The following is a 114,775-nucleotide window of genomic DNA, read 5'->3' as shown; positions in this document are numbered from 1 at the left end:
GGTTAAACAGAACAGAGGCGTACCATAAAAGCCTCAAACAACTCGTCTCCCTTAATGCATTATCAAATATATGAGAGGGGTGTCCCTAATATGCAGACTAGCTTGACAACCTTTCAATGACAACCTGTGCAGCTGCATATTCCTTCGTATGAGTGATTGATACATGAACAGCGGCTTGGCTCAGCTTTGCGCAAACAATAAAAGGCTTGCCATTCGAATCTTTTGTCACTTCAATGTCTTGAAAACTTAGATTCTTGCCGATTCCTGTGCCGAATGCTTTCGAAAAAGCTTCTTTTGCCGCAAATCTTCCTGAGAGAAATTCAATTTTTCTTTTCTCAGAAAGCTCATGATACTGAGCAAGTTCGCCGCCTGTTAAAATACGCTCGGCAAATCGTTTCTGGCGGTCGGCCATTGCAGCGATCCGCTTAAGCTCCACGATGTCTAATCCTATACCGTAAATCATGTTTTACACCCTCCTTTGCGCTTGTACTATTTGAATGGTTTGTCTCATAAACGTGTTACTATAGAAATACCAAAATGATGAAATGGGGCTCGGCATGTTTATACGGACTGAAAACTTTCAAACCTTTATCAGGCTTTATCCCGTTGTCACCTTTATATTGGCTGCTCAGGCCGTTCTCTGGCTGTTCTTTTCACTTCCTGTTCCTTCAGTCGTGTTGTGGAGAGACGCTGTCACAGGCTATAACCTTGGCGTCGCTAACGGTGAATGGTGGCGGCTGGTCACGCCGATTTTTCTTCACGCAGGGTTTACCCATCTGCTGTTTAATTCCATGTCCATCTTTTTATTTGCGCCGGCTCTGGAACGAATGCTCGGAAAAGCGCGTTTCCTTCTTGTGTATGCAGGTTCCGGAATGATCGGAAACATCGGCACGTATTTTACAGAACCGCTTGATTATGTGCATGTCGGAGCTTCCGGCGCGATCTTCGGGCTGTTCGGCGTTTATCTGTTTATGGTTCTTTATCGTAAAGAGCTGATCGGGCAGGACAACTCCAAAATGATTATCACATTGCTTGCCTTTGCCGTTCTCATGTCGTTTATCAACTCCAATATTAACATGATGGCCCACCTGTTTGGACTTTGCGGCGGGTTTCTCCTGTCTTTTTTATGTGTGCAAAAAAAAGAGCGGCGGTATTAACCGTCCGCTTTTTCATATGAGTACCAGTTTAAAATGATATCTGCATCCTCTTCTCCCACATCTCTCACCGTTAATTCTTCCATATGGCTTGACGATTTTACGGAGGTGGAAATGGTATACAGCTTCCCCTTCTTTTGAAAATAAGATTGGCTCGCTTTGCATACCTGCATTCGCTTTCTCAACACAATTGCAGTCGTTCTGCCGATAAATCTCGATGTCAGCTGGAGACGTTCTCCGCTGATCACCCAGGCAGCATCTTTATAAGCAAGATACCCGAAAAACAATTCAATCGGCAGCAGAACAATCGAGAGATAACCCCATGGCTGAAAGAAAATACACAGCGGAATGATGAAAAAGATGGAGAAAATGATTGAGCGGAATAAGTACCGCTTCAGTGCGCGCCGCGGCAGATGGCGGCGATTTTCTTCCAGCGTGTATTCCGGCGTAAAAGTACGCAGCATGCCGGGAAGCTTTTTTTTGTGAATCATCGGAAACAGAATGGTCGAAGCGCCCTCTGCCTTTTCCGGGTCTCCTCCTCCGCCCGCGCTGACGATTGACACCGTCGCAAAACCGAAAAGCTGGCGGATGATGTTTTCTTTTATCTTGATGGCTTGTATTTTGCGAAGCGGTATGGTGACTTGGTGTTTTTCAATAATACCCCTTGAAATCACCAATTCCTGCTCTTTTTTAACGATTTGAAAGTTAGCATATTTGAACATCATGCCGGCTATGCTGAGAATCCAGGTGATAAACAAACCAATAAATATAAGCACGGCGTATATGCCTATGTTGGCGTGCTGCAGAAATGAGAATTTTTTGAAGAGCCAATCCATCGGCAGCACCTCATCCAGCTGAGAAATGAGCGCAAATACAGCAGAAATAATCACGCCGATTCCTCCGGAAGTTGAAGCGGCCATAAGTAATTCTTTTGCATTCATGCTGTATTTCACCTGCGGCCCTGCATCCGGGAGCGCCTCTTTATCTCCTGACAGGCCTTCATCGGTATCGATTGGATTTCTTTCTGCTTTTTTCTTAAATACGGCTTCTTTGATTCTCTCAGCTTCTTCAACTGAAATAGCCGACAATACCGCTTCCGCCTCTTTGCCGCCGCCAGCCGTTTCAATTTGCAGTTTGACAAGCTTGAAAATTTGCTGGACCACACCCGCACTCGTATTCATCGATTGAATCCGATCAATCGATATATACCTCTTTTTCGTCACAAACAAGCCTTCCTCGATTCTGAATTCATCATCTTCGATTCGATAGGAAAACTTTCTCCATTTGATGATGCTTGCCGCTACGAGCCAGATGAACAAAACGCCGAGCGCGATGGCTCCGTAAAAACGGACAGTATGATTTGAGTTAACGATATACACAAAAAAGAATGGCAGAATAATATTTTTTATCGTTTGAATAATGGTATGGGATAAATTCAAAATGACTGCCGCCGGGTGAAGGCGTTTCGGTTCAGACATCATCGTCAGTCACCCTTGCCAGGCGCGAAATGGAGTCTCTCAGCTGATCCGCTTCCTCTATCTCTAAAGCAGGAATCGAATGCACAGTTGCCGCCGTGAAGATTTTCACTGTTGCCAGATTGTATTTTCTTAATAACGGCCCTTGCGAGGTGTCTACGTGCTGAACCCTGACCATCGGCACGATCACGCGTGTCACAACAAAGATACCTGATTGAATATCTATTTCGTTTTCATGAACTTCATAACGCCACACTTTGTGCCGGATCTTTGGAATCAGATAAATCGTCACAACCGAACCCAGCAGCCAAACTGCGCCGAGCACGCCGCTAATCCAGTACGGCCAATGGAAAAAATAACTTAACACTGCAACTGCTATGACAATAAGCAAGCAGACAGCGGATATGATTATCTCTTGAAGTCGCCAAACCTTTAATCCGTCTGGACTGATTTGGTTTTTTGGCTGCTTTCTCAAAATACCTACCTCCCGTTTTTCTCATCGTTACTTATACGCACATATGCAGAAAAAGTTTCATCTTTAAGCATACATAGAAAAAACGGTGCCGTCAGCTGAAAGTTTGCTTAATGGCCATGAATTTTTGAACATAAAAAAAGCCCAAAACAACTCATGTTTTAGGCTCTTAAATTCTTTACAGAATTAGTATGATTTTTTCTGGCGTCTGTCACCTGAAGAACGGCGATCGTTTGAACGCTTTTTATCATAGGAAGAACGGTTGCTGCTTTTCCCTTTACCGCCGCGGTAACCGCCGCCTTGTCCGTCTCTGCGTTTAGAAGTGCGTTGGTTTTTGTAGCGTTTGCCGATCATCGGCGCTTCGTCTGTTAAGCGAACTGGTGTGCTATCCGGCTCTTTTGTAGCCATTTTGATAGCCGCTGCAACCACTGTCACTGCATCATGATCTTCAAGCAGCTCAGCTGCCGCTGTCATGTAGAAGTTCAAGTTGTTTTCGCTGATTGTCGTACGAAGACGATCAACTGTAACCTGCTGCTGGCCTTCTAACGCTTCATCAAGTGTCGGCTCTTTCATGCGGTCCATTTTGCGTTTCGTTGTTTGTTCAATTGCGCGAAGCATGCTTTTCTCACGCGGTGTGATAAACGTCATCGCCATACCTGTTTTACCTGCGCGGCCTGTTCTTCCGATACGGTGAACATAGCTTTCAGGATCTTGAGGCACGTCGAAGTTGTACACGTGTGTAACACCTGAGATATCGAGTCCGCGAGCTGCAACATCAGTTGCAACAAGTACTTCGATTGCACCTTCTTTAAATTTGCGAAGCGCAACCATACGTTTCGCCTGCGTTAAATCACCATGAATTCCTTCAGCTGCATATCCGCGAAGGTTCAGGGCTTCTGCCAGTTCATCAACACGGCGTTTTGTACGTCCGAATACAATCGCAAGCTCAGGAGACTGAATGTCAAGAAGACGAGTCAGTGTGTCGAACTTTTTACGCTCCTGTACTTCCAAATAGAACTGCTGAATGTTAGAAACAGTCATTTCTTTTGCTTTTACTTTTACGTGTTCAGGCTCAGTCATGAAACGCTCTGCAATGCGTTTGATCGGCGCTGGCATTGTAGCTGAGAACAGAAGCGTCTGATGCTCGCTCGGCACATTTGAAAGAATAGATTCGATGTCGTCGATGAACCCCATATTCAGCATTTCATCCGCTTCATCCATTACAACTGTATTTACATTGTTTAAACGAATCGTGCGGCGGTTAATGTGGTCAAGAAGACGTCCCGGTGTTCCGACAATGATATGCGGATTTTTCTTTAACGCCCGGATTTGTCGTCCAATATCCTGCCCACCGTAAATAGGAAGAACTTTCGCACGTTTATCTTGTCCGATTTTATATAATTCTTCAGATACTTGAATGGCTAATTCACGGGTTGGTGCGATTACGATTGCTTGAATATTAGGAGACTCGGGGTTAATTTTCTCAACAAGGGGTATACCAAACGCAGCTGTTTTACCTGTACCTGTTTGCGCTTGTCCAATGACATCTTTATTTGAAAGTCCGAGCGGAATCGTTTGTGCCTGAATCGGCGTTGCTTCTTCAAATCCCATACGGTTAATTGCCTTCATGAGATCAGAACTTAATTGAAAATCTTGAAACGTTATAGTCAAATTATTCAAACTCCTTCTAATTGCTGTTTCAGTAATGTCGTGATTTACCACTTAAAAACTGCCCTCCATGGAAAAAGGACAGGATCCTTACGTATACAAAGCCCGAATTACTTTAAGTTTTATCTTACCATTACACTACTTGTTTTTCAATAACGCGGTAAGCAGATCAGCATTTTGAATGCGCTCGCTGACCTGCTAACCAAATATGCCGGACGATGCCCAATCCCGCTCCTTGTGTCCGCGGAAAACCTAAGGTCAGCGGATGGCGGTCCGTACACATATTTTCGTATCGCGAAATAAACCTGTCATTATTGTACCATAGCCTCAGCCGGTCATACATAAATTATTTCGGGCCGGCATACATTAGTGTCTGCACATCATTTTTATTTTATGATTGCAATCTGCTTTTTTTCGCAGGATTTTTTAAGAAAACGGGCTCTCCATTAAATCTTTAACGATTTCTTCAAGCTTCATACCTCTTGACGCTTTGAATAAAACCAAATCTCCTTTTGAGGCTTTATTCTTCAGGGCCTGAGTGAGATCTTTTTTGTCGCTGAAGTGGCTGATGCGTTCTTCTCTAAAATGTTCCATCGCACCTTCGGCGATAAATGCCCCCAGTTTTCCATACGTAAAGACGTGGTCAATTTTGTCCGGGCTGATCACAGCGCCGCATTCTTTATGGAACGTTTCTTCAAGATCTCCGAGTTCAAGCATGTCTCCGAGCACGACTATTTTCTTCCCGTATCCTTCAAGGCTTTCTGTCAGTTGGATTGCAGCCTTCATCGACGTCGGGCTCGCGTTATAAGCGTCATTAATAATAGAAATGCCGCTGTCTGTTTTCATCAATTCAAGTCTCATGCCGGTGACCTTCAGGCCGCTTAATCCTTTTGCCGCATCCTCCGGCGTGATGTCGAAATAAGCCCCTGCGGCGATTGCCGCCATGGCGTTCATCACATTATGTTTGCCCAGAATAGGGATAAAAAACGTTTTTTCTATGCCTTTGATCGTAAAATAGGTTCCCGCTTCACTCTGGCTGACATCCTGCAGCTGATAATCGTTTTGCGCCCCAGTACCATACGTTTTTGTTTGGCAGCTGTAGTCTTTTTGCAAGAGCGGTTCGTCTCCGATATAAATCAGCACACCGTCTTCTTTCAGGCCGTTGATAATTTCCAGTTTCGCTTCCGCAATGCCTTCTCTTGAACCAAGATCCTGCATGTGGGATTCGCCGATATTCGTTATCACTGCCGCATCCGGATTTGCCAGGCGGCTCAGGAGGTCAATTTCTCCTTTTGCGCTCATTCCCATTTCCAGTACGGCAATTTCTGTATCTTCTGGCATCGCTAACACTGTAAGCGGCAGCCCGATATGGTTGTTGAAGTTTCCTCCTGTTTTATGGACGCGGTACCGCGTTTGCAGGACAGTGTGAATCATGTCTTTGGTCGTCGTTTTGCCGTTGCTTCCTGTTACTCCGATGACACGTGTGCCGAGCTCCTGTAAATAGGCTTTTGCAAGCTGCTGGAGCGCAGACAATGTATCTTCCACCAGAATCACAGCTTGATTCTCGGGCGGATTTGGTTCAGAGCGGTTCCACAGAACGGCAGACACACCAGCTTCAAAAGCCTGCGGCACAAAAGTGTGGCCGTTAAAATGCTCCCCTTTCAGCGGGATGAAAAGCTGATTGCTTTCCAGCTTTCTTGTATCTGTAGCAACTCCATGAATGACTGTATTTTCATATTGCGGGTTTGTCAGTGTGCCTTTGACCATTTCGGCAATTTTCTTTACGGTTCGCTTAATCAAGTAAGGTCCCTCTCTTTCTTTTGGTGATATACGGGAAAAGACACTGCCCTTTTACCGGCAGTGTCCGTCTTCATTTAGAATGTATGTTTGATCAATTGTTTTTCAGCGTGGCGTTCTTTAGCCAGCTCTACAAGCTGTTCAATGAGGTCAGCGTATTCAACTCCGGCTTCTTTCCAGAGAAGCGGGAACATGCTGAACGGTGTAAAACCAGGCATCGTGTTTACTTCATTGATCAGCACTTCGCCGTCAGCTGTCAGGAAAAAGTCCGCTCTGACAAGTCCTGAACCGTCAATTGATTTAAACGCTCTGATCGCCATGTCACTGATTTTCGCGTATTCCTCATCTGTTACAGTCGCAGGAATAATCAGGTCAGTGTCTCCATCCTCGTATTTTGCTTTGTAATCGTAGAAATCTGTCTTAGGTGCGATTTCTCCAACTGCAGAGCATTTAGGATCATCATTTCCGAGAACGCCGATTTCAATTTCGCGGCCGTTGATGCCTTCTTCGACTACGACTTTCCGGTCATATTGGAACGCCAGCTCAAACGCTTTTTGCAGTTCTTCACGGTTTCGGCATTTGCTGATTCCGACGCTTGAGCCAAGGTTGGCCGGCTTCACGAAGCAAGGGTAGCCCAGTTCTTGTTCTACTTGCTCGCAGCTTTCTTCCGGAGAACGAGTCCAGTCTTTTTTAAGGAAGGCTGTGTATTTCGCCTGTGCAAGGCCGGCTTGCGCAAACAAATGCTTCATGACAACTTTATCCATGCCAGCTGAGGAAGCGAGCACGCCGTTGCCGACATAAGGAATATTTAAAAGTTCAAGCATTCCCTGGATCGTTCCGTCCTCTCCGTTCGGGCCGTGCAGGAGCGGGAAGACGACATCAATTGCTTCATTTTGCTGTGACACTTCCTGCGGAAACATCTCCTGGTTGAGAGCAGATGGAGAAAAAGCAGTTCCGCCCTGCTCAAGCTGAAGCATTTTTACGTTGGAAACAGGCTCTGTTAAACGTGTGCCTCTTATCCATTCGCCTTTTTCAGTTATATAAATTGGATGTATATCAAACTTCTCAGTATTTAGCGCTTTTGTTACAGCCAGAGCTGTCTGAAGCGAAACATTATGTTCGGCTGACTTACCGCCGTACACTAATCCTAGACTTGTTTTCAATGGATACTCCCCCCACTACAATTCATCTTTACTATCTTATCACTTTCACAAGAAAATGATCTAATTATTTTTGGGCATGCTGAAGCTGAATGCATTTGTATGTAATTCCTTTTTATTTTATATTAAAATGGCATTGAAAAGGAGATGTGACAGATGAAAAAAATCACAACAAAAGAACATTTTAATGAATTGATTCAATCTGATAAAGAAATCATTGTAAAGTTTTATGCTGATTGGTGCCCCGACTGCACACGCATGAATATGTTCATCGGCGATATTTTGGAAACGTACAATCAAAACGATTGGTACGAACTGAATAAGGACGAGCTTCCTGAACTGGCTGAAACATATCAGGTAATGGGTATTCCAAGCCTGCTCATTTTCAAAAATAGAGAAAAAACAGGCCATCTTCACAGCGCCAATGCCAAAACGCCTGAAGAAGTGACTGAATTCTTATCAGAACATATAAGCTAATTCGATAAGCAGCCCTATTTTATGTCGTCGGGCTCTACGTGAACATGAACATGAGTGACATCGTGTTCATGTTTTATTTTGTTTTCTACCTCATCTGCGACTCCATGGCCTTCCTCTACTGTCAGCTTCGGATCCACTGTAATGACCATCTCTATATGTACTGTGCTGCCCAAGTATCGCGCTTTCACGTCCTTAAGACGATGCACATTTTCTATCCGGCCGACAGTCTGTTTATAAGGTTCAAGATCTTTCAAGTGAAACCCGTCCGTTAATGAATGCGAAGCGTCTTTGAAGATATCCCAGGCTGTCTTGCAAATGATGATTCCGATAATAAAAGCCGTAACCGGATCTATCCAGGCCAGCTGCAGCTGGGACGAAAAAACACCGATAAACGCTCCGGCACTGACAAATGCGTCTGACCTGCTGTCCTTCGCCGCCGCCATAAGTGCAGAGCTTTTAATGGATGCCGCGAGCCTTTTGTTATATAAATAGATGCCGTACATAAACACTGCGCTGCCTAAAGCCGTCCACGCCGCGATAAGGCTTGGCGTTTCTGATGTGCCGCCCGCAATCGCTTTTCCTCCGCCAATTAACACTTCAATTCCAACAGCCATCATAATAAAAGACGCAATAAGGGACGAAATTGTTTCAGCCCGATAATGGCCATATGGGTGGTCACTGTCAGCCGGCCTTTGGGAAATACGCAGTCCGATCAGCACCGCGATTGACGCCACAATATCTGTCCCATTGTTTAACCCGTCTGCTCTCAGCGCTTCAGAATGATACAGTATTCCGATTGTCAGCTTCACAGCAGCAAGAATGATATATGCCAAAATATTGAGGAGTGCTCCTTTTTCTCCCTTTTTAAGATTATCTGTCCTCCCCATTGAATACCAGCCTCCATTCTATTACATAGTATGGTTAAAAACATGAAAAATAGCAGCAGCGGTTCTCAACGGGGAGGGAAATTTCGACAGCAAATTATTGCCCGGGAAACTTTTTGTCGATATGTTGAAGGTTTGCTTACTTACGAAAGAATAGGACTGTTTTCACCTTTACAGGCTGTGGCGGACATTGTATACTGAGGTTAATTGATAATGATTATCAATATCGTTTGATTGGAGGTTGGTGACACAATGACACCTCAGTCTGCAGAAATCAGAAAAAACATCTCATTCATCTGTTAATACAGAATGGTATATACAAAAAGGCAAAGCGTCATTTGTATGAATTGTCGCTGATGGAGCTGGAAAGTGAATACAAAACATTGTCAGGAGGCGCCAGGGCATGCCAAAGCGTAAAATAAAAACCTACCAACAGCTGATCCAGGAAAACAAAGAGGCGATCATGGGCAATCCAAAGCTGATGAACGTCATTTACGACAGAATTGACCGCAAGCATCAGAAGAATCTTCAGGAACAAAACAATACATAAAAAAGAGCCGGCAAAGGCTCTTTTTTATTTAAAGAAAGGCTTCTGCGGCCAGCTTTTGAATGACCGCATCGTCCATCGGCGGGTTATGGAGACCGGCGCGCACATCCCGGTAATAGCGCTGAAGCGGATTGGTGCGTTCGAGGCTTTTGGCCCCTGCAATTCTCATCGCTTTGTCTACAACAGAAAGCGCGGCGTTTGTGACGATATGTTTTGCCGCACCGAGCTCACTCTTCAAGTAAGGGCGGCGCTCCGGATCGTCATACAATTCAGCCGCATGAAAAAGAAAGTGTCTGGCATTCAACAGTTCAAGCTCCATTTCGCCTGTTCTTTGCTGAACGGCCGGGACATCCTTGATCGGCCCCTTCAAACTATTTGGAGAATACTCGGAGGCAAAGCGCACCGCATAGTCTCTAGCAGCTTGAGCCACGCCAAGATAAACCGCCGGAATATGGAGCAGCCAGCCGTTTTGCTTAGCTCCCCGCGGCCCTTGAAGCAGCTCCACCAGTTTATTGTCCTCGAGCGTTACCTCGTTTAATACAAGATCATGGCTGCCCGTAGCCCGCATCGCCATCATATCCCATGTTTCTTCAATTGATACACCAGGATCATTTTTATGAACCAACACCACACCAGTAGTTTGTTTTTCTTCAATCCATGCCGTCACTAAAAAATAATCAAGCGCTTGCGACATTGTCGTAAACGTTTTCCTTCCATTCACCACCCATTTGCCGTCCTTTTTGACGGCGGCAGTCCCGGGGCGTCCTCCCCTGGTCGGGCTCCCGGTTTTCGCTTCTGTCGCTGCTCTATTAATCACGGCGCCGTTTTGAACTTCCTTTGCGATGAACGCAAACACATCTTCATCCCAGCTGTTTCCTTCTCCGAGCTCTCCCATCACGCTTAAATGCCAGCCGATGCTCAGAGCTGCAGGAGCATCTCCCCGTGCAAGCCGCTCTTGAAAAAGCAGCATGTCGTAAACAGACATTCCTGCTCCTCCATGGGATTTTGGCACGGTTATCGCCGTATAGCCCGAATCACGCAGTTTTTGTATTTTTTCGGCAGGAAATCGTCCCTGTTCATCATCCTCAGCGGCTGTTTGCTGAAATTCATCCGCTAGCTGTCCTATTTTCTCTATCCATTGCCGCTGTTTTTCGTTCCGTACAAATAATGACATCCGGCAGCCCCCCATTTTCTCAATTCCGATAAATTTAATATGTATTATAGATTTCCAGCCATGATTCCGCAACTGTTAACAATTTGTCCACGATAGAAAAACACGCCGTTCCCGAGGGAACAGCGTGTTTAAACCGGATTTGTATCCCGGTCTTGTTTCATACCGAGATAAATGAGCATATAAGTCAGGTAACCCATTGTCATGACCAATCCGCCGAAGAAAAAGCTTGAGAAAATCGGCTCTTCAAAGGCAGTAACTGCCGCAAGCACAATCCAGCTTGCATACAGATAAATGATAAAATAACGGATACCCGTCTTCATTTTATATATCATGTACAGCCCCACGAGAGAAAACAATCCCAGCGCGAGCCTGAAATATACAAGATGTTCAAACTGAAACATGAATGACACAAATGAGAATCCAAGCAGCAATACAATCGGTAAAGCGGTAATAAAGTTCCTCAATTCGAGACACCTCCGTCAGTACCTTTAGTATAAACCAAAACATCGAATGATATTGATTTACGTGAGCTTTTTCACAAAAATGTCATTCCTTGCCTTTAGATTCGAACATCCCGTTTGCAGAAACTCCACCAGGCAACGGCAATGAAGAAAACAGCATGAATCACAATAATCCCTACAGAGAACAATGGCGTCATGCCTGAAAACAGAGCCGTTTGTCCGCTTTTGTACTGAGTGAAGTCCGTGTTTGCAAAAAGCAAAAAGCTTCCCCATTTGTTTTCAAACAGCTTCATGATTTGCACAAGTGAACTTGCTCCATATAAAACGACAAAAGAAACAACAACTGAAATGGCACTGTTGCGGAACAGTGATGAACAAAGCAAACCGAATAATCCCATCAGCACCGCTTCTAGCCAGTTTGTGCCAATTAGCTCCAATGTGTTGATGAACAATGTTTTTGATTCAGATGTCACGGACGTGCCAAAAAAGACAAGACCGAATAATAAAGCCAGAATGTAGTATGCCAGATAAAGATAGAAGCTGACCATTACAACTGTCATTAGTTTTGACCAAAAGACCTTTTGCCGCTTGACCGGGCGAATAAGCAGAAATTTGATTGTCTTTTTATCAAATTCATTAGAAATAATCGTCGCTGCAATGACAATGGTTAACGCCTGCAGCAAGATATTCAGGGTCGGTGTATAGGAAAAGTAGCCGATGAAGTTTTCGTCAGTTCCGGCACTGATGACGATCCGTTTAATGATCAGCGCCATGAAAAATTGAAAAACGGCCATCAATATAAGCGAAATAAATGTGACTTTTCGATTAAAGAGTTTCATATGTTCATTCCATATTAATTTAGACAAGCTCTTCTCCCTCCTCTTGATGAGCGGTTGTCGCTTTTATAAATTCGTCTTCCAGTGACTGCGTATAAGGCATAATTGAAAATACGTTCAATCCTTGTCCGACTAGTGAGCGGTTCAGCTCTGGTATATTTTCTTTCGCTATATCCACCACGATGGAGCCGTCTTTACGTTCAGCTGTGTATCCATTGCCCGTCAGCCAATCGAGCGCTTTTTGCGCCGACTGCACTTCAATAACGGCTTTCTCCGTTTTCTGACCGGCTCCATTCAGGCTCACTTCTGCTTTGATCTCGCCTTTTTGTATGATGATCACACGGTCACACAGGTCTTCAACTTCACGCAATAAATGAGTGGCGAATAAAACCGCTGTTCCTTCCTCTTCGGCGAGCTCCTTAATATGGTCGCGAAAATCCTTCATACCGGCAGGATCAAGACCGTTTGTCGGCTCATCTAAAATGAGAAGCTTCGGCCGGTGAAGAATCGCCTGAGCAATGCCGAGACGCTGGCGCATGCCGAGTGAGTAGGTTTTCACCTTATCATCAATCGCTGACGTCAGCCCGACTCGTTCCACCACTTCGTCCAGTCTTTCATCATCTATTTTTTTGTGCATATTTGCAAAGTGTTTGAGGTTCTCCCAGCCTGACAGATACGGGTAAAACTCAGGGTTTTCCACGATCGCGCCGACAGCTTCCATCGCTTGTTCGAACTCAGTGTCATGCTTAAATCCGTTGATGGCCACGCTTCCGCTGTTTTGTTTTAACAGTCCGACGATGATGCGGATGAGTGTCGTTTTTCCGGAACCGTTCGGACCGAGAAGACCGATAATCTCTCCCTGCCTGACGTCCATGCTGATCTGTTTTAAAATCTGTTTAGACCCTATTTTTTTATCAAGGCCTTCAATATGTAAAATCGGCTCAGCCATAAAGCCTTCCTCCTTTTTCCGACAAAAATAAACAGTGCCTAAAAATAGGCACTGTTTGTATTATAGCATTTGTTGCTTCCAAATGTTTGGTTAAACCGATAGAGTCGGTGCTTGCTCCGGCTGTTTGTTCTTTTCTGTTTCTGTAATGATGACGGCACAGGCCGCGTCTCCTGTTGTGTTGACCACTGTGCGAAGCATATCAAGCAAGCGGTCTATTCCGAGGATCAATCCGATCCCCTCAACAGGCAGGCCGACTGATTGAAGCACCATGGCGAGCATAATCAAACCGACTCCCGGAACACCCGCAGTTCCCACACTTGCTAATACAGCCGTCAATATTACCATCAGCAATTGCGTAAATGTAAGATCATGTCCGAATACCTGTGCAATGAAGATGGTGGCCACCCCTTGCATAATGGCTGTCCCGTCCATGTTAATCGTCGCCCCGAGCGGCTGAACGAAGCTGCTGATCGGCTCAGGCACTTTTAGTTTTTTCTGGGCTACATCCATTGATACCGGAAGCGTTGCATTGCTGCTTGAGGTACTGAACGCAACGACCATAACTTCTGAGAAATCTTTAAAGAACGTAATCGGATTTCTTTTTGCTAAAAGAGCCACTGTTGAACCGTATGTGACGATTGCATGTATGACAAGAGACAGCGTAACAACAATCATGTACAGCCCCATCGCTTTTATTGCACTGAATCCCTGGCTGCCGATAGCTGTCGCAATGAGACCAAACGTGCCGTATGGCGCAAACTTCATGACTAGGTTGACCAGATACATCATCAGTTCATTGCCCTGCTCCACGACTTTCAAAAGCATATCCGCTTTTTTGCCTAGCATCGTAATCCCGAGTCCGACAAAAATGGAAAACACGATAATCTGGAGCATGTTTCCTTCGGTCATCGCTTGAACGGGATTGGCCGGAATCATGTTCAGAAGTGTGTCAGCAATACTCGGCGCTTCTTCTGCCTCAAATTTAGCGGATGAGACATCATAAGTGCCGAACTCACCCGGCTTAATGACAAGCGCCAGTATAAGCCCGATCGTAATCGCCACCGCTGTCGTGATGAGAAAATAAGAAATGGCTTTCACACCGATTCTGCCAAGCTTTTTAGGATCGCCAAGCCCGGCAACTCCTAATGTAAGAGAGAAAAAAACAATCGGCACGACAAGCATTTTAATGAGGTTTAAAAAGATGGTGCCAAGAGGACCGAATACAAACTTATTCAAATTTTCAAATAATTCAGGCGATGTTACGTTAAGAATAATCCCTGTGACGGCACCCAGAACCAATGCAATGATGATCTTTGTTGCCAGTTTCATCCGCATTCCTCCTTTTTTTGAAAAAAAGCCCGCGAGAGACTCCCGCGGGCTTTGGCTGTATCATAAAACCACAGGATTCTCTCTTCACGCTGATGAGGTTAGCTGCCGGGTTCGGACGAAGAGATGTCCGTTTTTCAGATGAAAAATAAACCCCAAACGATCGGGTCCCCCACTCCTTTTAAAAAGGATTAAGCGTGTGGCTTACTATTGTATGTTGTAGTTTTATTTATACAGAAAATATCCAATTTTGTAAACTATTTTTTGTTACTTTTCTCTAGGGGTCTTTTAGGCCCTTTCTCCTTGTTGGTCACATCAAGAATATCAAGGAGAAATACAAAGATCGGAATCCCGATAATTAAGCCCCAAATGCCGAGAAAGTGCTCAGAAAAAATCAGGACTGTAAATGTGAAAAAGATCGGCAGCTCTGTTTTCGCTGACATCAGCTTCGGATTGAGGAAATATGTCTCAATCGCATGAATGGCGAAAATGACAAGCACAATGTAGAGCACATACATTCCGCCGCCTGTGCTGTATGCAATAATGCTAAGCGGGATCAGGGAGATGACAACGCCAGCTACCGGGATCAATCCGAGAAAGAAAACCATGATGGACAGCCCCAACAGCTGAGGGAAGTGCATAATCCAGAGTGCAATAAAAGTCAGTATGCAGTTCACGAGCGCGATGATAAATTGTGCCTCGAGCACCTTGCCGAACGTTCTCGCGAATTTACCTCCGAAAAAAGCAATCTCATTATAAAAAACAGCAAGCTTGCTCGTTTTAAACTGCTCCATAAATTCAGACAGCCGTTTTTTCTCGAATAAGAAGAACATGCTGAGAATGAGCGCCATCACGATCTGCAAGCCGAATGTGCTGATATCGGCCAGATACGTATAAAGTACATTGAAACCCTCTTTGACATACGAACTGATATTAATATCTCCGAAAACACTTGTGATCTCATCAAAGAAAGGAATGCTGCTTGGATGATACGCAATATGTTTAATCTGCTTGATCAGCTGCTGAATCTGTGCGGCAACGACCGGATAAAACACAAACCCTCCGACTGTAAGCAGCACGGCCAGCAAAATGTAGAGAAACGTAATGACAACCCGCTGGCTCACGCGGAAGAACCGGCTTAAAAACTGCCGGACGACAAGCTCCAAACGATCCATAAGAAATGTGAAAATGAAGGTCAGCAATATTAAGTTGATCATGCTCTTAAATAGATATAACACACCAGTTAACACGACAAAGATGGAAAAACGCCTTACTCCCGGGTGCTGAAAAAATTTTACTAAAGCGGCCATTTATACACTCCTGTTAGGACAAACGTCCTTCATTCAATATAGTATCCATTTGTAAATTATATAACAAAAAAATGCTGAGGTCTCTGTCCTCACCTTAATTATTCTTAAACAATTAAAAAAACGGCCCCATGGATGGGCCGTCAGCTTGTAGAGAAAACGATGTTTTTTCTACAAGCTTTTTTATTTCTTTAGATGCTTATTGTATTTTAGATATAGAAAAAGCCTCCCACATATCTATCCCTGCTTGGCTAGGTATGTGGCAATCTTCTTCATGTTCTGGCATGCGGCTGTGAGGAGAACTTGTTCGCTCACATTCCATTTTCCCCTCAACCTGCAATAGCGAAGCCCATGCAGCTGTTTTGAATCTGCAAAGCTTCGCTCTATTTTTTCTTTTCTTTTTTTGTAGAGGTTTTTTCCTGAAACAGACAAACGATTTTGTCTGACCTTTTCTTTATGGTCTTCCCATACATGCCGAGTAATCACTTTCTGATGGTTCTTTGATTTTGTGCAGTTCTCAAGCAGCGGGCATGAGGAACATATTTCAGGATTTGATTTATATGACCGGTAGCCTTTTCGGTCAGTTGTTGAGTATGTAAGTGTTTGCTGGTTCGGGCAAATGTAACTGTCTTTTTCACTGTCATAATGAAATTTCCATTTTGGAAACAAGCCTCTAGTAGGGTGATATCGTCTATGGGCAATGACGCCAAAAATATGACGGTCAGATAATCCTTTACAGATGGGAGTCGTTAAATATCCGGAATCAAGGGCGACAGCTTCTACTTGAAAACCAAATCGTGCGATTTGGTGATCTAATCGGTCAAGATAAGGCACAGAATCATGGACATTTCCAGGTGTGACATAGGCATCGGTGATAATGTTATATTTCATATCCGTTGTGCGGTGATCTAAATAGAAAAAACCTTCTGGTTTGTTTTCGCGATACAGATATCCACTTTCGGGATCAGTCGTCCTGTGGCGGATCTCTTTTTCAGCTTTCACCTCCTCTTTGACTATTAGTGGCTTTTTTCCGTGTTCCTCCCGATCTTCTTGGATGGCTTCATTTAAATCTTTGATATAGTTTTGTGTATCCTGTTCAATCGTTTTTCTTGTGTATTTATGCTTGTTGGCATTGGCTTTAAGGTGAGTGGAATCGGTGAATAGGACACGTCCGCCCACCATATCATGATTGATGGCCTGAAGAACGATCTCATCAAAAATGTCTTGAAAGATGGTTGTATCTTTAAAACGTGTGCGTCTGTTCCAGCTGATGGTGGAGTGGTGCGGAACTGGATCGTTTATGTTCAATCCGAGAAACCATCTGTACGCCATATTGTAGTAAATTTCTTTTTCGAGCTGTCTTTCTGAACGGATACCATAGAGGTATCCGATAAACATCATTTTGAATAAAATCAGCGGATCAAGTGAGGGGCGGCCTTTGTTTTCACTGTAGTAAGGTTTAACCTTTTCAATGATAAAAGAAAAGTCTATGTATTTATCAATTTTTCGAAGCAGATGATCCTCTTCGACAAGTTGGTCGAGAAGAACAAATTCGGCTGCGTTTTGAGAAGAGTTTCTTGTGTGGAACATGAGAAAGACACCGTCCTTTTTAGTCTTTCTTTTATTTTATTACAAGAGAATGGATATTTTAAGGAAAAATAAAGGCTGTCGAGATTTTCTCGACAGCCTGACGGCCCCATGGATGGGCCGTTCTTTTTTTCAGACTGCTGTTTTCATTTTTTTCATGCCTTCCACAGCCTCCACGCTTTTTGCTTCATCGAATTCTTTTTCGCTTTTTGCAACGATGATTGTGGCGATTCCGTTTCCGATCAGGTTCACAATCGCTCTTCCTTCACTCATGAAACGGTCGACACCAAGCAGAAGCGCAAGACCCTCAAGCGGAATGACCTGAAGTGCTGACAGCGTTGACGCAAGAACGATAAATCCGCTTCCTGTCACACCGGCTGCCCCCTTCGAAGTCAGCATCAGAACGAGGATAATCGTAATTTGCTGGCCGATGCTGAGATCCACTCCAAACACTTGAGCCAGAAAGACAGTCGCCATTGATAAATAAATGGATGTTCCGTCAAGGTTAAACGAATAGCCGGTCGGAATAACAAGCCCGACGACTGATTTTGAACAGCCGTAGCGTTCCATTTTATCCATCATTCTCGGAAGAACCGATTCTGAAGAGCTTGTGCCGAGCACGATGAGAAGCTCATCTTTGATGAAGCGCAGATAATTCCACAGGCTGAATCCGTATAGCTTGCAGATGATATTTAGAACAACAAACACGAACAGGAACATTGTGATATACACGGACAGCATTAAGCTGGCAAGCGGTTTGATGGAATCGAGTCCGAAGTGCCCGATCGTATACGCCATCGCTCCGAATGCGCCGATTGGAGCGGCACGCATAACGTAGCCGATAATTTTGAAAAAGACATGTGAAACTTTATCAAAGAAATCAATGACGCTTTTCCCTTTTTCACCTAATGCCGCTAGACCGACTCCGAAAAGAATGGAAAAGAATAAGACCTGCAAAATGTCCCCTTTTGCGAAGGCATCAACCATATTGGACGGTACGATGTGTGTGACAAATTCAACCCAGTCGATCCCCTGACCGCCATTTTGGGTGTATTGTGAGACATCTCCCTTTTCAAGCTTGCTGTAATCGAGGCCCGCACCCGGCTTCATAATATTGACGACAAATAAACCGATAATGAGTGCAAGGGTCGTAACAACCTCGAAATAAATAAATGCTTTTCCCCCTACTTTTCCAACCTTCTTCATATCGCCCATTTTTGCAATCCCGAGAACGATTGTGAAGAAAATGATTGGAGCGATCACCATTTTCACAGCGTTGATAAAGGTATCGCCAAGCGGTTTCATTTCTTTGCCGACATCCGGCCAAACCAATCCGACAATGACCCCGATGATGACCGCGGTTATGACTTGAACTGTTAAATTTTTAAACAGTCTCATATTCTTCCTCCCCCTGTCCTAGTCGCCTTTGTGTCTTTCTTACTAGAATGATAGCGTTTTCATTAGGGGTGGGGAAGTTTATGTTCATAACGGACATTTTGGTCTTTTTGGTCTCGGGTTTACACTTTAAATATGTAGCGGTTGACGGGGCGTCCGACTCCTCCGTACTGAACATCAAGCTGAATCGTTCCGTTCTTTTCGAGATAATCAAGATAGCGTCTCGCTGTCACTCTGGCAATGCCGAGAGCCTTGGCAACCTCTTCAGCAGAAAGAGGCGACGTCTGCTGCTTCAAAAAAGCAATGAGCTCATTCATCGTAAAATGATTCAATCCCTTCGGCAGATCCTGTACGGCCTGCTGCGGGATATTGAGGATGGCATCAAGCTGATCCTGGGACAGCGTGTCGTTTTCCTCTATTTTTTGTTTATACCGCTTATATTTTTCAAGCGCCTGTCTCATGCGTTCGAGCTTAAACGGTTTTAAAATATAGTCAACTGCCCCATTTTGCAGCATAAGAGCAATTGTTTCCTTGTCTTTTGCAGCGGATACGACGATGGCATCAACCTCAAGCTTTTGCTTTCTGATCTCCTGCAAGGTTTTGATCCCGTCTTTTTTCGGCATGTACACATCCAGAATCACGAGTTCGGGCTGATTTTCTTTGATCAGCTTGATGCCTTCGTCCCCGTTCCCCGCTTGCGCGCAGACGGTAAAGCCATTAACGGTTGTTATGAAATCCTTATTGACTTCCTGAACCATCGGATCGTCTTCAATGAGCAGAACCTTGATTTCTTTACGAGCCATGCTGCGCTTCCTCCCCCTTCATCGGAAAAACGATTGAAAAAGACGTTCCCTGTCCCGGGTGTGAATCAACCTCTATCGCACCCGACCCTTTGTCTGTTATTTGCTTGACTAAATAGAGGCCATAGCCTGTGCCGCCTGTTTTATTCACTGTAAATCCTTTTTCGTAAAGGTACGGCATATGTGTGTGTTGAATCCCGCATCCGTTGTCTTCTATTAAAATCGCAAGGATATCCTCCGTTTGTTCAATGCTGATGTCAATTCGTTTGTCATCAGACTGAACGGTTTCAAACGAGCCGAAGGCATTTTCAATCAGGTTGCCGAGAAGCACAACGATATCATGCTGGTCGACATGCTCGGGAAATTGCTGCAGGCTGCTGTTTTCATCAATATGCACAGCAATGCCGAGCTCTTTTCCCCTTCTGATTTTACTTAACAAAAGCCCCGCCGCGGCGTCATTTTGAATGGAGCGATGCAGAAACTCAGTGACGTTTTCCTGCTCGGTTGAAGTCTGAAACGCCAGCTGCAGCGCTTTTTCAGATTTCCCGAGCTGGATCAGGCCTGCGATGGTATGGAGCTTATTCATATGCTCATGATTTTGGACGCGGAGCGCTTCGACAAAGTTTTTGACACCCGTCAATTCCTCTGCCATCTTGGCCGCTTCCGTTCTGTCCTGAAAAATCGCGACGGCGCCGATGACTTTTTTCTTCATGACGATCGGAATCCTGCTGCTCATGATGACCTTTCCGCTCACACGAATTTCTTCATTATAAACCGCCTTGTTCCGTTCCACGATTTCGGGCAGGCGCGAATCCTTGAGTACATCCCAAATCACCTTTCCGACCAGATCGCCCTGCACCTCAAAAATCTGTTTGGCTTTTTCATTAAATATTGTGATGATATGCCGGTTGTCAATGGCGATCACGCCTTCGTTCATAGAGTGAAAGGTAGCGGTTCGCTCTTCATACATTCTGACAATCTCATGAGGCTCGAGCTGAAACATTTGCTTCTTGATATGGCGGGCCAGCAGGAACGAACCCGCCAGGCCGAACCCGAGTGTCAGCACGACGATGAAGGCGATATCCCTTCTTAAATGAAACAATATATCAGCCATCCCCGGCAGTGTTTTTCCAACGAGTACTACTCCGACCTGGTTCAAATCCTGATCCTTTACCGGATAAAAGGCCCGGACAGCCGTCCCGATCTCGCCCGCTGCTTCTGAGAAATAAATGTGCTCCGCAAACGCCGCTTCTTCATCTGCACCCTTTGACTTTTTTCCGATGTTTGTGGTGACAGGATGAGTATAGCGAATGTGATCCATGTCCATGACGACAATGTAGTCTGCTTCATTGATCATCCGGATCTCCTCAACCGCATGCCGGACGGCTTCTGTTTGTTCTTTTCGCGATAACGCCTCTTTCACCTCGGTCATCTCCGACACCGTCCGAGCCGTATTCATCAGCCGTTTTTTCAGCTCCCTTTCCTCTGTATGCTGAATATTGCCTATGAGCACAATGCCGCCGATCAAAAAGGAGAAAATGACGAGTATGTAGGAAAGGATCGTAATTTTCCAGCGGATTGAGAGCTTTTTTTTGTTCATCAGCTTCTCCTTTCAGGTCTTTACGAATCACATCTGCCCCATTATTCTTAACATAAGGGAGGGGGCTTTTCATGAAGAGTTTGCTTGCATGTCTCGGTCTGATGATCGCCGGAATTGCAACCGCTTTATTTATCGGATTCCATGACCGTTCAAACGGCGAAGAGATTGTGTATGATGACGATCAGGAAGGCTTACAGGATCAAATCGTATTCAAATTCAGCCACGTTGTTGCTGAAAACACGCCAAAAGGGCTGGCCGCCAACAAATTCGCCGAGCTCGTAAACGAGAAATCAGGCGGGAAAATGAAAATTGAAGTGTTCCCGAATGGAAGCCTGTATTCGGACATTGAAGAAATCGAAGCATTACAAAATGGCGACGTGCAATTTATCGCCCCCTCCACATCGAAGCTCGGTATGCTCTCTCCTGAATGGGGAGTTCTTGATCTTCCGTATGCATTTACAGACTATGATGCGGTTAAAAAAGGGCTGCACGGAACAATTGGAACACAGCTGTTTGATTCTTTAAAGAAAAACCAATTAAAGGGCCTGGCGTACTGGACAAACGGCTTTAAGCAAATCACCACGAATCAAGGCCCGGTCAAAACCCCGGATGATTTAAAGGGACAAGACCTGCGCATTATGCAAAGTAATGTAATAGAGGACCAGTTCAAGCTGCTTGGAGCAGCACCCCACCAGGAATCTTTCAATTCTACTTTTCAGCTGTTAGAAAACAATATAGTAGACGGCGAGGAAAATACAATCTCAAACATCTATTCTAAAAAATTTTATAATGTTCAAGACTATTTGACAATAAGCAGCCACGGTTACCTCGGCTACGCTGTGATGACAGATGAGCATTTCTGGAACGCGCAAACCCCGGAAACAAGACGCATTTTGACTGAAGCGATGAAGGAAACAACGGAGTGGAATGAAACGTATGCCGAAGAAATGAACAAGGAGCAGCTGGAAGAAATCAAAAAACATTCTTCTATTAAAATCTACGAGCTGTCAGATAAAGAGAAAAAAGAATGGATGAAGCGCCTTGATCCTGTTTACCGGAAGTACGAGCCAATCTTCGGCCGGAAGCTGATTCAGGAGCTTCTGGAGCTGCGCAAGGATTCGTAGCCCCCATCCCAATACGCTGCTTTTCGTTTATCTTTGTTCCCATCGGAAATATAGAAAGAGAGACACGAAAAAAGGAGATGGGAACATGTTTAAACATACGAAAATGCTGCAGCATCCTGCTAAGCCAGATCGTCCAGATCCATTATTCGCTAAAAAAATGCAAGAAATTTTAGGCGGGCAATTCGGAGAAATTTCTGTTGCCATGCAGTACTTATTTCAAGGCTGGAATACAAGAGGAAATGAAAAATACAAGGATTTGCTGATGGATACGGCAACTGAAGAAATTGGGCACGTTGAAATGATCGCTACCATGATCGCCAGACTTCTTGAGGATGCCCCGCTTGATGAACAGGAAAAAGCGGCTGATGATCCAGTCATCGGTTCCATCATGGGAGGCATGAATCCTCACCATGCCATTGTATCAGGACTAGGCGCCATGCCCGAAAGCAGTACAGGCGTACCATGGAGCGGAGGCTACATCGTAGCGAGCGGAAACCTGCTGGCAGACTTCCGCGCCAATCTGAATGCGGAATCACAAGGCCGTCTACAGGTTGCACGCCTGTTTGAAATGACGGATGACAAAGGCGTCAAGGACATGCTCAGCTTCCTGCTGGCGCGTGACACAATGCACCAAAACCAATGGCTGGCCGCCATTAAAGAATTAGAAGCACAGGAAGGTCCGGTTGTGCCGGGTACATTCCCGAAAGCACTTGAGAAACAGGAATTCTCTCATCAGCTTATCAATTTCTCTGAAGGTGAAGAAAGCGCCGAGCAAAACTGGCTGAAGGAGAAAGCCCCGGACGGAGAAGCGTTTGAATATGTGAGCGAAGCAAAAGCTTTTGGAGAAAAGCCGGAATTGAAGCCAGCTCCTCCTTTTGTTCATAATACGCTTCCTGGGCGTGAGTAAGAGGCTATCATAAAAAAGATAGATCACTCCAGCTGTGATCTATCTTTTTTTGTGCGTTTTCTGCCGCTCAAGCATCTCCAGACGATTGCCAAATGGATCTGAAATATAGAATCTGTCCGCTCCCGGAAGTTTATTGTCCTCAACTATTCCAATTCCATTGCATTTCAAATGTTCTTTTAAACCTTCTATATTCATAACCTCAAAGGCAGGGTGTGCTTTTTTAGCGGGTACAAAAGGTTCTTCTATCCCGATATGCAATTGTTTGTTCCCAAAAGTGAACCAGACCCCGCCCCGGGCTTTTAAATCATCAGGTTTTTCAATTTCCCGAAAGTCTAATATACCGCCGTAAAATTGTCTTGCAATAGTTTCACAGCCTTTAGGAGCCGCAAGCTGAATATGATCAATTTCAGTAAAATGAAAAGTCATCCGAATCAATCCCCCTGATTTCACATTTGAATGCCATTTTCTTCATTCTAATTCAATCAAAATAACAGGAGAATATCTTTATTGTTATTTTGATCGATAAAATCAGCTTATCATCTTTTTTAGGACGACTTCCCATAACTACGCTTTTGTCACGGTCCATCCAGGCTCGTATTTAATTTCCCGGTTCTCTAATAAGCAAGCGGCCCCCTCTGCATCAACCTGAGTAAGCGCCACTTCTATTGAAGATAACGTAGCCTTTTGCCCGATTTCTTCATAGATAACGTCATGTTCGTTCTCCATAAAATGATCATAGGCTTCTCTGTTTTCCCATACACTGATGATTTCTGCGATGAGCGGCTCGTCTATCGTTTTTCGCCAGCCGCCGGCCTGTTTGATGAAGCCGCTTATATGCGATAGTGCTCCCCACTGTGACTGCGCCTTCGAAAATGCTTCAGCGTTTGCCGCGTCCACCCCACATACAATCTTTTTGATCAGCATTTTGATTCCTCTGTTATGACCGTTTCCGCATGAATGTGCTCGACGCAGAGATTCACGGTCCTGACGTAAGAGCGTGTGCGGTGTATGGTGCCTTTTGGAACAAGCAGGCTGTCATTCGCTTTTAACACCGCGGTTTCTTGATCCTCAAAATCAATAAGCAGCTCTCCCTCAAGAACGATAAATAATTCATCTGTGTCAGGGTGATGGTGCCAGTCGTATTCTCCTGTAAACACAGCGAGCCGTACACAATGGTCATTGACCTCTGAAATGGAGAAATTAGCGTGCTTTTCTTTGACTTCATTTGCAATGGCGAGCAGGTTTTGCATCTCAGGCATAAGTGAAAACTCCTTTTTCACCTATTCTACCGCAGCAGCGTCATTGGAAGGTATATTTTTTTCCATTTCATCATAAAAAGCGATCCAGCTGCTGCGCCGGATCGCTTTTTATCTACAGGTTGTCTGCCTTTTATGCTTTACTTAGTTAGTCGTTGTCGCGGGCGTTTCCGCCTTTTGAGCCGATTTCTTGATAGAATTCCTTATCATGATTTTTGCTTGTCGCTTCTCCGCCTTTACGGCCGATTTCTTGATAGAATTCTTTATCATGATTTTCGCTAGTGGCTTCTCCGCCTTTTTCACCGATTTCTTGATAGAACTCTTTGTCATGGTTCTTGCTAGTGGCTTCTCCGCCTTTTTCGCCGATTTCCTGATAGAATTCTTTGTCATGGTTTTTGCTAGTGGCTTCTCCGCCTTTTTGACCAATCTCTTGATAGAATTCTTTATCATGGTTTTTGCTAGTCGTTTCTCCGCCTTTTCTACCTGCTTCTTCTCTGCTCATTTTGTTATCTTGTGCCATTTTGAATTCCTCCTTTAATTGGTGTTGGTTGTTGTATTCCCGCTGTCATTTCTTTTAAACAAACAAAACACATTGAGTGTGTTTTGACTGAAAAAAGCAGACGGAATGCGGTGCCCGTCTGCTTTTCTTCTATTCATGATTCTGTTCTGTTTCTATGAGCCGCTCAAGGATGCGCCGCTTTTTATAGAGCATCATGCCTGTTTCGGTAATGTCATTTAAGGTCGAGCGATTAGCCGCCGCGCCAAAGACCATTCCCGCGACCGGCACCATTTGAAAAAGCTTTTTCCAGCCAAAGGTGTCACGGTAGCCTAAAACCACTTCCCTCCAGCCTTGGATTTGGGAAGCGACATTCTTATATGTACGGTCCTGATCATAATCTTTTAATTCTTTCAGAATGGATTTTTTACCGACAACATCTGCTGAAGTAAGCTGCAAACATTTTACGATAAAGACCCGCTCTTTTTTCTCCTTTGGATCATAGCCATAGGCCACTGCGATATCCTGCAGTGTTTTTAATGATAAACCGAGCACAGCCGGAATGTCTGCCGCCAGTGTAAATACGCCGCCCACACCCGTGGTCGCTCCCTGAACGGTTGCAGCGTTGATTCGGTTTTTGCCCATGGCTTCAGCAACATCATCCATAACAGCCAGAGGCGCTTTCTGTACGTCCTTCAGTGATTCAAAGGTTTGCTCGGGCAGTTTCTTTTGAAACGTTTTGATAATCTGTTTTTCCGATGTCAGGTACTGTCCTCCAGTTTGAACAAAGCTGCCCACCTCATCCAAAAGCTTGCCGATCTTTTTCTGGATGAATTCCGGCGTCAGCTTGTCCAGCAGCTGAAACGGGAGACGGCTGAGCTTTTCCCAAAACCAGACTTTTTGCTGATCTTTTTCCCATTTTTCTATTTCTTTTAATTGCTGATGTAAGTCTTCTTTAAGTTCTGCTGTCACCCAACTCGCACTTCCCTTCCGTTTTTCTACTATATAGTATACCTTCATTTTTCTCTAAAACGTTTTTATTTTTCACCTGCGGGTACCCTTTTTATAAAAGCAGAAGGAGTGATGGAAATACCTTGGTCTATGAAGGATTACCCCGCTTCACTGAAAAATCTCGAGAAGCCTGTGAAGAAAAAGGCGATTGACATTGCGAATGCCATGATTGATGAAGGCTATGAGGACGGACGCGCCATTCCGATTGCGACGAGCAAAGCAAAGGAATGGGCGGAAAACGCCTCAAAAAAGGAAATTGACGACTTTCTCACACATAATGATGAAACAGAACGCGATAAGGAGGCAAACGATGACGCCAGACCGGAGCTAATGAATAAAGCGGAGCATGTCATCAAGCATAAAAGTGGCTGGGCCGTCAAAGCTGAGGATGCCAAACGTGTATCTGAAATCAAGGAGACGAAAAAGGAAGCGATTGAACGGGCGAAGGAAATTGCGGAACATAAAGGCACAGACGTCATTGTTCATTTGGCTGACGGCAGTGTGCAGAGAAAGATAAAAACAGAATCATAAGCAAATATGCTTTTGTACGTTTCGGGACTGGCTGGAACGGTTATTGATATATAAATCATTAAGGAGAGGTGAATATGATGCTTAGCTTTTTGGTTTCATTAGTTATTGCTATCTTAATTGGACTAATCGGAAGCGCCATCGTCGGCAACCGCATGCCGGGAGGAATCTTCGGTTCGATGATTGCAGGGCTGATCGGCGCATGGATCGGGCATGGCTTACTCGGAACTTGGGGACCAAGCCTTGCAGGATTTGCCATTATTCCGGCAATTATCGGGGCAGCGATCTTCGTATTCTTACTGAGCCTCGTATTCCGCGGACTGCGCAAGGAAGCCTAGATATTAGATGATTCAGGAGGCATCGTTTCATACAGAAACGATGTCTTTTTATGTATGGACCTTATCAGATGCCCTACATATCATGTTACATAACAGGGAAAAATTTGAGTGTCATTTTTGACCATCATTGGTTGACAAGAAATCAGGATGGTCATATGATGTAGATAAAATAATTTGGTTTAAGGAAACTCTTTGTTGTATGGCAAAAACAATTAGAATTCAGGTGAGTACATGAATAAGGACATCACAGCACAATCTCCCCGTTCCAAAGCAGTCCAAGATGCGCTTGACGGGAAAAGCAGAGGATTCAGAGGACTGCTGCCTTTTTTAGGCCCGGCGTTTATTGCAGCCATTGCCTATATCGATCCCGGTAACTTCGCAACAAATATATCAGCTGGCTCTAAATATGGATATATGCTGCTATGGGTGATTTTATTTTCTAATATCATGGCGCTCTTGATCCAGTCACTCTCCGCCAAACTCGGTATCGCGACCGGCAAAAACCTGCCTGAGGTCGCTCGTGAGGAATTTCCTAAGCCCGTCTCTATCGGCTTATGGATTCAAGGCGAACTCGTCATTATCGCGACTGATCTGGCGGAATTTATCGGAGCGGCATTGGGACTGTATTTGCTGTTCGGCATCCCGATGCTCGAAGCGTCTATTATTGCGGCGATCGGCTCTTTCGCGATTTTGGAGCTTCAGCGCCGCGGTTATCGATCACTTGAAGCCGGTATTGCCGGGATGCTGTTTGTAGTGGTCATCGCCTTTGCGCTGCAGACCTTTTTTGCAAAGCCGGATGCCGTCTCAGTGATGAAAGGACTTTTCGTTCCGACATTTCATGGCACCGACAGCGTGCTTCTTGCAGCAGGTATTCTCGGCGCAACCGTTATGCCGCATGCCATTTATTTACACTCTGCCCTCACACAGCGGCGGGTGGTCGGCAAAACAGATGCTGAACGGAAGAAAATCTTCAGATTCGAATTTATTGATATTTTAATAGCGATGCTGATTGCAGGGGCTATTAATGCGAGTATGCTGATTGTGGCTGCCGCATTATTCTTCAAAAACGGGCTGTTTGTCGAGGACCTTGATGTCGCGTTTCAGCAGTTCGGTCATCTTGTCAGTCCTGTTTCAGCCGCGTTATTCGGAATCGGCCTGCTGGTAGCGGGCCTGTCCAGCTCGTCTGTCGGAACACTTTCAGGCGATGTGATTATGCAGGGATTTATCAACTACCGCATCCCGCTGTATGTACGGCGGTTCATCACCATCATTCCGCCGATCTTGATCATCGCATCAGGAGTCAATCCGACGTCTGCTCTTGTGCTGAGCCAGGTGGTTCTTTCCTTCGGCATTGCCTTTGCTTTAATCCCGCTTATTATGTTCACAAGCAACAAGCGGATTATGGGTTCGCTGATCAATGCCAAATGGGTAACAGTGGTTTCTTGGCTGATCGCTGTGCTGATTGTTGCTTTGAATGTGTTTTTGATCGTCGATACGTTCCGTTAGAAAAAAACCGGCTGAAGAGCCGGTTTTTTATTTTGGCTTAAAAGCTCATTGATATCATTTTTTACAAAAATTTGTTATGATAGAAGAAAAATCGGAGTTTTGATAATGTCAGTATTTATTCTGTTTTATTTATGGATTGTCCCTATTGTTATCGGAATTTTATGTTCTGTTATCGCTTATAAATCAACAGGTAAAAAAATGCGAATCGCGCCCGGCATCGCCATGGTGGTGCTCAGTATCATTTCCTTGATTACCGCTTTTACGGCCGGAGGCGCTAATTTTCACGTGTTTATCGGCGGAATGTTTTTATTTGGCACTTTATTAGTTGGGTCTGCTTTTCCTTTCTTTTTCGGCCTTTCGAAAAAAGGGAAATAAGCTTATAAAGACATTCATTTTGTAAGATTTGATAAGAATAAACAGATGAAACAGACAAGGACAAATGCGCTGATCTTTCTGCTTTGAAAGAAGATGCATTTGTCCTTGTGTCTGTTTTGGGCACGGCGAAAATCATGACAGGCTGCATAGATCATTCCTGCTGATCCCAACGGGTCATTTTAAAGGTTCAAACAACCGATTTTATGACTCAACCCCGTAAAATCAAAAAACAGGAGCCTTCACGGGCCCCTGTTTTTTTAGAATAAACGTTTTAAGCTTTTCTTCAATGACGGCATTTCAATTTTTTGGTTTTCGAAGAAGTTTTTCAGCATATATTTGCTGAAGCCTTTTGCCTGTCCGTAGGTGATTTTGCCGGGCAGCGGCGGTTCGTTTCCGATCATGACGTCGACAACGACCGGCTGATTGGAGTGAAGCGCCTCATGGAAAGCCGGTGCAAGTTCTTCCGCTCTCGTCACCTTGATGCCTTTTGCTCCGCAGCTTTCTGCAAATGCGGCATAGTCGACATTCTGAAGTTTTGTGACATAGTCGATGTTCCCTTTGACCTGCTGTTCATATTCAATCATGCCGAGATTTTCATTGTTTAAAATGACAACAGTAATCGGGAGCTTATATTTGACTGCGGTCGGGAGATCCTGCATGACCATGGAAAAGCCCCCGTCACCGCAGACTGCGATGGCTTGGCGCTCCGGTTCAGATAAGCTCGCCGCTATAGCTCCCGGCAGGCCGCAGCCCATTGTCGCAAGCCAGCTGGAAACGATGAAATCCTGGTTCGCGTTCATTTTGAAATGCCGCGCCATCCAGACGGTGACAGTGCCGACATCTACAGACAGCACCGCATCTTCGGCTGCTGCCTCCTGAAGACGCGCGATGACCTGCTGAGGTTTTAGAGGTGTTGCCGCCTCAGTTTCATCTTTTTCAATTTCGTTCCACCAATGCTGCATATGTTCAGTGCAGGCATTCAGGAATCGTCGGTCTTCCTTCCGTTCAATATACTCCGTCAATTCGCGCAGACCGAGAGCCGAGTCACAGACAAGCCCCGCTGTTACCGGATAGCGTTTGCCGATTTTCGCCGGGTCTGAATCAAGCTGGATTGCCGGTGTGTCTTCCGGCAAGTAATCACGATACGGGAACGAGGTGCCGAGCATAATTAACAAATCGCATTCTTCCATTGCCTCATAGGCCGGCTTTGTCCCAATCTGCCCAAGGTTACCGAGAAAGTGCGGGTGCCTATCGGGAACAACGCCTTTTGCGGGGAGCGTGACGACGATCGGCGCCGCTGCTTTATCCGCAAATTCCAGCAGCTCCCGCTTCGCCTTTTTCATTCCCTGTCCCGCCAAAATGATCGGCTTCTTCGCATTGTTAATGTATTGCGCGCATGTCACAAGCTGTTCTTTCTTCGGTTCAAGATTTCCTTCAATATATACCGGTGATGTGTAAACGGGTTCCCGTTTGATTTTCTCCGCAAACAAGTCATCTGACACGCTTAATACCGCAACGCCTTTTTTGCTGTAGGCGGTGCGGATCGCCTGATTCAACAGATCCGGCAGTGATTCCGCACTATGTACCTCCCTGTTGAACACTGCCACGTCTTCAAACATTTGCTCAAGCTTAATTTCCTGAAAGTAGTCCCGTCCGACTTCGCCTGAAGAAACCTGACCTGCAATCGCAAGCACAGGAGCGCCGTCCGCTTTTGCATCGTATAAACCGTTCAATAAGTGCACCGCACCCGGCCCTGCAATTGACAGGCAGACACCGATCTTGCCGGTGAGTTTTGCCTCAGCCGCGGCTGCCAGCGCTGCCACCTCTTCATGGCGGGTTTGGATGAATTCCAATTGATTTCTGTCGTGTCTCAGTTCCTCAATAAATTCGTTAATGCTGTCTCCGGGGATGCCGTAAACATGATCAACTCCCCATTGTTCAAGCAGTTCTGTCATTCCTTGTCCTGCTGTTTTGTGTGCCATGCCGTATCCTCCTTTTTCCTTTTTTCAATACCACAGGGGGAGCCGTTTAAAACCCGGAGGCAACTATCGCTTGCTGTATTTCCTTCTGAACAGGTCTAAGGCCGCCAAAAAGCTGTTGTCCTTGACGGTAATCCGAATGCCCGCAGCGCCGTTTAGAAAATCTCTGATTTGCATTTTCCGGTTTGGCACCATCAAAAGCGGCAATCGCTCCGGCGAAAACCACTTTAGCCCGGCCGTTTCCATGCCGTTTTCTATCGCTTGTCCGCCTGTTATGTTCCCTGCATACACATGCTGTTCGTCTTGAAACTTAGGTCTTTGATAGACACCCAATTTCCCGGAAAGCTCTATCAGATATCCCGTTTCTTCCATTACCTCCCGGACCGCCGCTGCCTCCGGGGTCTCTCCTGATTCAACCCGTCCGCCCGGCAAATCCCATAAAGGAACGTCTTTTCGTTTGACCAGCAGAATCTGCCGTTTTGTGTTTGTCACTATGACAAATGCCCCTTCCGTATACATCGCCCATTTCCCCTTTATTAAAAAAGACCAAGGAGATGTCCCTTGGTCTTAGCTGCTTACTTTTTAAAATGATACGGCAATGTGGCAACGATTATGTCCTTCTTCCAGAACAGCCGGACTCTGAGCAGGAAGGCTGACTGGTTGTGGAGAATGGTGTGCCAGCGTTTTTTTGTGATGAATTGCGGGAACAGCACCATGACAGAAAACTGTTTCTTCTTCGCTTTTGCTTCAACAGTTTCCAAAAACTTATCAAACGGATGGACCAGGCTTCTGTACGAAGAGTGAAGCGTGACGAGACGCACTCCATTATTCAGCTCTTCCCAGCGTTTTTCCACTTTCTTTTCCTGTTCTCTGTCAAACGACACGTGAACGGCAATGACCTGATCTGACAGTGATTTCGCATATTGAATAGATTTTTGCACGACGGTTGTGACGCCGGCTACAGGCACAATCACGACCGTACCTTTGATTTCTTCCGGCTGTTTGTTTACGATGCGAAGCTGTTCACCGACAGCCGTATAGTGATTTTTAATCGCAAAAAACAAAAAAACGACGATAGGCATAAAGATTAAAACAGGCCATACGACATTAAACTTCGTGACAAACAGGATGGACAGAACCATAAACGATATCAATGCGCCGCAGGCGTTGATCAGCATTTTTCCAATCCAGCCTTTTGGTTTTTGTTTGATCCATTTGATGCACATCCCTGTTTGTGAAAGGGTAAATGGAATAAACACACCGACCGCGTACAGCGGGATTAGGTGCTCCGTCTGCCCTCCAAATAACAGAATCAGCACAATTGAGGCAACGCCTAAAAAGATAATCCCGTTTGAGAAGCCTAAGCGGTCGCCTCTTACTGTAAACATGCGCGGCATGTATTGGTCTCTCGCCAAGTTGAAGGCAAGCTGCGGGAAGGCTGAAAAGCCCGTATTCGCCGCAAGGACCAAAATTAACGATGTCACACCCTGAATGACATAGTAAAACACATTTCTTCCGAAGGTATCCGACGCGATTTGTGAAATGACCGTTTCATTCGGTTTCGGAGCCGCCCCGTAACCGTACGCAAGTACCGTAATGCCGGCAAACAGAACCGCAAGCAAGATCCCCATCATAGCCAACGTTCTCGCCGCGTTTCGCGCAGGCGGGTTTTTGAAGGCTGGAATCGCGTTGGAGATCGCTTCAACTCCGGTGAGCGCGGAGCAGCCGGATGAAAAAGCCTTAAGCAGCAAAAACAGCGTAATGCCGGCTACCGGTGTGCCGATCGGTGTATGATGGACAGGCTGATCAATTTGTCCTGTCATAAGCTTAAAAAGACCGACGGCAATCAGGATGAAAAGCGCCGCCACAAAAAGGTAGACCGGGTAGGCAAGAATCGATGCTGATTCTGACAGCCCCCGCAGATTTAAAATCATAATCACTAAAACAAGTAAAACAGCAATGGGTATATGATAATCATGCAGTGCCGGGAACGCCGACGTGATGGCGTCCGTCCCTGCGGAAATACTTACTGCTACAGTTAATATATAATCGACAAGCAATGAACCGCCTGCAATCAGCCCGGGCTTTTCGCCGAGGTTTTCTTTTGATACAACATACGCCCCGCCGCCCTGCGGATAAGCGTAAATAATTTGCCTGTATGAGAGAATCAGCGCGAGCAGCAAAATGAGTACGCCGACCGCTATCGGAATGGAATACCAAAATGCCGCAGCGCTTACCGCCGCCAATATGATAAGAATTTGTTCCGTTCCGTAAGCGACAGATGATAAAGCATCTGAGGAAAGCATGGCAAGCGCCTTTAATTTCGTCAGTTTTTGTTCTCCTGCTGCTTGTGATTTTAACGGTTTCCCAATCAAAAAACGTTTGATTGAATGATACATCGATGTCTTCCCCTTTTAATTTCATTTTTCATGAAAACAATAAAACATCCGCATCTGCTCTCACATTTTGTAATAGTCCTTTCTGCTATGATGTCTCTGTATGCGATTTACATCCTGAAAATTGAACAGCAAAAAACACAGAGGCAAACGGATGCCCCTGTGCCTTAACATCGAACACAGGTTTCATTCATCTCCTCTCATGAACGCTTACGAGGTTAGCTGACGGATTCGGGCATATGAGAGTTTGCCCTACCTAAAAAGGATTCACCCCAAGCGGCAAAATGCCGCCAAAATGGGTCCCCCGCTCTGTTTACAGATTAAGCGATTTGTTTTCTAAAAGAGATCATACTCCCGTTTACGTATGTTGTAAAGAGGCTTATTGGCCGGGAGAAAAAAATAAAATGACAGGTTCCACATATGGAAAACTTAAACCAAAAACAAAAAACAGAGGCTGAAATCAGCCTCTGTCTTATTCTCTGTCTGTCTTTCTCTTTCTTTGTCTAACGGTTATCCAAATGAAGGCTGCCGCAATTACCATCATGAGAGCCAGCATGCCGATATACAGCAGTTTTTGCCCATGATCTTGTGCTGTTTTTTCTGTTTCAGAACTGCTTGTTTCCGATTTGAGCTGCTGGTGGTTTGTAAACACCTGCTGGCTGTTTGTTTCATTGATGACGGTCGCCGTGTCATCATTGCTGTTCAAAAAGCTGATGATTTCTTTTGTGACGGCCGCGCCATTTCCTTTCAGCGGCGCAAAAACAGCCATCGTATAATGTGAATCCCATAAAGACGCTTGGGTAAATGCCACTTGTTTCGTCGTCTCGTTCAGCATTTCAAAGCCCGACACGTCAAACGAGCCATTTTTCGCTTGAGGCACGAGCAGATCAGAAGATTTCTCTTTCAAAAGAGAGAACTGGCTGATGCCGCCGATGAAAATTAAGTTCCGGCCTTTTGCGTCCTCCGCTTTAACTTCAGATGCTTTCCTTACTGTGAAAGATTGCTGGGCTTCGCTTCCAAAGGAATCAGTAACGAGAGAAAGCTCCTTAAGCATGGATTTGCTCACGCTGTCAGGTAGCACAATCAGTGTTGCCTGTTTCTGATTTCCGGCGTATGGAAGCGGCCATTCTTGAAAATCGGCTGACGGAGATGTGCCTTTGATCGTGTAAGACAATGTGCTGCTTTTATCAATGAAGACCCATTTCTCTTCGTCCGTTGTGTTGCAAGGGTTGTTTTCCTTTAAGCCCGTGGTGATAAACTGTATATCAATGTAGCGGTTTTTCTGCAGCAGCTCAGGGTCTACTTTCAGCGTGACATGATAGTATCCGTTTTTATCTTCTTTTCCTAATTCATCAAGGCGGACTGAGTGCGGCTGACCGTTGATGAGGACCTTCAGCTCTGCTGCTTGAGAGGCTGAACCGCTTTCTGCCGCGGCTGCTTGAATCGTTTCCGATTTCTTTAGTTTAAGCGACAGCTTGGCTGATTGGTTTTGATCTATCACCGCAGAAGCCGGATAAAAATAATGTGCTGAAGATGTTTTGTCAGCTCCGATTGTCATATCTTCTGCCCCGAATTTCTCAAGGGTCAGCTTATTGCTTTCCTGCTTTTCAGCCTTCTGAAGCTTGCCAATTGAAAGTGTTTCCCCGCTTAGCTGGCCGGTGTAAGTCTGATCGGTGATGACGCTGATTTTTTCTGAGAGCACATCATCAGATGCCGCTTGTGCAAACAGAACCGGCTGCTGCTTGCCCTGTGCTTTCAGCACGCGCTCCGCAAGCTGAAGTTTTTCTCCTTTTGCCTGTAAGCCAGCTTGTTTGATCAGCTTCTTCACCTTGCCGTTCCAATGCTTATCCACTCCGATGAAAATGGTCGGCTTGTCGATTTGCTTCACTTCAGATTCCTTCACAAATGAAATGCTGACACTGCTGTCGGCAGTTTTCAGGTAACCTTCTGTTTTGACAGCCGCTTCAATTTCTGCCGAACTCGGGTTATCCGGAATGACAATAGCCGTCTCTTCCGCTGTATTTCCCGATTGGGCAAATGGGTATGGGTAATGTTCAAGTGACATTCCCTTCGCTTTGCTGCTGTCCGCCATTGTCAGGCGGCTGTCCGGATAAATTTTGATCCAGTTGCCGGACGTATCCTGTCTGACGCAGACGCCCTCTTTCAAGACGCCGTAAAATTTCAGTGATACGCTGTGATAGCCTGGGGCGGACTGGCTTTTGTTCAAGTTCAGCTTCAGTGTTTTCCGTTTTGGATCGCCGTTTAGCTTTAACGTTTTTACCGGTTCATTGTCAATTACAGCCGTTAACGATGAAGGAGAAATTAAAAGATCTGATGCCTCATATTCAATCACCAATTGCTGGCTGCCGGAAGAGGCGCCTGCCGGAATCTGATATGTCAGTTCCGCGCTGTCTTTTGATCCGTACAATGTCATAAGATCGTTTGTCAGCACCTGCTGTTTGGCTTGTTCACGGCTGCTTTTGCCCAGAAGCGAGCCATCGACCTGCATCTCTTGGGCGAAGGCCGCTTGTCCGGTCATTGCCAGGAGCAAAAAGCTTGTAAGAAAAATAAGTAGTTGTTTCAAAAAGGTCACCCGCTTTTATGTTGATTGTATCGTTCTGTTTTGTACCATTTGACCTCTTGCTTGAATAAACGGTGCTTGATTTCTACGAATAAAGAATAGATCACGAGCACAATCCATGCCTGCGAGTACGTAAAGTACATAAGAAATACGATAAAGAAGTTTTGCCTGTTCATTTCTGTTTTTTCGATGCTTAACGTAATCATGACCTCCGTCATAAATAAGAAAAACGCCAAAATCCAAAGGATCATAGCCAAAAACCCGACCGACAAATGCAAATCATAAAACAGATTGACCACAAATATCGTGTTTGACATGATGACGCCAAAGAAAAACAGGAAATACGTAAAGAAAAAGTAAAACAAGTCAAAGATAATCCGTTTTCGTTTCAGTTTGAAAAACTGCGCCAAAAACTTCAGGACGACATATTGGTTGCCGCGCGCCCATCTCGTCCGCTGGCGCCACCACACCTTCCACGTTTCCGGCTCCTGCTCCCAAGTAATAGCTGCCGGGAAAAAGCGGATGTGATAGCCGAGGTTATACACCCGGATGGTCAGCTCGGTATCTTCAGCCAGCGCTTTATCATCCCAGCCCCCGAGCTTTTCAATAATGCTTCTGCGGATCGCGAAATTGGTTCCGGGAATGGTAGCGATTTTGAACCACTTCCATCTGCCTCCCTGGGCCATCCACTGAAAACAGATCGTTTCAATATTGATAAACTTCGTCAGCAGCGTTTTTGCCGCATTGATGACGCGGAATTTCCCTACCACTGCGCCTGCCTTCTCGTCATTCATCAGACCGAGAACAAGATAATACACGGCCATTTTTTCAGGCGTGTTGTCGGCGTCATATACACAAATGACATCGCCGTTCGATTCAGCAAAACCGGAGTTGAGCGCCGAGGATTTTCCTTTTCCGGCGTTAGGCGGTTTTGTGATCACCATTTTGATAAAATCGTATTTCTCGGAAAATTCATTGACGATATCACCCGTCCGGTCTGAAGAATTATCGTTTACCACAATAACCTCCAGCCGGTCCTTCGGATAATAAAGATTCACCATTGCCTTCAGCGTCTGCCGAATGACAACTTCTTCATTATGGGCCGGGATGAGCACACTGACCTTCGGCAATTCCTTCATATTTTCTCTCCACTTCGGAATGTTCCGCTCGAAGGTCATGTAGTGGCGGAACCCGCCTTGCATGAGAAACATGCGATAGAGAAGCATCACCCATATTAAACTTAGCGAGATAAAGAACAGCGTATTACCCAAGGCTTCTTCTCTCCTTAAACATTCGTTTTTTCAATGTGGCTCTCAAGTAAAACGTATAGCTGACAAACATCACGACAAACAAGAGCACAACGGCGGAGAGAATCCATAACGCCTTTTCCAGCGGGGTTTGCCGATGGTGGTCGAAAAACTCGCCAATGGCACTTACATTGTTTTTTACGTGAACCGTTCCGTCACCGCTTGTATGGATTTCCACTTTGTCCGTTTTGACGGTTTGCTGCGTTTTCTTCAAATCAAGCCATTCACTGTCCGGAATGCGTTCCATCTGGTCAACGAGCTCCGGCAAATATTTCATCCCAAGATACGGGTGATAAAACCCTCCGGCCACTCCGCCTTCAAAATCAATCATTTGAGAAATGTGTTCCTCCATATCGCCGAGCGGGTTTTGCTTTGATGTATCGACAAAACCGATTGTTTCCGGATACAGCGTCATCCCATGCAGCATAGCTGGTTTGGTCAAAAAAGGGGATGCGCCGGAAGTTTTCCATGTTGTATCGCTGAGCTGCACCTGCCCGAAAATGCTTGAGAAATACTGTGAAGCCATTTGATAGCCGTACTCAGACATCGTATAGTGCGGGGCTTCAAATGCCAGCGGATAAAGCCCTGCCGAGGTTAAATCCTCAATGGCGTGCGTCAGCTTTTGCCTTATATATGTTTCTTCCTTTTCCTGAAACGGCTTCAAATAGCTCTTGTAGGCCTGTTCGTTCGGAAAAGCCTGTTCCTTTTCCAAAATGGACGGAGTGTCATCGGCATTTTCGGAAGTGATCGGCTGGTCCGCCTTGGCATCCCAAAATTCGAAGCCCTCTCCGGTTTCACTGTGGCGATAGGCGTGTGTGTAGCCGTGAACAATGATACTGCCGCCCATGCTTTGCAGTTTTTTCAATACCTTCACCATCTTCGGTTTATCAGACAAATACACTTTATCGCCTGTTTCCGGATTCAGATACACCGGAATGACTGACATAATAAAAGGCACATGTCTCTTGTACAGATATGTACCAGCTTGAAGCAGCAATGTTTCATCAGACATCGGGCTGATATCCTCCAGCCGCAAATATAAAAGCGCGGTTCCGGCCTCCTCTCCAAATGCTTCTCGAAGCTCTTTCGCCACAATCAGATTGTCATTTAACAGATTGGTTAAGCCGATGTACACATTTGATTTATCCGTTTTCCATATAAACGGACTCGTTTTGCCGTCATCAGATTTAAAGGTATACAGCCCCTTTCCTTTCAGGCCTGATACGCTCAGCACGTTAAGCCCGCTCTCTAAGGAGACATCGTTTTTTTCCGTGCTGCTGTGAATCTGATAGACATGTTCTTTGCGGGTTAAGGAAAGACCGGAAAATTGGCTGATTTGTCCGGCGTTATAGCCGATGGCGACGACAGGTTTTTTTACGCCGCTGATAAGCGACGCCAGTTTTTTGCTGAGCTTTCTTTTCGTTTGCCCGTAATAGATGACATGTTCTTTGCCTTTCACATCAGATGCTGTAACATCCGAATCTTTTCTGACCGTGACATGAGTTGCAAAATGGCCGGCCAATAAATCGAGCATTTTGACTTGAGGCGACTCTTTGCCGTCCAAGGTTGAATAGATGATGAGAATGCCGGAATCCTCCCCCTTCGCTTGGGCAGAAATAGGCATAGAAGCAATAGCTGTCAGCATCAGAACGGACACGCAGAGTAGCGTTATTCTTTTAAAGTTCATTCATCATCATCTCGTTTTCCAGTTCTTCTAAAAATTGATCAGCCGTCCTTATATCTCTTCGATAAGGTAAATAACAGACATGGAACGTAAGCGACACATACTTTCCGTTTGTCAGCTGATACGTGTCCAGCTGTTTTTTCAGCTTTGTCAGGACGGCCGGCATATGTTCAGCCGGCGTGTGTGTCAGCACAATGCCGAAGCGCTCGTCAGAGGGGCGGAATTTTTTATCCGTTTCCCGGACGCTTGACCTGATTTGCCGGCTGACGAATTGAAAGAGAAGGTCGGTCTCTTTCTCCCCGTACAGAGACTTAAATTCCTTGAAATAATGCATATGAAGCAGCAAAAAGACAAAGGAATTGCCGTAGCGCTCCGCCCGTTTGATTTCCTCTGACAGTTCCAGTTTCATTCTTTGCTTATTATCAAAGCCCGTCACTCTATCGACAGCCACGAAGCTTTTGATTTCAGATTGAAGACGTTTGACTGAACGGCGCAGCTCTGCTGCGATATCATGGATTCTTCCTGATATAAAGGAAAACAGCAAAAGCGCAATTCCCCATACGATAAGCATGCGCAGCCCGTCTTCAGCCGAAAACATCACAGCCTGTCCAGTCTGAAAAAACATCATAAGCGTGCCGAGAACAAAGAGAACGATTAAGGTGACCGCCAGCGCGTAAATCGGACCGAACCAAATGCCGGCCCCGATCACGACAAATGTGATGCAAATGATCAGAAAGCCCTCCGACTGCTCGGCGGACACATAAAAAATAAACAGAGACAGGGCTGCGATGAGCCCTGAAAGATAAGCATATAATTTTTGTGATTCATTGAATGATCGTTTCATTAAAAAGCTTCCTTTCGGCTAACAGCGGCAGCAGATTGTCGAACGAGTGCGTGTCGGAGCCGCTCATGTAACCCCCATAATACGGTTTCGCCGGATCAAGAATTTCAAAGTCATTCATTCTATCATAAATCGCTTTGATGACCGAGCTGTCTTCATGCTGTTTTGTTAAAAATAAAGCAGCTAATGCGTATACGGACGGCGACTCATATTGGACGGCAGGCTCCTTCGTATCTGCCGAATATCGTCCGTACAGCTTTCCGTTTGCCTGAAATTCCTTTTTGACCCACTCTGCTATCACAGCGGCTGTTTCATTCCTTTCCGGCAAATGCCATGCGGCGTACAGCTGGTCGATGACGTTTACTTCACTGTCATATTTGTACTGCTTCGACTCTGCGCTGTACGTCTTTGGCAGGAAACCATTCTTTAAAGGGGCTAGATAGAGAACATCGGCATTTCGCTGTTCTGTTTCTTCGTCTATGATTCCATACTTTTTCAAAACAGCTAGTGCATCGGGCATGACATACGAAAGCGTCACGTCCTTTGAAGCTGCATGAGAGGCTGAATCGTAAAAGTCTGTAAACATCCCGTTGTACATGTTGTATGTCTTTAAAGCCGTGCCGATCTCACGGGCTGTTTTTTCATATTGGCTGCTCCCCCAAAGAGCAGCTGCCTGATCGAGAGACACCATGATTCTCATATCATCAATGAGCGCGTTTGTCCCGCTCGCTTGACCGTTTTGTATCTTCCATGTCACCAACTGATGATTCAGTAGAAAAGAATCCGACAGATGCTGATATTGCTCCTGAAAATGCGAGGCGTCTTGTCTGCTGACCAAAAACTCCATCCACAGGCCAATCGATTCTGATAAATAGGAGGGCTGATCTGAGAAATCTGTTTTGATAAGCCCTTGTTCATTCATAAGATTGTGATAGATGAAATACTCCGCCGGCTGAAGCGGGCGGGTATTCATGTCTGCCTCAGACTGATATAGGGTTTTATTCCCAGCTTCAGCACACCCTGCGGAAAGTCCGATAGATAAGCAAAATAAGATAGCAGCGACCAACACATGCCGCACAGGCAAGTCCCCCTTTGTCGTCCGAAGCGAATCAGACGCACCAATATATGACGAAATTATTACTGCCATGTTACAAATTATATTAACTATAGAAGAAAAAAACGAAGATTGCTAGCTTTTTTTCCCCTTTTTGAACTTTCAAAAAACAGGACCTAAGTCCAATAAAAAACCTGTGCGAATCGCACAGGTTTCTTTTTATTGATCCAAACCGAGTTTCTTCAGCTGTTCCGCCAGCGCATTGTTAATCGGTTCGTCCTTATTTTGTTTTTTCATATAAGAAGAGACGTCCCGCTTTGTAGCGCGCCCTTTGTCTTTGTTTTTCCGTTTTTCAAATACAGAAAGCTTCTCACGGTGCCCGCAAACGCACGCGAAGGTCTGGCCTTCTCCTTGGCCGCGAAGCTCCATTCTTTTATGGCAGTTCGGGCAGCGCGCGTTTGTTTTTCTGGCGATCGTTTTTCTGCTTCCGCATTCCCGGTCCTGGCACACGAGCATGGTGCCGCGCTTGCCGTTTACCTTCAGCATCATTTTGCCGCACTCCGGACATGCCGTTCCCGTGATGTTATCATGTCTGAAGGTTTGGCTGCTGTTTTTGATTTCTGTTACTGTTTGCTTAGCATAAGCCTTCATGTCTTTAATAAAGACAGCGGATTTTAATTTTCCGGCCGCAATGGCGGACAGCTTTTGTTCCCACTCTGCCGTTAAGGCAGGTGATTTCAAATCCTCTGGAACGAGCTGCAGGAGCTGTTTTCCTTTTGAGGTGATAAAAATGTCTTTGTCTTTTTTCTCAATTAAAAAGCTGTTAAACAGTTTTTCGATAATATCGGCACGCGTTGCAACCGTGCCGAGACCGCCTGTTTCGCCGAGCGTTTTCACAAGGTCTTTTTCTTCTCCCTGCATAAAGGCGCTTGGGTTCTCCATAGCTGACAGCAGCGTCCCTTCATTAAAACGGGCCGGCGGTTTGGTTTGGCCGCTTGTTTCAGTTAATGTGCGGACAGTGAGCGAGACGCCTTTTTGCAGAGCCGGCAGCGTCTGATCTCTGTCGTCCTCCTGCTCGTCATCCTCGTCAGCCATATCATAAACAGCTTTCCAGCCTTGTGACTGTACGGTTTTTCCCTTCGCCGTAAAGGTTTCTCCGCCGATTTCTGCCATGACCTTTGTTTCTTCATATTCGAAAGCCGGCATCAGCACAGCTAAGAAACGTTTGGCAATCAGGTCATACAGCTTGCGTTCTTTATCGCTGAGACTGCTGAGAACAAGCGGCTCTTCAGTCGGGATAATCGCATGGTGGTCTGACACCTTAGCATCATTGACGTAGCCTTTGTGCGATTTGATGCCGCGCTTTTTAATTTGAGTGACATATTGGGCATACGGTTTCACTTCCATGCCCTCAAGCCGGTCTTTTAAGGTTGGGACAATGTCACTGGATAAAAACCGTGAGTCTGTCCGCGGATATGTGACAAGCTTGTGCTGCTCATACAGCTTCTGCAGAACTGAGAGCGTTTCTTTTGCGGAAAATCCGAAACGTTTGTGGGCGTCCCGCTGGAGTTCCGTCAAGTCGTAAAGCGCAGGAGCAAAGCTTTTTTTCGCTGTTTTTTTCAGTTCAGCGACCACCGCCTGTTTTCCATCAAGTTCTTTTAACAAACGGCTTGTCACGCCTTGATCGAATGTTCTCGTCTGCTTCGATTTTTTGTCCTGCCACGTCAGCGTCATTCCATCGACTGCTGCGCGAATGCCGTAATACGGAACAGGCTTAAAGGCTTGGATGTCCGCCTCGCGCTTGGCAATCATGGCTAGCGTCGGCGTCTGCACACGTCCGCATGAAAGCTGGGCATTGAATTTTGTGGTGAGCGCACGGGTCGCGTTAATGCCGACAATCCAATCCGCTTCTGCTCTGGCAACGGCTGAGTGGTACAGATTTTCATACTCTTTGCCGCTGCGCAGCTTTTGAAAACCTTCCTTGATTGCTTTATCCGTCACAGATGAAATCCACAGCCGCTTGATCGGTTTGCGGACGTTCGCTTTTTCAATGATCCAGCGTGCGACGAGCTCACCTTCCCGGCCGGCATCAGTGGCGATGACGATCTGATTGACATCTTTGCGGGTAAGCTGCGCTTTCACTGCATTGAACTGCTTTCCGGTTTTTTTGATAACAACAAGCTTTAGCGGTTCGGGGATAATCGGCAGATCCTCAAGCCGCCATGATTGAAATTCTTTTCCGTAGCCTTCCGGATCAGCAAGTGTCACCAAATGGCCTAAAGCCCATGTGACAATATATTGATCTCCTTCGAGATAACCGTTCCCTTTTTTATGGCACTTCAGCACCCGGGCCAAATCGCGGCCGACTGAAGGTTTTTCAGCTAATACAACTGTTTTTGACATGCTTGATCACTTCTCTTTCTTTCACGCTCATCCTTTTATTATAACAGACTTGAACAATCACTCTCTAACCGCGCCCGTTTTTCGTGTCAATTTCTGAGAAAATGACGTGAGTGACGGTTTGGGCGTAAGGCGTTGTTTTGTTGATGAAAGCTTCTACTGCTTCAAGGCTCTCCGCGTTGATTTTCAGTATATAGCAGGCCGCTCCTGCAATCCGATAGCAAAATTCAATATTCGGCAACGTTTGAATGTAGCTTTTGAATCGATCGTAATCCCCGTTTTTGACGGTTGCTTCGACAATACAGGAAACTGGAAGGCCAATTTTTTTCTGATCAACCTCCAGCGTATATTGTTTAATGATGCCAAACGATTCCAGCTGTCTCACCCGTTCGGTGACCGATGGCGGGGACAGCTTAATTTTCCTTCCTAACTCTCTCATGGACAAACGGCTGTCTTTTTTCAATTCCGCAATGATATTCAAATCAATTTGGTCAAGTTTCATATCAAAATCCTTCTTTTATTTTTGTTCACATTATCTCGGGAATTTGTGTAAATGACAAGGTAAAGATTTAGATTTCATTGACTTTCGAACAGATGAAAAGTAATATATATTTAACATTATGCAATATATAAATTACATAGAGGTGCAAACATGACGAATCGCGTAAAACTCGCACGGGTGGAAAAGGGGTGGACCCAATCTCAATTGGCACAATATGTTCAAGTGACCAGGCAAACTATCGGATTGATTGAAAAAGGCAGGTACAATCCAACGCTGCAGCTATGCATCGCGATTGCGAAGGCGCTGGATAAGACACTGGATGAATTATTTTGGGAAGGGGACTGCCAATGAAGCATTTATTTTTTGTTTTTAAAGATGAATATGTCGAAAAGAAAATGAAACAGTTTTATGGGGAAGCAGGATTTATACTTGCTGCCTTAATGCTGATAGATCTCATTATTAGAGGTTTTGTTCTTCAACGAGATCCTATGGAGTACATGGTAAGCGGTGTGGGATTTGCTGTTTTCGCAGGATATATCCTCATTCGCTATTTACTATCAGGTCTTGAGCACCCTGAGATTGCGACTGAAGTGACCTACCGAAAAAAAAGAAAAGAAATATTGGCAGCGAGCCTTACAACAGGTGTAATGTTTTTTATTATTAGTATACTGTTTACAGGCTGTCCACATACTCTTCATGAGTGGCTGGACGCATTGACATTCGCAATTCTGTTTTTCTTCTTTTATTTTATCATCAACTTTTTAAGTCTCCGAAGATCTTTTCTAAAAAACAAAGAGCTGGATGATGAGTAAGCCAAATATGAATGTTTTCCGAACATTTTCTGAATCTTGTCATATATGCCCGTAGGATTGTTTATAGTATAGATGAAAACGTGTCCACAAGGAGGGCGATTTATGCTGCAAACGCCGATCGGAAGACTTCGCACGATGGGTTTTATTGAAGGAATGTCACTCTTAATCCTGCTTTTCGTCGCCATGCCGCTCAAATATTGGGCAGGCCTTTCGCTTGCGGTAACAATTGTCGGTTCTGTTCACGGCGGATTGTTTATTTTGTATTTGCTTGTGTTGGCCTATGTGACATTCTCTGTGAAATGGTCGCTGAAATGGTCAGCCGCCGGTTTCGTCGCCGCATTCGTCCCATTCGGAAACTTTTTGTACGACCGCGGATTAAGAAACTTTAAATAAACGATAAAGCGGCATGTTGTGCGCCGCACTGTTAAGAAAAACAGCTTGGATCTGCTTCAGGCTGTTTTCTTTTTTAACCCAATCATCATGAAAAAATATACAGTAGTGAAAGGAGATGGAATGATGACGAAGAGGATTCCCTACGACCAACTAGCACCTGATGGATTACATATCATGATGAATATGGAGGCATACACGAAAACATCCGGTATTAACCGGACAACAAGAGAGCTAATGAAAATAAGAGCATCACAATTAAACGGCTGCGCCTACTGCATTAACATTCATACGAAGGATGCCCGAAAAATGGGAGAAACCGAACAGCGCATTTACGGATTAAACGCTTGGGAAGAGTGCAGTTTTTATACACCTGAAGAAAAAGCAGCATTATTGCTGACGGAGCATGTCACTTTTATTTCTAACAAGCGTGTGCCTGATGATGTTTATCAAGAGGTGCGTGAATTTTATAATGAAAAAGAATATGTTGATTTAATCCTCATCATTAATCAGATTAACAGCTGGAACCGAATTGCCATCTCTATGGGCAACATCGCCGAATAAATAAAAAGCTGACCTTTTACAGGGTCAGCTTTTCGCTATTAAAACCATTTTGTCAGCCACGCGATATAATATGCACCAGGGATAAACATAAGCTGGGCAAGAAGTGTGCCCGCCACCCTTGACGTCACCATTGTCACAGAGGTCCATTTCAAATAAATATAGCTTCGTTTTCCTTTTGCCACATCATCGGCAAGAACAGACACTTTCGGATCAACAAAAATGGCCAGCAGCATCGTCGCAATCCCGTTGATTAAGCCTGAGGCCATAACCGCCGTCGTGCTTCGCTCGGGTGCTAGCAGCCCTGCGTACAATGCGGAGAGCACGCCAATTGTATAAATGGACGTGATCAGCATGTTGATGACAAACAGCCGTTTTGGAATCAAGCGCATGTGAAATCCCTTCAAATACGAAGCAGACGGCAGACGCAAATAGGAGCAGGCATTTTTAAATCCATTCTTAGAAAATCCTTTACGAAAGACTTGTAAAACGGAGCCGCCCCCGCCCGCCAAGTGAATGATCGCACGTGAAAACAGGGCGACAAACGACGGGAGCAGGATAATGCCCACAATAGTCCCAACCGTCGAGCCAAAGATCAAGAACCGGAACTGCTCGCCCACGAGCGCCAGCGCGTTTTTTCCGGCATCGTCAATTAAGCGCCCTGTGAAGGGCTGCTGCACCATATTTGACTTTCTTGACACGATTACCATGACATTAAACAAGGAAAGCGCGGACGCGATAAACCCTACCCGGGCCCCTGAAAGCCTTGTGGCATAGGCAAGGGTCTCTATTGAGTGAATCAATAACAAAAAACAGAAAATAAAAACGACTTGTGTTGTAATGACATGCACGGTATTCTTTCCTCCAGTTTCATCCTAGTGATAAGACTGAAGGAAACAACCAGAAGTTTCATGTGTGATTTGTTTTTTTCACAATAAAAAACCGCCGGCTTACGCCGAGCGGTTTGTCTTATTCTTTTCTATACGCAAATAAAGATTATATGATCCGCCGATTCGGGCGGGTTCGATTCATGTAGCATTGTTCCGAAGAATCATTCTGGAAAGTAAACACCATGGAAATTTCTTGAACACAAGACAACGAAAGCCCTACCTCTCAATCGTCACTGCGGCTCCGAAGCCGCGCCGGTGTGAATTGTAAAACAAAAAAGTCTTTTTTCCATCTCATCGTTAGGGGCGATTTGTTATGAAGGAAAAGAATAAGGGCAGCTGGTTTGCTGCTTGTGAAGCGGTAAAAGCTTCTCTCTCAAAACAGAAAAAAGAAGTTTACTTTCTTTTTTATTTGCTTATTTTTCTTGCTTAGCTATTCATGATAACATATCGCCCCTGCAAATACAAACTTTTATTATAATTCGAGTGAGACTGGTGTTTTCTCTCCCGCATTCATTAGTCTGATATCTTCCGGTTCGATTTCAAGAATCACCAGGTTCGGGTCATCCTTGCCGTCGAACCAGCGCTCCAATTTAGAACTCCAGATTTTGTCTTTCAATTCTGATGAATTGTTTATTTTTGCTTTTCCTGTGACTTCGACATACGCATCGCCAAAGCCTTCACAATCATAACCTAATAAAATGTGCACATTAGGGTTATTCTCAATTTCTTCAGCTTTATGAGTTTCTTTGCTTGTCGGTGTATAAATCGTCAGCCCGTCATGGAAGAAAGTCATGTAGCGGGAATGCGGTTTGCCCTTTTGAACCGTTGCGAGCGAACCTACTTTATGGTGATCTAGAACATCAAGCACTTTTTGTTTAATATCTTGCTGATTCATCTCGAATCACTCCTTTTTAACGTCTCCGCTGTTACTTTTCCACATCCGGGAACGATTTAAACAAGAAAATGCGCTCTTTATTTTTCTGCTTCCCATTCACGCTTTAACAGACTGTAATAGACGAGATCGTGGAACTTGCCTTTAATGAATATGCCTTCCCTTGCTGTTCTTTCCTCTTGAAAGCCGAGGCGCTCCGGGATCGCTCTGCTTTTGTGATTTCCGGCAGCCGCGCAGATGGCAACCCGATTCAATTCCAGGTCCTGAAAAGCATATGTGATGAGTGCCCGGCAGGCGGCAGTGATAATGCCTTTTCCTTCGTATTCCCCGTCAATCCAATAGCCAATTTCCGCTTTTTTATTCACTTGGTCAAGGTTATGCAGGCCAATCATGCCGCACAAGCTGCCGTCATACAGAATCCCCGCTTCGATTCCGTTCAGGTCAGCATACTGACGCCGCCAATCGGGAATGAGGGTTTCCCTGTACGTTTCGGCATCACTTGGATTTTCAGCCCAGAATAGCCATTGGCTGATTCGCTGTTGGTTCTCATGAATGATCGCTGCCAGCCGATCCGCATCCTTTGGCTCCAATAACCGGATGGTAATGTGCTCGTTTACACTGCAGGTGAACATCTCCCTCGCCCTCTTTCCTTTTTTACCCATTATAACGGTATTTCCGTTTTTTTCAATATAAAAAAAGGATGGGCTTTTTAAGCCTCATCCTTAAATTCTAGGGTCGGTAAAGATGTCATGTTTGTCTGTGCTAGTCGAAGACATTTCCGTTACGACAGCGCCTTCCTCCCCTGCCTGGAACCAATGCTTCGTGTTCGGCGGAATTGTATATTGCCCGCCGGGTTCAAGCTCGATCTCATGCCAGACTGTATAGTATTCTTTATCCTCTTGAGGAGGAAGAACCTTTGGAAGCTGCGTGTTTTCTCCTTCAACATATAGATACACTTTTCCGTAGCGGCAGCGGAAGGTCTCCTGCTTGCCTTCCTGCCCGTCAACCGGCGGATGGCGATGCTCCGGGCAAGTCTGCCCCGGAAACAGCACCAGTTCCTTTGAACAATAACGGTCTGTATTCACATAGACAAAGAGCTGGAGCCCGGCTTTTCGTTCTTTTCCCAAGCCGTAGTCCATGAGCTGAATTTGTTCTACTTCATCATCCGTTAAGACAATACCGGCTTTTTGATAGTAGCTGTTTACTTCTTCTTTCGTGATGCTCATTTCCTCACTCCCTTTTACGTCGTCACAAAGCCTCCGCCGTTTACATGCAGCGTTTGTCCTGTCATATAGGATGATTCATCTGATGCCAACAGCACATAGCAGCCGACATGCTCAACAGGCTGACCCGGACGGCCCATCGGCGTATTTTGCCCAAATTGAGCGACTGTATCTTCTGAGAATGTAGACGGAATTAACGGCGTCCAGATTGGTCCCGGCGCTACCGCATTTACACGGATGCCGTCTTTGACAAGCGCCTGCGCCATTGTTCTTGTAAAGGCGTTGATCGCCCCTTTTGTCGCTGTATAATCAATCAGTGTCGGGTTCCCTACGTACGGGTTGATGGATGTCGTATTGATGATCGCGCTGCCTGGTTTCATATAATCAATTGCTTTTTTAGTCAAATAAAATTGTGAATAAAAGTTTGTTTTGAATGTGCGATGAAGCTGTTCGCTTGAAATATCTTTGATGCTTTCCTTCGGATGCTGCTCACCGGCATTGTTCACAAGGATATCCAGACGGCCGAGTTCATTGACTGTTTTTTCAACCGCTTCATTACAGAACTCCTCTTCGCCTACATCTCCGGAGATTAAGAGACATTTCACGCCTTCTTGTTCCACACGTTTTTTTGTATCTTCAGCATCTCCCTGCTCATCCTTGTATACAATGGCGATGTCAGCGCCTTCCTTTGCGTAAGCGACAGATACCGCACGTCCGATTCCGCTGTCACCGCCTGTAATGAGTGCGACTTTTCCTTTTAATTTATCCGCACCTTTATAATGTTCGTACTCATATACCGGACTTGGATTCATTTCGCTTTCGATTCCCGGCTGGCGATTTTGGGTTTGTGCCGGCAGTTCTTTCGGATAATTTGCCATGATGATTCTCCTCCTTTGTTTTTCATGTCTATTTGTTGTGTACCTCGTGCATACTCTGGGTAAACATGGATGAGCACCTTCGGAATGCTTTATCAGAAAAATGTTTCACATGAAACGCAAGGAGGAAAATGATGTGAAAAGGAGGTTGCTGAATGATTAACATGCTTTCTAAAAAATTCAGCAGACCGAAGGGGATGTTCGGCATACTTGCCGGATACATCATGGCTGCTGAAAATAAAACACTGAATCAGTGGACAATAGATCAGCTTGGCTTAACACGCGGAGACCGCATTCTAGAAGTCGGTTTTGGACCGGGATACTGCATAAAGCAGATGCTGAAACGCGAAAAGAGCGTTCATATTCATGGGATTGATGTATCAGAGGCTATGCTGAAGCTGGCTGCACACAGATTAAAAACAGACCGTGTTCGCCTGATACAGGGCAGCATTGAAACGTTCCCCCTCCCCGCCGCGTATTACGATAAAGTCATTTCCGTTAACAACTACACGATTTGGAAAGACCAGCAAGAAGGCATCAAACAGATTTTTCAAGCATTAAAATCCGGCGGCAAAGCAGCTATTACGATGCAGCCCCGGGAAGCAGATGCCGGTCCCGAGAAAACTGAATCGTTCGGAAAACAGATGCTTGCTGACCTGAAAACGGCAGGCTTCAAAGACATTGATATCCAATATAAAGACATTAAACCTGAGCTTTCAGTCTGTGCAACCGCAAAAAAGCCCGTCACATAAATGACGGGCTTTTTCTGTTATGAATGTACGGCTTGCTTGCGCAAGACGTCTTTTTTCACTTTGCCGAGATTATTTTTCGGAAGTTCCTTTACGAATTCGATTTCAGGAATTTTGTAAGCGGACAAGCGTTCTTTACAAAATGCAATGACATCCGCTTCAGTTATTTCCTGAGTGCCGTTAGTGACGATAAAGGCTTTTGGTTTTTCTCCGTACAGCTGATCCGGTATCCCGACCACTGCTGTTTCAAGGATGCCCGGGATCTGCTGGATGACTTCTTCCACCTGATCAGGATAGACATTGTCGCCTCCGTAAATAATGACATCCTTGTAGCGTCCGGTGATGAAGATAAAGCCGTCCTCATCCAAGTAGCCGGAATCTCCGGTTCTGAACCAGCCGTTTTGCAGCACTTTTGCTGTCGCTTCAGGGTTTTCCTCATAGCCTTTAAATAAGAATGGGCTGTGGACAACGATTTCTCCGATTTCACCTTGCGGCAGCTCTTCTCTCGTCTCAGGATTTTCTACCTTGACTTGAACATCAGCAACGGGTTTACCGGCAGAGGCCGCTTTATCCATTCCCATTTCAGGAACCCATGTGCTGATTCCCCAAGCTTCTGTGCTTCCGTAACCGTGAGCGAGCTGGATGCCGATATCAAGATACCGCTGAATCAGGCTGCTAGGCACTTTTGTTCCGCCTGTCATTAAAATGATGAGCGAGGACAGATCGGTTTGATGTTCTTCCCACGCCTCAAGCAAATAAGTGTAAAACACAGGAAGGGCCATAATCGTTTGAATTTTTTCCTCTTCAATAACCTTCAGCATACGAACGGGATCTTGATCCTTTGTAAAAATAAACGTGGTTCCCGCAAACGTTCCAAGCATGATACAAATAAGCGCACTCGTATGATAAATCGGGTGGCACGCAAGAAAACGCAGATTTTTCATTCGTGCGCTTGAGCTATTTGACTTTGATACGTAATTGTATATACCGCCATGGGTGATCATGCATCTTTTCGGATTTCCTGTTGTCCCTGACGTAAACATCAGAAGCGCTGTATCATCCGGAGAAACCGTTTCTGCTTCCGGCAAATGATCAGGGCCTGCAAAAAGCGCCTCAAACACTGGAGACGTCTCATACGCTGTTCCTGTTTCCATGATCAAACGCACAGAAGACAGCTCAGGCAGCACTTCATCCATTATCTCTTTAAATTCCGTTCCGTAAAACAATGCTTTCGGTTCACTTGCTTTTAAAATGCCTGTCATCTCGTATGGTTTCAGCTGCCAGCTGACGGGCACTACAACGGCCCCGATTTCAAGTGCGGCAAACATAATGGTTGATGCGGGGTGGCCATTTTTGCAAAGCAAAGCCACACGGTCGCCTTTTTGAATTCCTTTTTGAAGCAGAGCATTCGCCAGCTGATTGATCCGTTTGTGATATGCTGCATATGTCAGTGTGTGGGCTCCGCTTTTTACAGCTTCTATATCTTCGCTATCCGGCATGTCATGCAGAATCAGATGCTGTAATGTTTCCATATTGTCATCTCCTATATTCTCTTGAATCTTCAATAATTTGTTAGATTGTCTTCCTTACCTCACCCATTTTAACCCAAAAAAGATAACTTGTAAAACTATTTCATTTTGGAATTATTCCATTACAGAATGATAAAATAGTCCCGCATTTTTTTATTTTGTGCTGCATCCATACAAAAACACACGCCTTTTTTTGGCGTGTGAAATGGGTGATTACGGGATGTTTTTTTCTTTCATCCATGTGAAAAAGATGCGGTTTAATCGCTGATACAGTTCTCGTTCCCCTTCCTCCTGAAAGCCCGCCATGCTTTCTCCGCTTTCAATAATGGCAGAGCTGATCGCACTCAAAATCTCTGATCCTTCAGCTGATAATGCGGCCGGCGCCATCATGACGAGAATTCTTGTCATATCGAGGGTATTTCCGTCCATGCCATTGACTTCAAAAGATGTGCTGAGGTCATACATTTTGAAAAAAGGCAGGACGATATGATCATTTTTGAGATGATACAGCGCCATGTTTGTACCCGGTATGCCCAATCCCCCTTGTTTTTCGCGTTCTGCAAGGCAATCCGCCGCTTTTTTCGGATCTCGGATGAGGCCATCCTTTTTCAGCTGTTGAAAAAGCTCAAACAGCAGCATGCCGTGATCCGGCTTTGTTTTCATTTTAGTAAGTGAAAAATGGCGCAAGACGTCTTGAATCACCGCCATGTATCGTCCCACGCTCTCCGCCGCTGCCAGCATGTCAGGGATGTCGGCTTGCCGCGTTTCTTCCTTCGGGCTTCTTTTTTTCTCAAGAATGAGCGGGATTTTCCGCTTGATATACTGCTTCACCTGGTTTGCGTCTTCCTCATTTAAAAGCGGGCTGACCATAATATAATCGATGTTTTGATAAGGGATCGGCACAGTGGACACAATCATATCATAGGCATGAGTGTCGCGGTCCTTCAGCTCGATCAGTGATGACATATCAAACGATTCAATTTCAGGCAGCTCTTTCTTCAATCTCGAAGCAAGCATTTTCGAAGAACCGATTCCGCTTGAGCAGACAACAAGCGCTTTCACTTTTGCTTCTTCTTTTTTGATTTCAAGCGCTGAACCGAAGTGAAGAACGATAAAGGCGATTTCATCATCAGAAAAGGACATGTCCGGGAAAAATTTTTCTACGCCCTCTTCTATCGCCATATACAGCAGAAAATAATCGCGCTTGATCTGTTCCTTCATTGGATTATAGATGTCGATGTTTTCTTTCATGCGGCTGATGGCCGGCTCCAAATGGGCAATCAATCCTTCATATAAAGAGTAGTTTTTCGTCAGATCCATTCTGATTTTTTCTGAAATAAAAGCGATCAGCCGTTTTGTTTGCAAGGCTGTTTCGAGCTCTATTTCCTGCGCTCTGTATTCTGTTTTGTATTTGCGGTTGGCGCTTCGCAGGTGGATCGTAATATAGCCGACCTCCGCTTCCGGGATCGTCACGCCGAAAGCACGTTCAAGCTCGCCCGCGATTTCCAGAGCGGAGCTGTATTCTTTTGCACTCTTGAGTTCGCCAAGATCGCTCTCTTCCATGCTGATCGTTTCGCCCAGTTTAATGCGTTCGATCGCAAACGTCAGATGAACGACAAGCGCTATATAGGAGCTGTCAGATAGAGAAAATGCGATTTTTTCTTTCAGCTGGAATAAAATCCGCTCCATTTTTAACAGCTCGCCTTTGCTGACAACCCCGAACATCTTCTCGGAGGAATCGGCTTTTCCTTTAATGTTTAATTCAACCGCTTCCAAAAACATTTGGATATCGAGGCGGTTCACAATCAGATTGCCGACAATTTTTCGTTTCGCGTTCTCCGGCCCCATCAGCTGGATGCCAAAGCCTCTTTTTCGGATCAGTGTCAACCCGAACGGAGAAATCCATTTCTCCAGCTCATCTAAATCGTAGCTGACCGTAGCATTGGTGACTTGCAGATCATGAGCGAGCGTGTACAGTTTCACTGGTTCTTGGGACTCCAATAGCGAACAGAGTATCAGCAGTTTTCGTTCGTCGGCGCTGTATTCATGCTGTTCATGTGACAGCTCGGTGAGCAGCTTTTGTTTATCTTCGGGATTTCCTACCGCCTTCAAACCTTTGCCGGGCTGTTTATCGAGCTTGAGCCCCATAGTCTCCATCAGCGGCTTGATTGATTTCAGCTCCCTGTGAATGGTTCTGGTGCTCACTTCCATCAGCTCAGCCAGCTCCGTTACGGTTACATACCGGTTCAGTAATAATAAATGCTTTAAAAGCTTTTGTTCTCTTGCAGTCATATACATAAAAAGGCCTCCAGACATTCGTGATGTGCGGATGAAGTCGCATGGAGATATAGGAAGAGGAAAAAAAGAGGTTTTCTTTATTAATATAAAACGCTTTCAAACAGGATTCAATCACTTATAAATGGGAATTTGGCACTAAGCGGTGTGACAATATTGAAAAAGCATCAGCCGTTATGCTGATGCTTTTTCTTTATGGTATATCGCGGCCTTGTACGGCTGTATAAATACGGAACCACTGATCCTGATCAAGCTTATACGCCAAGGCGTTTACCGCGGCGGAAATACGCTCTCGTTTTCCGCTTCCGACAATCGGCATGATGCCGGCCGGATGCGTGAACAGCCATGCGTACATCACCTCGTCCAATGAGGCGGCACCGATTTCAGCCTGAACAGTTTCAAGCGCCGTGCGAATGCGCCGATCTTTTTCCGTGTTTCCGGCAAATACTTTACCGCCTGCAAGCGGCGACCAGGCCATCGGAGAAATCCGTTTTTCCTGACACAGGTTCAATGTGCCGTCCTGAATATTTTCTAATTCATATGCGGAAAGCTCAATCTGATTGGTGACAAGCTTTTCAGGCAGATACGATTCCAGCATCCGATATTGATGGCCTTTAAAGTTCGACACACCGAAATATCTGACTTTGCCGGAGCTTTTCAGCGCATGAAACGCCTCAGCCACTCCTTCCGGGTCCATGAGCGGGTCCGGTCTGTGAATCAGCAGCACATCGATATAATCCGTTCTGAGATTCAAAAGCGACTGTTCAACAGACGCGAGAATGTGTGTTTTGCTTGTATTATAATGGTGCGATCTGTGGGCAGGGCGTTCAGGTGATTCAAGAACGATGCCGCATTTTGTGACCAGCTCTATATTTTCCCTTAATCCGGGTGAAAGGGCAAGAGCATTTCCAAACCCTTTTTCGCACGTGTAGCCCCCGTAAATATCCGCATGATCAAAGGTGGTGATGCCTTGATCGACACACCACTCAATGAGACTGAGCAGCTCAGCGTCTGAATAGTTCCATTCATTCAGACGCCAAAGCCCGTGTATCACTCTTGAAAATTGAAGATCCTCCGCCAAATGAATACGCTGCATGCAAAATCCCTCTTTTCTTTATAAACCGGGTTTTTGCCCCTTACTAGATCATTCGGCCTCAGACGCCCTTTTCCCTTTCACTCCCGTTAAAAAGGTTTTATTTCGATTGAAATTGCTTTTTTGCTTTTTCGACTACGTAGTGGCTGCCGCCGTGATCTTGAACATTTTGAATCATCATCGCGACAAGCAGGTCTTTGTTTTTATAGTCATAGCCGACGAACCAGCCATTTTCGGTGCCGTCTTTATCATCCTTTGATTTTTTCAGCTCGGCTGTTCCCGTTTTTCCAGCCACAGTAATTCCTTTTACGACAGGCTGATACGCTGACCCGCGCTCATCTTCGACTACACCTTTCAATCCTTTTGTAATATCGGCGGCTCCTTCTTTCGTGAGCACTTGTTTGTGCCAGACATCAGCGGTTTGTGAGTCTTTCTTGATAAGCGTCGGTTTCACAAGGTCTCCATTATCGACAAATGGCGTGTAAGCTGCCGCTAAGTGAAGCGGAGACATTTGCATTTGTCCCTGTCCGTAGCCTGTATCCGCAAGCAAAATGTCTGAGTCAAGCTTGTCGTTTGCGATTGACGATTGCTGGACTGGGAATTCAAATGGGATATCCTCTGCAAACCCAAATGTTTTCATGCCTTTTGTAAAGGTGTCCGCTCCCATATCGAGCGCGTTTTGCGCAAAGTAAATATTGTCTGATGTGATCAGGGCATGTTCTAAATCCACTTGCTCTAAGCTGTCAGACACTCGTGTAACAGAATAGCCACCCCAGCTTGAATCTTTCTGCCACTGTTTCCCTTTGATTGTTTTCTTCTCTGCGGCTTTAAGCGTGCCGTTTTTCAGGCCGATAGCAGCAGCGATCGGTTTAATCGTGGATCCTGGTGCATATGTTTTGTTGAATTTCGCAGAAAACGGGTTGTTTTTGTCTTCGTTTAGTTTTTTCCATTCTTTATCGCTCCATCCGAAGATAAATCCGTTTGGATCGTAAGAAGGCGCGCTGACAAGAGCCAGTGTTTCACCTGTCTGCGGCTGCAGTGCGACTGCCGCCCCGCTGTCATCCCTCAGCTCGTCATAAAGCTTTGTTTGCGTTTTGATATCAATTGTGAGATGTAAATCCTCGCCGTCTTTCGCTTTCGTTTCAGCGATAACTTCGCCGGTTTGCGGAACGTAGATTTTCCATCCTGTTGTGCCTCTGAGCTTGTCTTCATACACATTTTCAAGACCTGCGATTCCGATGTTTGACGTATCGCTGTATGTTCCGTCTTTCTTTTTCTTCAGTTCTTCCGCCGTAATCGCGCGAACGTAGCCTGTCAGATGGGCTGTTTTTTCGCCATACGGATAATAGCGCGAGCTGACATTTGTTCTTGTGACGCCTTTTAATGACGTCACTTCAGACACTAACTTTTCTTCGTCCGGTTTTACTTTTTTGACCGGCACGAATGAATCATCTTTGACCCAGCTTTGTTTCAGCTTCTGGTTGATGTCATCTTCAGTTACATCCAGTTTTTTCGCGAGCTCTTTTATGACTTTTTCTTTTTTATCGCCAAGTTCTCCGGGAATAATTCCGATTTCTGGAACATCTGTGTTGACGGCTAAGCCTTTCCCGTTTTTATCGTAGATTTGGCCGCGTTTCGGTTCAATGCTGGCGATTTGAACGGTTTTGTCATCAGCCAGCTGCTTGAAAATAAACGATGGGTCCCAATCTATATTCCATGACTCCTCGTCATCTGTTTTTTCTTTTTTCAGCACAGCGGTATTTTTAAAGCTGACTTTGCCCGCATTTGTGTCCATGCTGACTTTGTATGGGATGTGCTTCATCGTTTTATTGTCTTTATCATCCTCGTCCACTTTTCCCGCAGTGATTTTCAGATTTTTTACGCCTGCCTGCTCATAGATGGTTTTATATCTGCTGACGAAATCCTTTTTGGAGATTTCTTTTTTTACATCTTTGGTCAGGCTTTGATACATGTCATCGAATTGCTGATCGTTCCACTGTTTTACGAATGCTTCCATTCGGTCCTCTGGTGAATCTGTTTTGGAGCATCCGATTAATCCGATCAGCCCGATACATAGAAATAATAGTAGAATACACTTTTTACACATGACTTTCCCCTGCCTTCCACTTGTTATTTTCTCTTAAATGAATTAGTACGCGCAAGATTTTTTTGAAAATGAAGGAAAAGGTTCATCGATTTTGAAGAAATCTCCTTTCGTTTCCTGTAAACTATTTGAAAAGAGGAAAGAAGGGATCGCATGGTCAGAGAAGCAGCTATGCTTCATATTAAAGAGGGGCTTGAACAAGAATTTGAGGACGCGTTCCGGCTGGCGGCGCCGATCATTGCCGGAATGAAGGGCTATATCACACATTCTTTATCAAAATGTATGGAAGAAACACATAAGTACCTGCTGCTCGTAGAGTGGGAAACGCTTGAGGACCACACTGAAGGCTTTCGCGGGTCTTCCGAGTACAAAGAGTGGAAAGCCTTGCTGCATCGGTTCTATACGCCGTTCCCGACGGTTGAGCATTTTCTGGATGTATCATAGATTTATATCATATAAAGCGTAAAACCGATGAGAGAAACAGACCAAACGAAAACGGCAGTATAGATGTTAAATGCTCCTGAGCTGTCGTTTTCTTTTTTGCGTTCTTCAAGCCCCTGAATAAACATGACAGCTCCCAGAAAAACGAGCATGACCGATTGGATAACAGAGGTGTGTTCCGTATAGTTAAAAGCGATAAGCGCCAGTATGATAATGATAACCGCAAAAGACATTTTAAAAATGCGAAACAAAAGGACCATCCTTCCTTATATACGAAATATTGAGCGTTATGCCTATATTTGCCTTTGCCCTCCATTATTCTAGCGCACTTTTTTTGTATATAGAACATGAGACGGGGAAATTTAAGTTTCTTTTAATATTTGAATTCATATAAAAAAACGCGCTAGTGATTAGGCGCGTTTTTTATGAAACTGATAATTCACGATAACCTATTCCTTGGAGCACTTCGGCCATTGCCTGATAGCCATTGCTATTCGGATGGACACCGTCGAAAGACAGGTATTCCTGCTCTTTCCCTTTAAAGACACTGTAAACGTCAGCGATTTTCACATGAGGCGCTGATGCCAGCGTTTTCAAATGCGAATTAAATGAAGTAATCCATTGATCAGCAATGCCAATGCTGGGAAACGGGTTGTATAAATTAAAAACACGGATGGCGTAAGGTGATGGATCTGCCCCTTTGATGTTGGCGATTTGGGCAATCATCTTTTCAAAATTCTCATGACAATGCGCGGACGCACGTCTGAAAATCGTTTCATCCTGAGAAGATTGATAGGATAATACAGATTCAATGAGATCATTTCCGCACCCTGTGATCGTAATCATATCAGCGGCTTGAATTTGTTTTTGCACATAGGGATATGACAGGAGCCCGAGGATTTCCTCTGTATCAAGGCCGGATTTGGCGAAAACCGATACGGCTGTTTTTGATTTCAGATCGGCTTCCATCATGTCTCTGAAGCGCTGGACAAATCCTGCAGAAAACAGCCCTGATCCTCTCCCCGTCGTTAAAGAATCTCCGAGCGCTGTATACTGAAGCACCATGATTTTTCCTCCACTCATGAACGTCGATACGTTAATGTACGCAGCAGAGAAAAGATCGGCTACTTACGGATACCCTATTTTTCTGGAAATCTGTAAAGCGGCTTGTTTTACCTTTTCCGTTAAGTACGGCAGCCTGTCTTCTGTAAATCTCGCTTCAAACCCTGCAATACTGATGCCGGCCGCCACCTGGTGATGATGGTTAAAAATCGGCGCGCCAATAGCGGCCGTATAGTTTTCGAGTTCTGAATAGCTGACGGTATAGCCATTTTGCACCGAGGTCTCAATCGCCTCAAGAAGCTTTGACGGTTCTGTAATGGTCCCTGAACCGATCGGAATGAGCTCTGTCTGTTTGATATACGCTTCAATTTCTTCACGGGGCAGAAAAGATAAAATACTCCGGGCACATGCCCCGGCATACAGAGGAGAACGCCGGCCGATTGCAGTGTAAAGGCGAACGGTCTGTGTCCCTTCAATCTTCTCCACGTAGATCGCTTCATTTCCGTCCCTCATGATCAAATGAACGGCTTCATCTACTTCACGGCAAAGCTCTTCCATCACAGGCTTGGCTATTTTTCTGATATCGAGTCTGTCCGCGACAAGCTGTCCGAATTCCAAAAACACCAGGCCAAGCGTATAAACGCCGTATGGGTCTCGATTGAGGAATCCCATTTCTTCCAGTGAGCTGACCATTCGGTGAACAGAGGTTTTCGGCATTCCTGACAGGGAAACGAGTTCGCTTAAAGTAAGGCTTGGTTCATGCAAAAACAAATTGAGCAGCGCCATAGATTTCACTACGGTTTTGTTTTTATTCTGCATCATTCCACCCCCTTTGTTATATCAGCCATTCCATTTTCATTCTTGTTTTCATTTCTTTTAGATGCGCTTCCCGTTCAATGAAAAGCGCTTCCGCTTCTTGAAGGGATACAGGCTCAAATTGGACGTGCTCACCCGGCATAATTTGCGAGGCAATCGGAAGATCAGCTGAAATGATGTGAGCGATCCTCGGATAGCCTCCCGTCGTCTGCCGGTCTGCAAGCAGGATAATCGGATTGCCGTCAGGCGGCACCTGAACTGTTCCAAATGTAACCGCCTCTGACACCATCTCAAGCGGCGCCTTCAATTCAAGCGGTTCTCCTTTGAGCCTGTAGCCCATACGATCGGACTGCGGAGTGACACGAAACGTTTCTTCATAAAACCGCGTTTTCGATTCTTCTATGAAAAAAGAGAATTGTTTTCCTTCCAGCACTCGGATCACCGGATTCTTTTTTAACGGCAGAAATCTGTATCGGCTGACTGACCAATTCGGCGCCGCAAACCCTCGCTGACCAAGGTGCTGGCTCAAGCGGGAGACGATGGTTTTCGAAAGAGATGACATCTCTCCGATCGACAGTTCATCTTCCTTCTGAAGCGCTCTTCCGCGAAATCCGCCGATGCCCGCTCTGACATACGTGCTTTTGCTTCCCATCACAGCAGGTACATTGAAGCCGCCGGCTGTCGCTATATAAGCGCGGCTGCCGAGTTTGCAGGGGCCGAAGGTGACCGTGCTGTTTCCCTTAACGAGCACAGGTTTCCAAAGAGGCGCTTCCTCATCATTCACACGCAGGGTAAAGTCCGCTCCTGTTACGGCAATCAGCATTGGTTCTGACACATAAAGCGACGGGCCGGGACCCATCAGCGTAATTTCAAGGCCGGCTTCTTTTTCGCTGTTACCGATCAGCAGATTGGCAATTCGAAGCGACACCGTGTCCATGGCGCCGCTTGCCAGCACGCCGTATTTTTGATACCCCGTTCTGCCTATATCCTGAACCGTTGTGAGCAGTCCGGGCTTTAACACTTTCATGCTCAATTGGACTCCTCCTTATAGGCGTGATAGTCATCCTCTGAGATGCGGACGAATGTAACAATATCTCCTGCTCTTAATAACGTTGGCGGGTTTTCCTGCGGCCGGAATAGAGCCAGCGGCGTTTTGCCGATCAGCTGCCAGCCGCCCGGTGTCGAAATCGGATAAACGCCTGTTTGCAGTCCCGCAATTCCGACTGAACCGGCGGGAATCGATGGTCTTGGCGATGATTTCCTTGGAGCTGCAATGCGTTTGGACATCCCGCCTAAGAAAGGAAACCCCGGTGCAAAGCCCAGCATATACACCGCATATTCACCGCCTGTATGAATCTCAATGACCTCTTCGGGTGTCAGATGATTGATCTTCGCCACCTCTTCTAAATCAGGCCCGAATTCACCGCCATAGCAGACGGGAATTTCAATGACGCGGCGGCTGCTTTCATAATCAGCCGTTAATTCTCCGAGCCGCTCATGAACATCGTGTTTCACCTTCTCAAAAGGCGAGCTGATGCCTTGAGGCAAATGCTTATACACTTCATACATATCATAAAATACGGTAAGACTCGTAAAAGCCGGGATACATTCAATGAATCCCGGAAACGGCTGTTCTTCTATATAAGCGGCAGCGGCATGGACAAGACCGTTTACTTGCTCGCTTATTTCTTCTCCAAATCGGATCATCATTGCAGAATCACCGAGCTGTTCGATTTGTAATCGTTCAGTCATCTTTCTCACCTCGTTTATTTCTCGTTCATCTGGAGGACGAGAGGTTACAGCACCGCAAGCGACTCGTCTCGAATATCTGTGATGAGCATATGCCCCGGCGCATGTGTGATGACTATTTCAGGTTTTACATTCATAGCCACAGCTTGCGGAGTTACCCCGCATGCCCAAAATAGAGGAACCTCGCCTTCACGAACAGAAACGGCATCTCCGAAATCTGGATTGCTCAAATCCTGTATGCCGATCGCTTTTGGATTGCCGATATGAATCGGTCCTCCGTGCACAGCCGGAAAACGCGATGTCACCTGTGCGGCGCGTACAGCGAGCCGTTCAGGAACCGGTCTCATACTGACAACCATCTGTCCATGAAACGGCCCCGCCGGAACACAATTTATATTCGTTTTGTACATCGGAACGTTCGTCCCCTCTTCGATATGTCTGACGGGTATTCCATTATTGATCAGCGCTTGTTCAAAAGAGAAACTGCATCCGATTAGAAAGCCGACAAAATCGTCCTCCCAGTAGGACGTAATATCAGATACCTCATCTGTCAAAACACCGTGCCTGTAAATACGGTATTTCGGAAAGTCCGTTCTGATATCCGCATCCGGCGCTGCAAGCGACGCCACAGGCGAACCGGATTCCGTCACATCCAGCACCGGACAGGGTTTTGGATTCCGCTGGCAAAACAGCAGAAAGTCAAATGCCAAATCTTTTTTCAAAATCACAAGGTTCGCTTGAGCATAGCCGCCGGACATTCCGGCGGTCGGCCCGTTTATTTGTCCCTCTCGTATAAAGGCGCGCACATCTCTTGGCGCCATCTTGTTCAAATGATCCACTCTTATCAGCCCCACAATTGAGGAAGTTGTGTAAATAACGTGTAGACGCCCATAATCGCCATGACGATGACAACCAGTGCACCTGAGCCTGTCAGCCAAAGCGGATGCTTATAATCACCGACAATGTTTTTCTTATGCGCGGCAATAAGCAGCGTTCCAAGCGCGATCGGCAGAATCAAACCGTTCAGAGATCCGACAAGCACGAGAATTTTCGCCGGCTGGCCGATGGTGACGAAGGCTAATGTAGAAACGACAATAAATCCGATAATAATGCCGCGTGAATTCTTTTCAATTTTTGGAGAAAAGGTTTTAAAAAACGAAACAGATGTATAAGCGGCCCCGATAACAGACGTAATGGCCGCTGACCACATGATCAATCCGAAGATTTTATAACCGACATTTCCCGCTGCCAGCTGGAACACAGAGGCCGCCGGGTTGCTTTCGTCAATGTGCAGGCCTTTTGAAACAACGCCGAGCACAGCTAAGAAAAGGGCGATCCGCATGATAGATGTAATTAAAATGCCGATAACTGAGCTTTTTGTCACCTGGGGGATGGATTCCTTGCCTTTAATCCCTGCATCAAGCAAACGATGTCCGCCGGCAAATGTGATATATCCCCCGACGGTTCCGCCGACTAATGTGACAATTGCAAATATACTGATATGTTCAGGGACAAACGTGTTAGCCACAGCCTGTCCGACCGGCGGCGCTGTGGTGACCGCAACAAAGACAGTTAAAATAATCATGACAAAACCCGCGATTTGCGTAAAACGGTCCATCGCTTTTCCTGCTTCCTTGATGACAAAAATCAGAATGGCGATGACGGCGCTGATTAAGGCGCCTGTTTCTGGTGTAATACCGAACAAGACTTGAAGTCCGAGCCCAGCCCCTCCGATATTCCCGATATTAAAGGCAAGTCCGCCAAGCACGACAAGAATGGCGATAAAATATCCCAGTCCGGGAAGCACCATATTCGCAATCTCCTGGCCCCTTTTTCCTGAGACCGCAATGATGCGCCATACGTTGGTTTGAGCAAAGATATCCAAAATAATAGAAATGAAAATAACAAAACCGAAGCTTGCTGCGAGTGTGTTTGTGAATGTTGCGGTTTGTGTCAGGAATCCCGGGCCGATTGCTGATGTCGCCATTAAAAAGGCGGCCCCCATCAGCAATGACCAGCTGCCCGTTTTTTTCCCTGCTGTTTTTTTCTGCTGCTCCATCTATTTTCCTCCTTCTGATTACTTCTGCGCTGAAATAGGAGTCACTTCGATTCCGGCCGCTTTAAGCTCTTTTCGTATTTTTTGCGCAAACGTCAGCGCATGGGCACCGTCTCCGTGAATGCAAACCGTATCTGCTTTTAAGGACACATCATGTCCTTGCTGGGATTTGACCGCTCCCTCTTTTACCATTTTGATCACCTGGCTGACAGCGGCATCATCGCTTTCAATCAGCGCATCAGGCTGAGAACGCGGTGTCAGTGTGCCGTCCGCTTGGTATGTTCTGTCGGCGAACACTTCACTTGCTGTTTGAAGCCCGATCCGTTCTCCCGCTTTTACAAGCTCGCTCTCAGCAAGGCCGAAAAGAGTCAGTCCTGGATCTACCTTGCAGACAGCTTTTGCAATGGCGTCCGATAGCTTCTGATCGACTGCGGCCATATTGTACAAAGCGCCGTGCGGCTTGACGTGCTGCATGTGAAGTCCTTCCGCTTTTAAAAACCCTGACAAGGCGCCAATTTGATAAACCACAAGATCATATGCTTCCTCTGGAGAAATCGCCATATTTCGGCGGCCGAAGCCGAGCAAATCCGGGAGTCCCGGGTGAGCGCCGATTTTCACGCCTTTTTCAGCAGCAAGGGCAACTGTTTTCCGCATGACACTTGGATCCCCTGCATGAAATCCGCATGCGACATTCGCTGAAGTGACAAACTCTAAAATATCTTGATCAAGACCTATCGTATAGGCTCCGAAGCTTTCCCCTAAATCACAATTTAAATCAACTTGAAACACAGAATCCCTCCTGCCAAGCAAACGATTGCTTTATGTATTTTATTGTTCCGAAATTCGGAACGACTATTCCGAATTTTTGAACTTTATTTCATTATATTCAATCATATCAGTTTGTGAAATAACTTTGTTAGAAAACCTACCATGGTCCTAGAAGAAAATCTCCCTGATAAAAAAGAAAAGAGTCCTTATCTCAGGACTCTTTTCTTATAGTACCCAATGGCGTATCGCTTTAGCGACGCCATCTTCTATATTTGTATCAGTGATCCAATCAGCCGTTTCCTTCACGACGTCTTGGGCATTGCCCATCGCTACGCCCAGCCCGGCTTCTTTGATCATCGCGATATCATTCAGGCTGTCGCCCATCGCCATGACATTTTCCATCGTAAAGCCGAGTTTTTCAGAAACCTTCGCAAGGGCTGCGGCTTTGTTGATGCCGAGCGCGTTGACCTCGATGTTTGTCGGGCTTGAGTTTGTAATTTCGAGCTCTTTATTTTTTCTGAGCTCCGCCAGCACTTCGTTTCGGATGTCGTCATCTTCTATGTCAAATCCGAATTTAAGCCATTCATGATCAGTGATGTTTTCCGGGAACTCGCCTCTCCACACTTTGTTAACAGTTGAAGCCCAGAAATTAGTGTTGTGCTTATTCCGCAAATCCCACATCATTTTGATGTGATCCGTGTGGAGCAGCTTGCGTTCCACTAAATTAAAATTCGAATCCCAGATTTCACTTCCGTTAGCCGTGATTAAAAAAGACGACAGCTTCAGCGACTCAGCCAGCTCCCGGCACGTCATCAGCGTCCGGCCCGTACTGATGACCACGTAGACGCCTTTATCCTCCGCCTTACGAATCGCGTTGCGGTTTTCGTCTGAAATCAGCTGCTCGTCATTCAGCAGTGTTCCGTCCATATCAATAGCAATCAGCTTGATATTCACATCTTCTCTTTGAACAGACATATATGTACCTCTCTTTATCTTTTAGTTGTTCTGGTTCTATTCTAATACATTATACCCAGCGGAACAAAACAGCCCTTTCACATGTTTCAAGTGGAGACATTAGAGGAAAACAAATGGTGAGGTGATAAAAATATGAAAGAGAGAAAACAGCAGAACCGCCCTAATGAAAACCCCGAACATAATGACTTGACCGATCCGATACCGAATGAAGAGCTGAAGGAAAACATGAATGATGAGAAACAGAAGCGGCAGCAACGAGATGACTCACAAAGCGAACGGGATTACGATACGAAATAATAGAACCCCTCACAAATCGTAGTGAAGGGTTTTTTTCATGTTTCAATATAGATGCCGATTTCAGCTTCAGCAACAGGCTGCCCGCCCACTGACGCCTTGGCATGTCCAAACACAAACCCGCGCCGGTTGCGCGTGACTTCAAACGTAAGATCAAGCCGGTCACCGGGTATGGCCGCGCCCAGCTTTTCCGCTTTCTTCACGGAAGACAATAAGCCCAAGCTGTTCTCATCTGTAATCCCTGTAAAAGCTGCGGTTTGCGCAAGCGCTTCAATCACAAGTGAAAAAGGCATTTCTGTTTGCGTGTCAGTGATAAACCAGTCGTTCTCACTGACCAGCTTATAAGCAGCTGCATGCTTGCCGGGCTCGCTTTCCGTCACGCCGTCAATTAATAAAAACGGATAACGGTGAGGCAAAGATAATAAGTTCATTCTATTTCTCCTTTTTTTGACCATTATATATCAGCCTAAAGCTGAACGATAGGATATAATGGAAAAAATACAAAAGGAGACCGTTATGCCCCAAAAACCGCTCGTCATTCTCGCACACGAAATATACGGTGTAAACAGCCATATGAAAAAAATCGCCCGCCTGATCAAAATGGCTGGATATGATGTGATGACACCTAACCTGCTCGGTGATGGTGAAGTTTACAGACCGCAAGAGGAAAAAACCGCATACGAACAGTTTACAAAACTTGAACGGCTGAAAACAGGAGAAATCATCATTCAAAACTTGATTAGGCAAAACGCGGGACGACGCATTTTTGTGATCGGGTTCAGCGCAGGAGCAACGATCGCATGGAAATGCAGCAGTATGCCTGAGGTGAGCGGAGCTGTATGTTATTACGGTTCCCGGATACGCGATTGCCTTGATCACATTCCTTCCTGCCCGGTTCTATTGTTTTTCCCTTCATATGAACCGTCGTTTGATGTTGCTCTTCTCGTCAAAAAACTGCGGGAAAAACAGCATCACGATTTGGAGATTTATCAATTTGATGCTCTTCACGGCTTTGCCAATCCTGATTCGGTTTATTTTGACAGGGCAATCTTCTTCAAAACGCTTTCCATCATAAAAAACGAGGCAGAAAGTCTGCCCCGCTCTGTTCTATCAAAGTTTTCTTAAACGCACACAAATTTCGTCAGTGACCTCTTCCGTCGTGCTTTGTCCGCCAATGTCGCGTGTTTTAATGCCGTCAGCCGTGACTCGTTCCATCACATTGAGGATCTTTGCCCCCAGTTCTTCCTCTCCGAAATGGTCAAGCATCAGCTTCGCTGTCCAAATCTGGCCGATTGGGTTGGCAAGGCCTTTGCCGGCAATATCCGGAGCTGAGCCATGAACCGGTTCGAACATGGATGGGTACTTGCCGGACGGGTTAATGTTCGCAGACGGCGCAATGCCAATGCTTCCCATCAGGCTCGAGCTGATGTCGGTTAAAATATCACCGAACAGGTTGCTTGCCACAATGACATCAAACGTTTCCGGACGCGTCACAAAAAAAGCGGCCAACGCATCAATATGCTGGGATGACGTTTCGATTCCGCTGTAATCAGCCGCAGTCTGTTGAAAGACTTCATCCCAAAACGGCATCGCGTGATAAATGCCGTTGGACTTTGTTGCGCTTGTCACATGACCGCGCCGTTTTTTCGCCAATTCGAAGGCAAAACGCATGACACGTTCTGTCGCTTTTCTCGTAAACACGGCATTCTGGATGGCGATTTCATCGTCACCCCTGTGAATGCGTCCGCCGACTTCACTGTATTCACCTTCACTGTTCTCGCGAATCACCACTAGATCAAAATCGTTCGGATGCCGCAGAGGCGACGTGATGCCGGCCATTTGTTTGGCTGGTCTCATATTAATGGAAAGCTCAAGCTCTCTCCTGATCTTCAGCAGCAGACCCCATAAGGAAATATGATCGGGAACCAGTTTCGGATTTCCGACCGCTCCCAAGAAAACCGCTTCAAATTGAGTGAGCGTATGTATTCCGTTCTCAGGCATCATTTCGCCGTGCTCCATATAATAGTCACAGCTCCATGGAAATGACGTAAATGAGAATGACAAACCTCCGTGAACCTCAGCTGCTGTGTGAAGCACTTTCTCAGCAGCGGCTACAACCTCTTTTCCTACTCCGTCTCCCGGTATTGCCGCAATCTCGAATTGTTTCATCGTCATTCTCCTCCCCCTGTTATCGTAAGCGTTTTCTATTATACTAGATTGCGAGATGGTAAAAAAAGCCCGTGACGTATAGTCACGGGTCCGGTTATTGATTCAATTTCTTTAAAACGATGGCATGCAGCGGTTCATGAGACGGAATACCGCACACCTCGTGAAGCACTCCGCTGTATCCTTTTTCCGCGATCAGCGCTTGCAGCTCGACCGCTTCCGGATCACCGGCAAAGTCGAATCGCAGTGCCGCAGCAATGCCTTCTGCCAGCGCATTCGGCTCTTTGATTTTCTTCGCCGGACCTACAAGCCTGTCATTTTCTCCAAGCTTTCTGAGCGGCGATCTCGCCACACGGGTCACATCGTCGGTGATGAATTCATTTTCAAAGCGGCCGATGATCTTTTTAATATATTGCTCGTGTTCTGATTGCTTAAATCCATACGTTTTAATGAGATAATCACCGGTTTCAAGCAGCGCCGAGTGAACAACACGGCGGATTTCCGGATGATCGATCGCTTCTTTTATCGTTTTTAATCCGCGCTGATAGCCGACATAGGCCGTTACAGCATGGCCGGTATTAACGGTAAACAGCTTTCGTTCGATGTACGGCGTTAAATCATCAACAAACAGCGCCCCTTTTATTGCCGGTGTTTCCCCTATAAAGCCTGATTCGTCGATGACCCATTCAAAGAACGGCTCAACCGACACTTTGAGCGGATCTTCATGATGCTGAATCGGCACGATCCGGTCAACCGCGGAATTCGGGAATCCGACAGTGTTGCCGACAGCCTCCTGCTCCGCCTCTGTTAAGTGGCTGTATACTTCTTTTTTTAAGAAGCTGCTTCCGCCAATCATATTTTCACAGGCAATGATATTCATTGTGTCGGCAGAGCTTCTTCGTCTTAAGCCTTCTGCGATAGACGGGGCAATCAGCTTCAATACATTCGGGCCGACAGCCGTCGTGATGAGCGCCGCCTCATTGATCAGCCGATACAGCTCCTCCGGCTGGCTGCCGCTGTTGATGGCGCTGACCGGGCCGATCACCTCTGATGAACGCCCTTCTTCTGCGAGTTCAACAGTGTATGCCCGTTTTTCATTAAGGAGGCCGACCATCGTGTCATTTACATCCGCAAACACCACTTCATAGCCGGAGTGGTGAAGCAGCGCACCGATAAAGCCCCTCCCGATATTTCCCGCACCGAAATGTAAGGCAATCATGCTAGTTCACCTCGTTGAAAATCGCGATCAAATCTTCTTCGCTTTTCGCAGAAATCAGGCGTTCAATGTTTTCTTCTTCTGAGCAGATGATGGCGATGTTAGACAAAATGTCTAAATGCTCGTTATTTTTTCCGGCAATGCCGAATACGACTTTGGCTGTGTTTCCTTCTCCATACTCTACTCCGCCAGGAATTTGAATGATTGAAATCCCTGAGTGAAGCACTTCGCTTTTGGCATCTTCTGTGCCATGGGGGATGGCAATAAAATTCCCCATAAAGGTAGAAGATGTTTCTTCCCGTTCAAACATTTTTTCAATATAATCGTCTGTCACGTAGCCGTTGTCAATCAGCGTTTGGCCCGCCAATCTGATCGCTTCTTCTTTTGTTGCAACCGTTTGATTGAGTTTGATGTTTTCTTTTGCGAGTACTTGCATGAGTATCACTCTCTTTCTATGAGATTACTTTTTTAGCTTTTCAATAAGCTCGTCATATTTCGGACTGTTTAAGAAGTTATCCACTGATAAGTGCGTCGCATTCGGCAGCTTTGCCTTTGCTCGATCTGTTAAGTCTTTGTGGGTAATGACAATATCCGCATCGCTCGGCAGATTGTTAATCGCCGTGTTGGTCACGCTGATATCCAGGTCTGCTTTTTTGACTTTGTTTCTTAAAATCGAAGCCCCCATCGCGCTCGAGCCCATTCCGGCGTCACATGCGAAAATAATGTTATTGACGCTTTCAGGAGACAGCTCAGACGCTTCCTCAGCTTTTGCTTGTTCTGCCTCTAAAGCAGCGGCAGCTTGGCTTTTCTTCCCCTTCATGGACTGCATTTTTTCTGTTGCGGCTGCGAGGTCTTCTTCGCTTGCTTTCGAAGACTTCAGGATCACAGCTGACACGATGAACGAAACGGCTGCAGCAACCAATACGCCTGCCAATACGCCGAAGTATCCGCCTCTTGGCGTCATGGCCATCAATGCGATAATGCTGCCTGGTGACGATGCTGCGACCAGACCGGCGTTAAACATAGAGAACGTTAGGAGTCCGCTTGCTCCGCCTGCAATCGCTGCCAGAATCAATGCCGGCTTCATTAAAATGTACGGGAAGTAAATTTCGTGAATCCCCCCGAAGAAATGAATAATTGCCGCTCCAGGAGCCGTTGATTTTGAAGATCCTTTTCCAAAGAACATATACGCGAGCAAAATGCCGAGCCCCGGTCCAGGGTTTGCTTCTACTAAAAACAGAATTGACTTTCCGGTATTGGCTGCCTGTTCGATTCCAATCGGGCTTAAGATACCGTGGTTGATCGCGTTATTTAAGAACAAGACCTTCGCCGGTTCCACGAAAACGCTTGCAACAGGCAGCAAGTTAGCGTGTACAATGACCTCTACACCGGCCGCCAGTAATTTATTTAACGTCAGAACGACTGGGCCGATCGCATAAAACGCGAGAATCGTTAAAGCCGCGCCGACAATTCCTGCCGTAAAGTTGTTAATCAGCATCTCAAAGCCTTGTTTTACTTTATCCTTGAATAATTTATCAGTTTGCTTAATGAGATATCCGCCCAGCGGCCCCATTATCATCGCGCCTAGAAACATCGGAATATCCGACCCGACAATTACTCCGATTGCCGCCGTCGCACCGACGACTCCGCCGCGGTGGTCGTAAATCATTTTTCCGCCTGTATACGCTATCAAAAGCGGCAGTAAATACGTAATCATCGGGCTGACCAGCGTATTCAGCTGCTCATTCGGAAACCATCCCGCCGGAATAAACAAAGCGGTAATGATGCCCCACGCGATAAACGCGCCGATATTCGGCATGATCATACCGCTTAAATAACTGCCAAAGCGCTGAACTTTCACTTTCATGCCGCCTTGCTGCTGTTCTTGCTGCATATATAAACCCTCCCTGTTTTGTTTGTCGCTAAAAGAATGATAATGTCAGAGAATGATGCTTCCCTTTGACTCTATATTAAAACGCTTACAGTGTGTGCACAATTGAAAGTAAAGAGGACTTTGGCACATGGGTGTGACAATTTTTTAAAAATAAAAAGGCTCCTGTTTTAGGAGCCTTTTCTCTTTCCTCTATAAATAATCTTTCCGTTTTGAATCACATACTTCGCGATCATCCGTTCACTCACAATAAATACAGGATAGGCGCACACAAGCGCAAAAACAGCCATCGGCACATGCTGAACGGCCGGAATCATTGAGCCTGCCGCATTGCGAAGGAGCATCAAAAGATAAATAAGCAGCACGATGAGTGCCAAAGACACAATCATAATCGGAGCTGATACTTTATATTCGTAAAGCCGTTCCCGGCAGTGACCGCAGCGAAATTGGCACGGGACATTTGACGATCTGACCATGTCGCCTGTCAAAGGTTTGCCGCAGTTCGGGCATACTGTTTCTTTCATATGGTATTTTCACTCTCCATTCATATGTCCATTATACCAGAGACCCTTCTGTTTCGTTTTGTTACTGTTCAACACATTTTCACATTTTTTATCACCAGCATACTTGTCTCGGTCTTTGAAATCCTCTACGCTTAAGAAGATCTTAATGAAGGGGATGTATGAATGCTTCCGATTAATAGACAGCAGCACATACTTGAGTGGCTGAAAAAAGAAGGCGCGCTCAGAATTTCTGATATCAGTCAACGGTTCGGTGTGTCAGAAATGACAGTATACAGAGATGTGAATCAGCTTGTCCAATCAAACCAGGTGATAAAAACGGCCGGCGGCATCACGCTCCCAGTCCGTGCGCCTCAGGCTGATCATACGTGCAGCTATTGCCTAAAGCCGGCCAATCAGGCTTATTCGGTCCAGCTGATCACGGTGACACAAGACATTGAACAGCTGTGCTGCGCACATTGCGCGTTTTTGCGGTATGCAGATAAAACGGAAGAGGTTTCTCATTTGATTTGCAAAGACTTTCTGTTACAAACTACGGTCAGTGCCGCTTCGGCTTATTTTGTTGTAAACGCTGAATTAAATCTGCACTGCTGCCAGCCGCAGGCCATACCGTTTGCGACTCTTGACCATGCTGAACGTTTTCAAAAAGGCTTTGGCGGAACCGTCCGCACCTTCGATCAAGCGCTGGAAGACATGCTGAGAGACAGAAAAAAGCACTGCACCTGCACCAAGAAATAACACAATATAATTAGCGGAAGGTGGTGTCTGAGTAATGCAACGAAACAGATGGTGGATCATCCTTCTGCTTTTTCTTGTTTTCCTGCCGAAAACAAGCTTTGCTCACGCCTATATTGTCAAATCTTCACCCGGAGAAAACAGTGAATTAAAAAGCGCTCCCGCACAGGTGGAAATTGAATTTAATGAACCGGTTGAAGAGGGCTTTCACTACATTAAAGTCTATAATTCAGACGGCGACCGGGTGGATACGGACAAAACAGAAATCAAAAAAGACAACAATCACATCATGACCGTGAAGCTGAAAAAGAATCTGCCTCATGACGTGTACAGAGCGGAATGGAATGCCGTTTCGGCAGACGGGCACCCTGTTTCCGGCGTCATCCCGTTCAGCATCGGAAAAGCGGATGGAGGATTCAGCAGCCAGAAAACATCAGGCTCAGCCCTGAAGCCGGGAACAGCTGCAGACCGCGCCATTCTGTATACAGCCTTTTCTCTGTTTATCGGGACCATTTTCTTCCATCTCTTTTGGTATAAAGGGGACGGAAAAAAACTCGCCAAACGGACAAAGCGTTTGCTTGTCATCTCAGTCACTGTGCTGGGGCTGGCGCTCCTGCTTCAGCTTCCGATACAGACAAAAGCGAATGCAGGCGGCGGCTGGGGCAATGCCTTTCAGCCGGGGTACATGAAGGAGACGCTGTTTGAAACCGCGGGAGGCACAATTTGGATGATTCAGGCCGTGCTGTATGTACTGCTTGTCCTGTCTGCCGTCCCAGTGTTACGCAAAAAGCGTTTTGCGTCCTTCGCATATTGGACGGCGCCGCTCATTTTCTTTTTCGGTCTCCTGCTTGCCAAAGCATTTACCGGACATGCCGCTGTTGTTGAAGAAAAGACAGTCGGTATCCTGATGGATTTCCTTCATTTATCGGCCGCCTCCATCTGGGTCGGCGGAATAGCGGCCATCGTTTTACTGCTGTCACAGGAGTGGAGACAGCCGGACAAAACGCTTGCTTGGGAGACCGTAAAACGGTTCTCTCCATGGGCGCTCACAGCAGTCGGTGTCATTTTGTTCTCGGGCTTGCTCAATGGATTTTTCATCATTCGGTCAATGGACTCACTGTTCCATACGGCGTATGGCCAAGCCTTGTTAGTCAAAAGCGGACTGTTTGTTTTGATGCTGATTCTGGGCGGTATTCATTTTCTGCTCACCAGAAAACGGCAGGGGTCCAAAATCACCCGCACGCTAAAAGCGGAATGGGCAATCGGCATCGCTGTCCTGATCACAGCTGCCGTATTTACAAGTCTGCCAAGTCCGCCTGAGCCTGCACCGGAACCGTTTTATCAAACCAAAGCGATTGAAAACGGGCAAAGTGTTTCTCTCAGCATCAGCCCGAACCAGCCCGGCAAAAACGAGTTTGAACTCAGGGTTACCGATCATAACGGAGACCCAGTAAAAAACATTCAGCAAATCACCTTGTCCGTTTATAAAACGGGACTGTCAGGCAATAAAAACAAAAGCACGTTTCAATTGAAGGAAAAAACAGATGGCATCTTCCAGACTGAAAACCTGTCCATTAATGAAAAGGGAAACTGGAAGATCAAAGTCCACGGACTGACCGGCGACTTTAACGAAATCAATATCATGTTTACAAAGACAAATTAAAGGAGTGTTTGAGTTGTTGAAAAAAATCGCATTCACACTATGTCCAGCTGTTATCGGCTCTCTTTTATTCTTTACGGCGCCTGCCAGCGCGCACGTGTCTGTAAAACCGGCTGAATCCGCCACAGGATCATGGGAGACCTACACAATGAAAGTTCCTTCCGAAAAAAATCAGCCGACAACAAAGGTTGTTTTAAAAATGCCAAAGAATGTTGAGTTCCAGCAATACGAACCGGTTCCTGGCTGGAAGGTGTCTACTGCCAAACACGACGACAAATCAGTGTCCGTGACGTGGGAGGCCACTGACGGAGGCATTCAGGAAGGCCAGTTCCAGCAGTTTACCTTTGTTGCCAAAAACCCTGATAAAGCGGAGGAAGCCGCTTGGGATGCCTATCAATATTACAAAGACGGCAGCATAGTTGAATGGACAGGCGATGAAGATGCGGATACGCCTCATGCCATTACAAAAATCACCGAAGCCAAAGAAGTAACAGATGAGCATGGCGCCACTCAAACGAAAGATGATTCTGCTTCTGCAGACTCAGGTTCATCGGCTCTTGATATCACAGCGATTGTGCTGTCTGCGGCAGCCATTATTTTATCTGTTGCAGCTCTAGTAAAGAAAAAGCGTGCCTAAAGAAAAAGCGATCCAGATGAGTTCTGGGTCGCTTTTTTTGTTTTATCCGCGTCCTGCCTGGAAGGAAGGGTATTGTGTCATACCGCCGTCCGCGAATAACGTAATGCCTGTGACGTAGCTGGCTTCCTTCGAAGCAAGCCAGGCTGCCACTGCCGCAATTTCCTCCGGTTCACCGATATATCCCATCGGAATCATGCTTTCTACATCTGCTCTCTGCTTAGGATCAGCAAATTTTTCAGCATTGATTGGCGTGTTGATCGCGCCTGGCCCGATATTGTTGACACGAATGCCTTTCGGCGCATATTCCAATGCCAATGTTTCCGTCATCAGCTTGATTCCGCCTTTACTTGCCGCATAGTGAACAAATAATGGCCACGGAATCACTTCATGTACGCTCGACATATTAATGACATTTCCTTTTATATCGTTTTCAACAAAATATTTAATCGCTTCACGGCTTCCTAAAAAGGCGCCCGTTAAGTTCGTGCTGATGACTTTTTCCCAATCCTTGAGCGGCATTTCATGAGACGGCACGGGATTTTCAAGACCGGCATTATTAATCATAATATCGAGTGTGCCGAACTCTTTAATCGCTGTTTGAACGATATTTTTCACATCTTCCTCTTTCGTTACGTCTCCTTGGACGACAATGGCTTCACCGCCCGCCTTGATGACCTCTTCTTTTACCTCGTTTGGATCCTGTTTATTACTGTAATAGTTGATGACCACTTTCGCCTGCTCCTTGCCGAAGCGAATGGCCATTGCCTTTCCTAATCCTGAAGCAGCTCCTGTGATAGCGACGACTTTTCCTTTTAAATCCGGATACATATTCATCCTCCTTAGCTGTTATGAATTCGTTTTGGCGATTCCTAAAAATACGGCAGCCGCAATAATCAGTGCAATCCCGATCGCAATCGCAATCAGCTGGCGTTTTGATTTCTTTTCACGCAGGATGAAAATACCGCCAAGCGTCGAGATGACAATTCCCATTTGAGAGAGAGAAAAGCTTGTGGCAACGCCGACTTTCGGCTGAGAAATAAACAAAAACATATTTCCCCCTGCCCAGATTAAGCCCGGGAGAATATTTCTGATGGCATACTTGTTGAAGGGCTTGTGCTTATAGGTTAAAATGACCCCTCCAATGACCATCCCGATCGCCTGCGGCAACAGGGCGGACCATCCAGATACATTAAATAGTCTTGCGACAACGACATAAATCAAATAACCCAATGTCGAGACCAGAAGGATTAAAATGCCCTTTTTTAAGTTGCTCGGCTCTCCATCTTTTTTGTCTTTCTTATCTTCTAATGACGTGAGAACGATACCGACAATAATAAAGATAAGAGCAAGGACTCCAAGTGTAATCGAAATCGGTGTTGACCACTCTCGGAAAACAATGACGCCGAACAGTGAGGTGGAAACAAGCTGCATCCCTGTGGAAATCGGCATCGTTTTGGACACACCCATTAACTGAATGCTTTTGAGCTGGTTGCTCTGCCCAAGTGACCAAAATAAGCCGGATATAATTCCAACGATAAAAATGCGCATGGACAAGACGGGTTGGACAAACAAATAAATAACGATAGAAACAATTAACGCCCCGATCGTCGTTCCCAGTGTTTGGCTGTACGGCCCGCCGCCTAATTTAACATTGAAGAGAACAATGCTCCCCCAAAACAAAGCCGGGAGAAGAGCCAGAAATAAATCCATTGTTGGGGAACCTTCTTTCAAAATGTATTTGCTGTTATTTTGGCTGGAATTGATGTGTTTATTCGCTGAAACAAAAAAAGAGCTGCCGGATCTTCCGGCAGCTCTTCAGGAGCATATCGTTTCGTTTATAAACCGATGGACATATATTTTGTTTCAAGGTATGGTTCAATACCTTCTGAACCGCCTTCACGGCCGATTCCGCTTTCTTTCATTCCGCCGAAAGGAGCTTGAACCGCGGACGGTCCTCCGTCATTCCAGCCGATAATTCCGTACTCAAGGTTCTCGGAAATATAAATGCCGCGGCGGTAATTTTCTGTGAAGAAATAAGCTGCTAAGCCGTACGGTGTATCGTTGGCGAGCTCAATTGCTTCATCAATATCTGTAAAAGTGACGATTGGCGCAACAGGGCCGAATGTTTCCTCGTGCATGATATTCATGGACGTATCGACGTCAGCGAGCACTGTCGGATTGACAAAGTAGCAGCCTTTATCATCGTTTCGTTCATAAGTGCCCCCAGCGACAACCTTCGCTCCTTTTTCAACCGCATCATCAATTTGGCTGACGATTTTTTCAAAGCCCCTTTTGTTGATAATCGGACCGACGTTTACGCCTTCCTCAAGTCCATTTCCAACCTTCAGCTTCGATACTTGCTCGCTCAGTTTTGCAGCAAATTCATCTTTGATGGATTCATGAACGATCAGGCGGTTAGCACATACGCATGTTTGGCCCGCGTTTCGGTATTTAGACACCATTGCCTGTTCAACAGCAAGATCAATGTTTGCATCTTCATCCACAATCAGCGGGGCATGTCCGCCGAGCTCCATGGATACGTGTTTCACAGTATCAGCGCTGTTTTTCATCAGGATTTTCCCTACAGGTGTTGATCCTGTAAAGGTGATTTTGCGGATTTTCGGACTGCTTGTAAAAACGTTTCCGATCTCCTCGCCATCACCGATGACAACCTGAAGCACGTCTTTTGGAATACCCGCTTCGTATGCGAGGCGTGCAAGTTCATAGGCTGACAGCGGTGTATCAGGCGCCGGCTTGATAATAAACGTACAGCCGGCAGCAAGAGCAGGCGCCGCTTTACGTGTAATCATCGCATTTGGAAAATTCCAAGGCGTAATCGCGGCAACTGGGCCGACTGCCTGGCGTGTCACGACAATTCGTTTTCCGGTTGTCGGAGCCGGAACGGTTCTTCCGTACACACGCTTCGCTTCCTCCGCGAACCATTCGATATAACCGGCGCCGTACAGCACCTCCCCGACAGCTTCCTGGTACGGTTTTCCGTTTTCCTTCGTAATTAAATCTGCAAGTTCTTCTTTATGTTCAACGATTAGCTCATACCACTTTTTCAAAAGAGACGCTCTTTCGTTCGCTGATGTTTTAGACCATGATGTAAACGCTTGATGTGAACGTTCAATGGCTTCTTCTACTTCTTTGGCTGATTGCTGAGGAATCGTTTTGATCGCCTCGCCTGTAGCCGGGTTGTAGACCGTTAATTGATCTGGCATATTGAACATTCCTTTCTATTCTTGGATTTACTTAAAATGATAGCAGACCCGTGTGTTCTCTTTCCAATGATTAAGCTCGCAGACCTGCTTCCACAATGTGGATCCCTTCATTCAGAAGGTCATCTGAAATAACCAGCGGCGTCAGGAAGCGGATGATATTGCCGTTGATACCGGCAGTCAGCAGCAGCAATCCGTTTTGATTCGCGTACGCTGCGATGGCTGCCGCTTTCGCTTTATCAGGTTCACGTGTTTCAGGGTCTTTGACGATCTCGATTGCTGCCATCGCCCCAAGTCTGCGGATGTCACCGATAAACGGGTATTCTGTTTGCCATTCAAGCGCTTTTTCTTCAATGATCCTGCCGATTTCCTCAGAACGTTCATTCAAGCCTTCTTCTTCAATAATGTCCAAAACAGCCAATGCCGCCGCGCACCCAAGCGGACTTCCCGCATACGTGCCGCCGAGCTCTCCGGGCGCCGCCGCATCAAGCATTTCCGCGCGTCCGATCACACCGCTTAACGGCAGCCCAGCCGCAAGAGATTTCGAAACCGTGATCAGGTCTGGCACGACATCAAAGTGCTCGATCGCGAAATAAGTGCCCGTTCTGGCAAATCCGGTTTGAATTTCATCGGCTACAAAGACGATGCCGTGTTCTTTACAGAAGGAAGCGACGTGCTGCACAAACCGTTTAGAAGGAATAATGAATCCGCCTTCTCCCTGCACCGGCTCCATCACAACACACGCTACCGTTTCAGGAGCAACTGCTGCGATAAAGAAGTCATTAAACGCTTGAATGACCATATCGTCATATGCATCATCACTCAGTCCGGCAGGCTTCTGATAATAATACGGAAACGGCGCCTGGTATACTTCTGATGCAAATGGGCCGAAACCGAATTTGTACGGCTTTACCTTGCTTGTCATGCTCATTGTCATATTCGTGCGTCCGTGGAACCCGCGTGTAAACGAGACAACGCCTTGGCGTTTGGTATACTTTCTGGCGATTTTCACAGCGTTTTCCACCGCTTCCGCTCCGGAATTGAGGAAAATCGCTTTTTTCTCATGAGTGCCCGGCGCAATGCCGCAAAGCTTTTCAGCTAATTCAATATAAGACGGATACATCATGACGTTAAAGCCCGGATGGATCAGCTCCTCTGCCTGCCTCTTCACAGCTTCTACCACCTTCGGATGCGAGTGTCCGACGTTTAAAGTTCCAATAGCGCCAGCAAAATCAATAAATCTCCGGCCGTCCAAATCATACAGCTCTGCTCCCTCTCCTTTTACCGCCAGGCTGCGGTTTCCGTTGCTCACACCTTTTGAGACAAATCGGTCCCGTTTTTGCTGCCACTCTGCTGTAGTGAAAGTTGATGCCGTTGTTTGACTCATGTGAATCCCCCCACTGTCATTATTTTCTTACCATTCTCACTTCTTTTTGGTATGATGAAAAGTACCAATTATAACTTTTTGATGGTACCAGAAGGAGACACCGCAATGGACATCACAATCACTCTCGATCGCTCAGAAAAAGCGGATTATATCTATCAGCAGATTTATCAAAAGCTGAAAAACGAAATCCTCAGCCGTAATCTGCTGCCCCACTCGAAGGTTCCCTCCAAACGAGAGCTGGCTGAAAAGCTGAAGGTCAGCGTAAACTCTGTGAATTCAGCCTATCAGCAGCTGCTCGCCGAAGGGTATTTGTACGCTGAAGAAAGAAAGGGTTTTTTCGTGGAACAGCTGGACACATTTTCTACTGAGGAACAGCCCTCATTTTCACTGCCGGATGACCTGAAAGAGGTTCATATCGATCAAAGCGATTGGATATCTTTTTCACATATGAGTGCCGATACAGATCATTTTCCAATGAAAAGCTGGTTTCGCTGTGAGCAAAAAGCGGCTGCCCGCTCATACCGCACGCTCGGCGACATGTCTCATCCGCAAGGCATATATGAGGTAAGAGCCGCCATTACAAGGCTCATCTCTCTGACGCGGGGCGTGAAATGCCGGCCGGAACAAATCGTCATCGGGGCGGGCACCCAGGTGCTGATGCAGCTGCTGACTGAGCTTTTGCCCCAGGATGCGGTGTATGCGATGGAGGAGCCTGGATACAGGCGAATGTACCAGCTTTTGCAACATGCTGGAAAACAAGTGAAGACGATTATGCTTGATGAAAAAGGGATATCCATTTCTGAAATCATCAGACAGAAGCCTGATGTATTAATCACTACCCCTTCGCATCAATTCCCGGCCGGGACAATTATGCCTGTGTCCCGGAGAATTCAGCTGCTGAACTGGGCAGCAGAGCAGCCGAGCCGCTATATTATTGAGGATGATTATGACAGCGAATTTAAATATGATGTAGACAGTATCCCGGCGCTCCAAAGCCTTGACCGCTTTCAAAACGTCATCTATATAGGCACCTTTTCAAAATCACTTCTCCCCGGATTGCGGATCAGCTACATGGTGCTGCCGCCGAAGCTGTTACGGGTATACAAAAAGCGGGGCTATGACCTGCAGACATGCTCGTCACTCACACAGCTCGCCCTGCAGGAATTTATCGAGTCTGGAGAATATCAGAAGCATATAAAAAAATGAAGCAGCATTATAAAGAAAAGAGAGAACGCCTCATCCGCGCATTAGAATCAGAGTTTGGAGGGGAGATTACGGTAAAAGGGGCAAATGCAGGACTGCATTTCGTCACTGAATTTTACACCTGCCGCACGGAACAAGAGATCCTCGCGTATGCCGCCGCCCAGCAGCTTGAAATCTTCGGGATGAGCCGGTTTCGCTTAAAAGAAAGCCGTCCGCAGCCTGACAAACCCGCGCTTATTATCGGCTTTGCACGGCTGAGGGAAGAGGACATTCAGGAAGGTGTGCAAAGACTTCGCCGCGCTGTTTATGGACATAAAAAAATCCCCGGTTCAGGGGATTGATTTACCAGCGCTCCTGGTCTACGTTCAGCACTGCTGCAAGCAGGCCCGGAAATGCCCTTTCAAGATCTTCTGTGCGAAGCGAATAATAACGGCGCTTTCCTTCTATGCGTACTTGAGCGATGCCCGATTCTCTTAATACTTTAAAATGGTGGGACAAGGTCGACTTTGCAACCTGTACATCAGCACAGGTGCTGCACGTTTTCTCTTTTGCTTCGGCCAATTGCTTCACCAGCTCTAAACGAAGCGGATCACTCAGTGCGTGAAGTACCTTTGTCAGCTGCAACGTTTCTATTTGTGGATGGTTTGGAATGTTCATGACACAAATGTATCACACAACAATTAGAATGACAATTTTACTATTTGAGGGTTTTTCCTTTACCTGATTTTGATTACATGGTACATTTAGTTCGATCAAATTCGAACAATAAATTTTAAAGACAAATGGAGGAGATTTACATGATCGTATTACAAGCTTATATGAAAGTAAAACCCGAAAAACGCGAAGAATTCTTGAGCGAGGCACAATCGCTCGTTCAACATTCAAGAGCCGAGGAAGGCAACGCCCAATACGACCTTTTTGAAAAAGTAGGCGAAGAAAATACATTCGTGATGCTTGAACAATGGAAAGATGAAGCGGCGATGAAATCACACAATGACACTGCGCATTTCCAAGCATTTGTAGCAAATGCCAAAGAACTGCTGAGCGCTCCTCTTGATGTTGTACGCACAGAGCTCAGCGAGTAAGGAAAGGATGTCTCACATGAACGAAGTAATCAAATCATTAACAGATCACCGCTCCATCCGCAGCTATACGGACGAGCCGGTGCCAGAAGAGCAGCTGGACCACATTATACAAGCGGTGCAATCAGCCCCTTCTTCTATCAACGGGCAGCAAGTAACCGTCATCGCGATTCAGGATAAAGAGCGCAAAAAGAAAATCTCCGAGCTGGCGGGCGGACAGCCTTGGATTGACCAAGCTCCGGTTTTCTTGCTTTTCTGCGCAGACTTCAATCGGGCAAAAATTGCGCTTGAAGATCTGCATGACTTCAACATGGAAATCACAAACGGGCTAGAATCCGTTCTTGTCGGCGCAGTTGATGCCGGCATCGCACTTGGCACAGCGACGGCAGCGGCTGAATCACTCGGACTTGGCACTGTTCCGATCGGCGCGGTTCGCGGAAATCCAAATGAACTGATCGAGCTGCTTCAGCTTCCGAAATACGTGTTCCCTGTATCGGGTCTTGTCATCGGCCATCCTGCCGATCGTTCAGCGAAAAAACCTCGTCTTCCAAAGGCAGCGGTTTATCACAAAGAAACGTATCTGCAGCAGGACGAGCTGACATCACACATTCAGTCATATGATGAACAAATGTCCGAATACATGAAAAACCGGACCAACGGAAAAGAAACACGAAACTGGTCACAAGGCATCGCCTCATACTATGAGCGCCTGTACTATCCGCATATTCGTGAAATGCTCGAAACACAAGGATTTAAAGTTGAAAAATAAGCCACACCCGGCCTGTCGGAATTCCGGCAGGCCCCTTTTATTGTCCGGATAAAATCCATTGACTTTCATTTTGTTTATTTGGTAAAATTTTATCAATGTTACTCATTGGTTTTCTGTGAACCAATGGGTTTTCTATTGTTCAAGAAAGAAGGAAGCCAAGAGATGCTTGATAAAAAAACAGAAATCTTGTTAGCCGCGCGGAAGCTTTTTTCTGAAAAGGATTTTACGTCGGTTTCCATGCAGGCAATCGCAGAAGAATGTAAGATATCAAAAGCTTCGATATATAAGCTGTTTCAGTCGAAGGAAGATTTGCTTTTGGAGCTGCTGACGTTTAACCAGAAGCAAATGGTGGCCGCGGCGTCAAGACTACAGGAAAATACCGCGCTGACACCGGAGGAGCGTTTGATTCAAAAGGTCAAAATGGAGCTGGAAGGATTCAGGCGGAATCAGCAGTTTTTTAATATGCTGACCTACGGAAACCCCAAGCTGCACAATGACCGTGTAAAACAGCATATCCATCAGACCAGATCAACGATTATCTGCTGGCACCGCGATTCGCTGATCCAGGCGTATGGAGAAACCATTCTCCCGTTTGTATGGGATTTGGTGATCATTCTTCACGGCATGATGCGTGAGTTTTTAATGCTGATCAAAATAGAGGAAAAACCGCTTGAGCTTGACCCGATCGCAGCGTTTATCATCAGCACCCTCAATCAGATTGTCAAAAACAGAGAAACACGGCAGTCCCTGCTTCCGCCTGAGACCATCGAGCTTTATATCCAATCGGCGTCCTCCTACCAGCCAAAGGATAAATCACTCCTGTTATCAGAAAGCCTGAAAGAATTACATAAAGGCATCTCTTCCCTGCCCGCCGCGGATTATGATATCGATGAGTTGGCATCCGCTGCAGCCATGCTGGAAGAGGAAGCAAAAAAGGAAGAGCCCCGCGCCTTTTTACTGAAATCACTGATTGGCTATCTGGAACAAACCGGTGTTTTAACACAGCAAATTTCCATGTTAAAAACACTGTTAATTACTTAAAGAAAAGAAGGGATCTTATTGGACACAAGTATTGAAAAAAAACCGTTTAACCGTTCTGTCATTGTCGGCATTTTGTTAGCCGGGGCGTTTGTCGCCATTTTGAACCAGACACTGTTAATTACCGCTCTCCCCCATATCATGAGGGATTTTCATATAGATGCAAACCAAGCCCAATGGCTGACGACTTCATTTATGTTAACAAACGGTATTTTAATTCCGATTACTGCGTTTTTAATTGAAAAATTCACGAGCCGTACACTTCTCATTACGGCGATGAGTATTTTCACTGCCGGAACAATCGTCGGCACGTTTGCCCCGAACTTTCCGGTTCTGCTGACGGCCCGTATCATTCAGGCGGCCGGAGCCGGTATTATGATGCCGCTCATGCAGACAGTATTTTTAACGATCTTTCCGATTGAAAAGCGCGGCCAGGCTATGGGTATGGTCGGATTGGTCATCTCCTTCGCGCCTGCGATCGGACCGACTCTTTCAGGATGGGCAGTAGAAGCTTTCTCGTGGAGATCATTGTTTTATATCATTCTTCCGTTTGCCGTGATCGATTTGCTTCTCGCTATCATTCTTATGAAAAACGTGACGACATTAAGAAAAACACAGATTGATATTCTATCAGTGATCCTGTCGACATTTGGATTTGGCGGGCTGCTCTATGGCTTCTCAAGCGTCGGCTCTTACGGATGGACCAGCTCAACGGTTCTGATTTCACTGCTTGTGGGCGTGATCGCGCTGCTCTTATTTATTACAAGACAGATGAAGCTCGAAAAACCGATGCTGGAATTCCGCGTATTTACGTTTGGTATCTTCAGCTTAACAACCCTGCTGGGAACCCTTGTCTTTGCTTTATTAATTGGTACGGAAACCATTCTGCCGCTGTATACACAAAACGTCAGAGACGTCACAGCCTTTGATACAGGGCTTATGCTTCTGCCGGGAGCCATTGTGATGGGCTTCATGTCACCGATTATCGGAAGAATTTTTGACCGTGTCGGCGGAAGAGGTCTGGCGATTGCAGGTTTCTGTATCATCTTCCTGACATCACTTCCGTTTATGCAGCTGACTGACCATACGTCACTGGCTTGGATTGTCGTTTTATATACCGTTCGTCTCTTAGGGACAGCGATGATTATGATGCCGGTGACAACAGCCGGAATCAATGCGCTGCCGCGCCACCTGATTCCGCACGGAACAGCGATGAACAATACGGTTCGCCAAGTCGGCGGCTCCATCGGAACTGCTCTGCTGGTATCCGTGATGAGCAACCAGGCAGCACATGCAGGAACCGCAAATGTAAAACACGCCGCTCTGCACGGCATGAACGCCGCTTTTATTGTGGCAGCCTGCATCGCGCTTGCCGGCTTACTTCTATCCTTTACATTAAAGAAGCCTCAGCGCCCTGCCGAACAGCAGCCGGCACGCTGATCCTATAAAAAAAGAGCCCCGCTTTGAGAGCGGAGGCTCTTTTTGGTTTTACTTCTCTAACCCGTCTTTCACTTCTTTAATCATTTGCGTCATTGACTCAAGTCCGCCTCCTGATAAGTACCAAGTAGCTGAATCAAGGTAAACGACATGATTATTTTTCACGGCGTTTACGTTTTTCACATAGTCGTTTTCAACGACTTGTTTTGTAGATGATGTTTCTCCGATTGCTGTACCGCGGTCAATAACAAACAGGTAATCAGGGTTTGTTTTTGAAATGTACTCATATGAAACGCTTTGTCCGTGAGTAGATGCTTTGATATTTTTATCAGCCGGTGTCACGCCGAATACGTCATGGATCAGGCCGTATCTTGATTTAGAACCAAAGGCGCTGATTTTGCCATCGTTCGCCATTATCACAAGACCGTTTTTGTTTTGCTTTTCAGCTGTTTTCTTAAGATCTGCAATTGAGTTATCGATTGTTGCGAGCTCGTCTTTTACTTCATCTTCTTTATCAAAGATTTTACCGATTGTTTCTGCATCTGATTTAAATGATTCCATGTAGTTCGCTGTATCTACGCCAAGGTAAATGGTCGGCGCAATATTAGAGAATTCTTTGTAGGACTCAGATTGTCTGCCAGAGATAATGATCAAGTCAGGGTCTAACTCCGCTACTTTTTCAAAGTCTGGCTCTTTTAAGCTTCCGACATCAGCATATTTGTCATCTTTGAATTTGGACAGATATTTAGGAAGGGCTTGTTTCGGCAGGCCCGCTACTTTATCATCAAGACCTAATTTATCTAATGTGTCTAAGCTTCCTAAATCAAATACAACGACTTTTTTAGGGTTCTTTGTCACTTTTGTGCCGTTTTTGTCCAGCTGGTGTTTCACCGTCATTTGTTCTTTCTTCGTGTCAGAACCTTTACTGCTTGAGCTTTGGTTTCCGCAAGCGGAAATGACAACAGCCGTCACCAATGCGATGAATAGAATTGCAAACTTTTTCATGCTCTTCACCTCTTCTGTATATTAAGAAAAATAAACACCTATTCTTTGGTTATCAATCGTCTGAATCGGGATGGTCATATCGTAGACTTCTTCGAGCACAGAGGTTTCAATCATCTCCTCCGGCGGCCCCTCTTTTACGATTCGGCCGTTTTTCAAAGCAACGATATGATCGGAATAGACGGAAGCAAAGTTGATATCGTGAATCACGATCACGATTGTTTTTCCGAGCTCCTCTACCAGCCGTTTCAACAGTTTCATAATTTCAACTGAATGTTTCATATCCAGGTTGTTCAGCGGCTCATCCAGAAAAATGTAATCCGTGTCCTGGGCAATGACCATTGCGATAAAAGCCCTTTGGCACTGTCCGCCGCTCAGCTGATCCAAGTACTTATCCTGAATCTCCTCCAGCTTCATATAACTGAGCGCCTGGTTGATATAAACCCAGTCTTCCTCTGTCAGCCGGCCCTGTGAATAAGGGAATCTGCCAAAACTGACAAGGTCTTTGATGGTCAGTCTGATATTGATTTGGTTCGCCTGCTTTAAAATACTCATTTTTTTGGCAAGCTCTTTGCTGTCGCAGGTTCCGATCTCTTCTCCGTCTATGAAAATCTCACCGGAATCCTTTTTGGTCAGGCGGCTCATAATAGACAGCAGCGTACTTTTGCCGGCGCCGTTAGGACCGATAAACGAGGTGATTTTGCCTTTTTGAATCGTGACTGACGTCTCTTCAAGGACAACTTTCCCTCCATATTGTTTGCTTACATTTTTGACCTCTACCATGATTTATTCTCCTTTAACAGCAAGTAGATAAAATAAATCCCGCCGGCAAAATTAATAATAACGCTCAGCGTCGTTGAGAAGGTGAATACTTTCTCAACCACAAACTGTCCCCCGACTAACGCAATAATGCTGATTAAAACAGAACCTGCGATTAAGTATGAATGCTTATATGTTTTCAGAAATTCTCTCGCCAGGTTGACGACGAGAAGCCCCAAGAACATAATCGGGCCGACAAGCGCTGTAGAAACAGAAACAAGGATCGCGATCACGATCAGCATCTGTTTGACAACTTTGTCGTAGTTAATGCCCAAATTGACGGCGTGTTCACGGCCGAGTGACAGCACGTCAAAAAATTTCGTGAAACGCCAGACATAAATACCGGTCAGCAGGAAGATGATGAAGGCGAGCCATAACAAATCAGTGTTGATGTTGTTAAAGCTGGCAAACATTTTGTCCTGCACAACCTGAAACTCATTCGGATCAATCAGCATCTGCATAAAGGAAGACAGGCTGCTGAACAGCGTGCCGAACACGATTCCGATGAGCAGAAGAAAGAAGATATTTTTCCCCTCACCTTTGAACATGATCTGATAGAGAACAAAAGAAAACAGCACCATCAGCAAAACAGAGATGATGAAGTTGATGTTTTTATTCATGATTACGATATTCATAGAACCGAACAAAAAGATGATGACGGTCTGAATCAGCATATAGAGAGAATCAAGGCCTAAAATGCTGGGCGTCAGGATGCGGTTATTCGAGATGGTTTGGAAGATCATCGTCGAAAACGCAATCGCTCCGCCTGTCAGCATAATGGCAGCGACTTTTTTGATTCTTCTCGGCAGTGTGTAATCCCAATTGCCTAAGTCATAAAACAGAAACAAACCGATACATACAACGGCTATACCAACGAGCAACGCAATTTTCATCTGCTTACGCATACGCTTTTCTCCTTAACAGCATAAACAGGAAAATGCCGCTGCCGATGATTCCGACCATCAGACCAATCGAGATTTCATATGGGAAGATAATGACTCTGCCCAATATATCGCAAAACAGAACAAAAACCGCTCCCAGCAGCGCAGTGTGCGGCAGGCTGTTTTTCAGGTTGTCTCCTCTGTAAATCGATACAATGTTCGGGATGATTAAACCGAGAAACGGAAGCATACCGACAGTCAAAATGACAAGTGACGTAATCAGGGATACGATAATGAGCCCGATGTTCACAACCCGTTTATACTTGAGGCCGAGGTTGACAGAAAAGCTTTCTCCCATACCCGCCACTGTAAATTTATCCGCATAAACATAGGCAATGATGACAAGCGGAATACTCAGATAAAGAAGCTCGTATCTCCCTTTCACAACTAAGGAGAAATCCCCCTGAAGCCATGATGACACGTTCTGGATCAGGTCATATTTATACGCGATAAACGTCGCGATTGAGCTGACGATATTCCCGAGCATTAAACCGACAAGCGGAATAAAGATGGTGTCGTTAAACTTGATTTTTTCAAGAATTTTCATAAACAGAAAATTGCCGACTAAAGCAAAGACAAAAGCAATCAGCATTTTCATTAAAGGACTTGCCGATGTAAACAGAAGCAAGGATATTAAGATTCCCAGCCTCGCCCAGTCCATCGTGCCGGCCGTTGTCGGTGACACGAATTTGTTTCTGGTGATCTGCTGCATAATCAGGCCGCAGATGCTCATGCTCATGCCCGCGATCAGAATGCTGATCAGCCGCGGCAAACGGCTGGCAAAGAGCGTTGACGCCTCTTCTTTGCTTAAATCAAAGAGATCAAGCGGCGACAAATCTTCTACGCCGATAAATACAGAAGTGACTGCTAATATGATAAGCAGAAAAAATAAGTAACGTAGCTTCATGCTGCCTCCTTACATCCTCACAGCAAAAAGAACGTATCTCCTACTCCGCAAGGACTCAAAACGATATGGCCATATAGTAATTGATTATCATTATCATTTACATATTACCATTTTTCTAGTGTTAGTCAATATTCTTTAAAAATATTAACTTCATTATCTATTCAATTTTACTAATCATTCAAACCCTTTTCCATCACAAATCGTTAGTCTGTTTACCATATTTATCTTCACTATGCTTCAAGTTCGTCATCAGACCTGACATAATTCCTCCCTATAAATACAAATGTTCATTCCACAAAGAAATTTCTCCTTGATTTACAGAACTGAAAGAGGGATAATAAATACTAAATTTGTGTGAAAATTTTAAACATTAGGAGATGTAAACATGAAGGTCGTTAAATTCGGAGGCAGCTCACTCGCTTCAGGCGCACAGCTTGAAAAGGTGTTTCAAATCGTAACCTCAGATCCCGCGCGCAAAGCTGTCGTGGTTTCGGCTCCGGGCAAACGCTATTCCGAGGATACGAAAGTGACTGACCTCTTAATCGCATGTGCTGAACAGTATTTATCATCCGGCAGCGCCCCTGAACTGGCGGAAGCGGTCATTGAACGGTATGCTCTGATCGCAAATGAGCTTCAGCTTGAGCCGTTTATTATAGAAAAAATCCGTGATGATTTGTTTACGCTTTTAGAAGGAGATAAAAGCAATGCCGTACAATATTTGGACGCAGTCAAAGCAAGCGGTGAGGATAACAACGCTAAGCTGATTGCCGCCTATTTCCGCCACAAAGGCGTGAAAGCGGAATATGTGAACCCAAAGGATGCCGGCCTTTTTGTAACAAACGAACCCGGCAACGCGCAGGTGCTGCCTGAATCGTATCAAAATCTCTTTCAGCTGAGAGAGCGTGAAGGCCTCATCATATTCCCCGGCTTTTTCGGGTTCAGCAAGGATGGCGATGTGATGACTTTCTCACGGAGCGGTTCTGATATTACAGGCTCGATTCTTGCCAACGGACTTCAAGCCGATTTGTACGAAAACTTTACGGACGTGGATGCTGTGTACTCTGTCAATCCGTCTTTTGTTGAGAATCCAAAGGAAATCAGCGAGCTGACTTACAGAGAGATGCGCGAGCTGTCGTACGCAGGCTTTTCAGTGTTTCACGATGAGGCGCTCATTCCGGCCTTCAGAGCGGGCATTCCCGTGCAGATCAAAAATACGAACAACCCGTCGGCGAACGGGACACGCGTCGTCAGCAAACGCGATAACACAAACGGTCCTGTCGTCGGCATTGCCAGCGATACCGGCTTTTGCAGCATTTACATCAGCAAGTATTTAATGAACAGAGAAATCGGGTTTGGCCGCAGAGCCCTTCAAATCCTAGAAGAACACGGTTTGACGTATGAGCATGTTCCATCGGGAATTGATGACATGACGATCATCTTAAGACAGGGCCAAATGGATGCTTCGGCCGAACGAAGCGTAATGAAGCAGATTAAAGAGAACCTTCATGCCGATGAAGTCATTGTCGAGCACAATCTGGCGCTGATTATGGTTGTAGGAGAAGCAATGCGCCATAATGTCGGCACAACGGCAAGAGCGGCCAAAGCCTTATCAGAGGCGAAAGTGAATATCGAAATGATTAACCAAGGATCTTCTGAAGTGAGCATGATGTTCGGCGTAAAGGAAGCCGAAGAAAGAAAAGCCGTCCAAGCATTATACGGGGAGTTTTTCGCGGGTGTGCTGGTCTCTTAATCTATACATAAAAGCGGGCGGCAGGGCCCGCTTTTTATATTGCCCGCCGCGATAGCCGAATTGTTCATTTTTTTGCCTTGTCCACTATTATCCCTATCAATCCGGCCATGTCCGCATATTTTGCAGTATCCATCATAGGGAGGTGAAGCCTTATGTCAGGATACGCTAACGGCGGCGGTTACGGCATCGGTTCTTTCGCTTTGATCGTTGTATTGTTTATTCTATTAATTATCGTAGGTACTGCATTTACAAGAGGCTTCTAAGTCTGCAGTACAGCGCCGTAAGACAATACCATTGTCATGCGGCGTTTTTTAGTTGTTTTCTTTATTTTTCAATCTATATCCTGAAAGCCCTGTCCACCGCGTTTATGCAGCATATCATAAAGTAATCTCACAAGGAGGTGGCACAGATGTCTGGTTACGGAAACTCTTTTGCTTTGATTGTTGTGTTATTTATCCTCTTAATTATCGTGGGAACTGCATTTTTTAACGGAGGCTACTAAGAAAAAGGAATCTCCATGAATCAGGCGGCGCCGTAAGGTCCATATCCTGCGTTGCTGTTTCTTTAAAAGAAAACCCCTTCTCTTATTGAGAAGGGGCCTGGTTCTTACGTCATTCCTCTTTCTGTGACATGAAAGTCGGATGCTTCAGCATGTGCAGAGACGCCAACCGCTGTAAAAACAGCTGCTGCAGCCAAACAAATAACAAATAACTTAGATTTCAATTTCATACAAACCTTCACTCCTTTGTATTTGTTTTCTTGCCTCTTCAACTCTAAGAAAGTAGGAAGCAGACAGTTCAAACCATTTTTGTTCATAGTAATATTTTGCTACTTCTAGGCCTAAATCCTCTATATCAGCATACATATTTTTATTTTTTAAATATCGGAAACATCGTTCAATTCCTTCTGTATTGGGCTGTGCCTGATATAGGGATTGTAAAAACTCAAATTTTACCGCGTAATCTGCATCGTCTGTTTCTTTAGCATATTCATAGCCCCTCTTGTGATATTCCGAGGCCTTCTCATGTTTTCCGCGTTTATAATAAATAAGTGTTATTAAAAAATATGCTTGAGGCAGAGAATTGGTGATTCTGCTGTTTTCAAAAGTGGAAACCGCTTTCTCAAAATGTTCAATGGCAGGGTCGAGGAGGTCTTGATTGTAATAACACAGCCCTAAATTATAAAATGCTCTTCCGACCAATTGGGCTTTTTGTTCCGCTTCCGCCATCTCCAGCGCCAATTTGAAATGCCGTGCGGCTTGTTCAAAATTTCTCTCATCCATGAGGTTAACCCCGAACACAAAATGGCATTGGATAATCCGAACATTATAGGTTTCCTGCTCTACATAAATTTCATATGCATTTTTGATATGAATCAATGAAAAGTACGTTTGCTTCATATAATAATAAGCTTCCGCGATTTTAAAATAAAATTCAGCCCGTTCAATATGATCGGAAACAAAGGAAAGTTTTTTCTCCGCCTGTTTGTAATATGTAATGGCAGAAATAAATTCCCGCTTATCAAACTCATACATTCCGCGGAAAAAATTCACATAATAATCGAGAAGCCCTTTCAGATCAGCTTGGTTGCTGTCTATATTTCGTGATAATTCTGACAGGCTTGGCTGGTCTTCGATATTTAATTTCTCCAGCGGCTCGAGATAATCAAGCATAAGCTGGTGGCGAAATTCCATTAGTGAGTAATATAACAGCAAGTTGGAATCATGCTGCATGTGTTTCAGTTCCTGCTGGATTTCAGCTTTTAGCACCTCGGCATCCGGCACGCTGAAGGTCCGGATATATTTGTACCACTCGTTAATTTTTTGACCGACCGCTGAAGAAGGAATTACCCCGCTCTTCATTCCTTCACCCTCTCCCATAAAAAACTGTTTATGTCATATTTTATCATGTTTACAGACTGTCCTAACCCGAAAAACACGCAATCTTTATTTCGGGAGCACGCAATAAAAAAAGGAATACCGAAGCGATGTTAGAAAGAAGAAGGCGGCAGCATCTGACGATATGCCGCCGCCTTACATGATTGATTGCTATTTTGCAGGTAAAGGAAGGCGGATAATGAATGTTGTGCCTTTCCCTTGTTCACTCTTAATGTCTATTGTACCTTGATGCATTTCCACCAGCTGCTTGACGATGGAGAGGCCGAGGCCGTATTCTCCGTACGCCGTGTTCGTTCTTGAAATATCAGCTTTGTAGAACCGCTCCCAAATATGCTCGATATCCTCTTTTGAAATGCCGATTCCCGTATCTTCAATTTCGATAATGGTCTCTTTATACCCTTCTGTTCCCCGCAGCCAAATGTCACCGTGCTGCGTAAATTGGATGCTGTTTTTTGTAATGTTCACGAGGATTTGAATTAACCGGTCATAGTCGGCATGAACGATCACGCTGTCCTCCACCTGAATCATCAGCTTATTTTGCTTTTCTTCCGCCTGCTGTTCAAGGTGCTCTTTCATGATTTCGAATACCTCAATCAGCGGAACGTCAAGCTTGTTCAGGGTGATTTGCTGTGATCTGATTTTTTCGTAATCGAGATTTTCTTTTACGAGCCGCAGCATTCGCTTCGTTTCCTCACTGATGAGCGAGAAGCATTTTTCTTTATTCTCCTCTGGAATCGTATTGCTGTCCAGCCCTTCAACCAAACCGTTAATGGTTGTCAGCGGCGTTCTTAATTCATGAGATACATCGGCAATAAACTGCCTTCTCCGCTTCTCAAGCCGATCGATTTCATCCCTCGACTGCTTTAATTTTTTCGCCATGATATTAAAGTCAGACGCCAGCACCCCGATTTCATCCCGGTAGCCGTTTTCCAAGTGGATGTCATAGTCGCCGGAAGCTACTTTATCCGTTGCTTCTCTCAGCTTTTGAATGCGTTTCACATGGAATTTGGAAAGCAGCCAGCTGACGAGAATGGTAATGACAAGCGTGCTGATTATCGCGTAAAACATATAGAGGTTGACCTGGTTAATCATTTGCTCTACGCCGCTGATTGGAGAAATCAGCAGTACCGCGCCTTTAAATTCATTGTTAACAAAAATCGGCTGTGCAACAAGGGAAACCTCATCGTTAAAACGGCCATCCGCTCTGTTCATGACCACCTGCCCTTTTTTCAGCTTCTCCCACTCCGCTTTCTTCAGCTTTTCCCGTGGGTGAAAGTCTTCAGGGTGAAAATAAGGCTGCTGTGCTTCATTAAAGATGATAAACTGTGTCTTTCTTGTGCGTAATATATCCTGATATGGGTACAGCCGGCGCATATCAACCTGGCCGGTTTGAAATTCGCTTGCAATCTGCACCGCATATGACGTCAGTTCCTCTACTTTATTTTGGTAGGCAAACTCTTTCACGAAGTGAGAAAAAAGAGAAATAATGATAACAAATGCTAAAATTAATATGCTGACATGGCTCAGCAGCAGCTGATACAAATATTTAATCCTCATCAAATTTATACCCTACTCCCCATACAGTATATAGGAAAGGCCTGTCCTCACTCGCAAGCTTTTTCCGCAGCCGTTTAATATGAACATCGACAGTCCGTTCGTCTCCGTAGAACTGATAGCCCCATACCTGCTCAAGCAGCTGCTCTCTGGAAAACACCTGCCGCGGGTTCTGCACAAGGTAATAAAGCAGGTCAAATTCCTTAGGCGTGAGGTTTTCAACAGGCTCCCCGTTTAAAAATACTTCTCTCGTCTTTTTATTAATTTTAAAGCATTCCGATTCAATCGTATCTTCTTCAGCTGCCGCCTTGCCCGTCGCCTGATATCTTCTGTTCACGGCTTTGATGCGGGCAACCAATGTCAGCGGGCTGAATGGCTTCGTCACATAATCGTCCGCACCCATCTCAAAGCCGATCACCTGATCTGATTCGGTGTCTCTGGCAGTCAGCATGATAATCGGAACCGTGCTTGTCTCTCTTATTTTTCTGCAGATGGTTACGCCGTCCATAGACGGAAGCATAATATCCAGAATCACCAAATCCCAATTCTCTTCCGCAAAGCGCTGATACCCCTCTAAACCGTCATGAACAAATTCAGCTTCAAAACCTTCCTTAAAAAAGAACATCTCTGTCATCGTACAAACACTAACGTTATCTTCTATCATTAAAATTTTCATTGGATCCTCCGATTGTTTTGATGCTTTTCTATATAATAGCACCATTTTATACAGAGAATTTTGGGTTTCACAATTGTTAGTTTTTATTTCATCAACTAGAAATAGATTGTTCATATTTTTTTCATACCTTTGGACTACTATAAATTTATCAACAAGCGGGCCAGCCTCACAGGCGGTGTTATCCATAAAAATACCTATACGGAGGAACATAAATGAATTTTATCAAACGGGCTTTTTGGAACATGAAGGCCAAAAAAGGAAAAACGTTTTTGCAGTTATTTGTGTTTACAGTGATTTGTATATTTGTTCTGTCTGGCCTCACGATCCAGTCAGCAGCTCAAAAATCCAGCGACCTTGCCAGACAGGAGCTGGGCGGAACCGTAACGCTTCAAGTTGACCGGCAAAAACAAATGGAGAAGCAGCAGGACAGCGGTGAAAAACGCAGCTTCGAATCTACACCGATAAAAGTGTCTGATGCCAATAAGCTGACAGCGCTTGATCATGTGAAGAGCTACAACTTCATTACATCAGCTTCAGCCAACGCCGGAAACTTCGATGCGATTGAAAGCTCAAGCTCTAGTGATTCGAGCACAGACTCAAGCTCAAGCGATACAAAAGGCGCTCCAATGCAAGGCGGAAAACAAATGGTTCAAGCCGATCTTTCGATTGAAGGCGTCATCAGCACGTCGCTGTTAGAGGAATTCTCTGACGGAGATTCAAAAATCACAGACGGGCGCGCGATTACAAAATCTGATGTCGGCAAAAACGTCACAGTGATCAATGAAACATTAGCAGAAGAAAATGATGTAAGCGTTGGGGATTCCATCACAATTGAATCAGCAACTGACGAAGATACAACAGTCAAACTGAAGGTTGTCGGTATTTATAAAACAACGTCTTCAGGCGATGACCAAGCCCAGAATTTCTCATTCTTAAATCCTTACAATAAGCTTTACACGCCTTACACAGCAACAGCGGCGCTGAAAGGTGACGATTATAAAAACACGATTGATTCAGCTGTTTATGATATGGACGATGCTGAACATATTGATGCATTCGTAAAAGCAGCGAAGAAAACGTCAATTGACTTTGATACGTTTACATTAAATACAAACGATCAGCTTTACCAGCAAATGGTCGGTCCTATCGAAAATGTAGCTTCTTTCTCTAAAAACGTTGTGTACCTTGTATCAGTAGCAGGCGCTGTCATTCTTGGCCTCATTGTCATGATGTCAATCAGAGAGCGCAAATATGAGATGGGTGTGTTAATGGCGATCGGTGAAAAACGGTGGAAGCTGATTGGCCAGTTCTTAACTGAGATTCTGGTCGTGGCTGTTGTGGCCATCGGCATTGCATCAGTGACTGGAAATCTGGTCGCCAACCAGCTCGTCAATCAGCTGTTATCCCAGCAGATCAGTTCATCAACTGATTCAACACAAACCGCAAGCGGCCAAATGCCCGGCGGCGGGGGCGGCATGGGCCACGGAATGTTCGGCCAAAGCTCTTCAAACGCGGACGTCATTGATTCACTGAATGTGGCAGTTTCGATGAACGATATGCTTGTTCTCGGCGGAATCGGAATGTTAATCGCTGTCATTGCAACGCTGCTGCCGTCTATTTCAGTACTGCGGCTCCACCCGAAAACAATATTGACAAAACAGGAATAGAAAGAGGCGAAACGAATGAGCTTATTAGAATTTCAACAAGTCGGCTACTGGTATAAAGACAAAAGCCAGCCCTTGTTTCAGGATATCAATATCAGCTTTGAAAAAGGTAAATTTTACACAATTGTCGGCACATCAGGGACAGGAAAAACGACCTTCCTGTCTCTGGCAGGCGGACTTGACGCACCTAAAGAAGGACATATCCTTTATGACGAAAAAGCTGTTTCCAAAATCGGATTGACGAATTTCAGAAATAAATACGTATCCATTGTCTTTCAGGCGTACAACCTGCTTCCATATATGACAGCTCTGCAAAATGTGACAACCGCCATGGAAATCACAGGTTCAAAGGAAAAGAACAAAGAAGCATTTGCGTTGGAGATGCTGGAGAAGGTCGGCATCAATGAAAAACAAGCCCGGCAAAAGGTGCTGACATTAAGCGGCGGACAGCAGCAGCGTGTTTCCATTACAAGAGCGTTTTGCTGTGACACGGACTTGATCGTAGCCGATGAACCGACCGGAAACCTTGACGAGGATACGTCAAAAGAAATTGTGCGGCTCTTTCAGGATTTGGCGCACAAAGAAAATAAATGCATCATCATGGTGACGCATGATGAACAAATTGCAAGGGTCTCTGACACTAACATCAGACTTTCACGAGGAAGCTTTACTGTGACGGAAAACGCCGCAGTCGTCTAACAAAAACGCGCCTCTGCCAGTGCAGACAGGGGCGCAACCTATATCCCCCTTTTATATAGAAGTGAACGTAAAAAGAGCGGCGGCTGCATCCCCCCGCTCTTTTTATTGTTTCTGTTTTTCAGCCTGCTTTGATTTCTCTCTTCTCTTCTTTTTCCAAACAGCGAGGATAAACAGAAATAATGGAAACAGCACTTGAAAGGGCAAATGAATGTACAGCGGCACTACTTTCAGCCCTTCATTTAGATGCTCTGAAAAGTTGGTGGCAATTGCGATAGAGAGGATGAGTATGCCCAGTCCCATTGGATATGCCAACTGTGAAGGATTTTTTTCCTTAAAAAGAGTGGACGCACCCACCACCACCGCATACAGATAGAGGCTGACTTTGAAAAAGCCGCCGATAATCAGTGCCAGCATAAAAAAGATATCAAGCCGATCCAGAAATTCTTCCACTTTGATTGTCTGAATCGTACTTAAAAGCGGAAACTGCGATCGCAATGTCAGATCAACATCAAGCACACTGATATTAATCGCTACGGTAAGCGCCACAATCAATCCGCTGATGACCGTAGCGAGCATCCCCACTTTTTTGACATTCTTGCGATCATTGAGATTAGGGAAAATCATTACAAATAAAACAATTTCACCGAACGGAACGTACATGGTTTGTGTAAAAACAGAATGAATAACAGGGAAAATCCCGTCTGCTAAAACCGGTTTTAAATTTTTCAGATCTATGGAACCCGATACAATGATCAGCACGAGACCGAGCGCACCCAATAGATACATTGCCCCGAAGAGAAGCTCGCCCGCCCGCGCCAGCACTTCAATTCCTTTTCTGACGGCATATATGCTGACCACCATTAGTAAAGCATTCACGATGATAATCGGAGTATCATGGTAAGCAAACGTCAGCAGCATTTCTCCGAAATCACGCAGCACCCGGGCGGCAATATATGCAAAATATAAGATATAAAGAAACGAAAAGAACCAGCTCAGCTTTTTGCCGAGCATATCATCCATGTATTCTTTCGGGGAGAACTCCGGATAGCATTGATAGATCCCCTGATACAAGTAAAAAAGAAATAAACCAACTGCACAGCCTAACAGCACTGCTATCCAGGCATCCCGGCCCGCCATCGTTCCCGGTGTAATCAATAAGGAGCTGCCCAGCTCAAAAATGATCATCATGACAAACAGCTGCCTAATGCTGATTTTGGCTTTTTCCATCTGTCACTACTCCTTTCTTGACCTATTCATGATTAAGCTGGTTTCTGAGCGGATTATTTCGCAGCCCCGTTCTTCTGATATACGTCTCCGCCTTTATATCGACAGGCAGATCAGGCAAATATTCTTTGTCCCATGTATCCCTCATTTTTTTCCACTGCTTCGGATACTTCCTGTATATCGTGTCTCCGAATCCGATAAAGTCGATTTTATGTTCCTTTATCTTTTCAACTGCATGGCTGATTTCCTTTTCCAGCTGTTTATTGAGTGCTTTTTCGATATCGGCTAACACCTTTGGGTCAGACAAATGAAATGGATACTTTACTGCGTCTATTATGCCTTCAACCGTCACGTGAACATGAATGCGGGGACGGCCGTTTCGTATTTCCGGGTTAAGCTTTGTTGTCTGATGCGTGACCTGTAAGCTTACCGCATCTTTTGTCTTCTTCCAATCGGCATTAATAAACGTATGCTGGATTTGATTCTTAAGCCAGACAACCCCAACTTTGTCCTTATCTTCAATCCAATATTTTAAATGGCCTCTTTTATCGAATACCGCCAAACCGTCCGCCTGAAGAATGGCTTGCGGGTCAGTCGCCTGTGTGTTTTCCAGGCTGACTCCTTTTTTATCATCCCCGATCATCCTGTATCCGGGGATCACCGGTGCTTCTGTTGTAATAGCAAGTGTTTTCAAGACATCTTGGATACTGGTTTTAATCACCCGCCCATATTGCGCTTGCGTGAAGTCGAGTGTTTTATTGACTTTATTGGAAGGAATTTTATCAATCGGCGTAAGCGTTTTGACGATATTTTCGGCTTTCGTTTTATGGGCGATGACAATCGTTGCTGTGGTCCTGAATTCAGTATCGCGGTCAAGGTTATCTAACACAAAATTCAAACCTTCCTCTTTCGCCAGCTTTTCACTGATCACGACCAGGTTGGTATGGGCAAAATAAAGCCGCCTGGATATTTTCATAGAGGCTTTTCTGAGCGCTTCCGTCATGTTGTCGCCTACTATGGAATAGACGGATACAGGCGGCCTGTCTCCCGCACCGCCGCCCTGAAGCCCTCCGGCGACGTTTCCGGGATTAATAATCTGAAAGTGCAGTACGTAATTCCCTTCATTTGTCCGATCAATGCCGATTGCCGAAATAATCGCAAGATCTGTCAGCTCACGCTTATCCCAGCAGCCGGGCAGCACAATGATGCTCAAAAGCATGATAACGGCTAGTACACGTTTACGTATCATCTTGATCTCCTTCTCTCAACTCTTTGTTCACCATTCCGCGTGAACCATCCGGCTGAGGACGCTGGTCTTTCCCCTGACGGACCTTATCTTTTTTGCTGATGGATTCGGGCCTTTTCTGGTCGGCCCACCAAGGAACACGGAACAGCGTGTCCTTCACGCCTTGTGAAGAAAAGGGCGCAAGCGGCGACATATAAGGAACACCAAAGGAACGCAGACTGCATAAATGAACAAACATCATAATAATCCCTAGTACCAGCCCGTAAAAACCCATTACGGCAGAAGCAATGATAAACATAAACCGGATGAGGCGGGCAGATATCGCCATGGCAAACGCCGGGGTTGCAAAGCTGGCAATTGCCGTTATGGCAACGATGATGACCATAGCCGGAGACACGATACCAGCCTGAACAGCAGCTTGGCCGATAACTAGCGCGCCTACAATCGAAACAGCCGATCCTACAACCCTCGGCAGTCTGACCCCAGCTTCCCTGAGAATCTCAAAAGCAACCTCCATTGTGATGGCTTCAACAACGGCCGGAAACGGAACGATTTCCCGCTGGGCAGCAATGACGATTAACAGCTGTGTCGGAATCATTTCCTGATGAAACGTCGTGGCTGCCACATAAACAGCAGGTGCGACAAGTGAAATAAAAAAGATAAATATCCGCAGAATTCGTATACTTGTCGCAATGTCAAAGCGTGAATAATAATCTTCAACCGACTGAAAAAATTGAATAAATAAGGCTGGGGCAATCAGAACAAACGGTGTTCCGTCCACAACGATTGCAAATCTTCCTTCTAATAGATTTCCTGCGACGACGTCAGGGCGTTCCGTGTGATACATGGTCGGAAACGTCGTAAACGTTTCGTCTTCGATCAGCTGCTCGATGTATCCGGATTCTAAAATACTGTCAATGTCTATTTTTTTCAGGCGCTGCCTCACTTCCTTCAGCACCTTTTCATCACAAATGCCGTGAATGTACATCAGCGCGATATCCGTATTTGTTACAGAACCGATTTTCATTTTTTCGACCCATACATTGGGATTTTTAATGTATCGCCGAATCATGGAAATATTGGTTTGCAAAGACTCTGTAAACCCTTGGCGCGGGCCCCGGAATGACATCTGGGTGCTCGGCTCTTGTATGGAACGGTACTCTCCCCCCTGGGTGCTGCAGATAAGCGCCTCATCAGAACCGTCCGCAAAAACCAGCGCATTTCCAAGCATCAATTCAGTGAACAGCTTGTCCCAGCTCTTTTCAGCTTTTACTCCGCCCAGCGGAAGCGTTTTTTCAAGGATCTGCTTTATCGCATGGGCGTTTTGGATGGTTTGATCCTGAATCAAAGGCTCGATTAACGATTCATGTATCATGTTATTATCGACCAGACCCGCGATATAAATAATGGCCAGGTGAACTTCATCCTGTTCCCCTGCTTTCACTTCCCGAATAATGACATCAGAGCTGCTTCCGACTTTCTTCTTCATGTCCGCCACATTTTTCGCCAAACTTGAAGAAGCCAGAATCGGCCCTTCTTCTCTCTTCTGCTGATTCTTATCTTCTTGTTTCTGGCTGTCTTTCGTTTCGGTATTTTTCTTTTGCTTAAAAAATGACGGCATACACAAAATACCTTTCCTTATCGTTTTCTCATATTCTTCCTGTCAGCCTTAAGATTATGCATGTGACTGGCGAGCGGGTATAACTCTCTCATAAAGATAGACACTAAAAGCGGAGGGTGATGAAGGATGAAAATATTAGGCGTGACGGCTGTTTTATTAATATGTTTGTTGGTGATTTCAGTTTTCATGGACATGCTTCAAGGATTCAGTTTAGGAAAAGCCATTTATAATAATATGTCCAGCTTCAAGATGACATCGTTTGCGGAATGGATGATGCTATTATTTTTTGTTTTGCTATTGGTGAGAGAGATATTCGTGATCTATAAATCGAACAAAAAGAGCCCCTAGAGCGAGGCGCTTTTGTTCAGACGATCATATTGCCGTTTACCTTATCTCCGTTATTGTTGGTGATGGTTCCTTTGATGATTCGATTTCCGATGATGGCGGAATTGGTTGAGGTGTCCGTTTGAATGGCCACCGCCGTGCTTGCGGAGAGGTTATTGATGGTGTTTCCTGAAATGATAGAGCCTGAGGAGCCGTTGAGATAAATCACAATCGGTCTGCCGGCTGTTCTATTGACTGAAATGGTATTATCAAAAATGTCATGAACGCCGGTGCTGATATAGATGGTCACTAGAAGAGGAGATCTTTCAAAATGGTTTCCGACAATAGAGGTTTTTGCACTTGTCGTACAGTAAACCGGGTAATTTTTAAAGTTTTTAAATGTATTGTTTTTAATGATTGCGCCAGCATTGTTTGTGACAGAAACGGCATACGATTCAAGGGCCGCTTCAAACGCGTCGGGGTTAAGCGTATTTCCTTCGATCAACGCGCTTCCTTGAGCGATCCAAATGCCGCGGCTGAATTTTCTCAGCACATTGTCTTTAATGATCATATCGCCTCCTGAAATATTCACCCCGTCGATGACTTGAATAAGACAGTTATTCAGAAATGCGGTATCATCAGACAGCACCGCTCGAAGGCCGGTACTGCGCCTTGTTTCAGACAGTCCGTTTTCAATCTGGTTGCCGTCTACCTTTACGTCGGAAGACTGATAAACCAATATCCCTGTGTTTTCAAAATTGCTGATTTTGTTGTTCGTGACAAGAACGCTCTTTCCTCTGACATCAATTCCGGTTGAAAATCCGGTAATGAGGTTGCCGGCGATCACTGCATCACTGCTTTCTTTTCCTTGTGAAACACCCAATCCGGTAATCCCGACTCTAGGCGCCGCAGCCGCGTCTTCCGCCCTTCTGAGAATATTCCCCTTAATGACCGTTTGAGTGCCGTACCCATAGCTGATTGTATTGTCTGAGTGGTTTCCTTCTATTGAAATGCCGTACCCGTTAAAATTGGTCACAGAACTTGAAACGTTTCCATGAAAATAGTTATTTCGAATCGAGACATTGAGCGGTTCCTCATAATCAATATTTCCTTCACCATATCCTTCAATGTCAATTCCGAATTTCGGCGCTGTTCCATTTCCCGTTCCGGCATCTTCAATCACGCAGCCCTCCACCGTAACTGTGTCACATCCGGTAATCGAAATGTTATTTCTCCTCGATCGCCGAACCTTACAGCGGCGGATGGTAATGTGCTCTGATGTTCGATAATCGTTATTTGTCTTTAAGCCCCGCGGACTGATAATGATCCCATCTCCGGTAAAATCAGAAATGTTGACATCATCAACGACAACATTTGAACACCCTTCAATACAAATGCCGAAGCCCCATTCATGGGTTGACCTTATCCCCGCGGACGCATACGTATGCTCGTCGCGCTCGCCGATAATTTGTCCACCGGAAATGGTTATATTCTCTTGCTTGCCTACATAAAATGCAGAATACCCCCAGGAGCTGTTCGGAATGACTTTGATGATACACTCAGAGTCCATGACAATATGAAGATTGCCAGGAACAATAATCCCAGCGTTGCGAAACACCTGATTCGCATCCCCTCCAAGCGTCCCGTCAATTAAATATGTTCCTTTCGGGAACCAGACTGTATGGTACCCCTTTGAAACAGCCGCGCTGAGGCATTGATTAATCAGTTCTGTCGAATCCGTTTTTCCGTCCCCTGAAATACCGAAATCTGCTGCATTCAAGATGAATTCAGCCAATGATCCAACCTCCTCCCGCATGATTGTTACCATGATATTCGCGGCAGCCCGATCTGCTTGTACATTTCTCTAAAATTTTATTAAAAAAGTATAAAGAAATACTATCGTTAGAAAATGTAACAATATGAGACATAAGAAACAGAAAAAACTCACTGTTTTCTACCTTTATAGTTTTTCCATTCTGGAACTTCTTGAAATGAGTATAATTTATATTGACACAAGTATTATATAAGAATATGATTTTTATAATACACTTTTTTAAGAAAGGGTTTGGCTGACATGGCTTCGATTGATAACGAAAGTATCATTAAAAGCGTCCCGCAAAAAGGGTTCTTTGGTCACCCGCGAGGACTATTTACACTATTTTTCACCGAATTTTGGGAGCGTTTCTCTTACTATGGAATGAGAGCAATCTTGCTTTACTATTTGTATACAGAGACGGTAAACGGAGGGCTTGGCTTTGACAAAGGCACTGCGGTTGCCATTATGTCGATTTACGGATCACTCGTATACATGTCCACTATTATTGGCGGATGGCTCGCTGATCGGGTATTCGGTACCGCAAACACCGTGTTTTACGGCGGCATATTTATTATGTTCGGCCACATTGCACTCGCCTATCCGGGCAGCGCGATAGCATTCTATATCAGCATGGTGCTTATCATTATCGGAACAGGCTTATTAAAACCAAACGTTTCGAGCGTCGTTGGAGATCTTTACACGAAAGAAGACCCGCGCCGCGACTCAGGTTTCAGTATTTTCTACATGGGGATTAACCTCGGCGGTTTACTCGCGCCGTTAATTGTCGGAACACTCGGACAGAAGTACAACTATCATCTCGGCTTCGGAGCTGCCGCGATCGGAATGCTTCTTGGACTTATCGTATTTGCTTTGACAAGAAAGAAAAACCTCGGGCCTGCAGGTTCAAATGTGCCGAATCCGCTGTCTAAAAAATCTGCAATCGGCACCGGAATCGGTGTTATCATTGTGGCGATCGCAGTGATGATTTCTGTACAAACAGGCGTGCTGACGATCAACCGTTTCATCGACCTTGTAAGTATTCTCGGTATTTTGATTCCTGTTATTTATTTCATCATCATGTTTACAAGCAAAAAAGCGGACAAAACAGAAAAATCTCGTCTTGCCGCTTACGTTCCTTTGTTTATCGGTGCTGTCATGTTCTGGGCCATTCAGGAACAAGGAGCGACCATTCTTGCGGTATACGCTGATGAACGCATAAGACTTTCATTGGGCGGAATAGAACTTCAGTCATCTTGGTTCCAATCATTAAACCCCTTGTTTATCGTCATTTTCGCACCAATTTTCGCATGGCTTTGGATGAAGCTTGGCAAACGCCAGCCGTCCACACCAGTTAAATTTTCAATCGGAATTATTTTAGCCGGATTGTCATTTATCATTATGGTATTCCCGGCTATGCAAGGGAAAGAAGCACTCGTAAGCCCGCTGTGGCTCGTTCTCAGCTTCCTGCTTGTCGTGCTTGGAGAGCTGTGCCTGTCACCAGTCGGTTTATCCGTGACAACAAAACTGGCGCCAGCTGCATTCTCTGCACAGACAATGAGTATGTGGTTTCTGACGAACGCAGCAGCCCAGGCGATCAATGCCCAAGTAGCCGGGTTGTTTGATAAAATACCTGAAACAACGTACTTCGGTACCATCGGCTTGATTTCTATCATACTCGGCGGCATTCTGCTGCTGATCTCACCGATCATCAAACGTGCGATGAAAGGTATCTTATAATAAAGAAAATCCCGCAGATCAGCTCTGCGGGATTTTTATTTTTCTATCCATTCCATTAAGCTTTGCCTGAAGGTCTGCGGTTCCTCCAGCATCGGCTGGTGCCCGCTCTTTTCAAAGATGACCTTCTTCACATGCGGATATATACCGTCAATGGCATCCCACAATGATACAGGAGCAACCAAATAGTCATATCTGCCTAAACCGATATAGACAGGAACATGAACGTCTGCTAACCGCTGTATGAGGTTCATCTGCGCGAATGTATGTCCCCATAATTCATCTATGATCGGCATATTGGTGTCAACACCTTCCCATAAAGCTGCCGCATTCGCCCTCTCTTTATAAAAGCTTTTCGCTTCAGCGCGAATGCACATGTGCACGAAACGCCTTTCAGGATCTTTTTCTATGTCACCTGCTAAACTTGCAATATCTTTTTCGAAACGTTTCTTTCTCTCAGGGCTGGCTGTTTCCCTAAAAAACGCTTCACTGTCTCGCTGTCTCTTTTGACTGTTATCAGGCGCTGAATTGAGGAGCACGGCCTTTCGCACATGCTCAGGGTACTTTCTGGCGTATTCTAATGCCATAAACGCATGCCCCGAATGTCCCATGATGATAAAATCCTTAAGCTGAAGATGGCGTCTTATCGCTTCAATATCGTCCAAAACTGCATCCAGGCTTTGATCTTCCGGCCGCAGCGCCCGCGCCGGCTTGGCAAAACCCCTGTGATCGGCAAATATCCATTGATATTTCTGTTTGATATCCTGATGAAATAGACGCGGGTAGTAAACCGCACTGCCGATCACGAGAATCGGCGCGCCCTCTCCTTCAATACAATAAGATAAATCAAAACCGTCTGAATAACAGATCCCCTTTGTGCCCATTCCTCACGCCCCCTTTGTCTTTATATGGTTCATTATACTAATAAAAGCCTGACGCATGGCGTCAGGCTCTTTCGTTTATCGTTTTAATTCCTCAAGCGTTGCTTCCCATCTGTTCAGCACCTCTTCAGCATTGTGAAGCTGTATCCTGACGCCGGAAGTTATATCAGCGTACTTTGCAACATCCTCCTTAGCTGAAGCGATACGGCAGGCAAAGCGCTCCCTGTCATAGACCGCATCATTCAGCGGCGGGAGCGGCTCACATTGCAGTTTCACGTAATGAGCGGCTCCTTTCCACCATGCAGTAAGCTGGGCTTGTCCCGTGCGAAGAATATTTCCCGCGGTCTCTGTGTTTTTCCACAGGGCGATCCGGATATCCGTCCGATTCAGGGCGATGACTTCTCCGGCGCTGATCATAGCGGCATGCGGCCAGCCGTCCTCCGATACCGTTTGCAGAACGAAGGCTTCATGCTGCTTTTCTTTCAGACGTTCCCCGTCAAGCAGCTCAAAGAGACGGTCTGATAGTCGGTTCACGCCGATCAGGCCTTTCGTTCCGGAACAGCGGGAACTTCAACCGCTGTTTCTGTTTCTTTTGGATCGATTTTAAAGGCCGGATTATATTTTTCCGGATTTGTAATACTTTCCGGTTCACATGATCTCCATGTAAAAAAACATGTTTGGCATTGATAGACTTCCCATGCTCCTTCTACAGGCGATTTGCTCATGACTTCTCCTTTTTTCGAATCGCATCGAGGACATGTATGCATGTCGAATCATCCTTTCCTTATTTATTCATCAAGTCCATTAGTTTTTGTTCCCATTCTTTTGTTGTTAATGGAGAATCAAGCGGCTGTGAATAATGGCCTCTTGTTTCCGGCGCAACAGGCGTTGTGGCATCAAGAATCATTTTGTGCGTGATTCCTGATGGATTTGATCCCGGGTCAAGCGGCAGGACAGATAAATCCGGTATAATGACCGCATCGTGTTTCGGGTGCATTTTTGTAGAGAGCGCCCACATGACCTGCGGCAGGTTGAATGGATCGACATCCTCGTCGACAACGATAACCATTTTGCAGTAACCTAGTCCGTGCGGGGTTGTGAGCGCGCGCATGCCGACCGCTTTCGCAAATCCGCCATAGCGGTTTTTTGTTGATACAATCGCGATTAAACCGTGTGTGTACATGGCGTTCACAGCCACAATTTCATTCGGATACGCTTCTTTTAGCTGCTGATACAGCGGCACACAAGTATTAATGCCAATCATGTAATCACATTCTGTCCACGGCATGCCTAAGTATAAATGTTCAAAAATCGGGTTGTTTCTGTGATACACGCGGTTAATTTTGATAATCGGCATGCTGCGTCCGCCGGAATAGTGCCCTGTAAATTCACCGAATGGCCCTTCATATTCACGTTCTCCGGCAATGATTTCTCCCTCGAGCACAACTTCTGCTCCCCATGGAATATCAAGGTCAGACAGCTTTGATTTTACGATGCGGTACGGTTCTCCTTGGATTGCTCCCGCCATTTCGTATTCGGATTGATCATAGAGAAGCGGAGTGGATGCCGCGGTTGTAATGACCGGTTCACATCCGAGCGCAATCGTGACCGGAAGATTGATGCCGCGTTCTTCAGCTTGGCGCAGATGGATCGCAATATCGTGCTGCGGCACAGGCTGAATACCGAGGCGGTCTTTTCCCTTTACCTGCATTCTGTATATGCCGACATTTTGTTTGCCGAAGTTGTCAGGGTCCTCAAGGTCGCGGGAGATGACGCATGCTTTGTCTAAATAGTAACCGCCGTCTCCTTGGTTAATCCTGAAAAGAGGCAGGATATCGAACAAATTGATGTCCTCTGTGATTTCATTTTCATGAAACGGCGCTGTTTCTTCGCGTTTGACCGGCATCGGAAACTGTTCATATCGCTTCGCAAATTCAAAAAACTGCTCTTTCACCGGTGTATCTTTCGGCAGTCCCAGCATCATCGCGTGGTTCGGCCAAGAGCCGATGACATTCATCGCGATTTGCGCGTTGTTGTAGCCGTAAATATTGTTAAATAACAGTGCAGGGCTTTTATCGCCGAGGTTGCTGGCTGCCCGTGCAGCTGCTCCCAGATCAGGCTCAGGCTTTACCTCTTCATTCACCGTTAACAATTGTCCCTCTTTTTCAAGGGCAGCGAGAAATTCTCTGAAATCTTGATAAGCCATCATCAAGCTCCTCCTTTTTGTTTTTCAATTCCATTCCAGCGCTTTGCCTCAGAAAGGCGCAGGCCGAATTGGTCCAACGTTCTGAATACAATATGGTCGACCATTTCTTCTAAGCTGCTCGGCTGATTATAAAACGCCGGCATCGGAGGAAGAATAATCGTTCCCATTTTTGTGAGTGCAAGCATATTTTCGAGATGAATCTGGTTCAAGGGTGTCTCTCTTGTTAAGAGAACGAGCTTTTTCCGCTCTTTCAGCATGACATCCGCCGCGCGAGTCAGCAGATTATCCGCCATCCCGGTGCGGATGCTCGCAAGCGATTTCATACTGCACGGCGCCACAATCATGCCATCGGCATCAAACGAGCCGCTGGAGATGGCCGCCGCCTGGTCCTTGTGCGAGTATGTGTATGTGGCCAGCTTTTCAACTTCTTTTAACGTGTAGCCTGTTTCATGTTTGATGGTAACGTTAGCCCAAGGAGACACAACGAGATGGGTTTCCACTTCCGCTACCTTCAGCCATTCTAATAGCCTGACACCGAAGATAGCCCCAGTTGCCCCTGTCATTCCGACAACGAGTTTCAAATTTCGCCCCTCCTTCACGCTTGAATTCTGTCTTCATTTCAATCATACTCCTGATATATCCATATGAAAAATATTTGTTAAATCTATAATCAATACCTAAAAGGTATATAAAAGGAGGCCCTTCTTTGGACATTCGTCAGCTGCGATATTTCATTACCATTGCCCAAGAACAAAAAATCACCTCTGCCGCCAAAAAGCTCCATATGGCGCAGCCGCCGCTAAGCAGGCAGCTCAAACAGCTGGAGGATGAGCTGGGTGTTGTATTGTTTGACCGTAATAAGAAAAAACAAATGACTCTTACATATGAAGGAAGCATTTTTCTCAAAAGAGCCAAAGAGATTCTGCACAGGTTTGAAGATGCGGTCATTGAGGTACAAGAGCTGAGGGAGGAGGTTGCCGGCACGCTGGCTGTGGGTTCGACGATTTATTGCGCCGCTCTTATGCTTGAGAAAGTGACGCAAATGAAAGAAAGATATCCGCACCTCACCTTTAATATTTGGGAGAACGAACCGGCAACGCTGTTAGAGCTGCTGGAAAGCCGGCAAATCGACGCAGCTGTCACGACAACCATGATCAAAAGCGATACCGTCCAATTTAAAAAGCTTGACGACATTCCATGTGTGCTCGTTCTTTCTGATGATGCCGGGTATACATGCGGAGACACCATTCAAATGGAGGATATCCCTTCTTTCCCGCTGATTCTGCTGCGGCCTGTGAACGGAAAAGGCGTTTATAACCAGGTCATGAATGAATTTCAGCGTCTTCAGCTGGAGCCGCGTATTGTTTGTGAATGCCACGACTCAGCAACACTGCTCAGTCTCGTCTCATCAGGATTTGGCGCGTCCATTCTGCCCGTCACCATGATTCCTGTTCATATGAGAAACCACATTCACACAGTTAAAATCGAAAACAATCCCTTCGTTATGACACCGGCTGTCATGTGGAGAACTGACAGTTATTTGCCAAAACCGGTACAGCAATTTTTGAATTTATTTTAAGTGTTTTTGTCTCATGAAAACCAAATACTTGACTCATACTAAAAAAAAGTTATCCTTTAGATTTGTAAGCTATTTTTTCATTTCAACAAAATTAATCAGAAAAGTGGGGAATAGAATGAAAAAAGCACTTTTAGCTTTATTCATGGTCGTAAGCATTGCAGTTCTCGCAGCTTGCGGAGCAGGAAATGATAATCAGTCAAAAGATAACGGAAAAAACGGCGATCTTTGGGCTTCGATTAAGAAAAAAGGCGTACTGACAGTCGGTACAGAAGGAACGTACGAACCGTTCACTTATCATGACAAAGACAATGACAAGCTGACTGGCTATGACGTGGAAGTCATCACAGAAGTCGCAAAACGCCTTGGACTGAAAGCCGAATTCAAGGAAACACAGTGGGACAGTATGTTTGCCGGCCTGAATTCCAAACGGTTTGACGTCGTTGCCAACCAAGTCGGAAAAACAGACCGTGAAAACCAATATGACTTCTCAGACAAATACACAACATCAAGAGCCGTTGTCGTGACGAAAAAAGACAACAACGATATTAAGTCTGAAAAAGACGTAAAAGGAAAAACGTCAGCTCAATCACTGACAAGCAACTATAACAAACTAGCTACAAATGCCGGCGCGAAAGTAGAAGGCGTTGAAGGCATGGCGCAGTCCCTTCAAATGATCCAGCAAGGCCGCGTCGACATGACATACAACGATAAGCTTGCCGTATTAAACTATTTAAAAACATCAGGCAACAAAAACGTAAAAATCGCGTTTGAAACAGGCGATCCGCAGGAAACGTATTTCACGTTCCGTAAAGGAAGCGGCGAGGTTGTCGACCAAGTCAACAAAGCATTAAAAGAAATGAAAGAGGACGGGACTCTTTCTAAAATCTCTAAAAAATGGTTCGGCGAAGATGTTTCTAAATAATATACCGGCACTGACGCTTGGCACGGCGATCCCGTGGGATCTGGTGCAGCAGTCATTCTGGCCGATACTTTCAGGGGGAATCTACTATACGATTCCCCTTACGATTCTTTCCTTTATATTCGGAATGATACTGGCGCTGATTACGGCGCTTGCCAGAATGTCGAAAGTGAGACCTTTGAGATGGGTGTTCAGCGTATACGTATCCGCCGTACGCGGCACGCCACTTCTCGTTCAATTGTTCATCATTTTCTATCTGTTCCCGGCCTTTAACATTACACTAGATCCTTTTCCAAGCGCAGTTATTGCCTTTTCCTTAAACGTCGGCGCCTATGCATCTGAAATCATCAGGGCATCTATTTTATCCGTGCCGAAGGGGCAATGGGAAGCTGGCTATACCATCGGCATGACACACCAGAAGACGCTGTTCCGCGTCATTTTGCCGCAGGCGTTTCGTGTGTCGATCCCGCCATTATCCAATACCTTTATCAGCTTGATCAAAGATACATCGCTTGCATCTCAGATTCTCGTCGCTGAGCTGTTCAGAAAAGCTCAGGAAATCGGCGCGCGCAATCTCGATCAGATTTTAGTCATTTATATTGAAGCGGCCTTTATTTATTGGATTATCTGCTTCTTGCTTTCGCTCGTCCAGCATGTCATCGAACGGCGTCTTGACCGCTACGTGGCCAAATAAGGAGGTTCCGAGTATGCTTTCCGTTAAAGGATTAAACAAATCATTCGGTCAAAATGAAATTTTAAAAAAGATAGATATGAAGATAGAAAAAGGAAAAGTCATCGCTATACTTGGGCCTTCCGGTTCAGGGAAAACGACGCTGCTTCGCTGTCTGAACGCGCTGGAGATCCCGAATCGCGGGGAGCTTGCATTTGATGATTTCTCCATCGATTTTTCAAAGAAAGTGAAGCAGTCGGATATCCTTCAGCTCCGCCGGAAATCGGGAATGGTGTTTCAGGCGTATCACCTCTTCCCTCACCGGACAGCCCTTGAAAACGTCATGGAGGGTCCTGTTCAGGTGCAAAAACGAAACAAAGAGGAAGTCAGAAAAGAAGCGATTCAGCTTCTTGATAAAGTCGGATTGAAGGACAAAATGGATTTATATCCGTTCCAGCTTTCCGGCGGACAGCAGCAGCGCGTCGGCATCGCCCGCGCACTGGCAATTCAGCCTGAGCTGATGCTGTTTGACGAACCGACCTCAGCGCTTGACCCTGAGCTTGTGGGTGACGTACTGAAGGTTATCAAGGATTTAGCCAATGAAGGCTGGACCATGGTCGTTGTTACCCACGAAATCAAATTCGCCCAGGAAGTGGCGGATGAAGTCGTCTTCATTGACGGCGGCGTCATCGTGGAGCAGGGGCCGCCTGAGGAAATTTTCTCTGCTCCAAAAGAAGAACGGACCCAGCGGTTTTTGAATCGGATTTTGAACCCGTTGTAAAACCCAAAACAGGGCGCCTGCCGGCGGCCCTGTTTTTTTGTTGAGCCCCTTTCGCCTATTCCGCCCTTTTGTCAGATATGCTACAATGACAATCGATTGATTTTTACGAAAGAAGGGACTTCACGTGAAGCGAGAACTTGTTCTGCGCTGGACATTTTATTTTGCCGGTCTGCTTATTTTGTCTTTTGGTGTATCCCTTACGATAGAAGGAAAAACGCTGGGGATCAGTCCGTGGGATGCATTTCATTACAGCCTGTTTCAGCACTTCGGGCTTACCGTCGGCCAGTGGTCCATCATTATTGGAGCGCTCATCGTCGGATTCACGTCTTTGTTTACGAGGGCTTGGCCAAAAATCGGGGCGATCCTGAACATGGTGCTCATTGGTGTTTTTATAGATTTTTTCAATTTTCTTCTGCCTGCCCCCTCCACCTACACAGGCTCCGTCATCGTCTTCTCTCTCGGCGTGCTGCTGATCGGCTACGGCGTCGGTGTTTATGTATCAGCGGGCCTTGGCGCGGGGCCGCGTGATTCACTGATGATGCTGATTACAGAAAAAACCGGCTGGAATGTGCAATGGGTGCGGAACGGCATGGAAATAACAATTTTGTTTGCAGCATGGGGCATGGGCGGTCCGATCGGTTTAGGTACAATTTTGACCGCCATCCTCACCGGTATCATTTTGCGCTTTTCATTGCCGCAGTCAATCCAGCTGCTGAATTATGCTGTGGCAAGGCGGACAGCCGCTGTGAAAGCAACTCCGCCTATACACTAAAACAAAGCCGCTTCGGCTTTGTTTTTTTATTTTCTCCTCTATATGAGTCTTGTTGAAGTATGATAGGATGGTTTTGACAATCTTTTGCAGACGGAGGATCTAGAATGAAAATTTACGGAATTTATATGGACCGCCCGCTTTCACAGGAAGAAACGGATCGGCTGATGTCTTTCGTTTCCGCTGAAAAACGGGAGAAATGCCGGAGATTTTATCATAAAGAAGATGCTCACCGCACCCTCCTGGGAGATGTGCTTGTTCGCTCTGTCATCAGCGAGCAGTACCAGCTGAATAAAGCCGATATCCGATTCAGCGCGCAGGAATACGGGAAGCCTTGTATCCCTGACCTCCCCAATGCCCACTTTAACATTTCCCACTCCGGCCATTGGGTCATCGGCGCGTTTGATTCAGATCCGATCGGCGTCGATATTGAAAAAATGAAGCCAATCAGCCTCGGGATTGCCGAACGTTTCTTTTCGAAGAACGAGTACAGCGATCTTTTATCCAAACATAAAGACGAGCAAAACGATTATTTTTATCATCTATGGTCTATGAAAGAGAGCTTTATTAAGCAGGAAGGCAAAGGCCTATCGCTGCCGCTTGACTCCTTCTCCGTGCGCCTGCATGAGGATGGCCGAGTATCCGTCGAGCTTCCGGAACACCATACGCCTTGCTTTATCAAAACGTATGAGGTAGACCCCGGCTATAAAATGGCCGTGTGCGCCGCCCGCCCTGATTTCCCGGAGAACATCACGATGATCTCGTACGAAGCGCTTTTATAAATGGCTCATCAGCAGCTTAATGCCGCGTTCAATATCTTCAGTCTTCACATTGGAAAGATTGATTTTTAATAGATTTTCTTTCGGATAATCTGATAAATAATGGCGGTCAATCGTTTCAAGAAGGACCTCTTGTTTTTTCATCTTTTGAATCACTCTTGATGCCGGCAGATCCTCAGGAAGCACCAGATGGGTATGCATGCACGGGGCCTGGCCGCTGGAAAATAGAAAGCGGCCGCGGCTCGATTGTCCGTGAGTTTGAATGGCTTCATGAAGCCTGAGGGACCGTTCCTTATAGGAATTTCTGATTTTCTCCTTGTGCCTGCCGAACATTCCGCTTTTAATGTAAATTTCTAACGCGGCTTGGGAAATCATCGAGCAGTCAATGTCGTTCAGCTTTTTGTACGTAAGAAATGTGTCAGTCAGCGCATCTGGCAAAACGGCGGCCCCCACGCGAAGGCCGGGAAATATCATTTTTGAAAAGCTTTTTAAATAAATCACATGTGAGGACAGATCATATGCGTACAGCGGGTCTGCCTTTTTATTTTCCTCGAGATCACCGAGATAGTCATCCTCAACAAGATAGACGTCATAGGCTTCCGCCAATCTTACCAGCTCTCGTTTGTCCCGTTCGGCCAGTGAGCTCCCAAGCGGGTTATGGAAGCGTGGCATCGTATAAAAAAATTTGATCGGTTCTGTTTGAAACAGCCGCTCGACTTCCGCTAAATCAAGCCCCTGCTCCGTTCTTTTTATCCCGAATGCGGGGATGCCCAGTGTCTCCACTTGTTCAATCATCAAATGATAGCCCGGCTGTTCAATGGCGATCTTCTCTTTCCCATTGGGGAACGGCATTGCACATAGCAGGGATAGCGCCTGCTGGACGCCGGATGTGATAAACATATGACGCTCGTCCGCAAATACCTGCTGATCAGCAAACAGCTTTTGCAGAACACGGATGAGCGACGGGAGGCCCTTCGGCGTTCCGTAGAGAAACAAATCATGCTTGTATGTATCAATCGCTTTGTTGATGCAATGCTGAAAATCCACATACGGAAAAATATCAGGGTCCGGCGCAGACGTTGCAAAGTCGATTGGGCCTGACTTGCCGTTATGCGGCTTTCTCGTTTTTTTCACAAGATAATAACCGCTTTTCGGAACAGAATAGATGAGATGGCGTTTTTCCAGCTCTTGCAGCGCGCGGATCACCGTGCTTTTGCTGACTTGATAGCGGGCGGACAGCTGCCTGATGGAAGGAAGCCTGTCTCCTTCTTGATAGACACTGCTTTGCATCATTTCCTCTATCTGTATTAAGAGACTGATATACTTCTCCATTCTTTCTCCCCCTGTTTTGTACCGGTACAGTTCATTGTTTTTCTCATTGTACCGTTCCTATCCCCCCCATACAATAAAAGGGAGCGGCCGGCTCTATTATTTATATAAAGGAGCACTTCCTATATGTATAAAAACCAGCAAACCTCAGCTTATCTTGCAGCTATGTTAAACGCTTTGATTATCGGTTTATCCTTCCTTTTTGTGAAAATCGCGCTGCAATCGGCAGAACCATTTGATATTCTTGCACACCGGTTCACCCTTGCGTTTGCAGCGGCTACTATACCTGTCTTATTCGGATGGGTGAAGCTGTCCATCCGTTTAAAAGATGTAATGGCCATTTTGCCGCTCGCCCTGCTGTATCCGGCGCTGTTTTTCAGCTTTCAGGCATTCGGCCTGGTGTACTCGTCATCCTCTGAAGCCGGGATCATTCAGGCATCGATTCCGATTTTTACAATGGTCTTTGCCGCTTATTTTTTAAAAGAGCGATCGACGTGGGCTCAAAAAGGGTTCACCGTGTTATCAGTTGCGGGCGTCATGTTTATTTTTGTGATGAAGGGCGTGAACGTTGAATCGGCCAGCCTAAAGGGATCTGTACTCATTCTCTTGTCCGCTCTGTCTTCAGCTATGTACAATACCGCCGCAAGAAAAATGACACAGCGTTTCCGGCTGATAGAGCTCACCTACATCATGTCAGCGATCGGATTTGTCGTATTCAATGCCATCGCCTTGGTTCGGCACGGCGCTTCCGGAACGGTCGGCACTTACTTCCATCCATTCCGGGAACCCGGCTTTATTCTCGCGATTGTGTATTTGGGCGTGTTATCTTCGCTCGTGACTTCGTTTATGTCCAACTATGCGCTGTCCCAGATTGAGGCGTTTAAAATGAGTGCCTTTAATCATCTGTCCACCATCGTGACGATGATTGCCGGAGTTGTGGTTTTGAACGAAAGCCTAGCCTGGTATCACCTTGCCGGTGCGGTTTGTATTATCATCGGCGTGCTGGGAAGCAATGCCGGTCTCCGAAAAAGAAAGCAAACCGAAAAATCCATTTCTATGAACAAATGAGATGTTATGTTAGAGTTGAAGAAAAAATG

116 protein-coding genes, 3 pseudogenes and 2 riboswitches are annotated in these 114,775 nt (G+C 45.7%); of the genes and pseudogenes, 40 read left to right on the top strand and 79 right to left on the bottom strand.

The window, feature by feature from the left end; translation table 11 throughout:
• Positions 1 to 97 precede the first annotated feature (97 nt).
• Positions 98 to 463, bottom strand: coding sequence for a holo-ACP synthase (gene acpS / locus AU387_RS01600; protein ID WP_059334533.1), 366 nt, complete (start codon positions 461 to 463; stop codon positions 98 to 100).
• 94 nt (positions 464 to 557) lie between these two features.
• Here acpS and AU387_RS01595 point away from each other — a divergent pair, with 94 nt between their 5' ends.
• Entirely contained in the window at positions 558 to 1,157 is a 600-nt protein-coding gene (locus AU387_RS01595) for a rhomboid family intramembrane serine protease (RefSeq protein WP_024120294.1), read from the top strand.
• Here the strand turns inward: AU387_RS01595 and AU387_RS01590 are convergent.
• The 5 genes from AU387_RS01590 to AU387_RS01570 all read right to left on the bottom strand — a co-directional run bounded on the left by AU387_RS01590 (position 1,154) and on the right by AU387_RS01570 (position 7,729).
• Entirely contained in the window at positions 1,154 to 2,635 is a 1,482-nt protein-coding gene (locus AU387_RS01590; RefSeq protein WP_059334532.1) for a PH domain-containing protein, read from the bottom strand. The two genes, AU387_RS01595 and AU387_RS01590, sit on opposite strands and share 4 nt — an antisense overlap.
• Positions 2,625 to 3,104 (bottom strand): PH domain-containing protein, encoded by a 480-nt coding sequence (locus tag AU387_RS01585; protein ID WP_044161741.1) that lies wholly within the window; start codon positions 3,102 to 3,104, stop codon positions 2,625 to 2,627. The genes AU387_RS01590 and AU387_RS01585 overlap by 11 nt, the downstream gene beginning before the upstream one ends.
• A gap of 183 nt (positions 3,105 to 3,287) precedes the next feature.
• Positions 3,288 to 4,772, bottom strand: coding sequence for a degradosome RNA helicase CshA (gene cshA, locus AU387_RS01580; RefSeq protein WP_024120291.1), 1,485 nt, complete (start codon positions 4,770 to 4,772; stop codon positions 3,288 to 3,290).
• Between the two features lie 423 nt (positions 4,773 to 5,195).
• Complete coding sequence (locus tag AU387_RS01575; RefSeq protein ID WP_059334531.1) at positions 5,196 to 6,569, bottom strand: UDP-N-acetylmuramoyl-tripeptide--D-alanyl-D-alanine ligase; 1,374 nt, start codon at positions 6,567 to 6,569, stop codon at positions 5,196 to 5,198.
• A 74-nt stretch (positions 6,570 to 6,643) separates the two neighbouring features.
• Positions 6,644 to 7,729, bottom strand: coding sequence for a D-alanine--D-alanine ligase (locus AU387_RS01570; RefSeq protein WP_059334530.1), 1,086 nt, complete (start codon positions 7,727 to 7,729; stop codon positions 6,644 to 6,646).
• Between the two features lie 153 nt (positions 7,730 to 7,882).
• On the opposite strand from AU387_RS01570, the gene AU387_RS01565 reads away from it, so the two are divergent.
• Complete coding sequence (locus AU387_RS01565) at positions 7,883 to 8,203, top strand: thioredoxin family protein (protein WP_059334529.1); 321 nt, start codon at positions 7,883 to 7,885, stop codon at positions 8,201 to 8,203.
• A 14-nt stretch (positions 8,204 to 8,217) separates the two neighbouring features.
• Here the strand turns inward: AU387_RS01565 and AU387_RS01560 are convergent, their stop codons facing one another.
• Entirely contained in the window at positions 8,218 to 9,090 is an 873-nt protein-coding gene (locus AU387_RS01560) for a cation diffusion facilitator family transporter (RefSeq protein ID WP_024120288.1), read from the bottom strand.
• A gap of 249 nt (positions 9,091 to 9,339) precedes the next feature.
• On the opposite strand from AU387_RS01560, the pseudogene AU387_RS20285 reads away from it, so the two are divergent.
• Both AU387_RS20285 and fbpB read left to right on the top strand, forming a co-directional pair.
• Positions 9,340 to 9,504, top strand: a pseudogene (locus AU387_RS20285) (Fur-regulated basic protein FbpA).
• On the top strand, positions 9,491 to 9,637 hold the full coding sequence (gene fbpB, locus AU387_RS20280) for a Fur-regulated basic protein FbpB (protein ID WP_010333101.1): 147 nt from the start codon (positions 9,491 to 9,493) through the stop codon (positions 9,635 to 9,637). The pseudogene AU387_RS20285 and the gene fbpB overlap by 14 nt, the downstream one beginning before the upstream one ends.
• A 28-nt stretch (positions 9,638 to 9,665) precedes the next feature.
• Here the strand turns inward: fbpB and AU387_RS01555 are convergent, their stop codons facing one another.
• The 10 genes from AU387_RS01555 to dctS form a co-directional block, all read right to left on the bottom strand.
• Positions 9,666 to 10,808: an acyl-CoA dehydrogenase family protein gene (locus tag AU387_RS01555; RefSeq protein ID WP_059334528.1), complete on the bottom strand. Its 1,143-nt coding sequence runs from the start codon at positions 10,806 to 10,808 to the stop codon at positions 9,666 to 9,668.
• Between the two features lie 128 nt (positions 10,809 to 10,936).
• Complete coding sequence (locus AU387_RS01550) at positions 10,937 to 11,272, bottom strand: hypothetical protein (protein WP_044161748.1); 336 nt, start codon at positions 11,270 to 11,272, stop codon at positions 10,937 to 10,939.
• A gap of 95 nt (positions 11,273 to 11,367) precedes the next feature.
• Entirely contained in the window at positions 11,368 to 12,135 is a 768-nt protein-coding gene (locus AU387_RS01545; protein WP_059334527.1) for an ABC transporter permease, read from the bottom strand.
• Entirely contained in the window at positions 12,128 to 13,054 is a 927-nt protein-coding gene (locus tag AU387_RS01540; RefSeq protein ID WP_059334526.1) for an ABC transporter ATP-binding protein, read from the bottom strand. Before AU387_RS01540 ends, AU387_RS01545 begins: the two co-directional genes overlap by 8 nt.
• 90 nt (positions 13,055 to 13,144) lie before the next feature.
• Positions 13,145 to 14,383, bottom strand: coding sequence for a dicarboxylate/amino acid:cation symporter (locus tag AU387_RS01535; RefSeq protein ID WP_059334525.1), 1,239 nt, complete (start codon positions 14,381 to 14,383; stop codon positions 13,145 to 13,147).
• Positions 14,384 to 14,456: 73 nt separating this feature from the next.
• Positions 14,457 to 14,588, bottom strand: a riboswitch (cyclic di-AMP (ydaO/yuaA leader).
• Between the two features lie 49 nt (positions 14,589 to 14,637).
• Positions 14,638 to 15,690 (bottom strand): AI-2E family transporter, encoded by a 1,053-nt coding sequence (locus tag AU387_RS01530; RefSeq protein WP_059334524.1) that lies wholly within the window; start codon positions 15,688 to 15,690, stop codon positions 14,638 to 14,640.
• Between the two features lie 234 nt (positions 15,691 to 15,924).
• Positions 15,925 to 17,277, bottom strand: coding sequence for an IS1182 family transposase (locus AU387_RS20940; protein WP_059334523.1), 1,353 nt, complete (start codon positions 17,275 to 17,277; stop codon positions 15,925 to 15,927).
• A gap of 129 nt (positions 17,278 to 17,406) precedes the next feature.
• Positions 17,407 to 18,672 carry a C4-dicarboxylate transporter DctP gene (dctP, locus tag AU387_RS01520; protein ID WP_059291916.1) on the bottom strand — a complete coding sequence of 422 codons (1,266 nt, stop codon included), beginning with the start codon at positions 18,670 to 18,672 and terminating at the stop codon, positions 17,407 to 17,409.
• 119 nt (positions 18,673 to 18,791) lie between these two features.
• Entirely contained in the window at positions 18,792 to 19,472 is a 681-nt protein-coding gene (gene dctR, locus AU387_RS01515) for a two-component system response regulator DctR (protein ID WP_059291917.1), read from the bottom strand.
• Positions 19,462 to 21,069, bottom strand: coding sequence for a two-component system sensor histidine kinase DctS (gene dctS / locus AU387_RS01510; RefSeq protein WP_059334522.1), 1,608 nt, complete (start codon positions 21,067 to 21,069; stop codon positions 19,462 to 19,464). The genes dctR and dctS overlap by 11 nt, the downstream gene beginning before the upstream one ends.
• 71 nt (positions 21,070 to 21,140) lie before the next feature.
• On the opposite strand from dctS, the gene AU387_RS01505 reads away from it, so the two are divergent.
• Together AU387_RS01505 and AU387_RS01500 are read left to right on the top strand one after the other, a co-directional pair.
• On the top strand, positions 21,141 to 22,193 hold the full coding sequence (locus AU387_RS01505) for a TRAP transporter substrate-binding protein (protein WP_044161763.1): 1,053 nt from the start codon (positions 21,141 to 21,143) through the stop codon (positions 22,191 to 22,193).
• Positions 22,194 to 22,278: 85 nt separating this feature from the next.
• Complete coding sequence (locus tag AU387_RS01500) at positions 22,279 to 23,100, top strand: manganese catalase (protein WP_059334521.1); 822 nt, start codon at positions 22,279 to 22,281, stop codon at positions 23,098 to 23,100.
• A 39-nt stretch (positions 23,101 to 23,139) separates the two neighbouring features.
• Here AU387_RS01500 and AU387_RS01495 read toward each other — a convergent pair whose 3' ends face one another.
• From AU387_RS01495 to AU387_RS01475, 5 genes are all read right to left on the bottom strand, one after another.
• Positions 23,140 to 23,526: a VOC family protein gene (locus AU387_RS01495; RefSeq protein ID WP_059334520.1), complete on the bottom strand. Its 387-nt coding sequence runs from the start codon at positions 23,524 to 23,526 to the stop codon at positions 23,140 to 23,142.
• Between the two features lie 138 nt (positions 23,527 to 23,664).
• Positions 23,665 to 24,024 (bottom strand): YdbC family protein, encoded by a 360-nt coding sequence (locus AU387_RS01490; protein WP_059334519.1) that lies wholly within the window; start codon positions 24,022 to 24,024, stop codon positions 23,665 to 23,667.
• A complete protein-coding gene (locus AU387_RS01485) occupies positions 24,018 to 24,359 on the bottom strand; it encodes a cupin domain-containing protein (RefSeq protein WP_059291923.1) in 342 nt (113 codons plus the stop codon). The genes AU387_RS01490 and AU387_RS01485 overlap by 7 nt, the downstream gene beginning before the upstream one ends.
• 145 nt (positions 24,360 to 24,504) lie before the next feature.
• Positions 24,505 to 24,876, bottom strand: coding sequence for a glucose starvation-inducible protein GsiB (gene gsiB, locus AU387_RS01480; RefSeq protein WP_010333086.1), 372 nt, complete (start codon positions 24,874 to 24,876; stop codon positions 24,505 to 24,507).
• 129 nt (positions 24,877 to 25,005) lie between these two features.
• A complete protein-coding gene (locus AU387_RS01475) occupies positions 25,006 to 25,824 on the bottom strand; it encodes an EcsC family protein (RefSeq protein ID WP_095532797.1) in 819 nt (272 codons plus the stop codon).
• A 117-nt stretch (positions 25,825 to 25,941) separates the two neighbouring features.
• Here AU387_RS01475 and AU387_RS01470 point away from each other — a divergent pair, with 117 nt between their 5' ends.
• The 4 genes from AU387_RS01470 to AU387_RS01455 all read left to right on the top strand — a co-directional run bounded on the left by AU387_RS01470 (position 25,942) and on the right by AU387_RS01455 (position 28,610).
• Positions 25,942 to 26,394 (top strand): DUF2188 domain-containing protein, encoded by a 453-nt coding sequence (locus AU387_RS01470; protein ID WP_059334646.1) that lies wholly within the window; start codon positions 25,942 to 25,944, stop codon positions 26,392 to 26,394.
• A 77-nt stretch (positions 26,395 to 26,471) separates the two neighbouring features.
• Positions 26,472 to 26,729 carry a GlsB/YeaQ/YmgE family stress response membrane protein gene (locus tag AU387_RS01465; RefSeq protein ID WP_010333083.1) on the top strand — a complete coding sequence of 86 codons (258 nt, stop codon included), beginning with the start codon at positions 26,472 to 26,474 and terminating at the stop codon, positions 26,727 to 26,729.
• A 231-nt stretch (positions 26,730 to 26,960) separates the two neighbouring features.
• Positions 26,961 to 28,235 (top strand): Nramp family divalent metal transporter, encoded by a 1,275-nt coding sequence (locus tag AU387_RS01460; protein ID WP_024120270.1) that lies wholly within the window; start codon positions 26,961 to 26,963, stop codon positions 28,233 to 28,235.
• Between the two features lie 105 nt (positions 28,236 to 28,340).
• Complete coding sequence (locus tag AU387_RS01455; RefSeq protein WP_010333081.1) at positions 28,341 to 28,610, top strand: hypothetical protein; 270 nt, start codon at positions 28,341 to 28,343, stop codon at positions 28,608 to 28,610.
• A gap of 257 nt (positions 28,611 to 28,867) precedes the next feature.
• Here AU387_RS01455 and AU387_RS01450 read toward each other — a convergent pair whose 3' ends face one another.
• The 10 genes from AU387_RS01450 to lrpC all read right to left on the bottom strand — a co-directional run bounded on the left by AU387_RS01450 (position 28,868) and on the right by lrpC (position 43,354).
• Positions 28,868 to 30,592 carry a pyruvate oxidase gene (locus AU387_RS01450; protein WP_059334517.1) on the bottom strand — a complete coding sequence of 575 codons (1,725 nt, stop codon included), beginning with the start codon at positions 30,590 to 30,592 and terminating at the stop codon, positions 28,868 to 28,870.
• 63 nt (positions 30,593 to 30,655) lie between these two features.
• Positions 30,656 to 31,108 carry an NUDIX hydrolase gene (locus AU387_RS01445; protein WP_044161780.1) on the bottom strand — a complete coding sequence of 151 codons (453 nt, stop codon included), beginning with the start codon at positions 31,106 to 31,108 and terminating at the stop codon, positions 30,656 to 30,658.
• A 56-nt stretch (positions 31,109 to 31,164) separates the two neighbouring features.
• Positions 31,165 to 32,988 (bottom strand): potassium transporter KimA, encoded by a 1,824-nt coding sequence (gene kimA / locus AU387_RS01440; protein WP_059334516.1) that lies wholly within the window; start codon positions 32,986 to 32,988, stop codon positions 31,165 to 31,167.
• Between the two features lie 189 nt (positions 32,989 to 33,177).
• A riboswitch (cyclic di-AMP (ydaO/yuaA leader) is annotated at positions 33,178 to 33,322 on the bottom strand.
• 135 nt (positions 33,323 to 33,457) lie between these two features.
• Positions 33,458 to 35,569, bottom strand: coding sequence for a cellulose biosynthesis cyclic di-GMP-binding regulatory protein BcsB (locus AU387_RS01435; protein ID WP_059334515.1), 2,112 nt, complete (start codon positions 35,567 to 35,569; stop codon positions 33,458 to 33,460).
• A 5-nt stretch (positions 35,570 to 35,574) separates the two neighbouring features.
• The gene (locus AU387_RS01430; RefSeq protein WP_059334514.1) at positions 35,575 to 36,837 is read right to left on the bottom strand and encodes a glycosyltransferase family 2 protein; all 1,263 of its coding nucleotides are present in this window, start codon (positions 36,835 to 36,837) and stop codon (positions 35,575 to 35,577) included.
• Positions 36,830 to 38,560 (bottom strand): DUF2334 domain-containing protein, encoded by a 1,731-nt coding sequence (locus AU387_RS01425; RefSeq protein ID WP_059334513.1) that lies wholly within the window; start codon positions 38,558 to 38,560, stop codon positions 36,830 to 36,832. Before AU387_RS01425 ends, AU387_RS01430 begins: the two co-directional genes overlap by 8 nt.
• Positions 38,550 to 39,401 carry a diguanylate cyclase domain-containing protein gene (locus AU387_RS01420; RefSeq protein ID WP_059291930.1) on the bottom strand — a complete coding sequence of 284 codons (852 nt, stop codon included), beginning with the start codon at positions 39,399 to 39,401 and terminating at the stop codon, positions 38,550 to 38,552. The genes AU387_RS01425 and AU387_RS01420 overlap by 11 nt, the downstream gene beginning before the upstream one ends.
• On the bottom strand, positions 39,382 to 40,476 hold the full coding sequence (locus tag AU387_RS01415) for a lipoprotein YdaJ (protein ID WP_059334512.1): 1,095 nt from the start codon (positions 40,474 to 40,476) through the stop codon (positions 39,382 to 39,384). Before AU387_RS01415 ends, AU387_RS01420 begins: the two co-directional genes overlap by 20 nt.
• Before the next feature lie 195 nt (positions 40,477 to 40,671).
• Positions 40,672 to 42,855, bottom strand: a complete 2,184-nt coding sequence (locus AU387_RS01410) for a DNA topoisomerase III (protein WP_059334511.1) — start codon at positions 42,853 to 42,855, stop codon at positions 40,672 to 40,674.
• A gap of 64 nt (positions 42,856 to 42,919) precedes the next feature.
• The gene (gene lrpC, locus AU387_RS01405) at positions 42,920 to 43,354 is read right to left on the bottom strand and encodes a transcriptional regulator LrpC (protein ID WP_044161797.1); all 435 of its coding nucleotides are present in this window, start codon (positions 43,352 to 43,354) and stop codon (positions 42,920 to 42,922) included.
• 150 nt (positions 43,355 to 43,504) lie between these two features.
• Here lrpC and AU387_RS01400 point away from each other — a divergent pair, with 150 nt between their 5' ends.
• From AU387_RS01400 to AU387_RS01385, 4 genes are all read left to right on the top strand, one after another.
• A complete protein-coding gene (locus AU387_RS01400) occupies positions 43,505 to 43,705 on the top strand; it encodes a helix-turn-helix transcriptional regulator (RefSeq protein WP_044161799.1) in 201 nt (66 codons plus the stop codon).
• Positions 43,702 to 44,166, top strand: coding sequence for a DUF6773 family protein (locus AU387_RS01395; RefSeq protein ID WP_044161801.1), 465 nt, complete (start codon positions 43,702 to 43,704; stop codon positions 44,164 to 44,166). The genes AU387_RS01400 and AU387_RS01395 overlap by 4 nt, the downstream gene beginning before the upstream one ends.
• Positions 44,167 to 44,268: 102 nt before the next feature.
• Positions 44,269 to 44,559 (top strand): DUF3817 domain-containing protein, encoded by a 291-nt coding sequence (locus AU387_RS01390; protein WP_010333070.1) that lies wholly within the window; start codon positions 44,269 to 44,271, stop codon positions 44,557 to 44,559.
• Positions 44,560 to 44,682: 123 nt separating this feature from the next.
• Positions 44,683 to 45,120 (top strand): carboxymuconolactone decarboxylase family protein, encoded by a 438-nt coding sequence (locus tag AU387_RS01385; protein WP_059334643.1) that lies wholly within the window; start codon positions 44,683 to 44,685, stop codon positions 45,118 to 45,120.
• Positions 45,121 to 45,158: 38 nt separating this feature from the next.
• Here AU387_RS01385 and amj read toward each other — a convergent pair whose 3' ends face one another.
• The 5 genes from amj to AU387_RS01360 form a co-directional block, all read right to left on the bottom strand.
• Positions 45,159 to 45,968, bottom strand: coding sequence for a lipid II flippase Amj (gene amj, locus AU387_RS01380; protein ID WP_059334510.1), 810 nt, complete (start codon positions 45,966 to 45,968; stop codon positions 45,159 to 45,161).
• A 511-nt stretch (positions 45,969 to 46,479) separates the two neighbouring features.
• Entirely contained in the window at positions 46,480 to 46,902 is a 423-nt protein-coding gene (locus AU387_RS01375) for a pyridoxamine 5'-phosphate oxidase family protein (protein WP_024120258.1), read from the bottom strand.
• A gap of 77 nt (positions 46,903 to 46,979) precedes the next feature.
• The gene (locus AU387_RS01370; protein ID WP_059334509.1) at positions 46,980 to 47,531 is read right to left on the bottom strand and encodes a GNAT family N-acetyltransferase; all 552 of its coding nucleotides are present in this window, start codon (positions 47,529 to 47,531) and stop codon (positions 46,980 to 46,982) included.
• A gap of 90 nt (positions 47,532 to 47,621) precedes the next feature.
• Positions 47,622 to 48,125, bottom strand: a complete 504-nt coding sequence (lyxE, locus tag AU387_RS01365) for a D-lyxose ketol-isomerase (RefSeq protein WP_044161808.1) — start codon at positions 48,123 to 48,125, stop codon at positions 47,622 to 47,624.
• 14 nt (positions 48,126 to 48,139) lie between these two features.
• On the bottom strand, positions 48,140 to 49,000 hold the full coding sequence (locus AU387_RS01360) for an SDR family oxidoreductase (protein WP_044161809.1): 861 nt from the start codon (positions 48,998 to 49,000) through the stop codon (positions 48,140 to 48,142).
• A 152-nt stretch (positions 49,001 to 49,152) separates the two neighbouring features.
• Here AU387_RS01360 and AU387_RS01355 point away from each other — a divergent pair, with 152 nt between their 5' ends.
• Complete coding sequence (locus tag AU387_RS01355) at positions 49,153 to 49,749, top strand: class I SAM-dependent methyltransferase (RefSeq protein ID WP_059334508.1); 597 nt, start codon at positions 49,153 to 49,155, stop codon at positions 49,747 to 49,749.
• Between the two features lie 17 nt (positions 49,750 to 49,766).
• On the opposite strand, the gene AU387_RS01350 is transcribed toward AU387_RS01355, so the two are convergent.
• The 4 genes from AU387_RS01350 to AU387_RS01335 form a co-directional block, all read right to left on the bottom strand.
• Positions 49,767 to 51,278 carry a class I adenylate-forming enzyme family protein gene (locus AU387_RS01350; protein WP_044161813.1) on the bottom strand — a complete coding sequence of 504 codons (1,512 nt, stop codon included), beginning with the start codon at positions 51,276 to 51,278 and terminating at the stop codon, positions 49,767 to 49,769.
• A 210-nt stretch (positions 51,279 to 51,488) separates the two neighbouring features.
• Positions 51,489 to 53,573 carry a BglG family transcription antiterminator gene (locus AU387_RS01345; protein ID WP_059291938.1) on the bottom strand — a complete coding sequence of 695 codons (2,085 nt, stop codon included), beginning with the start codon at positions 53,571 to 53,573 and terminating at the stop codon, positions 51,489 to 51,491.
• A 190-nt stretch (positions 53,574 to 53,763) separates the two neighbouring features.
• Complete coding sequence (locus AU387_RS01340) at positions 53,764 to 54,666, bottom strand: aldo/keto reductase (RefSeq protein ID WP_044161818.1); 903 nt, start codon at positions 54,664 to 54,666, stop codon at positions 53,764 to 53,766.
• Positions 54,667 to 54,763: 97 nt separating this feature from the next.
• Positions 54,764 to 56,770 (bottom strand): penicillin-binding transpeptidase domain-containing protein, encoded by a 2,007-nt coding sequence (locus AU387_RS01335; RefSeq protein WP_063623074.1) that lies wholly within the window; start codon positions 56,768 to 56,770, stop codon positions 54,764 to 54,766.
• Positions 56,771 to 56,920: 150 nt separating this feature from the next.
• Here AU387_RS01335 and AU387_RS01330 point away from each other — a divergent pair, with 150 nt between their 5' ends.
• Positions 56,921 to 57,211, top strand: coding sequence for an antibiotic biosynthesis monooxygenase family protein (locus AU387_RS01330; protein WP_024120249.1), 291 nt, complete (start codon positions 56,921 to 56,923; stop codon positions 57,209 to 57,211).
• Positions 57,212 to 57,213: 2 nt separating this feature from the next.
• Here the strand turns inward: AU387_RS01330 and AU387_RS01325 are convergent, their stop codons facing one another.
• The 9 genes from AU387_RS01325 to AU387_RS01285 form a co-directional block, all read right to left on the bottom strand.
• On the bottom strand, positions 57,214 to 57,459 hold the full coding sequence (locus tag AU387_RS01325; protein ID WP_010333057.1) for a YczI family protein: 246 nt from the start codon (positions 57,457 to 57,459) through the stop codon (positions 57,214 to 57,216).
• A gap of 172 nt (positions 57,460 to 57,631) precedes the next feature.
• Positions 57,632 to 58,273 carry a spore germination lipase LipC gene (gene lipC, locus AU387_RS01320; protein ID WP_059334506.1) on the bottom strand — a complete coding sequence of 214 codons (642 nt, stop codon included), beginning with the start codon at positions 58,271 to 58,273 and terminating at the stop codon, positions 57,632 to 57,634.
• A 63-nt stretch (positions 58,274 to 58,336) separates the two neighbouring features.
• Positions 58,337 to 59,089, bottom strand: coding sequence for an IclR family transcriptional regulator (locus AU387_RS01315; RefSeq protein ID WP_059334505.1), 753 nt, complete (start codon positions 59,087 to 59,089; stop codon positions 58,337 to 58,339).
• A 16-nt stretch (positions 59,090 to 59,105) separates the two neighbouring features.
• Positions 59,106 to 60,113 (bottom strand): 5-oxoprolinase subunit C family protein, encoded by a 1,008-nt coding sequence (locus AU387_RS01310; protein WP_082687820.1) that lies wholly within the window; start codon positions 60,111 to 60,113, stop codon positions 59,106 to 59,108.
• Positions 60,114 to 60,115: 2 nt separating this feature from the next.
• Positions 60,116 to 60,838 (bottom strand): 5-oxoprolinase subunit PxpB, encoded by a 723-nt coding sequence (pxpB, locus tag AU387_RS01305; RefSeq protein ID WP_044161831.1) that lies wholly within the window; start codon positions 60,836 to 60,838, stop codon positions 60,116 to 60,118.
• 44 nt (positions 60,839 to 60,882) lie between these two features.
• The gene (locus AU387_RS01300; RefSeq protein ID WP_059334503.1) at positions 60,883 to 61,674 is read right to left on the bottom strand and encodes a putative hydro-lyase; all 792 of its coding nucleotides are present in this window, start codon (positions 61,672 to 61,674) and stop codon (positions 60,883 to 60,885) included.
• 5 nt (positions 61,675 to 61,679) lie between these two features.
• Positions 61,680 to 62,894 carry an NRAMP family divalent metal transporter gene (locus AU387_RS01295; RefSeq protein WP_044161836.1) on the bottom strand — a complete coding sequence of 405 codons (1,215 nt, stop codon included), beginning with the start codon at positions 62,892 to 62,894 and terminating at the stop codon, positions 61,680 to 61,682.
• A gap of 18 nt (positions 62,895 to 62,912) precedes the next feature.
• Entirely contained in the window at positions 62,913 to 63,680 is a 768-nt protein-coding gene (pxpA, locus tag AU387_RS01290) for a 5-oxoprolinase subunit PpxA (RefSeq protein WP_059334502.1), read from the bottom strand.
• 204 nt (positions 63,681 to 63,884) lie between these two features.
• Positions 63,885 to 64,634: a Cof-type HAD-IIB family hydrolase gene (locus tag AU387_RS01285; RefSeq protein WP_059334501.1), complete on the bottom strand. Its 750-nt coding sequence runs from the start codon at positions 64,632 to 64,634 to the stop codon at positions 63,885 to 63,887.
• A gap of 132 nt (positions 64,635 to 64,766) precedes the next feature.
• Here AU387_RS01285 and AU387_RS20275 point away from each other — a divergent pair, with 132 nt between their 5' ends.
• Complete coding sequence (locus AU387_RS20275; RefSeq protein WP_024120240.1) at positions 64,767 to 64,931, top strand: hypothetical protein; 165 nt, start codon at positions 64,767 to 64,769, stop codon at positions 64,929 to 64,931.
• A 35-nt stretch (positions 64,932 to 64,966) separates the two neighbouring features.
• Here the strand turns inward: AU387_RS20275 and AU387_RS01280 are convergent, their stop codons facing one another.
• Positions 64,967 to 65,359 (bottom strand): 3-hydroxyacyl-ACP dehydratase FabZ family protein, encoded by a 393-nt coding sequence (locus AU387_RS01280; protein ID WP_059334500.1) that lies wholly within the window; start codon positions 65,357 to 65,359, stop codon positions 64,967 to 64,969.
• An 85-nt stretch (positions 65,360 to 65,444) separates the two neighbouring features.
• Between AU387_RS01280 and AU387_RS01275 the strand changes: the two genes are divergently transcribed.
• Positions 65,445 to 66,053, top strand: a complete 609-nt coding sequence (locus AU387_RS01275) for a dienelactone hydrolase family protein (protein ID WP_059291948.1) — start codon at positions 65,445 to 65,447, stop codon at positions 66,051 to 66,053.
• On the opposite strand, the gene AU387_RS01270 is transcribed toward AU387_RS01275, so the two are convergent.
• The 5 genes from AU387_RS01270 to AU387_RS01250 all read right to left on the bottom strand — a co-directional run bounded on the left by AU387_RS01270 (position 66,039) and on the right by AU387_RS01250 (position 70,725).
• A complete protein-coding gene (locus AU387_RS01270; RefSeq protein ID WP_082687806.1) occupies positions 66,039 to 67,103 on the bottom strand; it encodes a tartrate dehydrogenase in 1,065 nt (354 codons plus the stop codon). The genes AU387_RS01275 and AU387_RS01270 overlap by 15 nt on opposite strands.
• Before the next feature lie 88 nt (positions 67,104 to 67,191).
• Positions 67,192 to 68,313 (bottom strand): mannitol-1-phosphate 5-dehydrogenase, encoded by a 1,122-nt coding sequence (locus AU387_RS01265; protein ID WP_044161844.1) that lies wholly within the window; start codon positions 68,311 to 68,313, stop codon positions 67,192 to 67,194.
• A 1-nt stretch (position 68,314) separates the two neighbouring features.
• On the bottom strand, positions 68,315 to 68,746 hold the full coding sequence (locus tag AU387_RS01260; protein WP_059291950.1) for a PTS mannitol transporter subunit IIA: 432 nt from the start codon (positions 68,744 to 68,746) through the stop codon (positions 68,315 to 68,317).
• Between the two features lie 24 nt (positions 68,747 to 68,770).
• On the bottom strand, positions 68,771 to 70,204 hold the full coding sequence (locus tag AU387_RS01255; protein ID WP_059334499.1) for a PTS mannitol transporter subunit IIBC: 1,434 nt from the start codon (positions 70,202 to 70,204) through the stop codon (positions 68,771 to 68,773).
• Between the two features lie 167 nt (positions 70,205 to 70,371).
• Positions 70,372 to 70,725 (bottom strand): hypothetical protein, encoded by a 354-nt coding sequence (locus AU387_RS01250; protein ID WP_044161850.1) that lies wholly within the window; start codon positions 70,723 to 70,725, stop codon positions 70,372 to 70,374.
• 162 nt (positions 70,726 to 70,887) lie between these two features.
• Between AU387_RS01250 and cutR the strand changes: the two genes are divergently transcribed.
• The 3 genes from cutR to AU387_RS01235 are packed head-to-tail and all read left to right on the top strand — an operon-like array spanning position 70,888 to position 73,754.
• Positions 70,888 to 71,460: a copper uptake transcriptional regulator CutR gene (cutR, locus tag AU387_RS01245; RefSeq protein WP_059334498.1), complete on the top strand. Its 573-nt coding sequence runs from the start codon at positions 70,888 to 70,890 to the stop codon at positions 71,458 to 71,460.
• A 34-nt stretch (positions 71,461 to 71,494) separates the two neighbouring features.
• Complete coding sequence (locus AU387_RS01240) at positions 71,495 to 73,120, top strand: copper resistance CopC/CopD family protein (RefSeq protein WP_059334497.1); 1,626 nt, start codon at positions 71,495 to 71,497, stop codon at positions 73,118 to 73,120.
• Between the two features lie 13 nt (positions 73,121 to 73,133).
• On the top strand, positions 73,134 to 73,754 hold the full coding sequence (locus tag AU387_RS01235; protein WP_059334496.1) for a YcnI family copper-binding membrane protein: 621 nt from the start codon (positions 73,134 to 73,136) through the stop codon (positions 73,752 to 73,754).
• A gap of 42 nt (positions 73,755 to 73,796) precedes the next feature.
• Here AU387_RS01235 and gdh read toward each other — a convergent pair whose 3' ends face one another.
• From gdh to gabT, 4 genes are all read right to left on the bottom strand, one after another.
• The gene (gene gdh / locus AU387_RS01230; RefSeq protein WP_044161863.1) at positions 73,797 to 74,582 is read right to left on the bottom strand and encodes a glucose 1-dehydrogenase; all 786 of its coding nucleotides are present in this window, start codon (positions 74,580 to 74,582) and stop codon (positions 73,797 to 73,799) included.
• 18 nt (positions 74,583 to 74,600) lie between these two features.
• Positions 74,601 to 75,464: a glucose uptake protein GlcU gene (gene glcU, locus AU387_RS01225; protein ID WP_024120228.1), complete on the bottom strand. Its 864-nt coding sequence runs from the start codon at positions 75,462 to 75,464 to the stop codon at positions 74,601 to 74,603.
• A gap of 125 nt (positions 75,465 to 75,589) precedes the next feature.
• The gene (gabD, locus tag AU387_RS01220; RefSeq protein WP_059291955.1) at positions 75,590 to 76,978 is read right to left on the bottom strand and encodes a succinate-semialdehyde dehydrogenase; all 1,389 of its coding nucleotides are present in this window, start codon (positions 76,976 to 76,978) and stop codon (positions 75,590 to 75,592) included.
• Positions 76,979 to 77,048: 70 nt separating this feature from the next.
• Positions 77,049 to 78,362 carry a 4-aminobutyrate--2-oxoglutarate transaminase gene (gabT, locus tag AU387_RS01215; protein WP_059334495.1) on the bottom strand — a complete coding sequence of 438 codons (1,314 nt, stop codon included), beginning with the start codon at positions 78,360 to 78,362 and terminating at the stop codon, positions 77,049 to 77,051.
• Positions 78,363 to 78,467: 105 nt separating this feature from the next.
• Here gabT and gabR point away from each other — a divergent pair.
• Positions 78,468 to 79,906 (top strand): annotated as a pseudogene (gabR, locus tag AU387_RS01210) (MocR-like transcriptional regulator GabR).
• Between the two features lies 1 nt (position 79,907).
• On the opposite strand, the gene AU387_RS01205 reads toward gabR, so the two are convergent.
• Entirely contained in the window at positions 79,908 to 80,222 is a 315-nt protein-coding gene (locus AU387_RS01205; protein WP_059334494.1) for an ArsR/SmtB family transcription factor, read from the bottom strand.
• Between the two features lie 140 nt (positions 80,223 to 80,362).
• On the opposite strand from AU387_RS01205, the gene AU387_RS01200 reads away from it, so the two are divergent.
• The 4 genes from AU387_RS01200 (at position 80,363) to AU387_RS01185 (ending at position 83,894) form a co-directional block, all read left to right on the top strand.
• Positions 80,363 to 80,650: a putative quinol monooxygenase gene (locus AU387_RS01200; RefSeq protein WP_044161872.1), complete on the top strand. Its 288-nt coding sequence runs from the start codon at positions 80,363 to 80,365 to the stop codon at positions 80,648 to 80,650.
• A gap of 16 nt (positions 80,651 to 80,666) precedes the next feature.
• Entirely contained in the window at positions 80,667 to 81,416 is a 750-nt protein-coding gene (locus AU387_RS01195) for an NADPH-dependent oxidoreductase (protein ID WP_044161874.1), read from the top strand.
• A gap of 162 nt (positions 81,417 to 81,578) precedes the next feature.
• Complete coding sequence (locus AU387_RS01190) at positions 81,579 to 82,457, top strand: TetR/AcrR family transcriptional regulator (protein WP_059334493.1); 879 nt, start codon at positions 81,579 to 81,581, stop codon at positions 82,455 to 82,457.
• Positions 82,458 to 82,475: 18 nt separating this feature from the next.
• Positions 82,476 to 83,894, top strand: a complete 1,419-nt coding sequence (locus AU387_RS01185; RefSeq protein ID WP_044161878.1) for an MDR family MFS transporter — start codon at positions 82,476 to 82,478, stop codon at positions 83,892 to 83,894.
• A gap of 48 nt (positions 83,895 to 83,942) precedes the next feature.
• Here AU387_RS01185 and AU387_RS01180 read toward each other — a convergent pair whose 3' ends face one another.
• The 4 genes from AU387_RS01180 to yclN are packed head-to-tail and all read right to left on the bottom strand — an operon-like array spanning position 83,943 to position 87,560.
• Positions 83,943 to 84,896, bottom strand: a complete 954-nt coding sequence (locus tag AU387_RS01180; RefSeq protein WP_059334492.1) for a siderophore ABC transporter substrate-binding protein — start codon at positions 84,894 to 84,896, stop codon at positions 83,943 to 83,945.
• Between the two features lie 21 nt (positions 84,897 to 84,917).
• Positions 84,918 to 85,676, bottom strand: a complete 759-nt coding sequence (gene yclP / locus AU387_RS01175; protein WP_059334491.1) for a petrobactin ABC transporter ATP-binding protein YclP — start codon at positions 85,674 to 85,676, stop codon at positions 84,918 to 84,920.
• Complete coding sequence (gene yclO, locus AU387_RS01170; protein ID WP_059334490.1) at positions 85,670 to 86,617, bottom strand: petrobactin ABC transporter permease YclO; 948 nt, start codon at positions 86,615 to 86,617, stop codon at positions 85,670 to 85,672. The genes yclP and yclO overlap by 7 nt, the downstream gene beginning before the upstream one ends.
• A complete protein-coding gene (gene yclN, locus AU387_RS01165) occupies positions 86,610 to 87,560 on the bottom strand; it encodes a petrobactin ABC transporter permease YclN (protein ID WP_044161881.1) in 951 nt (316 codons plus the stop codon). The genes yclO and yclN overlap by 8 nt, the downstream gene beginning before the upstream one ends.
• 385 nt (positions 87,561 to 87,945) lie before the next feature.
• Between yclN and AU387_RS01160 the strand changes: the two genes are divergently transcribed.
• The 3 genes from AU387_RS01160 to AU387_RS20935 all read left to right on the top strand — a co-directional run bounded on the left by AU387_RS01160 (position 87,946) and on the right by AU387_RS20935 (position 89,812).
• Positions 87,946 to 89,310: an aspartate kinase gene (locus tag AU387_RS01160; RefSeq protein ID WP_059334489.1), complete on the top strand. Its 1,365-nt coding sequence runs from the start codon at positions 87,946 to 87,948 to the stop codon at positions 89,308 to 89,310.
• 152 nt (positions 89,311 to 89,462) lie between these two features.
• Positions 89,463 to 89,573, top strand: coding sequence for a YjcZ family sporulation protein (locus AU387_RS20270; protein WP_024120215.1), 111 nt, complete (start codon positions 89,463 to 89,465; stop codon positions 89,571 to 89,573).
• 146 nt (positions 89,574 to 89,719) lie between these two features.
• Entirely contained in the window at positions 89,720 to 89,812 is a 93-nt protein-coding gene (locus tag AU387_RS20935; protein ID WP_024120214.1) for a YjcZ family sporulation protein, read from the top strand.
• 104 nt (positions 89,813 to 89,916) lie between these two features.
• On the opposite strand, the gene phrC is transcribed toward AU387_RS20935, so the two are convergent.
• The 4 genes from phrC to yclJ all read right to left on the bottom strand — a co-directional run bounded on the left by phrC (position 89,917) and on the right by yclJ (position 93,437).
• The gene (gene phrC, locus AU387_RS01155) at positions 89,917 to 90,039 is read right to left on the bottom strand and encodes a phosphatase RapC inhibitor PhrC (RefSeq protein ID WP_010333023.1); all 123 of its coding nucleotides are present in this window, start codon (positions 90,037 to 90,039) and stop codon (positions 89,917 to 89,919) included.
• Positions 90,023 to 91,171 (bottom strand): response regulator aspartate phosphatase RapC, encoded by a 1,149-nt coding sequence (gene rapC / locus AU387_RS01150; RefSeq protein ID WP_024120212.1) that lies wholly within the window; start codon positions 91,169 to 91,171, stop codon positions 90,023 to 90,025. Before rapC ends, phrC begins: the two co-directional genes overlap by 17 nt.
• 186 nt (positions 91,172 to 91,357) lie before the next feature.
• Positions 91,358 to 92,767, bottom strand: coding sequence for a two-component system sensor histidine kinase YclK (gene yclK, locus AU387_RS01145; RefSeq protein ID WP_082687805.1), 1,410 nt, complete (start codon positions 92,765 to 92,767; stop codon positions 91,358 to 91,360).
• Positions 92,754 to 93,437, bottom strand: coding sequence for a two-component system response regulator YclJ (gene yclJ, locus AU387_RS01140; RefSeq protein ID WP_024120210.1), 684 nt, complete (start codon positions 93,435 to 93,437; stop codon positions 92,754 to 92,756). The genes yclK and yclJ overlap by 14 nt, the downstream gene beginning before the upstream one ends.
• A 212-nt stretch (positions 93,438 to 93,649) precedes the next feature.
• Between yclJ and AU387_RS01135 the strand changes: the two genes are divergently transcribed.
• Complete coding sequence (locus tag AU387_RS01135; RefSeq protein WP_059334488.1) at positions 93,650 to 95,104, top strand: ABC transporter permease; 1,455 nt, start codon at positions 93,650 to 93,652, stop codon at positions 95,102 to 95,104.
• A gap of 15 nt (positions 95,105 to 95,119) precedes the next feature.
• Positions 95,120 to 95,800 (top strand): ABC transporter ATP-binding protein, encoded by a 681-nt coding sequence (locus AU387_RS01130; RefSeq protein WP_059334487.1) that lies wholly within the window; start codon positions 95,120 to 95,122, stop codon positions 95,798 to 95,800.
• Positions 95,801 to 95,902: 102 nt separating this feature from the next.
• On the opposite strand, the gene gerKB is transcribed toward AU387_RS01130, so the two are convergent.
• The 3 genes from gerKB to gerKA are packed head-to-tail and all read right to left on the bottom strand — an operon-like array spanning position 95,903 to position 99,891.
• Entirely contained in the window at positions 95,903 to 97,027 is a 1,125-nt protein-coding gene (gene gerKB, locus AU387_RS01125; protein WP_059334486.1) for an endospore germination permease GerKB, read from the bottom strand.
• A 22-nt stretch (positions 97,028 to 97,049) separates the two neighbouring features.
• Entirely contained in the window at positions 97,050 to 98,273 is a 1,224-nt protein-coding gene (locus AU387_RS01120; protein ID WP_044161892.1) for a Ger(x)C family spore germination protein, read from the bottom strand.
• On the bottom strand, positions 98,263 to 99,891 hold the full coding sequence (gene gerKA, locus AU387_RS01115; RefSeq protein WP_059334485.1) for a spore germination protein GerKA: 1,629 nt from the start codon (positions 99,889 to 99,891) through the stop codon (positions 98,263 to 98,265). The genes AU387_RS01120 and gerKA overlap by 11 nt, the downstream gene beginning before the upstream one ends.
• Before the next feature lie 126 nt (positions 99,892 to 100,017).
• Between gerKA and AU387_RS01110 the strand changes: the two genes are divergently transcribed.
• Positions 100,018 to 100,239: a YczF family membrane protein gene (locus AU387_RS01110; protein ID WP_044161896.1), complete on the top strand. Its 222-nt coding sequence runs from the start codon at positions 100,018 to 100,020 to the stop codon at positions 100,237 to 100,239.
• Between the two features lie 16 nt (positions 100,240 to 100,255).
• On the opposite strand, the gene AU387_RS01105 is transcribed toward AU387_RS01110, so the two are convergent.
• Positions 100,256 to 102,010, bottom strand: coding sequence for a right-handed parallel beta-helix repeat-containing protein (locus tag AU387_RS01105; RefSeq protein ID WP_082687804.1), 1,755 nt, complete (start codon positions 102,008 to 102,010; stop codon positions 100,256 to 100,258).
• A 279-nt stretch (positions 102,011 to 102,289) separates the two neighbouring features.
• Here AU387_RS01105 and AU387_RS01100 point away from each other — a divergent pair, with 279 nt between their 5' ends.
• Positions 102,290 to 103,768 (top strand): peptide MFS transporter, encoded by a 1,479-nt coding sequence (locus AU387_RS01100; protein WP_059334484.1) that lies wholly within the window; start codon positions 102,290 to 102,292, stop codon positions 103,766 to 103,768.
• Between the two features lie 35 nt (positions 103,769 to 103,803).
• On the opposite strand, the gene AU387_RS01095 is transcribed toward AU387_RS01100, so the two are convergent.
• From AU387_RS01095 to AU387_RS01075, 5 genes and pseudogenes are all read right to left on the bottom strand, one after another.
• Entirely contained in the window at positions 103,804 to 104,649 is an 846-nt protein-coding gene (locus tag AU387_RS01095) for an alpha/beta fold hydrolase (protein ID WP_059334483.1), read from the bottom strand.
• A 75-nt stretch (positions 104,650 to 104,724) separates the two neighbouring features.
• Entirely contained in the window at positions 104,725 to 105,189 is a 465-nt protein-coding gene (locus AU387_RS01090; protein WP_044161899.1) for a pyridoxamine 5'-phosphate oxidase family protein, read from the bottom strand.
• The gene (gene bsdD / locus AU387_RS01085) at positions 105,186 to 105,413 is read right to left on the bottom strand and encodes a phenolic acid decarboxylase subunit BsdD (RefSeq protein WP_044161900.1); all 228 of its coding nucleotides are present in this window, start codon (positions 105,411 to 105,413) and stop codon (positions 105,186 to 105,188) included. The genes AU387_RS01090 and bsdD overlap by 4 nt, the downstream gene beginning before the upstream one ends.
• Before the next feature lie 17 nt (positions 105,414 to 105,430).
• The gene (gene bsdC / locus AU387_RS01080; protein WP_024120198.1) at positions 105,431 to 106,852 is read right to left on the bottom strand and encodes a phenolic acid decarboxylase BsdC; all 1,422 of its coding nucleotides are present in this window, start codon (positions 106,850 to 106,852) and stop codon (positions 105,431 to 105,433) included.
• A gap of 2 nt (positions 106,853 to 106,854) precedes the next feature.
• A pseudogene (locus AU387_RS01075) lies at positions 106,855 to 107,470 on the bottom strand (non-oxidative hydroxyarylic acid decarboxylases subunit B).
• Between the two features lie 88 nt (positions 107,471 to 107,558).
• On the opposite strand from AU387_RS01075, the gene bsdA reads away from it, so the two are divergent.
• The 6 genes from bsdA to AU387_RS01045 all read left to right on the top strand — a co-directional run bounded on the left by bsdA (position 107,559) and on the right by AU387_RS01045 (position 112,352).
• Positions 107,559 to 108,431: a transcriptional regulator BsdA gene (gene bsdA / locus AU387_RS01070; protein WP_044161902.1), complete on the top strand. Its 873-nt coding sequence runs from the start codon at positions 107,559 to 107,561 to the stop codon at positions 108,429 to 108,431.
• Positions 108,432 to 108,546: 115 nt separating this feature from the next.
• On the top strand, positions 108,547 to 109,353 hold the full coding sequence (gene tcyA, locus AU387_RS01065; protein WP_044161903.1) for a cystine ABC transporter substrate-binding lipoprotein TcyA: 807 nt from the start codon (positions 108,547 to 108,549) through the stop codon (positions 109,351 to 109,353).
• The gene (gene tcyB / locus AU387_RS01060; RefSeq protein WP_059334481.1) at positions 109,340 to 110,044 is read left to right on the top strand and encodes a cystine ABC transporter permease TcyB; all 705 of its coding nucleotides are present in this window, start codon (positions 109,340 to 109,342) and stop codon (positions 110,042 to 110,044) included. The genes tcyA and tcyB overlap by 14 nt, the downstream gene beginning before the upstream one ends.
• Before the next feature lie 13 nt (positions 110,045 to 110,057).
• The gene (gene tcyC, locus AU387_RS01055) at positions 110,058 to 110,801 is read left to right on the top strand and encodes a cystine ABC transporter ATP-binding protein TcyC (RefSeq protein ID WP_024120193.1); all 744 of its coding nucleotides are present in this window, start codon (positions 110,058 to 110,060) and stop codon (positions 110,799 to 110,801) included.
• A gap of 124 nt (positions 110,802 to 110,925) precedes the next feature.
• A complete protein-coding gene (locus AU387_RS01050) occupies positions 110,926 to 111,573 on the top strand; it encodes a YczE/YyaS/YitT family protein (RefSeq protein ID WP_024120192.1) in 648 nt (215 codons plus the stop codon).
• Positions 111,574 to 111,677: 104 nt separating this feature from the next.
• Positions 111,678 to 112,352 carry a 4'-phosphopantetheinyl transferase family protein gene (locus AU387_RS01045; protein WP_059334480.1) on the top strand — a complete coding sequence of 225 codons (675 nt, stop codon included), beginning with the start codon at positions 111,678 to 111,680 and terminating at the stop codon, positions 112,350 to 112,352.
• On the opposite strand, the gene AU387_RS01040 is transcribed toward AU387_RS01045, so the two are convergent.
• Positions 112,347 to 113,681, bottom strand: coding sequence for an aminotransferase-like domain-containing protein (locus AU387_RS01040; protein WP_044161907.1), 1,335 nt, complete (start codon positions 113,679 to 113,681; stop codon positions 112,347 to 112,349). The two genes, AU387_RS01045 and AU387_RS01040, sit on opposite strands and share 6 nt — an antisense overlap.
• Positions 113,682 to 113,804: 123 nt before the next feature.
• Between AU387_RS01040 and AU387_RS01035 the strand changes: the two genes are divergently transcribed.
• On the top strand, positions 113,805 to 114,746 hold the full coding sequence (locus AU387_RS01035) for a DMT family transporter (protein WP_059334479.1): 942 nt from the start codon (positions 113,805 to 113,807) through the stop codon (positions 114,744 to 114,746).
• Positions 114,747 to 114,775: the final 29 nt, after the last annotated feature.

It is taken from the genome of Bacillus halotolerans (assembly GCF_001517105.1).
In the GTDB taxonomy this organism is placed as follows: domain Bacteria; phylum Bacillota; class Bacilli; order Bacillales; family Bacillaceae; genus Bacillus; species Bacillus halotolerans.
This window is presented reverse-complemented; position numbering and strand designations above follow the sequence as displayed.

Coding starts and splice junctions, on each gene's coding strand:
- AU387_RS01350 (WP_044161813.1), bottom strand. CDS start 51,278: ATGGAAACATTACAGCATCTGATTCTGCATGACATGCCGGATAGCGAA.
- bsdC (WP_024120198.1), bottom strand. CDS start 106,852: ATGGCTTATCAAGATTTCAGAGAATTTCTCGCTGCCCTTGAAAAAGAG.
- AU387_RS01110 (WP_044161896.1), top strand. CDS start 100,018: ATGAAAATATTAGGCGTGACGGCTGTTTTATTAATATGTTTGTTGGTG.
- AU387_RS01565 (WP_059334529.1), top strand. CDS start 7,883: ATGAAAAAAATCACAACAAAAGAACATTTTAATGAATTGATTCAATCT.
- AU387_RS01560 (WP_024120288.1), bottom strand. CDS start 9,090: ATGGGGAGGACAGATAATCTTAAAAAGGGAGAAAAAGGAGCACTCCTC.
- AU387_RS01420 (WP_059291930.1), bottom strand. CDS start 39,401: ATGAAACGATCATTCAATGAATCACAAAAATTATATGCTTATCTTTCA.
- dctP (WP_059291916.1), bottom strand. CDS start 18,672: ATGAGACTGTTTAAAAATTTAACAGTTCAAGTCATAACCGCGGTCATC.
- AU387_RS01345 (WP_059291938.1), bottom strand. CDS start 53,573: ATGTATATGACTGCAAGAGAACAAAAGCTTTTAAAGCATTTATTATTA.
- fbpB (WP_010333101.1), top strand. CDS start 9,491: ATGCCAAAGCGTAAAATAAAAACCTACCAACAGCTGATCCAGGAAAAC.
- AU387_RS01240 (WP_059334497.1), top strand. CDS start 71,495: ATGCAACGAAACAGATGGTGGATCATCCTTCTGCTTTTTCTTGTTTTC.
- lrpC (WP_044161797.1), bottom strand. CDS start 43,354: ATGAAACTTGACCAAATTGATTTGAATATCATTGCGGAATTGAAAAAA.
- AU387_RS20935 (WP_024120214.1), top strand. CDS start 89,720: ATGTCTGGTTACGGAAACTCTTTTGCTTTGATTGTTGTGTTATTTATC.
- acpS (WP_059334533.1), bottom strand. CDS start 463: ATGATTTACGGTATAGGATTAGACATCGTGGAGCTTAAGCGGATCGCT.
- AU387_RS01270 (WP_082687806.1), bottom strand. CDS start 67,103: ATGACGATGAAACAATTCGAGATTGCGGCAATACCGGGAGACGGAGTA.
- AU387_RS20275 (WP_024120240.1), top strand. CDS start 64,767: ATGAAAGAGAGAAAACAGCAGAACCGCCCTAATGAAAACCCCGAACAT.
- pxpB (WP_044161831.1), bottom strand. CDS start 60,838: ATGACTGAACGATTACAAATCGAACAGCTCGGTGATTCTGCAATGATG.
- AU387_RS01390 (WP_010333070.1), top strand. CDS start 44,269: ATGCTGCAAACGCCGATCGGAAGACTTCGCACGATGGGTTTTATTGAA.
- AU387_RS01465 (WP_010333083.1), top strand. CDS start 26,472: ATGCTTAGCTTTTTGGTTTCATTAGTTATTGCTATCTTAATTGGACTA.
- AU387_RS01375 (WP_024120258.1), bottom strand. CDS start 46,902: ATGAATCAGCAAGATATTAAACAAAAAGTGCTTGATGTTCTAGATCAC.
- gdh (WP_044161863.1), bottom strand. CDS start 74,582: ATGTATCCGGATTTAAAAGGAAAAGTCGTCGCTATCACAGGAGCTGCT.
- AU387_RS01595 (WP_024120294.1), top strand. CDS start 558: ATGTTTATACGGACTGAAAACTTTCAAACCTTTATCAGGCTTTATCCC.
- kimA (WP_059334516.1), bottom strand. CDS start 32,988: ATGTATCATTCAATCAAACGTTTTTTGATTGGGAAACCGTTAAAATCA.
- AU387_RS01040 (WP_044161907.1), bottom strand. CDS start 113,681: ATGGAGAAGTATATCAGTCTCTTAATACAGATAGAGGAAATGATGCAA.
- AU387_RS01255 (WP_059334499.1), bottom strand. CDS start 70,204: ATGCAGCAAGAACAGCAGCAAGGCGGCATGAAAGTGAAAGTTCAGCGC.
- AU387_RS01360 (WP_044161809.1), bottom strand. CDS start 49,000: ATGGCAAATTATCCGAAAGAACTGCCGGCACAAACCCAAAATCGCCAG.
- glcU (WP_024120228.1), bottom strand. CDS start 75,464: ATGGATTTATTTCTGGCTCTTCTCCCGGCTTTGTTTTGGGGGAGCATT.
- AU387_RS01505 (WP_044161763.1), top strand. CDS start 21,141: ATGAAGAGTTTGCTTGCATGTCTCGGTCTGATGATCGCCGGAATTGCA.
- AU387_RS01180 (WP_059334492.1), bottom strand. CDS start 84,896: ATGAAAAAGTTTGCAATTCTATTCATCGCATTGGTGACGGCTGTTGTC.
- yclO (WP_059334490.1), bottom strand. CDS start 86,617: ATGCGTAAGCAGATGAAAATTGCGTTGCTCGTTGGTATAGCCGTTGTA.
- AU387_RS01100 (WP_059334484.1), top strand. CDS start 102,290: ATGGCTTCGATTGATAACGAAAGTATCATTAAAAGCGTCCCGCAAAAA.
- AU387_RS01200 (WP_044161872.1), top strand. CDS start 80,363: ATGATCGTATTACAAGCTTATATGAAAGTAAAACCCGAAAAACGCGAA.
- AU387_RS01285 (WP_059334501.1), bottom strand. CDS start 64,634: ATGTCTGTTCAAAGAGAAGATGTGAATATCAAGCTGATTGCTATTGAT.
- gsiB (WP_010333086.1), bottom strand. CDS start 24,876: ATGGCACAAGATAACAAAATGAGCAGAGAAGAAGCAGGTAGAAAAGGC.
- AU387_RS01485 (WP_059291923.1), bottom strand. CDS start 24,359: ATGCCTGAGATGCAAAACCTGCTCGCCATTGCAAATGAAGTCAAAGAA.
- AU387_RS01460 (WP_024120270.1), top strand. CDS start 26,961: ATGAATAAGGACATCACAGCACAATCTCCCCGTTCCAAAGCAGTCCAA.
- AU387_RS01275 (WP_059291948.1), top strand. CDS start 65,445: ATGCCCCAAAAACCGCTCGTCATTCTCGCACACGAAATATACGGTGTA.
- AU387_RS20940 (WP_059334523.1), bottom strand. CDS start 17,277: ATGTTCCACACAAGAAACTCTTCTCAAAACGCAGCCGAATTTGTTCTT.
- AU387_RS01495 (WP_059334520.1), bottom strand. CDS start 23,526: ATGACTTTTCATTTTACTGAAATTGATCATATTCAGCTTGCGGCTCCT.
- AU387_RS01535 (WP_059334525.1), bottom strand. CDS start 14,383: ATGAAACTGGCAACAAAGATCATCATTGCATTGGTTCTGGGTGCCGTC.
- AU387_RS01590 (WP_059334532.1), bottom strand. CDS start 2,635: ATGATGTCTGAACCGAAACGCCTTCACCCGGCGGCAGTCATTTTGAAT.
- dctS (WP_059334522.1), bottom strand. CDS start 21,069: ATGAACAAAAAAAAGCTCTCAATCCGCTGGAAAATTACGATCCTTTCC.
- AU387_RS01355 (WP_059334508.1), top strand. CDS start 49,153: ATGATTAACATGCTTTCTAAAAAATTCAGCAGACCGAAGGGGATGTTC.
- AU387_RS01135 (WP_059334488.1), top strand. CDS start 93,650: ATGAATTTTATCAAACGGGCTTTTTGGAACATGAAGGCCAAAAAAGGA.
- AU387_RS01395 (WP_044161801.1), top strand. CDS start 43,702: ATGAAGCATTTATTTTTTGTTTTTAAAGATGAATATGTCGAAAAGAAA.
- AU387_RS01330 (WP_024120249.1), top strand. CDS start 56,921: ATGGTCAGAGAAGCAGCTATGCTTCATATTAAAGAGGGGCTTGAACAA.
- bsdD (WP_044161900.1), bottom strand. CDS start 105,413: ATGCATACATGTCCTCGATGCGATTCGAAAAAAGGAGAAGTCATGAGC.
- AU387_RS01120 (WP_044161892.1), bottom strand. CDS start 98,273: ATGATACGTAAACGTGTACTAGCCGTTATCATGCTTTTGAGCATCATT.
- AU387_RS01490 (WP_059334519.1), bottom strand. CDS start 24,024: ATGCTGATCAAAAAGATTGTATGTGGGGTGGACGCGGCAAACGCTGAA.
- gerKB (WP_059334486.1), bottom strand. CDS start 97,027: ATGGAAAAAGCCAAAATCAGCATTAGGCAGCTGTTTGTCATGATGATC.
- AU387_RS01315 (WP_059334505.1), bottom strand. CDS start 59,089: ATGCAGAATAAAAACAAAACCGTAGTGAAATCTATGGCGCTGCTCAAT.
- yclJ (WP_024120210.1), bottom strand. CDS start 93,437: ATGAAAATTTTAATGATAGAAGATAACGTTAGTGTTTGTACGATGACA.
- AU387_RS01385 (WP_059334643.1), top strand. CDS start 44,683: ATGACGAAGAGGATTCCCTACGACCAACTAGCACCTGATGGATTACAT.
- yclN (WP_044161881.1), bottom strand. CDS start 87,560: ATGAAGCTACGTTACTTATTTTTTCTGCTTATCATATTAGCAGTCACT.
- AU387_RS01260 (WP_059291950.1), bottom strand. CDS start 68,746: ATGCAAGTACTCGCAAAAGAAAACATCAAACTCAATCAAACGGTTGCA.
- AU387_RS01130 (WP_059334487.1), top strand. CDS start 95,120: ATGAGCTTATTAGAATTTCAACAAGTCGGCTACTGGTATAAAGACAAA.
- AU387_RS01340 (WP_044161818.1), bottom strand. CDS start 54,666: ATGCAGCGTATTCATTTGGCGGAGGATCTTCAATTTTCAAGAGTGATA.
- AU387_RS01190 (WP_059334493.1), top strand. CDS start 81,579: ATGCTTGATAAAAAAACAGAAATCTTGTTAGCCGCGCGGAAGCTTTTT.
- AU387_RS01540 (WP_059334526.1), bottom strand. CDS start 13,054: ATGGCTGAGCCGATTTTACATATTGAAGGCCTTGATAAAAAAATAGGG.
- AU387_RS01445 (WP_044161780.1), bottom strand. CDS start 31,108: ATGTATACGGAAGGGGCATTTGTCATAGTGACAAACACAAAACGGCAG.
- AU387_RS01335 (WP_063623074.1), bottom strand. CDS start 56,770: ATGTGTAAAAAGTGTATTCTACTATTATTTCTATGTATCGGGCTGATC.
- AU387_RS01450 (WP_059334517.1), bottom strand. CDS start 30,592: ATGGCACACAAAACAGCAGGACAAGGAATGACAGAACTGCTTGAACAA.
- AU387_RS01095 (WP_059334483.1), bottom strand. CDS start 104,649: ATGGGCACAAAGGGGATCTGTTATTCAGACGGTTTTGATTTATCTTAT.
- AU387_RS01250 (WP_044161850.1), bottom strand. CDS start 70,725: ATGAAAGAAACAGTATGCCCGAACTGCGGCAAACCTTTGACAGGCGAC.
- AU387_RS01205 (WP_059334494.1), bottom strand. CDS start 80,222: ATGAACATTCCAAACCATCCACAAATAGAAACGTTGCAGCTGACAAAG.
- AU387_RS01045 (WP_059334480.1), top strand. CDS start 111,678: ATGAAAATTTACGGAATTTATATGGACCGCCCGCTTTCACAGGAAGAA.
- AU387_RS01280 (WP_059334500.1), bottom strand. CDS start 65,359: ATGAACTTATTATCTTTGCCTCACCGTTATCCGTTTTTATTAATTGAC.
- gabD (WP_059291955.1), bottom strand. CDS start 76,978: ATGCCAGATCAATTAACGGTCTACAACCCGGCTACAGGCGAGGCGATC.
- lipC (WP_059334506.1), bottom strand. CDS start 58,273: ATGGTGCTTCAGTATACAGCGCTCGGAGATTCTTTAACGACGGGGAGA.
- AU387_RS20270 (WP_024120215.1), top strand. CDS start 89,463: ATGTCAGGATACGCTAACGGCGGCGGTTACGGCATCGGTTCTTTCGCT.
- AU387_RS01400 (WP_044161799.1), top strand. CDS start 43,505: ATGACGAATCGCGTAAAACTCGCACGGGTGGAAAAGGGGTGGACCCAA.
- AU387_RS01455 (WP_010333081.1), top strand. CDS start 28,341: ATGTCAGTATTTATTCTGTTTTATTTATGGATTGTCCCTATTGTTATC.
- gabT (WP_059334495.1), bottom strand. CDS start 78,362: ATGAGTCAAACAACGGCATCAACTTTCACTACAGCAGAGTGGCAGCAA.
- dctR (WP_059291917.1), bottom strand. CDS start 19,472: ATGGCTCGTAAAGAAATCAAGGTTCTGCTCATTGAAGACGATCCGATG.
- tcyB (WP_059334481.1), top strand. CDS start 109,340: ATGTTTCTAAATAATATACCGGCACTGACGCTTGGCACGGCGATCCCG.
- AU387_RS01425 (WP_059334513.1), bottom strand. CDS start 38,560: ATGAACTTTAAAAGAATAACGCTACTCTGCGTGTCCGTTCTGATGCTG.
- phrC (WP_010333023.1), bottom strand. CDS start 90,039: ATGAAATTGAAATCTAAGTTATTTGTTATTTGTTTGGCTGCAGCAGCT.
- AU387_RS01370 (WP_059334509.1), bottom strand. CDS start 47,531: ATGTTCACCTGCAGTGTAAACGAGCACATTACCATCCGGTTATTGGAG.
- AU387_RS01530 (WP_059334524.1), bottom strand. CDS start 15,690: ATGGCCGCTTTAGTAAAATTTTTTCAGCACCCGGGAGTAAGGCGTTTT.
- rapC (WP_024120212.1), bottom strand. CDS start 91,171: ATGAAGAGCGGGGTAATTCCTTCTTCAGCGGTCGGTCAAAAAATTAAC.
- tcyA (WP_044161903.1), top strand. CDS start 108,547: ATGAAAAAAGCACTTTTAGCTTTATTCATGGTCGTAAGCATTGCAGTT.
- AU387_RS01310 (WP_082687820.1), bottom strand. CDS start 60,113: ATGAAAGTGTTAAAGCCCGGACTGCTCACAACGGTTCAGGATATAGGC.
- lyxE (WP_044161808.1), bottom strand. CDS start 48,125: ATGAGCATCACGAAAGAAGAAGTAAACAGCTACTATCAAAAAGCCGGT.
- AU387_RS01035 (WP_059334479.1), top strand. CDS start 113,805: ATGTATAAAAACCAGCAAACCTCAGCTTATCTTGCAGCTATGTTAAAC.
- AU387_RS01410 (WP_059334511.1), bottom strand. CDS start 42,855: ATGTCAAAAACAGTTGTATTAGCTGAAAAACCTTCAGTCGGCCGCGAT.
- yclP (WP_059334491.1), bottom strand. CDS start 85,676: ATGGTAGAGGTCAAAAATGTAAGCAAACAATATGGAGGGAAAGTTGTC.
- AU387_RS01555 (WP_059334528.1), bottom strand. CDS start 10,808: ATGTCATTATTTGTACGGAACGAAAAACAGCGGCAATGGATAGAGAAA.
- gerKA (WP_059334485.1), bottom strand. CDS start 99,891: ATGCCGTCATTTTTTAAGCAAAAGAAAAATACCGAAACGAAAGACAGC.
- AU387_RS01160 (WP_059334489.1), top strand. CDS start 87,946: ATGAAGGTCGTTAAATTCGGAGGCAGCTCACTCGCTTCAGGCGCACAG.
- AU387_RS01500 (WP_059334521.1), top strand. CDS start 22,279: ATGTTTAAACATACGAAAATGCTGCAGCATCCTGCTAAGCCAGATCGT.
- AU387_RS01265 (WP_044161844.1), bottom strand. CDS start 68,313: ATGATTGCCTTACATTTCGGTGCGGGAAATATCGGGAGGGGCTTTATC.
- AU387_RS01295 (WP_044161836.1), bottom strand. CDS start 62,894: ATGGAGCAGCAGAAAAAAACAGCAGGGAAAAAAACGGGCAGCTGGTCA.
- AU387_RS01195 (WP_044161874.1), top strand. CDS start 80,667: ATGAACGAAGTAATCAAATCATTAACAGATCACCGCTCCATCCGCAGC.
- cutR (WP_059334498.1), top strand. CDS start 70,888: ATGCTTCCGATTAATAGACAGCAGCACATACTTGAGTGGCTGAAAAAA.
- tcyC (WP_024120193.1), top strand. CDS start 110,058: ATGCTTTCCGTTAAAGGATTAAACAAATCATTCGGTCAAAATGAAATT.